This is a genomic window from Cellvibrio sp. 25HG11W-0 (assembly GCF_057815475.1).
Genome location: NZ_CM174230.1, coordinates 1,384,116 through 1,499,458, shown reverse-complemented (window position 1 = coordinate 1,499,458; position 115,343 = coordinate 1,384,116). Strand labels below are relative to the sequence as shown.

98 protein-coding genes, 1 pseudogene and 1 riboswitch are annotated in these 115,343 nt (G+C 47.6%); of the genes and pseudogenes, 60 read left to right on the top strand and 39 right to left on the bottom strand.

Going from position 1 to position 115,343, the window contains the following annotated elements:
* Window positions 1-392 precede the first annotated feature (392 nt).
* Complete coding sequence (locus tag AC0KUT_RS06210) at window positions 393-1,622, top strand: C2 family cysteine protease (RefSeq protein WP_488834388.1); 1,230 nt, start codon at window positions 393-395, stop codon at window positions 1,620-1,622.
* An 88-nt stretch (window positions 1,623-1,710) separates the two neighbouring features.
* Here the strand turns inward: AC0KUT_RS06210 and AC0KUT_RS06205 are convergent, their stop codons facing one another.
* Both AC0KUT_RS06205 and AC0KUT_RS06200 read right to left on the bottom strand, forming a co-directional pair.
* Complete coding sequence (locus tag AC0KUT_RS06205; RefSeq protein WP_488834386.1) at window positions 1,711-2,979, bottom strand: transporter substrate-binding domain-containing protein; 1,269 nt, start codon at window positions 2,977-2,979, stop codon at window positions 1,711-1,713.
* Window positions 2,980-3,163: 184 nt separating this feature from the next.
* Window positions 3,164-4,630: a cobyric acid synthase gene (locus tag AC0KUT_RS06200; RefSeq protein WP_488834382.1), complete on the bottom strand. Its 1,467-nt coding sequence runs from the start codon at window positions 4,628-4,630 to the stop codon at window positions 3,164-3,166.
* Between the two features lie 268 nt (window positions 4,631-4,898).
* On the opposite strand from AC0KUT_RS06200, the gene mprF reads away from it, so the two are divergent.
* The 3 genes from mprF to AC0KUT_RS06185 are packed head-to-tail and all read left to right on the top strand — an operon-like array spanning window position 4,899 to window position 9,729.
* Window positions 4,899-7,478, top strand: a complete 2,580-nt coding sequence (gene mprF / locus AC0KUT_RS06195) for a bifunctional lysylphosphatidylglycerol flippase/synthetase MprF (protein ID WP_488834379.1) — start codon at window positions 4,899-4,901, stop codon at window positions 7,476-7,478.
* A complete protein-coding gene (locus AC0KUT_RS06190) occupies window positions 7,475-8,842 on the top strand; it encodes an AcvB/VirJ family lysyl-phosphatidylglycerol hydrolase (protein ID WP_488834378.1) in 1,368 nt (455 codons plus the stop codon). Before mprF ends, AC0KUT_RS06190 begins: the two co-directional genes overlap by 4 nt.
* 44 nt (window positions 8,843-8,886) lie before the next feature.
* Window positions 8,887-9,729, top strand: coding sequence for a mechanosensitive ion channel family protein (locus AC0KUT_RS06185; protein WP_488834377.1), 843 nt, complete (start codon window positions 8,887-8,889; stop codon window positions 9,727-9,729).
* A 39-nt stretch (window positions 9,730-9,768) separates the two neighbouring features.
* Here AC0KUT_RS06185 and cobO read toward each other — a convergent pair whose 3' ends face one another.
* The 18 genes from cobO to AC0KUT_RS06095 all read right to left on the bottom strand — a co-directional run bounded on the left by cobO (window position 9,769) and on the right by AC0KUT_RS06095 (window position 34,600).
* Entirely contained in the window at window positions 9,769-10,425 is a 657-nt protein-coding gene (cobO, locus tag AC0KUT_RS06180; RefSeq protein WP_488834375.1) for a cob(I)yrinic acid a,c-diamide adenosyltransferase, read from the bottom strand.
* Between the two features lie 70 nt (window positions 10,426-10,495).
* A complete protein-coding gene (locus AC0KUT_RS06175; protein ID WP_488834371.1) occupies window positions 10,496-12,442 on the bottom strand; it encodes a TonB-dependent receptor in 1,947 nt (648 codons plus the stop codon).
* Between the two features lie 134 nt (window positions 12,443-12,576).
* Window positions 12,577-12,747: riboswitch (cobalamin riboswitch) on the bottom strand.
* 207 nt (window positions 12,748-12,954) lie between these two features.
* The gene (locus AC0KUT_RS06170; RefSeq protein ID WP_488834370.1) at window positions 12,955-13,959 is read right to left on the bottom strand and encodes a class 1 fructose-bisphosphatase; all 1,005 of its coding nucleotides are present in this window, start codon (window positions 13,957-13,959) and stop codon (window positions 12,955-12,957) included.
* Between the two features lie 115 nt (window positions 13,960-14,074).
* Entirely contained in the window at window positions 14,075-15,154 is a 1,080-nt protein-coding gene (gene fbaA, locus AC0KUT_RS06165; protein WP_488834367.1) for a class II fructose-bisphosphate aldolase, read from the bottom strand.
* 36 nt (window positions 15,155-15,190) lie between these two features.
* Window positions 15,191-15,967 (bottom strand): triose-phosphate isomerase, encoded by a 777-nt coding sequence (gene tpiA, locus AC0KUT_RS06160; RefSeq protein ID WP_488834366.1) that lies wholly within the window; start codon window positions 15,965-15,967, stop codon window positions 15,191-15,193.
* 385 nt (window positions 15,968-16,352) lie between these two features.
* Window positions 16,353-17,210, bottom strand: coding sequence for an amidohydrolase family protein (locus AC0KUT_RS06155; RefSeq protein WP_488834364.1), 858 nt, complete (start codon window positions 17,208-17,210; stop codon window positions 16,353-16,355).
* Window positions 17,211-17,286: 76 nt separating this feature from the next.
* Window positions 17,287-18,312, bottom strand: a complete 1,026-nt coding sequence (locus tag AC0KUT_RS06150) for a class 1 fructose-bisphosphatase (protein ID WP_488835654.1) — start codon at window positions 18,310-18,312, stop codon at window positions 17,287-17,289.
* Window positions 18,313-18,527: 215 nt separating this feature from the next.
* Window positions 18,528-19,607, bottom strand: a complete 1,080-nt coding sequence (gene fbaA, locus AC0KUT_RS06145; RefSeq protein ID WP_488834362.1) for a class II fructose-bisphosphate aldolase — start codon at window positions 19,605-19,607, stop codon at window positions 18,528-18,530.
* A 72-nt stretch (window positions 19,608-19,679) separates the two neighbouring features.
* The gene (gene tpiA / locus AC0KUT_RS06140) at window positions 19,680-20,504 is read right to left on the bottom strand and encodes a triose-phosphate isomerase (protein ID WP_488834360.1); all 825 of its coding nucleotides are present in this window, start codon (window positions 20,502-20,504) and stop codon (window positions 19,680-19,682) included.
* Window positions 20,505-20,632: 128 nt separating this feature from the next.
* Window positions 20,633-22,093, bottom strand: a complete 1,461-nt coding sequence (locus AC0KUT_RS06135) for an NAD(P)(+) transhydrogenase (Re/Si-specific) subunit beta (protein ID WP_488834359.1) — start codon at window positions 22,091-22,093, stop codon at window positions 20,633-20,635.
* On the bottom strand, window positions 22,093-22,386 hold the full coding sequence (locus tag AC0KUT_RS06130) for an NAD(P) transhydrogenase subunit alpha part 2 (RefSeq protein ID WP_488834358.1): 294 nt from the start codon (window positions 22,384-22,386) through the stop codon (window positions 22,093-22,095). The genes AC0KUT_RS06135 and AC0KUT_RS06130 overlap by 1 nt, the downstream gene beginning before the upstream one ends.
* Window positions 22,383-23,519, bottom strand: coding sequence for an NAD(P) transhydrogenase subunit alpha (locus AC0KUT_RS06125; protein WP_488834355.1), 1,137 nt, complete (start codon window positions 23,517-23,519; stop codon window positions 22,383-22,385). Before AC0KUT_RS06125 ends, AC0KUT_RS06130 begins: the two co-directional genes overlap by 4 nt.
* Before the next feature lie 628 nt (window positions 23,520-24,147).
* The gene (locus tag AC0KUT_RS06120; RefSeq protein WP_488834354.1) at window positions 24,148-25,086 is read right to left on the bottom strand and encodes a sugar kinase; all 939 of its coding nucleotides are present in this window, start codon (window positions 25,084-25,086) and stop codon (window positions 24,148-24,150) included.
* Window positions 25,087-25,153: 67 nt separating this feature from the next.
* Entirely contained in the window at window positions 25,154-26,425 is a 1,272-nt protein-coding gene (locus AC0KUT_RS06115; RefSeq protein ID WP_488834352.1) for an MFS transporter, read from the bottom strand.
* Window positions 26,422-26,772 (bottom strand): cupin domain-containing protein, encoded by a 351-nt coding sequence (locus AC0KUT_RS06110; RefSeq protein ID WP_488834351.1) that lies wholly within the window; start codon window positions 26,770-26,772, stop codon window positions 26,422-26,424. The genes AC0KUT_RS06115 and AC0KUT_RS06110 overlap by 4 nt, the downstream gene beginning before the upstream one ends.
* An 8-nt stretch (window positions 26,773-26,780) precedes the next feature.
* Window positions 26,781-29,024 (bottom strand): heparinase II/III domain-containing protein, encoded by a 2,244-nt coding sequence (locus tag AC0KUT_RS06105; RefSeq protein ID WP_488834350.1) that lies wholly within the window; start codon window positions 29,022-29,024, stop codon window positions 26,781-26,783.
* A gap of 44 nt (window positions 29,025-29,068) precedes the next feature.
* Window positions 29,069-31,237 (bottom strand): chondroitinase-B domain-containing protein, encoded by a 2,169-nt coding sequence (locus tag AC0KUT_RS06100; RefSeq protein ID WP_488834349.1) that lies wholly within the window; start codon window positions 31,235-31,237, stop codon window positions 29,069-29,071.
* A 336-nt stretch (window positions 31,238-31,573) separates the two neighbouring features.
* Window positions 31,574-34,600: a TonB-dependent receptor gene (locus tag AC0KUT_RS06095; protein ID WP_488834348.1), complete on the bottom strand. Its 3,027-nt coding sequence runs from the start codon at window positions 34,598-34,600 to the stop codon at window positions 31,574-31,576.
* 261 nt (window positions 34,601-34,861) lie between these two features.
* Between AC0KUT_RS06095 and AC0KUT_RS06090 the strand changes: the two genes are divergently transcribed.
* Window positions 34,862-35,602, top strand: a complete 741-nt coding sequence (locus AC0KUT_RS06090) for a FadR/GntR family transcriptional regulator (RefSeq protein WP_488834346.1) — start codon at window positions 34,862-34,864, stop codon at window positions 35,600-35,602.
* Window positions 35,603-35,710: 108 nt separating this feature from the next.
* Here the strand turns inward: AC0KUT_RS06090 and AC0KUT_RS06085 are convergent, their stop codons facing one another.
* Window positions 35,711-36,454: an SDR family NAD(P)-dependent oxidoreductase gene (locus AC0KUT_RS06085; RefSeq protein WP_488834345.1), complete on the bottom strand. Its 744-nt coding sequence runs from the start codon at window positions 36,452-36,454 to the stop codon at window positions 35,711-35,713.
* Between the two features lie 562 nt (window positions 36,455-37,016).
* Here AC0KUT_RS06085 and AC0KUT_RS06080 point away from each other — a divergent pair.
* The 4 genes from AC0KUT_RS06080 (at window position 37,017) to AC0KUT_RS06065 (ending at window position 39,985) form a co-directional block, all read left to right on the top strand.
* Window positions 37,017-37,907 carry a DUF6662 family protein gene (locus AC0KUT_RS06080; RefSeq protein ID WP_488834344.1) on the top strand — a complete coding sequence of 297 codons (891 nt, stop codon included), beginning with the start codon at window positions 37,017-37,019 and terminating at the stop codon, window positions 37,905-37,907.
* 83 nt (window positions 37,908-37,990) lie between these two features.
* The gene (locus AC0KUT_RS06075) at window positions 37,991-38,560 is read left to right on the top strand and encodes an FMN-binding protein (protein ID WP_488834343.1); all 570 of its coding nucleotides are present in this window, start codon (window positions 37,991-37,993) and stop codon (window positions 38,558-38,560) included.
* A gap of 14 nt (window positions 38,561-38,574) precedes the next feature.
* A complete protein-coding gene (locus tag AC0KUT_RS06070; protein WP_488834341.1) occupies window positions 38,575-39,414 on the top strand; it encodes an FAD:protein FMN transferase in 840 nt (279 codons plus the stop codon).
* A 124-nt stretch (window positions 39,415-39,538) separates the two neighbouring features.
* Entirely contained in the window at window positions 39,539-39,985 is a 447-nt protein-coding gene (locus tag AC0KUT_RS06065; protein ID WP_488834340.1) for a hypothetical protein, read from the top strand.
* Between the two features lie 86 nt (window positions 39,986-40,071).
* On the opposite strand, the gene rtcR is transcribed toward AC0KUT_RS06065, so the two are convergent.
* A complete protein-coding gene (gene rtcR, locus AC0KUT_RS06060; protein WP_488834339.1) occupies window positions 40,072-41,661 on the bottom strand; it encodes an RNA repair transcriptional activator RtcR in 1,590 nt (529 codons plus the stop codon).
* A gap of 196 nt (window positions 41,662-41,857) precedes the next feature.
* On the opposite strand from rtcR, the gene AC0KUT_RS06055 reads away from it, so the two are divergent.
* Together AC0KUT_RS06055 and AC0KUT_RS06050 are read left to right on the top strand one after the other, a co-directional pair.
* The gene (locus tag AC0KUT_RS06055; protein WP_488834337.1) at window positions 41,858-43,084 is read left to right on the top strand and encodes an RtcB family protein; all 1,227 of its coding nucleotides are present in this window, start codon (window positions 41,858-41,860) and stop codon (window positions 43,082-43,084) included.
* Window positions 43,085-43,280: 196 nt separating this feature from the next.
* Entirely contained in the window at window positions 43,281-44,576 is a 1,296-nt protein-coding gene (locus AC0KUT_RS06050; protein ID WP_488834335.1) for a hypothetical protein, read from the top strand.
* Between the two features lie 83 nt (window positions 44,577-44,659).
* Here the strand turns inward: AC0KUT_RS06050 and AC0KUT_RS06045 are convergent, their stop codons facing one another.
* Complete coding sequence (locus tag AC0KUT_RS06045) at window positions 44,660-46,285, bottom strand: cellulose binding domain-containing protein (RefSeq protein ID WP_488834334.1); 1,626 nt, start codon at window positions 46,283-46,285, stop codon at window positions 44,660-44,662.
* Between the two features lie 405 nt (window positions 46,286-46,690).
* On the opposite strand from AC0KUT_RS06045, the gene AC0KUT_RS06040 reads away from it, so the two are divergent.
* The 7 genes from AC0KUT_RS06040 to AC0KUT_RS06010 all read left to right on the top strand — a co-directional run bounded on the left by AC0KUT_RS06040 (window position 46,691) and on the right by AC0KUT_RS06010 (window position 52,380).
* Window positions 46,691-47,785, top strand: a complete 1,095-nt coding sequence (locus tag AC0KUT_RS06040; protein ID WP_488834332.1) for a succinylglutamate desuccinylase/aspartoacylase family protein — start codon at window positions 46,691-46,693, stop codon at window positions 47,783-47,785.
* Window positions 47,786-47,848: 63 nt separating this feature from the next.
* Window positions 47,849-48,220: a hypothetical protein gene (locus AC0KUT_RS06035; RefSeq protein WP_488834330.1), complete on the top strand. Its 372-nt coding sequence runs from the start codon at window positions 47,849-47,851 to the stop codon at window positions 48,218-48,220.
* A 99-nt stretch (window positions 48,221-48,319) separates the two neighbouring features.
* A complete protein-coding gene (locus AC0KUT_RS06030; RefSeq protein WP_488834329.1) occupies window positions 48,320-49,171 on the top strand; it encodes a polysaccharide deacetylase family protein in 852 nt (283 codons plus the stop codon).
* 41 nt (window positions 49,172-49,212) lie between these two features.
* Window positions 49,213-49,680, top strand: coding sequence for an AraC family transcriptional regulator (locus AC0KUT_RS06025; RefSeq protein WP_488834328.1), 468 nt, complete (start codon window positions 49,213-49,215; stop codon window positions 49,678-49,680).
* Window positions 49,681-49,761: 81 nt separating this feature from the next.
* Window positions 49,762-50,220: a GNAT family N-acetyltransferase gene (locus tag AC0KUT_RS06020; RefSeq protein WP_488834326.1), complete on the top strand. Its 459-nt coding sequence runs from the start codon at window positions 49,762-49,764 to the stop codon at window positions 50,218-50,220.
* A 238-nt stretch (window positions 50,221-50,458) separates the two neighbouring features.
* On the top strand, window positions 50,459-51,112 hold the full coding sequence (locus AC0KUT_RS06015) for a class I SAM-dependent methyltransferase (RefSeq protein ID WP_488834324.1): 654 nt from the start codon (window positions 50,459-50,461) through the stop codon (window positions 51,110-51,112).
* Window positions 51,113-51,255: 143 nt separating this feature from the next.
* Window positions 51,256-52,380 (top strand): DUF3800 domain-containing protein, encoded by a 1,125-nt coding sequence (locus tag AC0KUT_RS06010; protein WP_488834322.1) that lies wholly within the window; start codon window positions 51,256-51,258, stop codon window positions 52,378-52,380.
* Window positions 52,381-52,809: 429 nt separating this feature from the next.
* Here AC0KUT_RS06010 and AC0KUT_RS06005 read toward each other — a convergent pair whose 3' ends face one another.
* The 3 genes from AC0KUT_RS06005 to AC0KUT_RS05995 all read right to left on the bottom strand — a co-directional run bounded on the left by AC0KUT_RS06005 (window position 52,810) and on the right by AC0KUT_RS05995 (window position 55,386).
* Window positions 52,810-53,838, bottom strand: a complete 1,029-nt coding sequence (locus AC0KUT_RS06005) for a DUF2333 family protein (protein ID WP_488835653.1) — start codon at window positions 53,836-53,838, stop codon at window positions 52,810-52,812.
* 270 nt (window positions 53,839-54,108) lie between these two features.
* Complete coding sequence (locus AC0KUT_RS06000; protein ID WP_488834320.1) at window positions 54,109-54,561, bottom strand: copper chaperone PCu(A)C; 453 nt, start codon at window positions 54,559-54,561, stop codon at window positions 54,109-54,111.
* A 96-nt stretch (window positions 54,562-54,657) separates the two neighbouring features.
* Window positions 54,658-55,386 carry a hypothetical protein gene (locus AC0KUT_RS05995; protein WP_488834318.1) on the bottom strand — a complete coding sequence of 243 codons (729 nt, stop codon included), beginning with the start codon at window positions 55,384-55,386 and terminating at the stop codon, window positions 54,658-54,660.
* Window positions 55,387-55,666: 280 nt separating this feature from the next.
* Between AC0KUT_RS05995 and AC0KUT_RS05990 the strand changes: the two genes are divergently transcribed.
* The 11 genes from AC0KUT_RS05990 (at window position 55,667) to purD (ending at window position 68,538) form a co-directional block, all read left to right on the top strand.
* Complete coding sequence (locus AC0KUT_RS05990; RefSeq protein WP_488834316.1) at window positions 55,667-57,535, top strand: protein-disulfide reductase DsbD family protein; 1,869 nt, start codon at window positions 55,667-55,669, stop codon at window positions 57,533-57,535.
* Between the two features lie 320 nt (window positions 57,536-57,855).
* Entirely contained in the window at window positions 57,856-58,293 is a 438-nt protein-coding gene (aroQ, locus tag AC0KUT_RS05985; protein ID WP_488834314.1) for a type II 3-dehydroquinate dehydratase, read from the top strand.
* Window positions 58,294-58,334: 41 nt separating this feature from the next.
* Window positions 58,335-58,790 (top strand): acetyl-CoA carboxylase biotin carboxyl carrier protein, encoded by a 456-nt coding sequence (gene accB / locus AC0KUT_RS05980; RefSeq protein WP_488834313.1) that lies wholly within the window; start codon window positions 58,335-58,337, stop codon window positions 58,788-58,790.
* Between the two features lie 26 nt (window positions 58,791-58,816).
* On the top strand, window positions 58,817-60,160 hold the full coding sequence (gene accC / locus AC0KUT_RS05975) for an acetyl-CoA carboxylase biotin carboxylase subunit (protein ID WP_488834311.1): 1,344 nt from the start codon (window positions 58,817-58,819) through the stop codon (window positions 60,158-60,160).
* A 177-nt stretch (window positions 60,161-60,337) separates the two neighbouring features.
* On the top strand, window positions 60,338-60,790 hold the full coding sequence (locus AC0KUT_RS05970; RefSeq protein ID WP_488834310.1) for a GNAT family N-acetyltransferase: 453 nt from the start codon (window positions 60,338-60,340) through the stop codon (window positions 60,788-60,790).
* Window positions 60,791-60,826: 36 nt separating this feature from the next.
* Window positions 60,827-61,708, top strand: a complete 882-nt coding sequence (gene prmA / locus AC0KUT_RS05965; RefSeq protein WP_488834308.1) for a 50S ribosomal protein L11 methyltransferase — start codon at window positions 60,827-60,829, stop codon at window positions 61,706-61,708.
* A gap of 139 nt (window positions 61,709-61,847) precedes the next feature.
* Window positions 61,848-63,509, top strand: coding sequence for a zinc-ribbon and DUF3426 domain-containing protein (locus AC0KUT_RS05960; RefSeq protein WP_488834306.1), 1,662 nt, complete (start codon window positions 61,848-61,850; stop codon window positions 63,507-63,509).
* Between the two features lie 391 nt (window positions 63,510-63,900).
* Window positions 63,901-64,890 carry a tRNA dihydrouridine synthase DusB gene (gene dusB / locus AC0KUT_RS05955; RefSeq protein WP_488834304.1) on the top strand — a complete coding sequence of 330 codons (990 nt, stop codon included), beginning with the start codon at window positions 63,901-63,903 and terminating at the stop codon, window positions 64,888-64,890.
* Window positions 64,887-65,189, top strand: a complete 303-nt coding sequence (fis, locus tag AC0KUT_RS05950; RefSeq protein WP_488834302.1) for a DNA-binding transcriptional regulator Fis — start codon at window positions 64,887-64,889, stop codon at window positions 65,187-65,189. The genes dusB and fis overlap by 4 nt, the downstream gene beginning before the upstream one ends.
* A 274-nt stretch (window positions 65,190-65,463) precedes the next feature.
* On the top strand, window positions 65,464-67,044 hold the full coding sequence (purH, locus tag AC0KUT_RS05945) for a bifunctional phosphoribosylaminoimidazolecarboxamide formyltransferase/IMP cyclohydrolase (RefSeq protein WP_488834300.1): 1,581 nt from the start codon (window positions 65,464-65,466) through the stop codon (window positions 67,042-67,044).
* A 204-nt stretch (window positions 67,045-67,248) separates the two neighbouring features.
* Window positions 67,249-68,538 (top strand): phosphoribosylamine--glycine ligase, encoded by a 1,290-nt coding sequence (gene purD, locus AC0KUT_RS05940; RefSeq protein ID WP_488835652.1) that lies wholly within the window; start codon window positions 67,249-67,251, stop codon window positions 68,536-68,538.
* A gap of 118 nt (window positions 68,539-68,656) precedes the next feature.
* On the opposite strand, the gene AC0KUT_RS05935 is transcribed toward purD, so the two are convergent.
* Window positions 68,657-69,271 (bottom strand): YigZ family protein, encoded by a 615-nt coding sequence (locus AC0KUT_RS05935; protein WP_488834297.1) that lies wholly within the window; start codon window positions 69,269-69,271, stop codon window positions 68,657-68,659.
* A 309-nt stretch (window positions 69,272-69,580) separates the two neighbouring features.
* Here AC0KUT_RS05935 and AC0KUT_RS05930 point away from each other — a divergent pair, with 309 nt between their 5' ends.
* Both AC0KUT_RS05930 and AC0KUT_RS05925 read left to right on the top strand, forming a co-directional pair.
* Complete coding sequence (locus tag AC0KUT_RS05930; protein ID WP_488834295.1) at window positions 69,581-72,874, top strand: DEAD/DEAH box helicase; 3,294 nt, start codon at window positions 69,581-69,583, stop codon at window positions 72,872-72,874.
* Between the two features lie 170 nt (window positions 72,875-73,044).
* On the top strand, window positions 73,045-73,605 hold the full coding sequence (locus AC0KUT_RS05925) for a hypothetical protein (protein ID WP_488834293.1): 561 nt from the start codon (window positions 73,045-73,047) through the stop codon (window positions 73,603-73,605).
* 126 nt (window positions 73,606-73,731) lie between these two features.
* Here the strand turns inward: AC0KUT_RS05925 and AC0KUT_RS05920 are convergent, their stop codons facing one another.
* Window positions 73,732-74,850 (bottom strand): site-2 protease family protein, encoded by a 1,119-nt coding sequence (locus tag AC0KUT_RS05920; protein WP_488834290.1) that lies wholly within the window; start codon window positions 74,848-74,850, stop codon window positions 73,732-73,734.
* Window positions 74,851-75,051: 201 nt separating this feature from the next.
* Between AC0KUT_RS05920 and AC0KUT_RS05915 the strand changes: the two genes are divergently transcribed.
* From AC0KUT_RS05915 to AC0KUT_RS05905, 3 genes are all read left to right on the top strand, one after another.
* Window positions 75,052-75,894, top strand: a complete 843-nt coding sequence (locus tag AC0KUT_RS05915; protein ID WP_488834288.1) for a CvfB family protein — start codon at window positions 75,052-75,054, stop codon at window positions 75,892-75,894.
* 2 nt (window positions 75,895-75,896) lie between these two features.
* Window positions 75,897-76,889 (top strand): Gfo/Idh/MocA family protein, encoded by a 993-nt coding sequence (locus AC0KUT_RS05910; RefSeq protein ID WP_488834287.1) that lies wholly within the window; start codon window positions 75,897-75,899, stop codon window positions 76,887-76,889.
* Window positions 76,890-77,123: 234 nt separating this feature from the next.
* The gene (locus tag AC0KUT_RS05905) at window positions 77,124-80,192 is read left to right on the top strand and encodes a TonB-dependent receptor domain-containing protein (RefSeq protein ID WP_488834285.1); all 3,069 of its coding nucleotides are present in this window, start codon (window positions 77,124-77,126) and stop codon (window positions 80,190-80,192) included.
* 188 nt (window positions 80,193-80,380) lie between these two features.
* On the opposite strand, the gene AC0KUT_RS05900 is transcribed toward AC0KUT_RS05905, so the two are convergent.
* From AC0KUT_RS05900 to AC0KUT_RS05885, 4 genes are all read right to left on the bottom strand, one after another.
* Window positions 80,381-81,244 (bottom strand): hypothetical protein, encoded by an 864-nt coding sequence (locus tag AC0KUT_RS05900; protein ID WP_488834284.1) that lies wholly within the window; start codon window positions 81,242-81,244, stop codon window positions 80,381-80,383.
* An 82-nt stretch (window positions 81,245-81,326) separates the two neighbouring features.
* The gene (locus tag AC0KUT_RS05895; RefSeq protein ID WP_488834283.1) at window positions 81,327-81,470 is read right to left on the bottom strand and encodes a hypothetical protein; all 144 of its coding nucleotides are present in this window, start codon (window positions 81,468-81,470) and stop codon (window positions 81,327-81,329) included.
* 176 nt (window positions 81,471-81,646) lie between these two features.
* Window positions 81,647-81,907 (bottom strand): Txe/YoeB family addiction module toxin, encoded by a 261-nt coding sequence (locus AC0KUT_RS05890; RefSeq protein ID WP_488834281.1) that lies wholly within the window; start codon window positions 81,905-81,907, stop codon window positions 81,647-81,649.
* The gene (locus AC0KUT_RS05885) at window positions 81,904-82,155 is read right to left on the bottom strand and encodes a type II toxin-antitoxin system Phd/YefM family antitoxin (protein WP_488834280.1); all 252 of its coding nucleotides are present in this window, start codon (window positions 82,153-82,155) and stop codon (window positions 81,904-81,906) included. Before AC0KUT_RS05885 ends, AC0KUT_RS05890 begins: the two co-directional genes overlap by 4 nt.
* 134 nt (window positions 82,156-82,289) lie before the next feature.
* Here AC0KUT_RS05885 and AC0KUT_RS05880 point away from each other — a divergent pair, with 134 nt between their 5' ends.
* From AC0KUT_RS05880 to AC0KUT_RS05855, 6 genes and pseudogenes are all read left to right on the top strand, one after another.
* A complete protein-coding gene (locus AC0KUT_RS05880; protein ID WP_488834279.1) occupies window positions 82,290-82,856 on the top strand; it encodes an RNA polymerase sigma factor in 567 nt (188 codons plus the stop codon).
* Window positions 82,853-83,920 (top strand): FecR family protein, encoded by a 1,068-nt coding sequence (locus AC0KUT_RS05875; RefSeq protein ID WP_488834277.1) that lies wholly within the window; start codon window positions 82,853-82,855, stop codon window positions 83,918-83,920. The genes AC0KUT_RS05880 and AC0KUT_RS05875 overlap by 4 nt, the downstream gene beginning before the upstream one ends.
* Before the next feature lie 221 nt (window positions 83,921-84,141).
* Complete coding sequence (locus tag AC0KUT_RS05870) at window positions 84,142-87,432, top strand: TonB-dependent receptor (RefSeq protein ID WP_488834275.1); 3,291 nt, start codon at window positions 84,142-84,144, stop codon at window positions 87,430-87,432.
* A 231-nt stretch (window positions 87,433-87,663) separates the two neighbouring features.
* A pseudogene (locus AC0KUT_RS05865) lies at window positions 87,664-89,208 on the top strand (tryptophan halogenase family protein).
* 13 nt (window positions 89,209-89,221) lie between these two features.
* Window positions 89,222-89,929, top strand: a complete 708-nt coding sequence (locus AC0KUT_RS05860) for a SapC family protein (RefSeq protein ID WP_488834274.1) — start codon at window positions 89,222-89,224, stop codon at window positions 89,927-89,929.
* Window positions 89,930-89,941: 12 nt separating this feature from the next.
* Window positions 89,942-90,658, top strand: a complete 717-nt coding sequence (locus AC0KUT_RS05855; protein WP_488834273.1) for a DUF6445 family protein — start codon at window positions 89,942-89,944, stop codon at window positions 90,656-90,658.
* A 10-nt stretch (window positions 90,659-90,668) separates the two neighbouring features.
* Here AC0KUT_RS05855 and AC0KUT_RS05850 read toward each other — a convergent pair whose 3' ends face one another.
* Window positions 90,669-91,259, bottom strand: coding sequence for a DUF1415 domain-containing protein (locus AC0KUT_RS05850; RefSeq protein WP_488834271.1), 591 nt, complete (start codon window positions 91,257-91,259; stop codon window positions 90,669-90,671).
* Window positions 91,260-91,294: 35 nt separating this feature from the next.
* A complete protein-coding gene (locus tag AC0KUT_RS05845; RefSeq protein WP_488834269.1) occupies window positions 91,295-91,777 on the bottom strand; it encodes a YehS family protein in 483 nt (160 codons plus the stop codon).
* 125 nt (window positions 91,778-91,902) lie between these two features.
* On the opposite strand from AC0KUT_RS05845, the gene AC0KUT_RS05840 reads away from it, so the two are divergent.
* From AC0KUT_RS05840 to tnpC, 11 genes are all read left to right on the top strand, one after another.
* Window positions 91,903-92,466 carry a sugar O-acetyltransferase gene (locus tag AC0KUT_RS05840; RefSeq protein WP_488834267.1) on the top strand — a complete coding sequence of 188 codons (564 nt, stop codon included), beginning with the start codon at window positions 91,903-91,905 and terminating at the stop codon, window positions 92,464-92,466.
* Between the two features lie 446 nt (window positions 92,467-92,912).
* Window positions 92,913-93,176 carry an OadG family protein gene (locus AC0KUT_RS05835; RefSeq protein ID WP_488834263.1) on the top strand — a complete coding sequence of 88 codons (264 nt, stop codon included), beginning with the start codon at window positions 92,913-92,915 and terminating at the stop codon, window positions 93,174-93,176.
* A gap of 29 nt (window positions 93,177-93,205) precedes the next feature.
* On the top strand, window positions 93,206-94,987 hold the full coding sequence (gene oadA / locus AC0KUT_RS05830; RefSeq protein ID WP_488834262.1) for a sodium-extruding oxaloacetate decarboxylase subunit alpha: 1,782 nt from the start codon (window positions 93,206-93,208) through the stop codon (window positions 94,985-94,987).
* Between the two features lie 13 nt (window positions 94,988-95,000).
* Window positions 95,001-96,317: a sodium ion-translocating decarboxylase subunit beta gene (locus tag AC0KUT_RS05825; protein ID WP_488834261.1), complete on the top strand. Its 1,317-nt coding sequence runs from the start codon at window positions 95,001-95,003 to the stop codon at window positions 96,315-96,317.
* Window positions 96,318-96,683: 366 nt separating this feature from the next.
* The gene (locus AC0KUT_RS05820) at window positions 96,684-97,361 is read left to right on the top strand and encodes a hypothetical protein (RefSeq protein WP_488834259.1); all 678 of its coding nucleotides are present in this window, start codon (window positions 96,684-96,686) and stop codon (window positions 97,359-97,361) included.
* A gap of 612 nt (window positions 97,362-97,973) precedes the next feature.
* On the top strand, window positions 97,974-98,360 hold the full coding sequence (locus AC0KUT_RS05815) for a hypothetical protein (RefSeq protein WP_488834257.1): 387 nt from the start codon (window positions 97,974-97,976) through the stop codon (window positions 98,358-98,360).
* Window positions 98,361-98,495: 135 nt separating this feature from the next.
* Entirely contained in the window at window positions 98,496-98,747 is a 252-nt protein-coding gene (locus AC0KUT_RS05810) for a hypothetical protein (RefSeq protein WP_488834255.1), read from the top strand.
* A 344-nt stretch (window positions 98,748-99,091) separates the two neighbouring features.
* Entirely contained in the window at window positions 99,092-99,310 is a 219-nt protein-coding gene (locus AC0KUT_RS05805) for a hypothetical protein (RefSeq protein ID WP_488834254.1), read from the top strand.
* Window positions 99,311-99,769: 459 nt separating this feature from the next.
* The gene (gene tnpA / locus AC0KUT_RS05800; protein WP_488829881.1) at window positions 99,770-100,060 is read left to right on the top strand and encodes an IS66 family insertion sequence element accessory protein TnpA; all 291 of its coding nucleotides are present in this window, start codon (window positions 99,770-99,772) and stop codon (window positions 100,058-100,060) included.
* Entirely contained in the window at window positions 100,060-100,407 is a 348-nt protein-coding gene (gene tnpB, locus AC0KUT_RS05795; protein WP_488829882.1) for an IS66 family insertion sequence element accessory protein TnpB, read from the top strand. The genes tnpA and tnpB overlap by 1 nt, the downstream gene beginning before the upstream one ends.
* 41 nt (window positions 100,408-100,448) lie before the next feature.
* Window positions 100,449-101,996, top strand: coding sequence for an IS66 family transposase (tnpC, locus tag AC0KUT_RS05790; protein WP_488829883.1), 1,548 nt, complete (start codon window positions 100,449-100,451; stop codon window positions 101,994-101,996).
* Here the strand turns inward: tnpC and AC0KUT_RS05785 are convergent.
* Both AC0KUT_RS05785 and AC0KUT_RS05780 read right to left on the bottom strand, forming a co-directional pair.
* Window positions 101,979-103,034: an IS91 family transposase gene (locus tag AC0KUT_RS05785; protein WP_488834252.1), complete on the bottom strand. Its 1,056-nt coding sequence runs from the start codon at window positions 103,032-103,034 to the stop codon at window positions 101,979-101,981. The two genes, tnpC and AC0KUT_RS05785, sit on opposite strands and share 18 nt — an antisense overlap.
* A 1-nt stretch (window position 103,035) precedes the next feature.
* Window positions 103,036-103,941, bottom strand: a complete 906-nt coding sequence (locus AC0KUT_RS05780) for a tyrosine-type recombinase/integrase (RefSeq protein WP_488832151.1) — start codon at window positions 103,939-103,941, stop codon at window positions 103,036-103,038.
* Between the two features lie 331 nt (window positions 103,942-104,272).
* On the opposite strand from AC0KUT_RS05780, the gene AC0KUT_RS05775 reads away from it, so the two are divergent.
* The 9 genes from AC0KUT_RS05775 (at window position 104,273) to AC0KUT_RS05735 (ending at window position 112,857) form a co-directional block, all read left to right on the top strand.
* The gene (locus tag AC0KUT_RS05775; RefSeq protein WP_488834251.1) at window positions 104,273-105,490 is read left to right on the top strand and encodes a transposase; all 1,218 of its coding nucleotides are present in this window, start codon (window positions 104,273-104,275) and stop codon (window positions 105,488-105,490) included.
* A 31-nt stretch (window positions 105,491-105,521) separates the two neighbouring features.
* A complete protein-coding gene (locus tag AC0KUT_RS05770; RefSeq protein WP_488834248.1) occupies window positions 105,522-105,722 on the top strand; it encodes a transposase in 201 nt (66 codons plus the stop codon).
* A gap of 239 nt (window positions 105,723-105,961) precedes the next feature.
* Window positions 105,962-106,183, top strand: a complete 222-nt coding sequence (locus AC0KUT_RS05765; protein ID WP_488834246.1) for a hypothetical protein — start codon at window positions 105,962-105,964, stop codon at window positions 106,181-106,183.
* A 345-nt stretch (window positions 106,184-106,528) separates the two neighbouring features.
* Window positions 106,529-108,070, top strand: coding sequence for an IS1182 family transposase (locus AC0KUT_RS05760; RefSeq protein WP_488834244.1), 1,542 nt, complete (start codon window positions 106,529-106,531; stop codon window positions 108,068-108,070).
* A gap of 240 nt (window positions 108,071-108,310) precedes the next feature.
* Entirely contained in the window at window positions 108,311-108,655 is a 345-nt protein-coding gene (locus AC0KUT_RS05755; protein ID WP_488834242.1) for a DUF6678 family protein, read from the top strand.
* 140 nt (window positions 108,656-108,795) lie between these two features.
* Complete coding sequence (locus AC0KUT_RS05750; protein ID WP_488834241.1) at window positions 108,796-109,272, top strand: hypothetical protein; 477 nt, start codon at window positions 108,796-108,798, stop codon at window positions 109,270-109,272.
* Window positions 109,273-109,547: 275 nt separating this feature from the next.
* Window positions 109,548-110,804 carry a hypothetical protein gene (locus AC0KUT_RS05745; RefSeq protein ID WP_488834239.1) on the top strand — a complete coding sequence of 419 codons (1,257 nt, stop codon included), beginning with the start codon at window positions 109,548-109,550 and terminating at the stop codon, window positions 110,802-110,804.
* Window positions 110,804-111,229 (top strand): type 2 periplasmic-binding domain-containing protein, encoded by a 426-nt coding sequence (locus AC0KUT_RS05740; RefSeq protein ID WP_488834237.1) that lies wholly within the window; start codon window positions 110,804-110,806, stop codon window positions 111,227-111,229. Before AC0KUT_RS05745 ends, AC0KUT_RS05740 begins: the two co-directional genes overlap by 1 nt.
* Window positions 111,226-112,857, top strand: a complete 1,632-nt coding sequence (locus tag AC0KUT_RS05735) for a diguanylate cyclase domain-containing protein (RefSeq protein ID WP_488834235.1) — start codon at window positions 111,226-111,228, stop codon at window positions 112,855-112,857. The genes AC0KUT_RS05740 and AC0KUT_RS05735 overlap by 4 nt, the downstream gene beginning before the upstream one ends.
* An 86-nt stretch (window positions 112,858-112,943) precedes the next feature.
* Here AC0KUT_RS05735 and AC0KUT_RS05730 read toward each other — a convergent pair whose 3' ends face one another.
* Genes AC0KUT_RS05730 through AC0KUT_RS05720 form a run of 3 tightly spaced genes read right to left on the bottom strand, consistent with a single transcriptional unit; the run spans window position 112,944 to window position 115,194 of the window.
* Complete coding sequence (locus AC0KUT_RS05730; RefSeq protein ID WP_488834233.1) at window positions 112,944-114,134, bottom strand: glutathionylspermidine synthase family protein; 1,191 nt, start codon at window positions 114,132-114,134, stop codon at window positions 112,944-112,946.
* A gap of 33 nt (window positions 114,135-114,167) precedes the next feature.
* Window positions 114,168-114,737 (bottom strand): DUF1190 domain-containing protein, encoded by a 570-nt coding sequence (locus AC0KUT_RS05725; protein WP_488834230.1) that lies wholly within the window; start codon window positions 114,735-114,737, stop codon window positions 114,168-114,170.
* A 43-nt stretch (window positions 114,738-114,780) separates the two neighbouring features.
* Window positions 114,781-115,194 (bottom strand): DUF350 domain-containing protein, encoded by a 414-nt coding sequence (locus tag AC0KUT_RS05720; RefSeq protein WP_488834228.1) that lies wholly within the window; start codon window positions 115,192-115,194, stop codon window positions 114,781-114,783.
* Between the last annotated feature and the right edge of the window lie 149 nt (window positions 115,195-115,343).

Below are 115,343 nucleotides of genomic sequence, written 5' to 3'. Positions count from 1 at the left end.
TAATATAGCTGGCAGTTTCTAAAAAAACGACCAAGACTAAGCTTCTTAACAGATTAATCTCGCCGTGAAAAAGTCACACATTAACTGCGGAATTTGGCCACTCTTACCCTTAATACTGCGTGTAATCTAAGCGTGTAAACCTAAAAAGATTAACGTCTAGATGTTCAAAATAGGTTACTGATTAGGTTTTAACACTAGCGTCGCGAGCAAGCGCAATGGAGAAAGCTGTGCCTTTTATTGGTTTCATTTTCTCAAAGCGATCTATTTTTTTGACTATTGGGTACAACAGCTACACGGAAGACATTTACCCAATATTCACCTTAAAATAACTCGCTTCAGCAAAGGTTAGAACGCTAAAACGTTGTCAATTATTTCCCCTTAAGGAGCAAGACATGGAACTTAACATTGGTGTAACAAACCCCTATGCAATCGCAGAGCAGGTAGCAGGCCGATCCATTCGCTGGAACAGCCTAACAAATCCCGTCGCAGAACTATCGGCAATTTTACAAATTCCCGAGGAAAAAATTTTTGCTAAAGACAGCCCGCTACTAAGGCCAGGTCTAATAGAAGATGCAGCAGGAAAAATCAAGTTACTTTCTCCTGCTGAAGCGAATCTTCGCCTAGAGAATTATTTGAAAGCGAATACTATTGCAACACCCTCTGCGCCAACTGCGCCCATCAACATAAATATTTCAAGTATTAGACGAGAAAATATAAGTTTACCGATAAGCGCTCGCACAAAAATAGTCAGTGAGTTTTTAATTCAGTCACAACTAGGCTCAACCAATCAGCCTTGGAACCCAGCTAATACCGTATGGGTTGATAAGGGTGATTTTTTTGAAGATTTAGGTGAAATAAATGACCCCATCCAAGGTGGCCTTGCAAATTGCTACTTTATTGCAGCCATGAGTTCTGTGGCTTGGTCGCGCCCCTATGCCATTGCAAATGTCGTGCGGCCCTCTGCGTGGGGTGACGATGAAGGTCCGATTCATCGGGTAACCTTCTATAAAGATGGCATTGGTAATGGTGAGCACATAGAAGTCAGTGAGCGCGTGCCCGTGGCCCAAGGCTCTAATGCATGGCTCTATGCCCGCTCACTAGATGCTGGCGAAATTTGGCCCGCTGTTTTAGAAAAGGCCTTCGCAAAATGGAAGACCGGAAACACCACTGACTTTCCGGATTACAATCCACTCGCTTATGGTAATGCGGTATTAGCTTGTGCGCAGTTAGTTCGCGGCAGCCAAAACTATCGCAACAATAAAAACACTACTGCTGATGCATTAATTCAGGCGATACGCGCCAATTCATTAGGTGGACGCACATTTAATCCGATGGTGGCATGGACTTATGGCACAGCACCTACTGGTCTAAACTACAGCACCGCTCGCGTCGTTGGTAATCATGCTTATTCTTTACTAGGTTGTGTATGGCGCGACAACAACTACTATGTCGTACTGCGCAATCCTTGGGGCACACATGAAGCAACACTTGATGTTCTTCCCGGAACATGGACAACCAGCAATGCCTACACCGCACAGATGCCGCTAAACACTAATGGCGTATTTGCCATGAAAGCAAGTACGTTCAAACAGTACTTTGCTGGTTTGGGTTGGGTTGCTTAGTAAACAAATGCAGTAATCCTTAAAAGAAAAAACGCGCACCATTTACGCTAAAATGTTGCGCGTTTTACTGTCTATCATTACTAGATTGTCATTGAATTTGCGACAATACTTTTTCAATATCCACACCAAAAATCAGTACACCTATAGGCGCCTGTTGTTCCTCGTTCACAAGAGGCACACTTATATCCACCTGAAAATGCTTGGTTGATTCATCGTAGCGAATATCACTGAAAAATAACCGATTGCTAGGCTGACCAAAGGCCCGTGTAAACTTAGCTTCATCTCCCTGCCAAAAATCTGAAGTGATATCGCTAATGGCGACATTGAGACCACGCGCATCAGCGACAATAATCTCGGTGATTTGCCCCTGCCCTTCCTTTTTTATTTCACGCAGTTGCGCAGATAGCTCTTGATCTACCATTTTCAAAGAATAAGAAAAGTCATCCGCCTTAAAGGCTTTAATCCACTTCTTATCCATTATGGCGATTTCCTGCTGAGTCCATAGACGCGCTTTAAGATTGTGTTTTTTCAAGGCTTCTTCTAATCCCGGCAGATGTTTCCAGCGTTCTATTTTACGAATCAATAACTCTTCTAACACTTGCTGCTCATAAGCAGACAGACTAAAAGGCTGGCTAGTACACTGTTCAATTTTTTTATTAAAACGCGACAAAAAGCCAGGATTTTTGTTTAAAAAGGCCTCGTTAAAGTACACACCTAAGGGAACATAACGAAAGAAACGCGATTGGAATACCTCAGGGGGAAACTGCACCTCTTGTAATGCTTGATAAAAGTGCTCGCGATCAGCAAGGATCACATCGATGCGTTTAGACTTTAATAACTTAATAAGTTGCGGCAAATTATTTGCACTCATTTCAATATTATAGCCAGCCTCACTTAACCAAGTTTCTTGCTGACTCCCCAGAATCGAGCCAAGCTTATAACCTTCGCGCCATGTTTCAGGTGCCGTCGTTTTACTGCGCCAAAACCAATACCAATTTTCCAGCACCAAAGGTGCTGAAAGTACCGCATAGGGATCAACTTGCCGCATGGGTATAGCAGTAAAAAAACCATCAATACGATTATTTTTTACATCTTGATAAGCTCGCCGCCAGGGCATTATTTGCACACTGTAATCGCGCCGAAGATCTTTAAATATACAACTCAGATGAGGCGATAGGTCTTGTGTGTAATCACCTCTAGGATTGTCAGAGGTAAACGCTGAGGCTATATTGGTAGCCAATACCACAGTTGCCGCAGAACTGTGCTTAACTCGCATCTCCGCGCTTTCTGCAACAACAAGCGCAGCGCTAAAAAGACTATAGAGTGTGTAGACAGTCAGCCAATATTTTCTCAGCACACTAATGATCCTCACCTTTCTAAATTATTTACAGCTATAAAGTGTCACCTTAAAGAGGTTTAAGTATAGAAAAAAATATGGAAATTGCATTTTTTATAACAAAACTTTAATACACCTTCAAAAATCGCGGCATTACTGAACAAATTATAGGTAATTTAAGCAACCGTTTAGGCCACTCAGGTCGTTAGAACCCTTCATGCAACCAACTCGTTAGCCACCCTTGATCTAGCGCGGCCTCTGTCTCCTGCGCTAAACGCTCTAACTGTTGTTCACGCAGTTGCGCTAAATCAATTGTTTCCTCTGTAGTGACTCCCAACCACAAAAGCAATTGCGCGAGGGCCTCTGGTTGATCAAAAATACCGTGAAGGTAGGTGCCAGCCACTTGCTGATCTGTACTTATAGCCCCATCGGGCGCCAATCCTTCAGTGCGCGCCAAATAACAAAAAGGCTGTGCGAGCGCCGGCCCTTCGGAAATACCACAGTGAATCTCATAACCACTTATGGGGGTTTTTCGATCCCATAAAAAGCCCTGCTGCTGACGCAATATTTTATCTGGCGCAAAGGTTGTCTCCATGGCGAGATAACCTAGAGCTTGAGTGCTGCCTGCAGCAGGCTCTACGCCAAGCGGGTCATGAATCTGCTCGCCGAGCATTTGAAAACCACCGCAAATCCCCAATATTTTCCCGCCGTAGCGCAGATGTTTTTGCAGCCCGATCTCCCAACCTTGCGCACGCAAAAAGTCTAAGTCTGCACGCACATGCTTACTGCCGGGAATAATAATGAGGTCACAGGGCGGAATCGCTTGTCCTGGACCAAGCCATAAAAAGTCGACCTGAGGGTGCAAGCGCAGCACATCCATATCGGTGTGATTAGAAATGCGCGGTAATGCTAATGCGACTACCCGCAACTTGGCTGCGAGCTTTGGTACCGAGGTTGTGAGTGCATCTTCAGCATCTAGATAGAGACCATTGATATAGGGAATCACACCCAGCACAGGCTTTCCTGTTCTTTGCTCAAGCCAATCTAAACCTGACTGCAATAAACCCATATCGCCGCGAAAGCGATTGATTACAAAACCTATTACGCGCTGTTGCTCGGACTCACTCAACAACGCCAAGGTACCCACTAAGTGAGCAAAAACACCACCGCGATCGATGTCAGCAATGATAATCACAGGGCAATCTACTGCTTCAGCAAAACCCATATTGGCGATGTCACTGTCGCGCAGATTTATCTCTGCGGGGCTGCCTGCACCCTCCACCACAATAAAATCATATTGCGCTTGCAAGCGGCTATAGGAATCCAACACAAACTCCATCGCCTGATTTTTATAATCGTGATAAACCGCTGCATCCATATCGGTAATAGCACGCCCCTGCACAATAATTTGCGCGCGGGTATCGCTGGTTGGCTTGATTAAAATGGGATTCATATCCGTGTGTGGGGCCAAACCCGCAGCCTGAGCCTGCAGTGCCTGAGCGCGCCCGATCTCACCACCATCAACAGTGACTGCCGAATTTAATGCCATGTTTTGCGGCTTAAAGGGTACAACGGACAAGCCGCGGTTTTTTAACATACGACAGAGCGCGGCGACCAAGGTAGTTTTCCCAGCATCGGAGGTGGTGCCCTGAATCATGAGTGTTTTCGTCATAAATTATTTTGTTTGCGTGATAAGCGACCTAGCCGCGTAAAAAAAGTGAAAAATCATTAAAACTATAGAATCAAACCCATTAGTAGCTGTCATTATGGCGACAACTCTACTGCCCACTTAAACACCCAAACTCAGCCTCCTATCAAAAATGACTGCGGCAACAATTTTGACGCTAACATGCTTTTAATCTGATGATATTCCCCCTTGCTCTTCGCACTACTGTAAAGTAACCACTCATCGATATTTCACTCTGTTTATAGGTACCAACTTGATTGGATTGCGCAGCTTAATAAATACTTTACCTATTGTCGCAGGCTTACTTGCGCTCTATATGGTTCACAGTGAAATCACCACCTATGATCTCAACGTAAATAGCGCTAGCGTGATTCTGCTTGATTTTTCGTGGTCCAGCCTCGGAGCCGCGCTACTGTTAACCATTCTCGGTTATACATTACTGGCACTCTATGATTACCTCGCCATGCGTCAATTTAAGCATCCCATAGGCTGGCAAGGCGCGCTTAAAGTTGGCTTCCTCAGTTTTGCCGTAAGCAATAATGCTGGTCATGCTTACCTCTCTGGCGGCTCGATTCGTTTCAGTTTCTATTCTGCTTGGGGGCTTAATGCCACCGCCATAGGCCAAGTCATTTTATTTGGCAGCATGACCTATTTTTTAGGTGCGCTCACACTTTTTTGCTTTTCTGCATTTTTGTTAACACCTGCACAACTGCAAGACCCCGCACTACTGGGTGGACACTTGTATTGGTTAATGGCGGGCACTTTTATTATTTTAATTGGCTATTGGGGGGTTGTTATCTTCCACCCTCGAATTCGCTGGCGGAAAATTGATTTTCACCTGCCATCCCCCATCATGACGCTAATACAAAGCCTATTGGGTTCTGCCGATTTAATTCTCGCCAGCTTGGTGCTTTACTGTTTACTCTACCCTGCTACCGACATGCCTTTTGTATGGTTTTTTACCATCTACATAATGGCGCAACTTATTGGATTGTTCAGCCAAGTACCCGGCGGCATAGGTGTATTTGAAGGTACCTTTTTATATTTAGCCGGCTCGCAGTATGACCATCAATTGCTCATAATGGCGTTACTTACCTACCGCATCATTTACTTCTTTATACCGCTTGCTATAGCACTACCTTGGCTATTATTACGGCAGAAGCACCAAGAGCGACTCGTTTCACTCAGTCGCAAAGGCGCACATTACAGCGGGAAAATATTAACTCGGCTCGCACATTTTTCCCAGCAAACTTTGATTCGAATACTTGCCAGCCTTTTAGTTATTGCTGGCATTGTACTGCTGCTTTCAGGTAGTACACCCGCGATTCCTGCGCGCTTAAATTCGCTCACGCAACTTATTGGGTTGCCGCTGGTAGAAATGTCTCACTTGCTCGGTAGCATAGTAGGCATATTTCTACTCATTTTGGCGCGCGCCGTTAGCCTTCGCATAAAAGTAGCTTATCCACTGACGCTGATACTGCTCGTAAGTGGTATCATTTTTTCGCTCGCTAAAGGCCTAGATTACGAAGAGGCAGGGTTTTTGAGCTGTCTCTTATTTATTTTCATTCCCTGCCGTCGTTATTTTTACCGTAAATCTAATTTTGAAGAGAAATTCCTCAGCCGCGATTGGATCATACTCATTATTTCAATTGCGGCCATGAGTATCTATATTGGTTTTATCACTTATGCAGAGATAGATTACAGCCACGAACTCTGGTGGCAGTTCACGCGTGACGCGAATGTCTCGCGCTTTTTGCGCTCAAGCCTTCTGGTCAGTTTGATATGCGGTGGCGCCATGGCCTACTACCTGCTATCGCGCAGCCGCTACAGCCCTAGCTTACCTACCCAAGAAGAATTACTGAATGCCGAAACACTCGTTCGTGCGAACTCAAAACCTGATCAATTTATTTACTTGAGTGGCGATAAATATTTCTTTTGGAACGAAAATAAAGACTGCTTCATCGCCTACACCACCAGCCACAAATACTGGATTGCGTTAAACGACCCCTGTGGCAACAGCGCAAGTTTTAACAACCTCGTGCGCGAATTTCGCGCTGCTGCCGACATTTATGGCGCCAAGCCCGTTTTCTATCGCGTAGGCGCGCAGGGCCTTGGGCTTTATGCCGACCTCGGCTTGCAGCTCATTAAACTAGGTGAAGAGGCGCATATCGATATTCAAGAATTTTCACTGAAGGGTAACGCGCAAACAGCCTTTCGCACTAGCATCAACAAACTAACTCGTGAAGGTTATGAGTTTCACATTTTAGCGCGCGATAAGTTTCACGAGCAGCTGCCACAGTTACGCGCAATTTCAGACCAATGGTTAGAACATAAAAAAGCACGCGAAAAAGGTTTCTCGCTGGGGTTCTTTAGCGACGACTATATACTCAAGTCTGACATTGCCACCATCACCAAAGATGGCACTATCATAGCATTCGCCAATTTACTGGCCACTAACACGCCCAATGAAATATCGATTGACCTTATGCGCTATGGCAGTATTGCCCCCAAAGGCACAATGGATTTTTTGCTTATTAATATTTTGCTTTGGGCTAAAACCAAAGACTACAAATGGTTTAACTTAGGTATGGCTCCACTTGCCGGCATGGATAACGATAAGCTTGCACCACTTTGGCAGCGCTTAGGCTCATCCATTTATAAGTTGGAAAATGAATTTTACGACTTTAAAGGCCTACATAAATACAAAGAAAAGTTTCACCCACAATGGCAGCCAATTTATTTAGCGTTGCCCTCTAGTAAGCATATTCCCAGTGTTATTTTTACCATCACAAATGCTATCTCAGGCGGCATGAAAGGAAACTTCACCAAATGAAATCCCTCTTGTTCGCTGGATTATTTTTATGCAGTGTCAGTGTGTGCTTGAGTGCCGCGCAACCTTTAGGCCCCTATGCACCCGAGCAATTTTCTTGGGGCGATTTTGGCACTACCGAAGTTTATAGTGGTGGCACGGCAGGGGTTGAGTTAATTCTCACCGATAATGCCTCATTAACAGATGCGCGTGAACTTGCAGCTCACCTGAGCCAACAAGGGAAACTCGCCGCCATACTATCCATAGATAACTACCTAAAAAATATTACACAGACAAAAACCTCCTGTTTCGATGCGGCAACCCCGCTTTCAGTTTACGCACAAGACTTACAGCAGCATCATGCGTTTTACCATTTTGAACCTGCGATTATTACTGGCCTAGGTGCCGCAGCAGATTATCTCTTTGTCATGCTCAGCCAGACACCCAAGGGGCTATTTCGCGGCGCATTTAGCCATCGACAAGATGTATTAATCAGCAGCAGCCTTCTATCACTTCCACTCAACCTTTGCCGCCCCAACCCTGCAGCCATTTGGAACCCTCAAAACCACTGGCTTAGTCTAGATTTCAATGAGACTGTCGCTACGCCTTGGCAAGCTTCAAACAATAACAATGCGCAAGGTCTATGGCTTAGCAACACCTTTGTCTCGTCCAATTGGATGCAAGAGCGAGACAACGTTGAAAAACAATTATTTAACGCGCCCATTGAGGCTAAAGCCGCAAGGGATGTCAGCTCGCTACCTTTAGTGGAAGTGGATGCGCAATCACAAGGACAATATTTTAATACGGATATATTCGCCGTTATTATTTCTGGCGATGGTGGCTGGGCAAATATCGACAAAGATATTGCCAACGGACTAGCCGCCAAGGGAATCGCTAGTGTCGGCTGGAATTCGTTAGAGTATTTTTGGGAGGGCAAAACACCTGACATTGCTGGGCATGATTTACAGCAGGTACTTTCCACCTACAGCGAGCGCTGGCATAAATCTAAGATCATCTTGATTGGTTTCTCCATGGGTGCCGACGTCATGCCTTTTATGGTTAATAAGCTGAGTGCACAAACAAAAGAAAACATTCTGAGTGTCAATTTACTTAATCCATCTACTACAGTGGATTTTGAGTTTCACCTGAGCGGCTGGTTAAATGCGCAAGCCAGCGCTCCCTTTCAAGCCACGCCCGAACTCGCCAACTGGTCAACCTGGAAAACCAATTGTTTTTATTCGACCAAGGAGCAAAGCCTTTGTGCTGCCATTGCGCAAGGTAAAAATAATACACAGCAAAACAAAAAGCTCTTTTATCTTGAAGGTGACCATCATTTCAATGGCAATAGTAAAGAGCTAACGCAATTAATTATATCGAATGGTTTATAGCGCTGAAGCGACCTGAACAATTACCACTATAGGAAGAAAAACGAATGCGCGAGCTGAAGTGGCTAAACAATTTACCAGAAGGCTATGACATTGCTCTTATCCTTGTGGTTACCCTCATTCTGGTAAAGATAATAAAAGTCATCATTAATCAGAAATTACTACGCATTCAACATCACACCAATTATGATTCAACCGGATTGATTTTCGCTAGGCGCAGCTTGATTACACTTACCTACGCACTAGGTATTGGCTTTGCTCTGGCTAAAATTCCAGACTTTGAAATAATAGGCCATTCATTAATCGCAGGTGCAGGACTTATAACGCTCATTACTGGTTTGGCCTCACAGCAAATTTTGAGCAATGTTTTTAGCGGCTTACTTATTGTCATCTTCAAGCCGTTTAAAATCGGCGATCGAATTACTGTCGATGGATTTAGCGGCACCGTTGAAGACATCAATCTGCGTCAATTTATTCTGCGTGATACTGAGAATAACCGCGTCGTAATCCCCAACAGTTTAGTTGGGAGCACTCCACTCATTAACTTTAATCACACGGATACACGCTGCTGTAAAACACTAGAAATTGGGATTTCTTATACAGCCAATATCGATAAGGCCTTTGAGTTAATGATTGCAGAAATTGAAGCCCACCCACTTCACATTGACGGAAGAACTCTACAGCAAATAGACAAAGGCATACCAAAAGTGATCACCAAGGTAGTTGCCTTAGGGGAGTCAGCCATCACTATTAAAGCGTGGACATGGGCCAAAGATGCTTCCGACAGCATCAACCTTTACTATGACTTACTGAAATCCATTAAAGAAGCATTTGACCGAGAGGGAATAGATATCCCCTTTCCCCAACGCACTCTTCACTACGCAAAATAGCACATCAAATAACAAAGAAAAAGGAAAAAGAGCCGAACACTACCACTCAATTCCCTTTTGCGCTTTTACGCCCTGATTAAAGGCGTGTTTAACCTGCTTAACTTCACTGAACGTATCGGCTAAGTCTTCCAAATATTTTTTCGCACCGCGGCCGGTAATAATCACATTTTGATTAAGAGGGCGATTTTGAATAGCAGTGATTACCTTGTCTTTATCAAGATACTTATAATTGAGCATATAAGTCAGCTCATCGAGCAGCACTAAATGCACCTCCGGGTCGCTGAACACATGTTCGCACTCAGCCCAAGCAGCTTCGGCAGCCTGCTTATCCTGCTCAGCATTTTGTGTCTCCCAGGTAAAACCTGTACCCATCACAAAATATTCAAGCTTAGGGTGTTCACCGCGAAAAAGGCTTTCGGTTAAAAAGTTTTTTTCGCCACATTCCCAAGTGCCCTTAATAAACTGCACTATAGCCACTTTATAACCATGGCCTAAACAGCGCACTGCGGTACCAAAACCCGATGAGCTTTTTCCCTTACCATCGCCAGTTAACACAATTACCACACCGCGATCTTCCGTTGCGCGTGCAATTTTTGCATCCACAATTTCTTTTCGCTGTTGCATGCGCTCCTTATGGCGCGCCTGTTGCTCAGGCGTTTTTCCGCTTGAGCCTACATCGTTTGCATCGTCTGACATGTTGATTGCCCTCATGACAGCTGGGTAGCTTGCGGCTACCCAACTGTTTAAAATTAACAGCCATTATGCATTAAAAGCTGTAGCTAATACTGGCCTCATAGTTTCGCTCAGGTTGTGGGTATTGCCCCCATATAGAGTGATAACCTGCATATAATTCGTTAGTTATATTGTTAACACGAGCACTGAGCTCTATTTGTTTATAGCTATATACCACTGCCACATTAAAAACAGTCAATGGCTTTAATTGAGGCTGAGCATTTTTTTCATCATCACCCTTGTAGCGAGAACCCGTATAAACACTTTCTAGCGATAAAGTCAGCGGAGCAATAGGTGTAAACAAAAGATTAAAAGCCGCCGAATTTTCAGCCACAAAAGGAACCTGCTTATTTTCGTACGCACCCTCTATTACTTTGGCATCGAGATAAGTGTAATTGAAACCAAATGCCAATTCAGCACTCAACCGCGCATCCACATCCAACGTAAAGCCCTGACGCTCGGAATCAGGCAGATTAATATTTGCGTAATTAATTGAATCAAATACTATTTGATCATTTAGCGTCATTTCATACCATGCATAAGAAACCTGCGTATCGCCACTTTGCCATTCAGCACCAAATTCCACTGAATCACCGGTTTGCGGCTTTAAAAATAAAACACCAGGCATGACAGTATTATTTTCATCGGCATTTCCGAAACGGAAACTTTCAGCATAACGGCCAAAAACACGCCACTCGTTGGTCAGCTGATAGTTCAAGCCTAGCTCACTCGCTGTTAAATCATCTTTTTGTACTCTAGCTTTCAGATAATTTTGATCTTCAACAGCAGACTGCCGAACGCCGATATTAGCAGTTAACTTTGGCAATAAAGGGTACACCAAGTGCACATAGCAGCTATTTTGCTGCTGGTTAGAATTAACAGATGCCCAAATATTATTACTCTCATAATCACTTTCAATCTGATCGTAACCAATTGTGGCTATAGCCGTGCCGTGAACAAGAGCATATTCACCAATCAACCGTGGAGTAAAGCTTTTCACTCTAACAGAGTACTCTGTTGGGGCTGGTATTGCGCCACCCCAATAATTGTCATAGAAGTAAACGCCCTCTTCGTCACGGTCCGAATATTCAGCTTGCAGCAACCAATGTTCCAATAAATCGATACCGCCGCCGACACGCCATGTATCAGTATCCTGATTGCTGTAATCATTGAATGAATCACTATGATGGCGATCGAGTTCTGCCTGAAAATCACTGATAGAACCGGGCAAACGCAAGTCATCACTCACTGCCTGCCCTTCAATAAATACAAAACCCTTCGCAAAATCGTACCGTACATTACCCAATACATTTTCATAGGCCGACTGGTTGTTATCGCGATAATTATCGGCATTACGCTTTTGCGCAGATACGCTATAGCTCAAACCATTTAAAAAACCCTGACTTAAACTTGCGCTAAAGTCTTCGAGGTTGCCAGTACCTGTTGTTGCACTGATAGAACCATTAACGTCACCTGCCGTAGCGCGACGAGTAATAATATTAATCACGCCGCCTACCGCTTGATCGCCATAGAGCACGCCCGCACTGCCCTGCACAATTTCAATGCGTTCAACATCTTTTAAGGAAACTGTGTTTAACGCCGGTGCAGCAAGCGAAGGATTGTTTAGCTTGCGGCCATCCACCAAGACCAACACATTGTTAGCGCCGGACAAACCGCGCATAGACGCCGTGACATTGCGTGCGCCGCTACCGTCGGAGTCGGTTAATTGAATACCTGCCTGAGTGCGCAACACTTCAGATAGAAGCTTTGCACCACTCACCCGAATTTCATCGGCAGTGATGATTTTAATTTGGGTGGCAACGGGCATTTGAGCGGTTTCGCTGCGCGTCGCACTCACATAAACGTTTTCGATTTTTTCAGCACTGGTGGTTTTTGCAAGCGCAATACTAGCGGATGTGGTCATTGCAATAATGGCAGCACTCAGACTGGCAAGCTTGAAATTACTTGATGGGAGAAACATTGAACACCTCAATCCTAATGGGATGAGGGAGGGAAAGCGGAAAAGCTTAGCGTAGTTTGCGCAGGCGAAAACGAACGGCGCACCACAAGATTTCCACCGATGCTGCCCTCCGCGACATCGTGAATAAATGGAGCTGTAGCTCCGTTGTTAAGGCTGGTATCGGACTCATGCTGAGTAAGCATTTACCGTTGCGGGGGCAGTCTCGGAATTGTTCGCAGCCTGCAGCTACGATACGCACCGAATTCCCATTGACTCTGACCCTAAGGTTTTCACCTTCATCAGACACCTCGGGCGCGCAAACTACGGGGTTAGACGCGCCAAGTCAAGCGCGACAGCAGCCAAATACACAGCCTTAACGGCACAGGGCGCTCAATCATCATCAACAAAAACGGCAGACTGCGAAGCCTGCCGTTTTTTGATTTGATGTAAAATATTCAGTAAAAACGTTGTTAATACACTTCAATAAAACATGACACACAAAATTTTTGGGGCTCTTCTCTATGACCAAGCGACTAATCTAAATAACTTAAGCACAGATCTACCTCTTCCGCAGAACCTAAAAACACCGACACACGCTCATGTAAGGCTTGAGGTTTAATGCTGAGAATCGTTTCGATACCTGCGCTCGTTTCACCAAAGGCTTTGCCGCCAGCGTGTTCAATTAATAGCGCCATAGGGTTAGCTTCGTAGAGCAAGCGCAACTTGGCAGGCTGATCTAGATTGCGGCTGTCACGTGGATATAAAAACACACCGCCGCGCATTAATACGCGGTGCACATCGCCTACCATAGCGGCATTCCAACGCATATTGAACCGCTTAGCGCGCACGCCTGTTTCACCGAGCAATAGATCGGCCATGTAGTGTTTAAAGCCCTCACCCCAAAAACGCTGGTTCGCCATATTCGCCGCAAATTCTTGCGTACTTGCGGGCACATCAAGCTGCTCTTGGGTAAGTACAAATGCATTGCTCTGCGCATCCAGAGTGTAGCAACGTGTGGGGCTGTCTGGCGCGGCCGTGGTCATAACCAACAGCGTAGCCGCACCATAGAGCACATAACCCGCGCACACTTGCGCTGACCCCGCCTGTAAAAAATGCAGCGCGCTATCGTCGGCGATATTATCCAGCGCAGGGTAAACCGTAAAGATGGTGCCAATTTGACCGTTAATATCTATATTGGAGGAACCGTCGAGTGGATCAAATGCAACCACATAGCGCCCTGCACTATTAGCAGCTACTACATACTCCTCTTCCTCCGAAGCCAGTGCGCGCACCTGTGGATTAGCCGCAAGCGCGTCTTTCAATAAATTATTCGCGATAACATCTAGGTTTTTTTGCGTTTCACCCTGCACATTCTCTACCGCGGCAGAACCCAACACACCTGCAAGTGCACCTTGATGAACCCGCGCGGCAATGTCGCGCGCGGTTTCAGTCACGCTCACAATAACTGTCGCCAAGGCTGGCTCAACCTGTTCTGCGACTAAACACTGTGCCAGTGTTTGTTTAGACAAAGCTTGCATATAGTTTTCCTTTTTCAATAGCAAGAAAACCGCTGAATAATCGAGATTGCTCAGCGGTTTTCTTGAAGACATTAGTTTTTAAGTAGCCCGCACAAGATAGGCCACCCGCGCTAACCTATTTGTACTGATTGATACAATTCAGGTCGGTAAACGACTGATGCAAGCGCTGTACCATGCCCTCTTCTAACTTGCGTAACCACACACGAGGATCATAGTATTTTTTATTTGGCTTGTCTTCGCCATCGGGATTACCAATTTGCCCCTGCAAATAAGCTTCATGCTGTTTGTAATATGCCATTACGCCCTGCCATGCAGCCCACTGAGTGTCAGTGTCTATGTTCATTTTTACCACACCATAGCTGATAGCTTCGGCTATATCAGCTGGCTCAGAACCAGAACCGCCATGAAAAACAAAATCCAAACTCTGTGCAGGTAATGCAAACTTTTCACTCACATAAGCCTGTGAGTTTTTCAAAATTTCTGGCGTGAGCTTAACATTGCCGGGCTTGTAGACTCCATGCACATTGCCAAAAGAGGCCGCTATGGTAAATTTATCGCTCACGGCACTCAAGCGCTCATAGGCATAGGCAACATCTTCAGGCTGCGTATAGAGTGCGGAGCTGTCGATACCAGAGTTATCCACACCGTCTTCTTCGCCGCCAGTACAACCCAACTCTATCTCAAGGGTCATACCCATTTTACTCATGCGCTGCAAGTACTCGACACAAATGTCGATATTTTCTTCCAGCAGTTCTTCAGAAAAGTCGAGCATATGCGAACTAAATAATGGCTTGCCCGTTTGCGCAAAATACACTTCACCCGCATCCAGTAGGCCATCAATCCAAGGTAATAAATTTTTTGCCGCATGATCGGTATGCAGAATTACCGGCACCCCATAAGCAGCAGCCACAGCGTGTACATAATGCGCGGCAGCTACTGCGCCCAGAATGGAGTTACCGTGGCCTTCAAGCTTAACGCCCTTTCCTAAAAAGAAAGATGAACCACCATGGGACAACTGCACAATAACGGGCGAACTAATAGCCCGCGCCGCCTCCAAGGTTGCATTGATCGAATTAGTACTTACCACGTTCACGGCGGGATAGGCACAGCCATTTACTTTCGCAAATTGATAGAGAGTTTTTACCTGCTCGCCAGTTGCAACGCCGGCGGGTACTAATGCGGCTAATGAGTTCATAAATAATTCCTGTACTGATCACACTTAATAAAAAATTTAATTTAACGCCTGCTCAGATGCCTGCTGGCAAATCGCGAGAAAGTGTCCTGGGTCCAAGCTCGCGCCGCCAACCAACACGCCATCGATATCTTCCTGTGCCATAAGGTCGCGCGCATTTGTTTTGTTTACGCTGCCGCCGTAAAGCAGACGCACGCGATTAGCAAGCTCTTCGCCGTAGAGGGATTTAAGCTCTCTGCGAATGAACTCATGAATCTGTTGCGCGATTTGCGGGGTTGCGGCAAGGCCCGTGCCTATAGCCCAAATGGGTTCATAGGCAATACAAATATCCTTGCCCGTCAAATCGATACCCTCCAGCCCTTCTCGCAGCTGCGTACCTATGACCTCTTCTGTGGTATTCGCTTCGCGCTCTGCTTGGTTTTCACCGATGCACAGTACCGGAAGCAAACCATGATTTAAGCTGGTTTGAATTTTTACACGGCAGCCTTCGTTGCTTTCATTGAACATAGCGCGACGTTCAGAGTGCCCGATCAAGCAGAGTGCGCAACCCGCTTGCTTGAGCATTTGCGCCGAGGTTTCACCGGTGTAAGCGCCCGACTCGTAGCGGCTTACATTTTGGCTGCCGACTTTAATTTCTGAGTGCTGTAAAAACGTCAGCATGTCGCGCATGTAGATATACGGAGGGCAGAGTGCAATTTGCGCATCAAAATGCTTGCCAATAAAAGGAGCCACTGAGGTGCAAATAAGCCCAACACTGCCATTGAGCTTCCAGTTGGCTATGACGATAGGTTTACGTTGTTTCGCTATTTGACTCATGGTGTTTACTCAACAAAAAATTGTGCCCGAAAAACGCCGCGCTTAACCCAGTCAAACGCCTAGACCTTTCTATTTGGCCCAGGGCTCGAATCGCTAAACAAGGCTACCAGCCTAAAGTTTGGCATACCTTGGCCATCCAGCAGTGCTAAGTCGATACTAAAAGCCTTAACTTTCACTGCTGAGCATTTATAATCGCACAGTTTTTTTGGTATGACAACTTTGGTATTACCAATTAATGAAATTAATACAAATTAGGTAATACCAAAGGTAAGGTGGACTATAAGTGAAGGGTGGCCATCAAGCCAATGTGAGGAACGACCTTAGCAGTAGGGAACACGAGCGCATAAGCCCACGGGAGGATAGCTATTGCCCCTAACGACATAACCTAGCATGTAGATTCCATAGGCCAATCCAACCACTCGCAAAGCCCGCGCCCCATAATCCAAGCGAGGTCTTCCGCGCTGAGCCAAGATAGCTGCTCAGTAAAGAGGTTTATTGCATCGCTATAACCAACAGGAGAGCGACTTAGATCTGTCCCCCAAAATAAGCGACGCGCCCCATAGTTATCAAACAGCTGCGCAAGAGCATCACTTACATCGACAAGCCTGCAGCCTGAATACATGAGTGCCGCCATAGCAGTCGTTTTAAGTGCAAAATTAGAATAGTTCGCCAAAGGGATAAGCGGCGCTATAGCAGCCATAAGCGCTGCGCGATTGGTAGGCAGTAAGTGAGGAGCAAGGTTGAGGTGATCTAGAGACAGGCGCAAGTCTGGATGCCGCTGCAGAATACGCGCAAGCGCCTGTGCCATTTGCGGTAAGCCCGGCAGCATAACTGTCACAGGAACAGCGGCGGCTTCAGCTTCTGCCCACACCCAATCAAAATCACCCGTTAAAAAAAGCGTTTGATCACGAGAAGAATGGAAAATAAAGCGCAACCCCAAAAAGCCTCGGTCGCGCCAAGTTTTTAGCTGGCCTCGGCTTGCCGCCAATTCAGGATCAAGCCGCCCCATGACACCAAAGCGCTGAGGATGCGCAGCAGCAGCGGCTAAGGCGAGGTCGTTGTAATGTCCCTCCCATGAAGGAGGAATTAAAATCCCACGAGCAACTCCCGCTGCAGCCATCGCCGTTAATAGTTGTTGCTGATCTACACCCTGCGACTGATGGGCTTGGGCTTGGGGATTAGGCCAAGGGCGCGCAAGAGTATGCGGCGCCCAAATATGTAAGTGCGCATCAACCAATTCCATAACCGCACCTACCTTTCTTAGGCATTAACCCCATCCAGCTTTAACGCAATTTACTCAAAAAAGTACCGTGAATTCCTCAAGCTTCATCCGTCACATCCATGTCAAATACAACTGCAGGCTCTTTTAACAAGTAGGTAACGCACACCTTCACCTCATTGGCCGAGCCTAAAATAACGGGCACGCGCTGGTGAAGCGATTGGGGCTCTATATCGAGAATGCGTTGGATTTCATCCTGCGCTTCACTGCAGGCTTTGCCACCGGCATTTTCGATGAGCATGGCCATGGGGTTGGCTTCGTAGAGCAAACGCAACTTGGCCGGTTGCTTGGCATTGCGGTTATCGCTGGGGTACATAAAGATTCCGCCGCGCGTGAGTACGCGGTGCACATCGCCCACCATGGCCGCATTCCAGCGCATGTTGTAGCGCAAGCCACGCGCGCCCGATTCGCCTTGCAATAGATCGGCGATGTAGCGCTGCATGTTGCCACCCCAGAAGCGTTGGTTAGACATGTTGATAGAAAATTCTTGCGTGCATTGCGGTACGGCTAACTTGCCATTGGTGAGTACAAATTCATTGCTTTGGCTGTCAAGGGTATAACAGCGCGTTGCGCCGCCCGTGCTAATAACGAGCAAGGTTGCGGCGCCATAGAGTACATAGCCCGCGCACACTTGTTGTTTACCCTGCTGATAAAAATGCGCGGGGCTATCCGCTGCCAATTGCGACAGTGCGGGGTAGACCGTGAAGATGGTGCCAATTTGCCCATTGATGTCGATGTTTGATGAGCCGTCGAGAGGATCAAAGGCGACGACATAGGGTGCACCTGCAGTAGCGGCAACCACTTGCTCTTCCTCTTCCGAGGCGAGCGCGCGCACCGCTGAATTTTGTAACAGCGCGGTTTTGATTAAATCGTTGGCGATGACATCTAATTTTTTTTGTGTTTCGCCCTGCACATTTTCGCGCTGCGCTGAACCGAGTATGCCCGCCAAGGCACCTTGACGCACGCAGAGTGCGATATCTTTGGCAACCTGGGTAAGGCTGCTAATAACGGATACTAATGCCGGTTCTACTTTGTCATGGTGTAAATCAGTATAGATAGTTTGCATAGGAGAATGCCCGAGCGTGAAACGCGTATGCCCATGAGTAACTGCGCAATGAGTAACAATGCCATGGGCGCTATTGTTGTTGTCGGCAGCAGTTAACACTGGCGGCTGGTGTGATGGAATGGAGTAGTGCATAACATAAATCTCGGTGTAGGCCTTACGCGCAGGGGGAAAAAAGCCGCGCGCCTTTTATAAGGCTGCGCGCTATTAATAAAATACTAGCGGTATTGATTTACACAATTCAAATCCGCAAAAGACTGTTGCAAACGCTGCACTATGCCCTCCTCCACTTTGCGCAGCCACACGCGTGGGTCGTAGTATTTTTTGTTGGGCTTGTCGTCGCCCTCAGGGTTGCCGATTTGCGCTTGCAAGTAGGCTTGATGCGCTTTGTAGTAGTCCATCACGCCCTGCCATGCGGCCCATTGGGTGTCGGTATCTATATTCATTTTGATCACGCCATAGCCAATTGCCTCGGCAATTTCCACTGGGTCGGAGCCCGAGCCGCCGTGAAAGACAAAATCCAAACTATTTGCAGGCAGATTAAATTTTTCACTCACATAGGTTTGCGAATTTTTTAAAATTGCGGGCGTAAGTTTTACATTGCCGGGCTTATACACGCCGTGCACATTGCCGAAAGAAGCGGCAATGGTGAACTTGTCGCTGATGGCGCTGAGCATTTCATAGGCGTAGGCGACATCCTCCGGCTGGGTGTAGAGCGCAGAGCTGTCCATGCCGGTGTTATCGACGCCATCTTCTTCGCCGCCGGTGCAACCCAGTTCTATCTCTAAGGTCATGCCGATTTTGCTCATGCGCGCTAAGTAGGCGGCACATATTTCAATATTTTCCGCGAGAGGCTCTTCAGACAAATCCAACATGTGCGAGCTGAACAGTGGCTTGCCGGTTTGCGCAAAAAATACTTCGCCCGCGTCTAATAACCCATCGATCCAGGGCAGTAACTTCTTGGCCGCGTGATCTGTGTGCAAAATAACGGGAACACCGTAGGCTTCTGCAACGGTATGCACATACTTAGCCGCCGCTACCGCGCCCAGCACGGAATTTTCTTGGCCGGTTAACTTTAAACCCTTGCCTAAAAAAAACGCCGAACCGCCGTGGGACAGCTGCACAATAACCGGTGAATTAACGGCGTGCGCTGCCTCTAAGGTGGCGTTAATAGAATTGGTGCCCACCACATTCACAGCGGGATACGCAAAGCCATGTTCTTTGGCATAACGAAACAGGGCTTGCACCTGATCACCGGTGGCTACACCGGGAGCAACTTGGTTTACTAACGAGCTCATTATAAAATCCTGTCAAAATATCAATCTAATTTTTTTACTGTCACTGGGTGTCGTTAACTTATTCACTCGCTACTACAACGAGGGCACAAGGCTGGGCTGAACCGCCAGCACCGAGGCCTGTTGGCAAATCGCCAAAAAGTGGCCTGGGTCTAAACTCGCACCGCCCACCAAAAGCCCGTCGATATCTTCTTGGCCCAACAACTCAGTCGCATTGGTTTTATTCACGCTGCCGCCGTAGAGCAAACGCAAACGCTGGGCCGTGGGCTCATCGTAAAGCGCGGCCAATTCACGGCGAATAAATTGATGCACTTCTTGGGCTTCTGCAGGCGATGCGGCCAAACCGGTACCAATCGCCCACACGGGTTCATAGGCAATACACAAATCTTTCGCGGTTAAATCTATACCTTCTAGGCCTTCGCTCAGCTGACGAAAAATCACATCCTTCGTAATACTCGCTTCGCGCTCCTCTTGGTTCTCACCAATGCAAAGCACGGGCAACAAGCCGTGATTGAGCGCCGTTTGCACCTTGATATTACAGCTGAGATTATTCTCGCGGAACATCGCGCGGCGCTCCGAGTGACCAATTAAACAAAGTGAGCAACCCGCCTGCTTCAACATTTGCGCCGAGGTCTCACCGGTGTAAGCACCCGACTCAAACTTACTCACATTTTGGCTGCCAATTTTAATTTCCGAATGCTGCAAAAACGTGAGCATGTCGCGCATATAAATATAGGGTGGGCACAGCGCAATCTGAATATCAAAATGCTTGCCAATAAAAGACGCCACCGAGGTGCAGATTAAATCTATACCGCCATTCAACTTCCAATTCGCGATCACCATAGGTTTACGCTTTTTGAGCGTGGTAGGGCTGTTGGGTACATGGGTTGCAGAATTCATAAACAATACTCAGCCAGCCAACCCTATCTAGAGGATCACCCTAGTGGGCTGGGTTGCATAAAATTAGTAAGGATTATTAACAAGACATTAAAATTTAAATGTCAAAATTAAAGGTTTCAATACAAGAGTTAATCTAACGTTTTAATCGCAGCAATAATTTCCGCTACCGCTTTTTGACCATCGCCATAAAGTAAACGGGTGTTGTCAGCATAGAAGAGCGCATTCTCAACACCTGAGAAGCCTCGCCCCTGACCCCGTTTTATGACAACACAGTTTCGCGCTTTGAACGCATTGAGAATTGGCATACCATAAATTGGGCTGCTCTTATCATTGCGCGCGTCAGGGTTGACTACATCATTTGCACCTATCACTAACACAACATCAGTGGTAGCAAACTCTTCATTAATTTCATCCAAATCTTGGATAATATCGTAGGGCACACCCGCCTCTGCAAGCAGCACATTCATATGGCCCGGCATACGTCCTGCAACAGGGTGAATCGCAAATTTAATCGTCACGTTATTCTTTTGTAACTGTTGCGTAAGCTCCCAAATTTTATGCTGCGCTTGGGCCACTGCCATACCATACCCAGGCACTATTAATACTTTTTCAGCGTAGGCCATCATCACACCTACATCACTCGCTTCAATAGCTTTCATACTGCCATTAATTTCATTGGTGCTCGCAGAACTGCTGCCAAAATTAGAAAACAATACATTGCTGATAGGGCGATTCATTGCACGCGCCATTAACTGCGTAAGCAAAGTACCTGCCGAGCCGACCACTACACCAGCAATCATCATGGCGGCGTTACCCAATACAAAACCTTCCACGCCTACAGCCAAACCGGTTAAGGCATTGAACAGACTGATAACCACCGGCATATCGGCACCGCCGATGGGCACTGTCATCAAAACACCGAACACCAAGGCCAACACAAAAAAACCAAGTAATAATTCACTGCTGAAATGAGCATCAACAATACGGTAAGTCGCATCCAACTCTACCGCTGAACAGAGTAAAAAACCCAAGGTTAAGGTCGCCACAAAAAATAATCCATTGACGGCTTGCTGACCTTTAAAACGAATCACCCCTTTCATAATTCCCTGTAATTTAAAGAATGCTATGAGTGATCCGGAAAAGGCAACAGTACCTATAATTGCACCAGCTACTGCCAGCACATGCACAATTAATGTATGACCACTCGCTTGGCGCGCCAAAACGTCGTGAACGCCTACAGGCTCTAACAGCTTCAATAATTCCACCGCCGCAATAGCCGCCGCCGCCCCGCCTCCCATACCGTTATAAAGCGCAATCATTTGCGGCATATCCGTCATGGCCACGCGCTTTCCAGTCCACCAAGCGATGATAGAACCCGACACAATTGCCACCATCATAAGTCCGTAGTTACCCAAGCCCGGATACAAAAATGTCGCAAGTGTGGCAATCAACATACCCACACCAGCCCAGATAATGCCTTGACGCGCATTTTTAGGTGATGACATGCGCTTTAAGCCGAGAATAAATAGAAGTGCTGCTAAAAAATAAGCGCCTTCAATGAAATTTCCCACTGCAAAAAAATCATTCATTATTTTTTCTCCTGCTTGGAAGATTTAAACATCTCCAGCATACGATCAGTGACCACATAGCCGCCCACAGCATTTCCTGCAGCGAGAAATACACCGATAAAACCTATCGCCAACTCCACATTTGTTTGCGCGCGCCCCATAGCGACCATTGCACCCACCAAGACTATACCGTGTACAAAATTAGAGCCGCTCATAAGTGGTGTATGCAAAATAACAGGCACTTTAGAGATCACCTCATAACCGGTGAATGCAGCCAACATAAAAATATACAGAGCTACCATACCTTCAATCATGATTGACTCCCCAGCAGTTGTTTAACGCGCTCATTCACTATGGCACCATCGCGTGTAATACAGGCCTGACGCACAATTTCATCGTCCCAATCTAAAACTAAGTCGCCATCTTTTATCCAGGGCGATAGAAAATTAAATAGATTTTTACTGAACATCTCCGAGGCGTGAACAGCAAGTTGTGCGGGCACATTCAATGGCCCTGCAATGATTACACCTTGGTGCTCGATAGTGGCGCCAGCTTGGGTTAATGCACAATTGCCACCACCTTCAGAGGCCAAATCCACTATCACGGCGCCCGCCTGCATCATGGCTACCGCAGCGGCATCTATTAATTTAGGTGACGGCCGCCCCGGAATCGCCGCGGTAGTGATCACTGCATCAGATTTCGCGATATGCTTATCTACAATCGCTTTTTGCTGCGCAAGCTCATCTGCTGTTAATTCGCGTGCATAGCCACCCTCACCTGCAGCATTAATTCCAGTATCAATAAATTTAGCGCCGAGCGATTCGCACTGCTCTTTCGTCTCAGGACGAATATCGTAAGCCTCCACAACTGCACCCAGACGTTTGGCAGTAGCAATAGCCTGTAAGCCTGCAACACCCGCTCCCAGCACCAATACCTTTGCAGGGCGCACTGTGCCCGCAGCCGTAGTCAGCATGGGGAAAAACTTTGCACTCAGGTTCGCTGCGAGCAATACGCCCTTGTAACCCGCTACAGCAGCTTGAGATGAAAGTGTATCCATACTCTGAGCACGAGAAATACGCGGAATATATTCTGTTGCCCAACTGCTTATATTTTTTGCAGCCAGTGCTTTTATCACATCTATGTTTTTATGCGGTGTAAGCGCCCCTAACAACAAGCAACCGTCCTGCATCATGGCTACTTCAGCAAGGGTCGGTGCTTGCACTTTAAAAATAACATTTGCCCGTTGAAAAACACGGGCGGCATCGGCCACAAACGTTAAATTGTCGCCGCTATATTTTTCATCAGGGAAATAAGCTGCGGCACCAGCCGCGCATTCCATCACTATAGGAACCTGCAGCTTTGCGAACTTTTGTAGCACCTCTGGCGACATAGCGACACGCCGTTCGTCGCCACTGTGTTCACACACAACTCCAATCGTGAGTTTCATAGTTCTATTCTCTTAATTTCCAGTTCTCATTCGAACTTTTAATCTAACAGTCCCGTTAACACAGAGACCTCATTTGATCTAAATAGACATGGCTTATTTAATTTATAGTCTGGCCTATAAAAATAATATTTTGTAACATCAAATACTTATAAAAGGTTTTGCTATATGAACTTTTTGATGAGACAAAATACAGCGCCACAAAAAATATTTAGACAATAGTGCCCCTGAAGCCTAACAACTTCATGATGACATTCCTAGAAACCGGCCTTGCACAGCGATATGTTCAACGGGCAGAAAGCACCTACGCCCAACTCAATTTGTATTAATTCCGCGTCATAAAAAACATTCAACAAACATATAACAACTCGGACAATACAGTTGAACTATTCGAACCACATCACCCTCGCAAAGCCTAGCGAATGGAAAGTGTGGCATGAATCCATGCCAAAACTCTCGCTAGACGACAGACAATCACCTTGTCTGATGTGAGGGGATATGCATATCGAGCAAGGTCAAAAAAAACAACGTTCATAGTTGACCCCTAAATATAAAAAAAAGATCGTTGTCGTATTGCTAGGGTGCGAATAGCTACTACATGCCACCCTATAGCAACACCGACAATAGTTAATTAAGAAATTAACGCCTCAGTCCAAAATTCCTGAAAAATCGGCGCAGGTATAATTGCCCCTCGGTGTTGAATTACCACTGCTGCGCTTTTTGCTGCAAGTGCCAATGCTCGCTCACCAGCAATGCCGGCCATTTTTGCGCCCAAATAGACCCCATTGAAAGAGTCACCGGCGGAGGTTGTATCCACAACATTACTGACAGGTGTTATGGCATAGCGATGAATTTTTCCCTCACGCAAAAGGCACAATTCTTCAGGACCATTTTTTACGACGACTTCAGACACAGAATATTTACTTAGAAAATCATTGATGCTTTCAATAGTATTTAAACCGTAGAGTTGCATAAAATCATCCACACCCGGAAGGAGCAAATCGCTAAAGCCAAACGCTTGATCAAAATTGACCTTTGCCTCTTCGGGGTTACCCCAAAGCCGTGAACGATAATTGGGGTCGAACACTATTTTTACACCGGCCTCTTTTAATCGAGCCAGCAACAGCCAAAGTAAATCTCTATCTGCTGCAGGTATTACGGCAAGTGAAATACCTGAAAAGAAGAAATACTCAGCCTGCGCAATTTTCTCGATATGCGTTGTAGTCAATAGCCGCAAAACTTGACGCGCAGCTGAATCATTTCGCCAATAGGTAAATGAGCGTTCACCTTGAGCATCTGTTTTTATCCAATAAAGCCCAGGAATTTTATCCGGCGAACGACAAATGAACTGAGTATCAATATTTTCCTGCGCAAAAAAATCGACCATGGAATCGCTGAGCGAATCTTGTCCCACTGCGGTCAGCAGGCAAGTATCAAGCTGCGGAAATGCACGTTTTAAATACACGGCGGTATTAAACACATCGCCCGCAAATGACTGTTGCAGCAAGCCTGTTTCCAGCTGCAACAACTCTGCCATGCACTCCCCCATCAATACAATTCTACTCATCATTCGCCTTACTCATAATCTGCTGTTTTCACAGAAAAGCGCACATCAATACGCCAGTTTTTTGCCTAGGTTAAACAGACTTTCTTTTTACCGGCTCTAACTTTCCAGCCAAACACACTGACAGGAAGACCAACGGCACCAAAACAGCCCCTAAGATAAAGAATGGTGTGTAGTCGCCACCTTTGGTTAATAGTGGAACCAATTGAATGGAAATAATCACACTCAACACCGCCGAAGTACCACTCATACCCGCTAAAGAACCGACTGTTTTACCCGAGAAAAAATCACTCGGCATCGTTTGAATATTGCTAATTGCCGCTTGAAATCCAAATAAAATTACCGCAATCAACATAACCGCTAACAACGGCGTATTGGCCATAGACGTTAAGATAAGGGCAGGTAACATCACCACACACCCCAGCAAAATAACACCCTTACGCGCCTTATTAACTGACCAGCCGCGCCCTAACAAGCGCCCACACAGCCAACCGCCAAAGAGCGCACCTATAGCTGCGCCCACGTAGGGAACCCAGCCAAAAATACCAATTTGCTTTACATCAAAACCAAATTTTTCATTGAGATACAATGGCAACCATGCAACAAACAACCACCAAATAGGATCAATAAAAAAGCGCGCAGCTATAACACCCCAGCTTTGACGATGCTTTAAAATTTCTAACCAACCTGGCACATATTCCGCTTCAGTTTCAGTGGCTTTTTTCTGTCCCGATAGAATATATTCACGCTCTTCTGGCGTAATCCACGGATGCGCTTCTGGACCAGACTTGTACACGATAAGCCATGGTATAACCCAAATAAAACCCAAGCCACCTATGATGAAAAATGTTGATTTCCAGCCTACAAATGCATACATAAATGCGATAAGCGGCGGCGCGATAATAGAACCCAACGAAGCGCCGGCGCCAAAAATACCTTGCGCCAGTGCGCGCTCTTTAACCGGAAACCATTCTGCATTAGCCTTAGTGGCACCGGGCCAATTACCCGCCTCGCCAATCCCCAATAGAAAGCGGAAAATGCTAAACGACACCACTGACTGTGCGACTGAATGCAGCGCAATTGAAACGGACCAAACAACAATCGACAGCAGAAAACCTAAGCGCGTCCCCACTGCATCAAATATCTTTCCAAACAGGGATTGACCTATAGCATAGGCAATCATAAACACCGTAATAATATTGGCGTAATCTTGTTTCCCCAACCCCAAGTCAGCAGCAATACCCGGCCACATAACAGCCAATGCCGATCTATCTATATAGTTAATTACCGTGGCAATTGAGACTAAGGTAATCACCAACCAGCGCAAACCTTTTACCGTTATCATGCTACATCTCCCAAAAAGTCATCGCGTCTTGGGCTGAAGGTATCAATTAAAATTCCCGCTTTAATGCAGAGCGCGCCATGTTCAACATCTGGCGGAATAAAATAACAGTCGCCCCCCGCCATACGCTTGATAACACCGCCCACATTGACATCAAACTCGCCACTTACAATATAGGTAACTTGAGAATGCCGATGTTTATGCACATAGCCTTCAGAACCGTCCTCAAACCAGACTTTAACTACCATGAGTTCATCATTGTATCCGAGAATTTGGCGAGTGATCCCACCGCCCAATTCTTCCTTTTTTACGCTGTCACCAAATAAAAATTCTTCGCTGGAATTCTTCATAAAAAGCCTTATTTTTTGTTTAATTCAATGAGTGAAAAGTGGCCATCAAACGAATGATTAACGCCGCGAAAGACAAAGCTACTTGTCGCTCCTGCGTCCTGCGCCCTGTCATTATTCACTGCGAGTAACAACTCAGTGCCATTCACAAACACCATACTCACCAGCCACACATTTGCTTGTCGTTCGCTCTTAAGTGACTGCAATTGACTAGCGCCCTCCTGGGTAAATTCATTAACCGGATCATATTTTCCGTGCGGCTCTAATAGGCTTACAAAATCATAGGACTTTGTGCGCGGAATACGCACTATAAACGCGTTTTCTGTGCGTAAATTAAAATTAGGATCATTAGCACCTATTTGGGTAAAAAGAATTTCAGCCTTGTTTTGCACCAATGTGCTTAAACTGTAAAAACGACCATTCTCATTTAACCAAGTAATTTGTGCTAAAGGCTTAAGCGGTGTTGCACGCGCCTTTAACCATAAATGTTGGTAGCCATTTTTCTTACCAAGTGGGCGCAGATTTTCTACCGAAGTCGTTAGTTCAAAGTTAGTATCTACAAGCTGTCCTTTATAGTGCAAAGGCAAATCAAATTGATGCGCAGCCTTAGCAGTTACATTCAATAAATCCAATATTACAGGCTGGGCCAAGCCAGGCACCGTAATCTGTGCCATGGTGCGGACAAAATCGACATTTTTGTAGGCGCTATTCATCCTTGCAGCAGAAATTTTAATCTTATCGTTTTGGGTAAAATACAGTAGCTGAGGATGCTGTGAATTTCCTTTTTCCGTATTGCCATTAAAATGGCTGGCTTCATCAACGACCAAGGTATTGTGTGCAATAGTTTGATTGGCATAGGTATTATTTTCAGGCAGATAGCGGCCACCGAATTTTGCTTCAACATTTAGAAAACGTGCGGCGCCATAGTCAGAAACAATCTCCTGCCCTTTATCGAAAAACAACCAGTTCAATTTATCAAAATGGCCATGCCCCATACCCTGTGCCGTAGCTTTGAAAACCAAAGCTTGATCGGCTGCGCGCATGACGACTAAGGCACCCTCATCGCCCTTGGCACCATCACCAAACGCCATAGACTTAAATTCATAGGGTTGTGCCAAACCTTTATCCAAGGCTTGCGCCACTTTAAGACCATCCCCTGTTAGCAGCGTTGTCGCCTGTAACTTAGCTATCGACAACAACCTCTGATCAGCGGTAATGCCATAGGCAATAGCAACACCATTTACGAGTTCTATAGTGTCTATACCCTTATCTTTGATTGCATCATTGATCGGGAAAAATAGCTTGTTGTAGCTCAATTGAATGGTGGTATTAATGGCTTTTAATATAATGCCATCGCGATACTCAAATATTTTTCGTTGCGGCTCGTTAACCTCAATCGCTTTGGCAAAAGTGACAAACGGCAAGAGCGCATAGCGTTGATAATAGGGGCCTTCATTGTAATATCCTTGAGGCGAAAAAAGTTCTTGCAGCTGCTGCAAAAAACCTCCCTTACCCGACTTATCTAGACCTAGTAAGGATTTTTCTACCCACTCATGCTCACCCAATACATATCCTGTCATACCTACAGCACAAGTTGCCCATGTAGCATGATTGTGGATTTTATTAAAAGTCTCGGGGGAATCCTCCGACAAAAAAGTAGCTATTGGGCGAAACAATCCCGCTTCTATTTTTGTGCGCTCTGCCGCCGTCAAGCTCGGCATTACCGCATCATAGGCTTGAATGCTATAGACCAACCACACCGACTCATTAAGATTTTGCCAAAAAAGTTTACCCGCTGAAATAACACTATCTGTTTTACGCTCGGGATGCAGCGGCAAGGAGGGATACAGTTGTGCATATTTCAAGAGCAAATCCCGTACATAGTTCGCGTACTTTTGTTCGCCACTTAATTGATACACTATGCCGGCATAGTACATATTCTGCGCATTATTTTTGTGTACTTCATGAGTAAAACCACCTCCGGCGTCCTTTGGTACAGGAACTTGCTGCGGCAGTGCAATTTGCACATCTAACTGCTGTTTTCTTAACTGGTATTCTGTTTGAAATAAACCTGGATTTTTTATAGCAAGGCGCATTTGTTTTACATCAGCTTGGCTGATTACAAGATGAGGATTGATAGATGCGGCAACAGTGACCGCAAAACTCTGTGCGCAAAAGCCCATTAACGCCAGCCCAAAAATCATGAGCACATTATATTTAACGACAAAACATCGAGAAAATATTATTTTAAACATCGTATACACCTATATTTTAAAGCAGCTAAAGCCTATAAGGCTCACTAGAGCTCCTTATTAGCCTCATAACGCAGGGTGGAATCACCCTTAGTGTGTAGCTCAACAACCGAAACCTTAGGCACATCTTTAAAACGGTTATGTGCAATTAAACTATCTGGTTCACCCACTGTATGTTCTATACGAATTCCTGCAGTATCCTCAAAGCGATTATTCTCGATACGTGTCAGCTGCACACCATGCAAGAGAAAAATACTCTTGTGCTTGTTGCGACTACCCTTGCCAACATTTTCAAAACTATTGTCATTCACCAAAAAATGTGGGCCAAAAGTACTCTCATCGGTTCCACCACGATATAGACGGACAATGGCGCCCTCAATATTTTTAAACGTATTCGATTCTAAACGTACATATTCAGCATTATAAATACCTAAATCATCAGTCTCTTTGTCTAAGCGTAATAAATCACCCGTGATATTTTCAAAACGGCTATTTTTAATATTTATTTCACTCGCCAAGCTGCGACTACCTGCATCAAAAAAATGAAACGAATGATTAACATTAAGGTTTTCGATAAAACAGTTTTCAACCACCAACCGGTAGCTATTAATCATTCCACTTTTCAACGTCCTAATGAGTTGATTGCCTGCGGCATCAGGGCTTTTACGCCCAGAAAAGTGCAAGCCTACTAACTTAAGAGATCCGCCATTTTGCAGCTCAAACAATGTCGATCTTTCGCCTTCAATAACAACACCGTCTTTTTGAGTGGCTACTAAAGTAATAACTTTGTTGATAACCAATAATTTGTTGACGCTATAAATACCCGGTGACAACTGTAAAATATCGCCATCTACAGCCATATGGATGGCATTAAATAAAGCATCCTCACCTGGCGTTACTAACAGTTTTTTACCCGAGTCAAACGTAACATCTGGTTCTAACTTAGGATACCAACTGGGCCCAACATCAGCCTTACTGATTGGCTGCAATGCCGCCACCACACCAACTTTACTCAATTTTTTATCGACTGGTATAAGCAGCCCATAGGCGTTGCGTTTTAATTCAATCTGCGCACTGTTAAACCCGTGAGTAATGAGCGGTTTTTTTACGTTATTGAGCCAGTTATCCGAAAATTCTATGCCGCTAAGATCATCAAATACGCTAAACACATTTTCACCAGCTTCGTTGTAGATGAGATTATGCTTAATATAACTTTTGGCAGGTGGCGCATTGCGTTCAGCATCTTTTCCTGCTGCCAACTGAATATTATCTACATTGATAAAGCTGTTATTTTCGACCTGTGCATTCACTACTTGGTGATAGCGATTGATCGGCGGATTGAGTGCACCGTTCATAATGGCAAAACCGCTTCCAAAACGAGTACCCGTTAGGCCTTCTAAATAATTATTACGCACAATTTGGTCGCGATTGATAATACGAATACCGCCGGTATGATCAACACCGTTACCCCAAAACACATTGCCTTCCACCAAATTTCCGTTGCCGTGACGCAGTGTTACTGTACCTCTAGATTCGAAAAATACATTATTGCGTATGATATTTTTACCCGACTTAACGGAGACAATTTCCACCTCTCCATTACAGCGATCAAAATAGTTTTCCTCCACTAGCGTGAAAGAGTCAGTCAGTGAATAAGTACTTGTGCCAATGCGTAAAGTCTCACCACCATTGGACCCCAATATAGGGCGCGGGCCAAAATAGTTGTGGTCTATACGATGGTGATTTTGTTGATTCTCTACTGCATCTAAGCGAACCGCCATGGTTACACCGGTATTGCGTTTTCCCGCCAAATAGTTGTGATCAAAGCGATTGTTTTTACCGTAGAGGGCTACCCAATAATCTGACGTATCCTTATCGGGGTTTGAGTAGTTATCTATTACAATTTCAGTGATACGTGAATTATTTGCCAGATGTTTATCATTGCGTTTAAAGGCGACTACCTCACCTGTCGGCGTGTAGCCATTTTTAAACACCAAACCAGAAACAACCAAATACTCACCGGCTATACGCAGATTTGATTGCCCTGAAAGCAGCACCTTACCTTTCGTTTCTGCACTCAAGCGTATAGGTTTTTCAGCCGTACCTTGGCCAACAAATAGGATCTCAAAGTTTTTCCACTCGCCATTTTTTAAGACGATAGCATCGCCCGGCTGAAGTTTTTTTAAAGCTTGCCGATACTCTTGCTGATTCTTCACAAGTAGCTCTTTCGCTGTAGCCAAGCTGCCCAGTAAAGATAAGATGCAAAAAACGAAAACCGCACAAACTTTAGACATAATTCTTTAACTCTCTACTAAATGACGACACCTCTTTACGAAAGTACCGCACTAGATGATTTTTACTAAAAAAGAACGGGATATCCCTTACTAGGAGCGAAATATCCCGTTCAAACTTCACGAGCAACATGTAAACCTGTCATTTTCAAATCGAAAATACTTGCAATAAGCTGACTGCGTTATATACGCAGCCGCTTATACTTAAACCATTCACTCTTTTTTCATTAACGTCATAACACTACTTTTCTTGATATAAGATTAGAAGGTTGCCTTAACACCCAGTTGATATTTTGGACCAGAGCTTGACACCAAGGTTGGCGTCTTTTCTGTTCCGCGCGTCATGTATTGCGCCTCATCCAGAATATTGATCGCCTGCAAACTTATTTCGACATTATCGAGAATAGAGTAAGAAACGGTCATATCAACGTACTCAAAGGGCTCAACATAACGGTTGGCCTGAGCGCCAGAGTTTGGCTGGAAGTACTTAGAGCGCGATTTATAAAGCACACGCACTTCCCAATCGTCGTTTTCCCAATAGACAGAACCAGAAAAAACTTCTTTAGAGAAACCAAAAAGATTGGCCGGCGGAATAAAAGCAAAACCAGCTTGCGTTAAAACGCCATCTACATCATAAACATCGCCAAAAGTGCCATCCTGATTTTCGAAATCAGAGTCTGCATAGTTGAACGATATTTTGGTGCCAAAGCCATCAAAAGGAGCCGGCAAATAAGAGAAATTATGCTGTGCAGACAACTCCCAACCACTTAAATCTGACGTGTCTTTAGTGTAGGTATCAGTCGCTAACATAGTCGTAATGGTAATGCCATCAATGACGATATCTTCTGGTAACTGCACTGATCTGAAGTTGGCTTCAAATTGCTTGTAATAATATGCTAACGACAGCGACGTATCTTTTGAGGGATACCATTCCAAAGAGATATCACCATTGTTTGCCATCAGTGGATCCATATATGGATTGTCACCCGCTGCACTGGTAATCAACTGATTAGGGTCGGTAACATCTGAGTCGCTCGATTTGTAAATACGACCAGCACCCATGTCGCGCAAATCAGGACGCGACATAGAGCGATAAAGCGCACCACGTAACAACACATCATCATCCAAATGAAAGGTGATATTGGCACTTGGCAATACCACCATTGAGCTGTGATCTGTCACAAACTCCGTTACTGTATTAGGTACCACATCTAAACTATAGACACCTGCAGCTTCAGTAATTTTGTACGCAGTGTTGTAACCGGTAGAGGCCACATTCGTGTGCACGACACGTACACCTAGATTACCGGTGACTTCAGTATCAAATAGCACCCCTTCAAGGTTAGCCATTACGTAGGCTGCTGTTACTGTTTCATCAATAACATCATCGCCCGCACTGCGGCGATCGGGTAACTTTCCGAAATCTGCAAAACTGCCATCGGCGTTATATTGCGACAGAATCCCAAATCCACAGCGGCCATCCATTTGTGCGAATTCACCACCTTCAAAACCAGAACCACCCTCTTGAGAAAGCCACTCGGAATTATTCCAACCGATAAAGCATTCATTCAATACATTCTGAATTAAGGTGGCATTTGTCACCGTAGCCTCACCGGCAACCGCAACTTTATTCACTGCATCCCACTGAGTATCGGTATCAACATCAGAATAAAGATGCTCTTCTGAGTAGCGCACGCCAGTTTTAATACTGCGAATAAACGGCATATTTAATTGATACTCAGCATCAACCTTCGCCGCTTTAATCGTGTCAAAACGCTCATCTAACTGACGGCGATATTTTGCTGATGTTTTGTTGGCATTATTTGCCAATGCCCAAGAGTCTTTATTAGTAGGATCAAACGCAGTTGCCGAGTTGAAACCTTCGTCATCTGCAGACAAGCCTTTGCTATCAAGAAAATTCAGCTGCGATACGATGGAATCAGTATTATCCAATGAGTAATTAAACGTACTGTTAGTGCCCAAGCGAGACTGAAAGCTAGAGCGATCGCGATGAGACTTCGAGTAAGACAAATCAAACCAAAGCGTTAAATTATCTGTCGCTTTAAACTCAGCATTTAAACCTGTACCACGATAGGATTCTTCCTCAAGACGATAGTAGCCTTGAGTTTCCATTTTTGATTTTCCTTCGCGATACAACAGACTGTGATCTTCGCCAACAATTTGATGGGTTAAAGCATTTCTGATATCGCTCAACGTAAAATCATGGCGGTCTTCAAAATAAGAGTTGTCGGATGCTTCTACATCCCAGTTTATATCCCAGCGATCATTAGGCTGCCATTGCACAGCAGCAACATAGCCTTCGCGATAATCACCATCAGATTGATTGCGCCATGTAGCAGAGGTAGGCGTTACATAAATAGAATCTTCTTGAAAGTTCGCGTAGGTTTCACGCGTGACACCCGTCGGGGTTTTATGACACTGACCGCTATTGGTCAACGCTTTTCCATCGGCTGATTTTGTTGCGCAGGCCACCATAGAACTACCGGTTAAGGTACTCTCTTCAGGGTTTGCTGAATCGGTGCGTTGCACACCAAAGGTCACGCCAAAACTACCCAGGTTTTCAGTATCAAATTGATCAACATAAGAAAATGTTTGTTCATCACCCAAACCATTTTCGCCATCTATGTGGGCACTGGTTTGATTGTAGATAGCACTGGCTTCTACGGTGATTTTGCGCTTACCAAAATCAAGTGGACGCAAAGAGGCTATATCGATAGTTCCTGCCACACCGCCTTCGATAAGATCAGCTTGCTGCGATTTGTACACCACAACCTTATCGCTTAAATCTGAAGGGAATTTTTTGTAGTTCACCGCACGTGAATCACCAACGCTGGTGACTGTTCGGCCATTAAAGGTGCCATATCCAAGAAACGGACCTAAGCCACGGATAGACATTTCTGATGCACTGCCTTTACCGCGATGACCAGAGACAGACGTAATATTCTCTATGACGTCTGACATCGACAAGCCAGGCAAGCCGCCAAAGTCAGAGGCCGCTAACGCATCAACGATAGCACTGGTGTTTCTTTTTACGTCAGCCGAACGCGCCATAGTTGCGCGCAAACCCGATACCACAACTTCTTCGATAGCCGCATTATTTGCAGCGGCCTGCACTGGCGCTATTGCGGCCTCCTGCGCCACAACCGACACACTGACCAACGATATCAATGCCGATGAATAAACCCATGGCTGCACAGAGGCTTTAACATTAAGCCTCCTTAGAGCACTACTCAGCTTGTTGGGTTTTGTTGTAAGAGTGTTTGTCATTGCCTAGCCTCGCCTCGTTTCTATTATTTTGAGTGACAACTTAATCTAATCACTTAAGACCAATGTGTCAACAAAAAATAGACCAATTGGTAAATTTATACGAAGCAAGCACTTGAATAATTGTAATACCAATATATGATTATCGGTAACAAACTATATTCAAAGTGACTACATGGGTTGGCTTATAACTTTGCTAACTTACAAATCGATAAGGTATGATAAATCCGTCTGTAATCAGGGCTCCCCCTACGAGGAATACAAATGAAAAATCGTCGATTGTTTTGGCGCATTGTTGAAAAGATTGAAACAATGATAGACAGCGGGGCCTTTCCCGCCGGAAGCAGACTTCCACCTGAGCGAGAACTCGCCGAAACCTATAATGTAAGCCGCCCCACAATTCGCGAAGCGGTCATAGCCCTTGAAGCAAGAGAGCGAGTAGAAGCTCGCACAGGCTCAGGCATCTATGTCCTTGAGAATAAAAACCCAAATAAAACCGCCCTCCCCGTTAGCGCATTTGAGCTAACCCAGGCGCGCGCACTGGTTGAAGGTGAAGCCGCAGCTCTAGCTGCCACCACCATCACCAGCGGCGAATTGGAAAGGCTTCACCAAACCCTAGTAGACATGCAAATAGAGAGCAAGGCAGAAGCGGCAGACAAGCAGTTTCATCAGATCATCTCTCAAGCAACACGCAACAACGCTGTATTAGTGGCGGTTGACCAACTTTGGCAATTGCGCACCTCTAGCCCCGAAATTATTTCCGCCTATAAAGGCGTGTGCAACCAAAGCGCCAGCAAGCGCATGGAAGAACATACCGCTATCTATACGGCACTTAAGCAGCGCGACGCCTCTGCTGCAAGAGCGGCCATGCACCAACACTTCAACCGCCTTATTAACGCATTATTTGATGCCGATGAACGCAAAGCACTGGAAGAAATGCGCCGCAAAACAAACGAGGCGCGCGGCCTATACTCCCTCGATCACCTGGTAAGAACACCCACCTAGAAACGTATAATTTTCAATAAAAACAATATGTTAAACTAAAAAATACTTGCAAGATAACAAGCAAAAAAAAAGGCCCGCATTGCGGGCCTTCTTCTTTGGGACTCAGTCTTACGAGAAGTACAAGCCGCCATTAATATCTATGCAGTTACCGGTCATAAATGCCGCATCATCAGACACCAAGAACCCGACCAAACGCGCAACCTCTTCAGCACTACCTTCGCGCTTTAGGGCTGTTGCTGCTGCAACTTTTGCACGCACTTCATCTTGGGTAAATTGGTCATGAAAGCCAGTACTAATCATCCCTGGGCAAACACTATTAACACGAATGTTATTGGCGCCCAACTCTTTCGCCAAGCCGCGCGTAAACGTCATAATGGCACCCTTGGTAGTAGCATAGGCAACAGCACCACCACCGCCGCCATCGCGGCCCGCTTGGGATGCGAAAGTAACAATACTACTTCCTGCACTTAAGTGCGGAATACATGCTTGGGTCATCATAAATAAAGATGTTAGGTTAACATCCATTACTTTTTGCCAGTGAGCCATAGGCATATCAGCGATTTTAATACGCTCAATCAAACCACCCGATACGTGCACTAGACTATCAATACGACCAAATACCTCTAGCGCCTTGGCAACTACCGCAGCCACATCCTCCGCTTTGGTAAGGTCAGCTTTAAGCGCAACAGCCTTGCTCCCTATAGCTTCAATTTCTGTTACTGCACTATTGGCAGTCTCGGCACTGGAGTGATAAGTCAGGAGTATGTTGGCGCCACGGCCAGCTAACTCAAGCGCACAGGCGCGCCCTATGTCTCTACCGCCACCCGCTACTATGACAACTTTATCTTTCATATTCTTTTTACTCCGACTGATTATTGGGTCACCACGCAAAGAGCACCTACCCTTAACGCAATGTTTATTTGTAATGTAAACTTACCAGAATAAATACAATTGTCAACCAATTTGCATCACAATACATTACCAGTTGATAATAATTTTTGCCTAATGAACCCTTAAAAATTAAATATTAAGGTGCAACATCAGCTTTCATCGAGCTCTCATCACCTTACTTACAACCCCTCATCGCCTCACTTACAAAAACGGAGCGCGCATCACACTATTTTAAATAGAAAAAAACATCACCAACGAGCGAAGTCGCGCAATGCTCATTCCAACTTACCCATAATGCCCACCCAGGCGTCTCGAAGTGACCTGGGTCATCCGCACAAAAATATTGACCAAAGACATAATTGGTCTTTTAACAATCCCTTAGCCAACAGCAGCCACAAAACACAAAAGCCCAACCCACTGCAAACCAACTACTGATAATAGATATCATTTGCAAAGCAGACCCGTTTGCGACAAAATACCGCCAGTTATTTATTCACAGCAACCCCATGCCTAGGAGATTTAGATGTTCAAGCGCTCACTCAGTGCCCTGACCATAGCCGCCAGCCTCATAAGTACGAGCAGCTACGCCGATGAAAACCTTTTTGGTTACGTTAAAGGCTCAGAAGTCTTGCCAGAGGGAGCCCTAGAGCTCTATCAAGTCGTCACTCAGCGCAGCGATAAAGGCACGGGCCACTACACTGCCTATAACACCAGCACCGAATTAGAATACGGCGTGACTAATCGCTTCACCATTAATGGTGAACTTAAAGGTCAGTCTATTAATACCTCGGGTATTTTGATTGATGCCTATATGCCCGGCGATGAAAAGTACGGTTTGAAATTCGCAGGTGTAGAAGTTGCCGGTAAATACAATTTTTTAAGCCCCGCACTGGATGATTTCGGCCTATCGGTGACCACCTCTTTTGAATACCTGACTCTCGACCCTCATTCAGGGCGCGACAAAGACACCATGAGTTTTGCATTCGATGTACAAATGCAAAAATATTTTATGGAAGGTCAATTGATATGGGCAGGCAACCTAGGCACTGAAGCCACCCGCGCCACCCGCGCACCTATAGACAACCTGCCCGACGACTTTGAGTGGCCAACAGACATGGAAGTGGAAGTGGAATTCAGCGCAGGCACTGGCCTTAGCTACCGCTTCATGCCCAACTGGTTTTTCGGCATAGAAACGCTTTACGAAACCGAATACGAAACTGAAGTCGCCATGGAGCGCAACTCAGTATTCGCTGGCCCCAGCCTGCATTACGGTGGCGAGAAATTCTGGTTAACGCTCACTTGGTTTGACCAAATACGCGGCGGCGGCGAAGGCTACGACGGCCAACCTTCCGGTGTTCACTTAATCGAAAAAACCCAAGATGAATTGCGCTTTAAAGTGGGCTTTAACTTCTAACCACCGCACTAAGTATTCAGCGCACAACTCCTAGTCCTCGCACGCGGTTTAACATCACAACCTGCGAGAACTGGGAGATTTTAATGATCAGGAGTATTACCTTGCGTGAACTTCCGCTATTAATTAGCTTACCGCTTATCGCCGCTACGCCCTTTATCATGGTGGCGAGCGCTCAGGCAGAAGACTACTTAACCATCCCCCAAGCCCAACAACAGCTTTTTCCTGCGGCTAAAATATTTTTAGAGTCGGCCGTTCCGCTCACCGATGAACAGCTCAAGCGCATCAAAAAAATTGCCGGTGTACGCCAGCGCAATCCGATTCAACAAGCCTGGCGCGCCGAACGCGACGGCGAATTGCAGGGCTGGTTTTTGGTCGATGACGTTATCGGCAAACACGAATTCATTACCTATGGCGCGGCAATTTCGGCAGACGGCAAAGTGCTCGGCATTGAAATTTTGAGTTACCGCGAAACCCACGGTGGACAAATTCGCAACATAAAATGGCGCGAACATTTTGTTGGTAAAACGCTGCAAGATAAATTCAAACTCAACAAAGACATTCCCAACATTAGCGGTGCCACCCTCTCCTGCCGCAATGTCACTGACGGCGTAAAACGCCTGCTGGCCATTCATCAGGTTGCTCTGCAGCAGTGACCAGCATTAAGCGCATGCGACCACTGCTCGGCACCTTTGTCGAGCTGGGCGTACTGAGCGATACCCACCACAGCAAAGCAGACCTACAGCGAGCAGTGAATAACGCCTTCGCGCACATTGAATTAATTCACCGGCTCTTAAGTTTTCATAATCCCGACAGCGACCTCACTCGCTTAAATAGTGCATGCGGCGACTGGGTAGATTGCCATCCCTTAAGTATTCAATGCCTACGCCTCGCTCGCGCCATGACGCGCATCAGCGAGCACAGCTTCAACTGTACCCTAGGGTATTCCGTCGTGCAGAAAGGCGCCCTGCCTGCGCATTGCTTTGCCGAGCACTATAAAGATCAATTGCTCACACGGGGAAACTGGCAAGACCTAGAACTTAAACCACGGCAAGCGCGCCTCACTCGCGCTGTGTTAATTAGCCTAGATGGTATCGCCAAGGGCTTTGCAGTAGATCAAGCCATAAAAAGCCTCAAAGCCAGCGGTATAGCATCAGCCTGGGTAAATGCGGGCGGTGACATGCGCTGCTACGGCAATTCACTCTTACCCATCGCCGTGCGCGATCACCGCCAACAAGAGCATCTTCTCGGCGGCTTACAAAATGCCGCTATAGCGACCTCGACCAGCGCAGCCAGCCGCGACTACCCCGGCCTGCTACTGGGAACAGAAGGCCAACAACAAGCCCCCGCAACTTGGTGCGTGATGGCTCACAGCGCTTGGCGTGCCGACGCGCTCACCAAGGTTGCCGCCAATACTGCCGCCGCCGAACGCGAACAGTTTGTACGTAAACTAGGCGGCCGCTGGATTCCATTGCCGAGCGTACCCGAAAATCCCGCGCCATCGGTTTGAGGATTACAAATCAAAAGAGAAAAACTCAGGTTTACTCAGGTTTTTCGCCGGTTTACTAGGCTTCTTCGGCTCAGCCTGCCAAAATACGCGCCCCACATTTTTGCACCCATAAGTTTGGTCTTACATGAAAAAATCGCGTCTCTCGCTCTGGATTGTTGTGCTGGCATTGGTGATTACCGGCATTATCCTCAAATGGATGGCCCCCGCCACCGAAGATGACTTCCCCCATCCGCTTAACGGTTTGTTGCGCGAGCTACACGGTTTAAGCGCAGCGCTCGGTTTAATGATATTCGGCTACATGCTCGCCGACCATGTGCAAAAAAAACTCGCCAAACATAACCACTACTGGGATGGCTATGTTCATTTAAGCCTGTGGCTGTTACTGATTGCGAGCGGCCTACTACTCTATTACCCGCAAGAAATATTCGAAGACTTAGGGCTTAGTGTGTCTGCGCTGCATTGGTATCTCGGTCTGTTTTTATGCGGTTTATTTCCACTGCACTTTTGGCGCAAGAACATAAAGCGGCAATGGCTTACATATCGGTTTAATTCACAGCAAACTAAAACATAGAAAATGGTTCTGAAAAAAAGGGGAGGAGCAATCCTCGCCCGCGCACACCAAACGAGAGTAGTCACAGCCGCCTGCTCTCTTAAAAACTACTCCACTAACTGCGCATAGCTCAAACCAAATTTTTGTAGATATTGCTTCAACCTGTGGGAATCATTCGAGGTCGTTTTTTTAGCGCGACTCGCATTAAAAAGGCATCGCCCCGCCTCCGCCAAAGAGCGACTCGCCAAGCAAACCTCGATTACCTGATACAGCTGCAATTGATCAAAAAGATCCATGTCCGCCAATTGCGCCGCAGAGAGATAGCGGCTTACATTGTCTGCACCAAGCTTCGGCGGCGACTGAAACCCACCCCACGCATGCTGCAGGCGCTGAATCTCGCTCGCCACCACCGCCTCCGTAATACGCCCACCTACCGCGAGGGTTGCCATACGCGTAATACTGGAATTTAAATCGCGAAAATTAGCACGCCAAAGCGCATTCGGCGAGTTTGCGAAGCTGACATAGGCCGCGCGTGCAGCTTTATTAAAGCTGACCTTGTAGCCCGCCTGCTGAGTAAACTTTTGCAGCTCGTGTTCAATATTGGGCTCCAAATCCTCAAGGCGATTTTTTAGGGATGGCAATTCATAGGTCCATAAGTTAATACGCGCGAGTAAATCTTCGCGGAATTTTCCTAGGCGTACCTGCTCGAACAAATCGCGATGGGTGCCCGCAATTAATTGAAAATCACTCGCCACCGGCTGATCACCGCCGAAGGGCATAAACACCTTTTCCTCTATGGCGCGCAATAACATAGCCTGCTCATCCAGCCCTAGCTCGCCAATTTCATCCAAAAACAACAGGCCTTTATCCGCTTCGCGCAACAACCCTAAACGCAGCTGTAACGCACCGGTAAAGGCCCCCTTCACATGCCCAAACAGCGCCGACATGGCGCTGTCACCGCGCAGGGTAGCGCAGTTAACTTCGACCAAATTGCCGAGCAATTGTCCGCGTTGTTTTTTTAATTCATAAATGCGTTTGGCGAGCTGTGACTTGCCCGCGCCCGTGGGGCCATTCAATAAAATCGGCGCCTTAGATTTAATAGACACCTGCTCAAGCTGCGCAATTAGCGCATTAAACGCAAGGTTGCGAGTTTGAATACCGCTCTTCAAATGCTCCACCGCATCGCTCGCCTCCTTGGCAAAGCGCGAGGCAATCTGGTCATAGCGCGACAAGTCCAAATCTATGACATGGTAGACGCCCTGACTTCCCTCTTTGCTGGGAGAAGACTGCAGCAGCTTACCCGGCAGGTAATGCGCTTCCGTCAGCAAATACAGACAAATCTGCGCCACATGGGTGCCCGTGGTGATATTCACAAAATAATTATTTTGCTCAACATCAAATTGCTGGGCGCTAGCGACTGCATGAATTTGGCTGTAGACCTGCTCGAAGTCCCAGGGGTCATCACAGTGAATGGCAACAGCAGTAACCTTGGTGTGTGGTGATACCTGCGCTATATCGCGCAGGGTCAAATCTAGCAGCGCTTGGTCATCTGCCAAATACATAAGCAAAAATTCCGCAACCGGAAACTCCGGCTGCATCATTAAAGCCACACTCGGGCGCCAGCGCTCCCAGCGCCGCTTGCCAAAGCCGCCATGATCAAGGCGCGAGCCTAAAATCCCTATCACTACATTATTCATAAAGATATATTCCTATCATTTTTGATAGATGCTATAGATTCCCAGAGTCTAAGCATTAGCCGAGACCAACACAAGAATATTATTTTTCTCATTAAAATCATAAAGTTACAGAATAAAATCAAAGCACAACAAAACTTGGCAGCCTGCTTGCAATAACCCACGTATACACATTTGAAACAACAGGAACCAAGCCGCCATGAACAACACCTATGACGTAATGCACCAACAAGGACACCTACCCGTAAAGTCTTGGACACGCGGCGTAACTTTTGATGAGAACGCCCGCCAACAGGCGCGCAACCTAGCGAGCATGCCTTTTATTCATAAATGGATTGCGCTAATGCCCGATGTTCACCTGGGTAAAGGCGCCACCATCGGCAGCGTGATTCCCACCATAGGCGCGATTATTCCCGCCGCCGTGGGCGTGGATTTAGGCTGCGGAATGATGGCCGCAAAAACCAGCCTAAAGGCCTCGCAGCTGCCTGACTCCTTAACCGCCCTGCGCTTTGAAATTGAAAAAAGAGTGCCTCACGGCAGCAGCCCAAGGCTGCGCGGAATGCGCGACGCAGGCAGCTGGGCAAACCCACCCGAGGATGTCATTAACGCTTGGGCGCATTTGCACAATGGCTTTAACCACCTTTGTGAAAAGCACCCTTTTTTGAAAAACACCAACAACCTAAATCACCTGGGAACACTGGGTGGCGGAAATCACTTTATTGAAATCTGCATAGACGAAGACAATGCCGTCTGGGTGATGCTGCACAGCGGATCGCGCGGTATAGGTAACCGTATAGGTACGCATTTTATCGAGCAAGCCAAAAAAGACATGGAGCGCTGGTTCATCAACCTGCCCGACAAGGATTTAGCCTACATACCAGAAGGTAGCGACACATTTCGCGACTACGTGGCAGCTGTCGCCTGGGCGCAGGATTTTGCGCGCACCAATCGCGACGTCATGATGGCGCGAACCCTAAGTGCCATGCGCGATGTATTGCAGATTCCCTTTGATGCCCAGCTGGAAGCAGTGAACTGCCATCACAACTACATCAGCCGCGAGCACCACTACGGACAGGATGTGTGGGTAACGCGCAAAGGCGCCGTAAGTGCGCGCAGCGGTGAGCTGGGAATTATCCCCGGCAGCATGGGCGCAAAATCTTTCATAGTGCGCGGGCTAGGCAACCCAGAAAGTTTTTGTAGCTGCAGCCACGGCGCCGGGCGAATTATGTCGCGCACTGAAGCCAAGCGCCGCGTCTCACTGGATGAGCACCTACTTGCAACCGCCGGTGTGGAATGTCGCCGCGATGAAAATGTTATTGATGAAACGCCCTCCGCCTACAAACCCATCGAAAAAGTGATGGCGGCGCAAGCAGACTTGGTAGAAGTGCTACACACCTTAAAGCAAGTGCTCTGCGTTAAAGGGTAAACACATCGCCACAGGGAGGTGGCGATGCAATAGACTTAGCGAAAACCCACGAATAGTTGCGCATAAAATATGACCGCCAAATACAGACCGCCTTGTCACTCATTTTCATTTAGTCTGTAAAACTGCAGGATAAAACCACATGCTGAGAACAATAATAGACCTACTAAAATCAAAACCGCAAAGGAATACTGAATCCATGATCACCGAAACACCCAAGCATGTAAAACCTACAGGCTTCATGGTTAAAGCCTATTCACATAATGGTTATGAAAGAGAAGAAGCATTAAAAGAGCTTAAGGAAAACGTGCAGCCAAAGCACCTTCCCATATTTTTGAGTCGTATTAATGACTGGGTACCCAGCGTTCAATGCCTTGCAGAACAAGGGCTTTTAGCCCTATTGCGCGACAACCCCATCTTAATTTTGAAAAATCTCGACAGCATCTATCGCATTAAAAGCTATCGCAGAAGAGATCACACTGAGCTATGGAATAAAATACTGACCCTCTTACGCCAAGCAGAGTTAACCACAGAACTAACAGCACTTATTTTCCATAAAAATCAAAAGCTAGGATTTTTAGCGGCCAAGCTTAGCACTGAAGAAAAACTACTCAGTGAAGATAACCTCTTCAATCTTGGTATAAATTCAAGCTCATTGTATCTGGGCAGATTTTGCATCAATAAAATACATAAAGATAATATCAACCTAGAAAGTGCAACACTGCTGCGACTCAATCAACATAACTTCTCGCCCCTAAGAAAATTAGCGCTAACGCAGGCATCTAAACTTTACCCTGAGGATTTTAATGCTATAGCTGCAGAATTACTGAATGACACAAACGCGGACATTAGAAAACTGGCGCAAAAAAGCCTACAAATGGAACAAAAGGAAATCTATCAGCATTACAGCAAGCTCTATGATCACCCTAACACCACCCTTAAAGTAAAGGTTCTGGCATTAAGCGAGCTATACGAATCAGACAGAGAAAAAAGTCATGCGCTGCTAAATGAAAACCTCACGCATCCAATTCCAAAACTGCGAAAGCTTAGCTTGCAACTACTGAGCAACAACCAGCCAGAAGTTGCGAAAAACATTTTACTGGCGGCACTATTTGACCAGAGCGACATGGTAGCAAATGAAGCAAGCCGCCTAAGTAACAAGCTTGGAATATTCTATTCTCGCACTGAGCTTTTAATGCTAAGCCGCAGCAACACATCGAACACCAATATTAAGCGAGCCTCTCAACTTGCAAGAAAAGGAGGAAAATGGAGCCAGTTGATCCTGTTACTACATATGTTTATCGACAATCAACAAACACCGCCGCTGAAAATTCTGATCGAGGCCGAGTTTCAGCAGTGGTTGTGGCGTTTCAATCTTTCAGGCACATCAAGAACAACACTCGAGCTAGAAGAGATATCTGAGTTGCTAATAAAAATTAGAAAACACATACCCAATTCAACTTTTCACCAGCATGCTTTTTTAATAGAAAGCTAGAGAAAAACAGCACTTACAGTCAAAAAAGGCAGAGGTTTCCCCCTGCCTTTTTCTCTTTGGCTTGCGTTTAAACGTACAACAACTTAATCAAGCGAAAGTGCGGTGGTACCTTCAACCTGCTCGCCATCCACCGTTTGAAGTTGATAAGACACAACGAACGAAGTGGCGCTGTAAGCGCTGACACTGAGTGTTCCGCTCACGAAGTTATAGGATTTCGCCGCTTCACCATTTGCACCTATTTCTACGACCGCATTAAAGTCGCCTTTAGCACCAATCCCCTGTACCAACTGATAGGTTCCCGGTGTTACATCGGCAGCTGACTCTATGCCCCACATTTGAAAACGAACATTCAAATACTGATCACCCAATGGGGCGCGACTAGAAATGAATACATACTTGTTTTTGTTCGCCATCGTCAAACCACCCAACTCAGGCGGTAGAGGTAAGCTGGATGCGACATGCATGTTAAAGAGATAAGTAGAGCCGCAAACCCCTGTCGATGTCGAAAATGCAGGATACCCCGGTGCCGCAAATGTCATAGCACCAAAATTAAATCCTGCCGTATTTTGCAGCTTTAAATAATCAGTGGTGGAACGCACTGTGTCATCGCAATAAGTAATTTCTCGCAGATGGGTATCACTAAGCTTGGAATAGGTAACATGCGCAACGGCATTAGCAGGACAACTACCCGCTGGCGGTAGGAGGTAAACATCTGTTTTAACGCCGTTCAAATCACACTGGTCCTCTGCGACCCAGTAGTCATCACTGACGAAACTGCGCGACAGAACGCTATTCACCAAGTAGCTAACTTGCACCGAATAATCATAGGTGACGTTATTAACAACAGCGGTGCCAGGTGAAGCTTCTGCACCATTCACGACGCGCTGGAATGTACCTATTAGCATTCTCGATGCCTGTTCGCGGGTAAGCTCTCCTACCGCAATACTAGAGGCAACAGAGCTGCTGCTTGCACGCGAATAGATATTAGCGCTAGACACAATATGGCTACTGCTTGGCGTACTGCTGCGCTGGCTACTATTGAATATAGTCTCAGCGCTGGAGCGTGCCGATGCTGAGGTATAAGCAATGCTACTCAGGCTTGATGCAGAGCTGCGCAAACTCGAGCTAGTGACGGGAACAGGACACACAGTAATTATCCCCAAAGGCGCAGACAACCCTGAGCAAGCCGCGCGCGAAACGCAATTCGCGTTATGCTCCCAACCCCATCCCGTTGCCGCCGTTTCGCACAGCTTGTAGGTCTTGCCGTACCAATTACATTGGCTCACACAGCCGGGAAGACTTGAACTAGCGACGCTGCTAGATTTCACGCTGCTCGGCTGATTACCACAGAGGCTCCCCGTTAATACGGGCTTTTCAGCTGGCCCACCATTTTTAACACCATTAAATCCAAAGCTTACCGAACCGCCCGGTTTAATATCGCTGTTCCAACCTAAGGCTGAAGCCTTATAGGGGTTAGCACCGATAATATTGGCGTTATAAAAATGTGCCACCTTATTGGTGGTAAATTGCCAACCCAACTCCCACCCTTGAATCTTGGTCGGGGTATTGTTGGTAATGGTGACAGTAGCGGTAAACCCAGTATTCCATTCACTGACAAGTGAATAACTACACACGGCTGAATGTGCTGCCAAGCTAGCCCCCAAGGACATAACGCCAAGCGCTGTGCAGAAAAAATGTTTCATACTCATAATACAATCCTGTGAATTATTATTGAGGGATCGCAAACAAACCTGAGGCTTAATGCTCTGTTTTCCGCAATCCCTAGACAGTTGTTATTGTTGATTCTGCACCCAAGCACTAACCTTAGCGCTGGCCACAGAAACGCTGTTTTACAGCAATTGCTGACGACAAAACGTCCAAAGTATAAACAGAGTTACGAGACAATAACCATCAGCCCAGAGCGACAAGGGCAGTTAAATTCTCCAAACAACCATTCATGCGCCAAAAGCGGCTGTTATCGGAAAAACGCCCAAAAGATATGGGTGGAAACCTTCGCCTCAATCAACATCTTCCATCTAACCCGCACTGCCGCTATAGTCACCCTATCCAATGGCTAAAGCCCTACTCGCCACAAACCTAACCAAGGCAACCCCATGAGCGCGCTTCCCCCCAAAAAAACAACTACTAAAAAAACGCGCGCAGACTTTGAACTGCTCGGGCAGAAAATTCCTGCGGGCACCCGCCGTTTATTGCAATTAGATATTGGCAAGCTCTACACCAACACCCCACTCACTATCGGTATAGAAGTGATTCACGGCAAACAAGACGGGCCAGTATTACTGGTGACCGCCGCCATTCACGGCGATGAGCTTAACGGCATAGAAGCCTGCCGACGCCTAGCAAAATCGCCAAGCCTAGACCGGCTGCAAGGCACACTCATTTTGGTGCCCATCGTGAATGTGTTTGGGTTTATTCAACAAATTCGCTATTTGCCCGATCGCCGCGACCTTAATCGCTGCTTTCCCGGCAGCGAAAAAGGCTCCCTCGGCTCGCGCATTGCCTACTTAATTCGCACGCAATTATTAAGTCACTGCACCCATGTTGTCGATTTACACACAGGCGCTATTCATCGCTCAAACCTGCCACAAATTCGCGGCAATTTTGAAAACCAAAGCACACTGGATATGGCACAAGCATTTGGTGCACCCGTTATTTTGCACTCGAATATTCTCGATGGCTCTTTCAGAGATGCCGCTGACAAACTCAACATTCCCTTTATTTTGTATGAAGCGGGAGAAGCGCTACGCTTTGACGAGCCCGCCATTAAAGGCGGCGTAACCGGATTGCTGGGGGTAATGACGCACTTAGGCATGCTCAAAAGCAAAAGCCCTAAAAAGCCACTTGCTCCCCTGTTAGCGCGCACGAGCCAATGGATAAGAGCCAGTCACGATGGGCTGATGATTGCAAAAGTAAAATTAGGCGAACGCGTTAAAGAGGGAAGCTTGCTCGCACTTATTGTCGACCCTTGCGGCACCAGTGAAGAAGAGATTCGCTCACCTATTACGGGTATTATTATTGGCCGAAACAATATTCCAGTCGTAAATGAAGGCGAGGCACTGTTTCATATCGCCAGTTTTGAAACACTGCAAAATGCAGAAAAAACCCTCGCGCAATTTCATGCACACATGAAAGACCTTGAGGACCCAGAATTACTGTTTACCGATCCCTGGGGCAACCACGACGACTAAAGGCTATATCAAGCGCGCCTATTAACATTGAACAATTTTCAATACTTCTTGGATGTTTTGCTCATGACTGACGATATCAATTTTCCCTCATCTCATAACAATACTGAATTTGACTTAGAGACACGCCAGCTCCTACGCGCCACGAAAAGCGAAGGCGACGACAGTGCCGAACGCATAAGCAAGCTGGAAGCCAAGGTCGCCAATCTTTCGCTGCTCAACGAATCACTCTGGCATTTACTCACGCAGCGAACTAAGCTCAATGACGCCGACATGCTCAATGCCATAAATAACACGCAACAACAGCGTAAAGCGCTACAGGATGCCAAGCTTCGCTGCGTTAAATGTAACCTGCACAATGCACAGCATCAAAAAAAATGCGCCTACTGCGGTGGCGAATTAACGGGCCATATCGCACAGCGCCCTTTTCACTTTTAATTCATCAGGTTTATGCCGAGCAGGCTGTTGATAAACGTTTCCGAGGCAGTTGATGCAAGGTAAACGCAGCTAAAAAGTGCATAAACCACGGGAGACAACATGTTAAAAATAAAGTCTTTATTACTCAGTTCGCTAATCGCCAGCATGACATTATCATTGCCTTCACTTGCCGCAGACGACGCATTTAAATGGCCCCATGGCGCCAAGGCGGCGGTCAACCTCGCCTATGACGATGCGCTCGATAGTCAGCTGGACAATGTAGTGCCTGTGCTTAACAAATATAAACTCAAAGGCACATTTTATATTCCCTCAGGCGCGGCAACAATTTCACCGCGCATGCAAGATTGGCGCAAGGTTGCCCAAGCAGGCCATGAACTGGGTAACCACAGTATTTTTCATCAATGCTCCAAAGGCCAACCGGGGCGCGACTGGGTTAATGCAGATCGCGACTTAGACAAACTAAGCGTGACGCAAATGCAAGATCAAGTACGCGTGGCCAATACCCTATTAAAAGCGCTCGACGGCAAGACTGAACGCACCTATACACCTCCCTGCATTGACCTTATGGCTGGCGGTGAAAACTATATCAATGGCTTGAAGGGAGATTTTGTCGCGGTTAAAGGCCAAGGCGGCGGCGTAACACCCGACATGCTCAGCCTTGACCCCTACATGGTCGGCGTGGATTTTCCTGCAGGCGTCACGGGCGAACAACTTATTGCCGTAGTGAAAGAAGCAGCCGCCAAAGGCACCATGGCTAACTTTACGTTTCACGGCGTGGGCGGCGATCACTTGGTAACCTCGGTTGAAGCGCACAAAGAATTAATAAAATATTTGGCCGAGCACAAAGATATTTATTGGACCGATACCTTTATCAACATCATGCAATACGTTAAAAAAGAGCAAGCACGCCTAGCGCCCAAAGCGCAACAACCAGTACCAAAGACCAAATAAACAGATTCTCGATCGAATAGATAACAAAGAGCGCGCCGCAGATGGACGTTAAGATAGTCAACTTTCCGCAAACCCGCGTCGCCGCTCTTGAGCATCACGGTCACCCCGCGCTAGAGCATGAGTCCATAAAAAAACTCATTGCTTGGCGGCTAGAAAACAACATAAAGCCTTCGCCCGCGCATCGCAATTATGGTGTTCACTTCAACAACCCGCACACCGTTAACCCTATCGATTACCGTGTAGACCTCTGCATTTCTGTCGATGAGCCAATCGCCACCAATTCCTACGGTGTCATCAACAAAGTCATTCCCGCTCTGCGCTGCGCGCATCTACGCCATTATGGCGCGCGTGAAAATGTTACCGCCGCGCAATATTTATGTGAAGAATGGCTAGCCACCAGTGGTGAGCAACTCGGCGACTTCCCCCTGATTTTTCATTACGTGAACGTAGGGCCACAGGTGCCAGAAGCGGAGATGATTACCGATGTTTATTTGCCACTTGCCCCCTAGCAGCCAGCGTTTAAACTCTAGGTTTTTCATACAACACACAACCAACACAATCGCCAAGATTATTAAGAACCAGCAAAAACCATGACAATTATTATCGACAACCTACAAGGCCCCGAAATTGCAGCCCTACTCAATGAGCACCTGTGCGATATGCATGCCACTTCACCCGCTGAAAGTGTTCATGCGCTCGACCTCGACGGCTTGCGCCACAGTAACATCACCTTTTGGACCTTGTGGGAAGAAGGACTGCTCGCGGGTTGTGGTGCACTAAAGGCGCTCAACAATGATGAAGCTGAAATAAAATCTATGCGCACCGCCGCAAACTTTAAGCGTCGCGGCGTCGCCAAGCGCTTGCTACGACATATAATTGAGCAAGCTAAGGCGCGCCATTTTCAGCGAATAAATTTAGAAACAGGCTCTATGGCGTACTTTCACGCCGCACGCGAACTCTATAAACATTTTGGCTTTACCGAATGCGCCCCCTTCGGCGATTACCAAGAAGACCCTCACAGCATATTTATGACCATGCGCCTCGACTAAGAGGCCTGCGCAGCAATCCGCTTAATCTCTGCCCAAGCCCCCGCTCTTACATAAAGCCAGAAGCTAATAACTCACAACTCGTGCATACTGGCTACATTCTCACTTCTTTTTACGGCTGCGCTCCTGTACCGCAGCCTTCTTTGACAGCCGTTATTTTTTAACAGCAAGTACATCTTGCCAGCAGCTGCCATTTCTCGATTGCAATCGAGCCACCGTTTCTTCACGCCATAGGCGCCCCATGTCACCCTCCTTGCGGTTTCGCTACCAAACGCTTGAGTTTACCTCCAGCGATATTCACCTGCGCTCGCTGCGCGACAATCAGGAGTTTTCTGATCCTTTAGGTGCAGCCGAGCGCCTCGGAATTTCATCCGCATCTTGGCCATTATTTGGCGTGATATGGCCGTCGGGGCGAGTACTCGCACAATTCATGGATGACTTTGACTGCCAAGGGAAACGCGTATTGGAAGTGGGCTGTGGTTTAGGCTTAGCGAGCCTGCTGTTAAACCATCGCCACGTAGACATAACGGCAACCGACTACCACCCAGAAGCCGATGCATTTCTGCAAATAAACGCGCAATTAAATGACGACCAACTCATTCCCTTCGTGCGCACGGGCTGGGCAGATGTGATATCCGAATTGGGCACCTTTGATCTGATCATTGGCAGCGACCTACTCTACGAACGCGAACAAAGCACGCTGCTCGCAACATTCATTCAACAACACAGCAAACCTCAATGCGAAATAGTGTTAGTAGACCCAGGCCGCGGCCACCACGCGCATTTCAGCAAACAAATGCTCGGCCTCGGCTATTCTCATCGCCAAGGTTTAGCACCTGAATCTATGCATTTAGGGGATATTTTTAAAGGGCAGATTTTGCGTTATGGGCGGTAGGTTTTTCTTATCCCTTAAGAAATCACTTCTCCGTTAACCGCCAGTACCTCACTTTTAGACAACCGACCTTAGTCTTTTTTGAACCTACTGCTCACGCAGGAGCTTGTTGAGGGCGACACCTTCACTTTTTTAGATAATCACCCTTGCAATCTAAAAACATCTCAATCTTTTTAGATGCGGATGCAATTTTACTATGCCATTATTCAGGGAAGCCAAATTTTGGATGGTTGAATAATGTTATGGGGGAATGGCCAACTATAATGAAGATATACATTGATGAATCTGGCTCATTCGTAAATGCTCCAGTCAAGAACTCTTGGAATACGGTTGTAGCCTATGCTATGCCGGAAACGGAAACTAGAAAAATTCGCGAGCTACTCAGAGTTTTTAAAGTTAGAACAGGGCATAGAGCTAAGGATGAAATTAAGCTCAAAAATGTCAATGAAGAACAATATCATGAATTTTTACGGGACCTGAACACACTAAAAGGTGTGGTTTTTTGTGCGGCAACAGATTCTGGATTTAATACTGAACAAGCTTTAGCCGAGCATCAAAGAGAGCAGGCGAAAGCTGTATTCAAACATAAAGACAAAATGACACACGAGGCAGGAAAGCTCAGTGTACAAGAATATGCGGATAAAATTGCAGGTATAAGCCCCCAACTGTACGCACAATTGTATTGCCAAAACATATTGATCAATATTGTCATCAACCGTGCAATTAACTATTTTGCAGCTAGATACCCTAAAACGTTATCAAGCTTTTGTTGGCGCATCGACCAAAAAAACACCAACAAGAATGATTACGAAAAAGTTTTTGAAACATTGTCTCCAGCCTTTTTACAAAGTCAGTCGTTACGAGAGCCTTTAATTTGTGTTAGGGAATTTGATTATTCCTCTATGCTTGCATTTGAGTACGCCGAAGGAAAAATTCCTGACTATCTAGAGAAAAACTATGATATTCCAGTAAAGGATGGCATAAATATCGGTAAAATTATGCGTGATGATCTCCAGTTTGTAGACTCTAAAAAAGAACTAGGTGTACAAATAGCCGATCTTTTATCAGCTGGGTTTAGAAAATGCTTACGAGGTGGTTTTACAAAGAACGATAAAGTAGCTGAATTGCTTGGGACTCTATTGCTACACGACTTTAACCACAACCATCCTGTTCGCCTTGTTAGCTTTACTGAGCATTCGGTTGAAGACCCAGCGTGTGTTAGAGCTTTAGAAATTATGAAAAACAAGGCACAGAGCATCATTCAAAGCTAACAAGCAACTGCGGTAAAACGATCGCATTTAATTAGCCACCTGTCTTTCATGGCCCCCTTATCTCAATTGAAGGGAGCGAATTCACATGAAAATAAAGATCAGGATATTATCATAAAAAAACCAAGCATCTTACGCCCCGCACACTGAAGGTTATGTAATTTTTTTCGCGTTCTCTTCACATTTATATCTTAATTTTTATCATCGAATTCCTGCCTTATACCTTACTTTTCTTTTGGCGGAGCAAAGAAAAGTAAGGTATAAGGCAGGCATGGATGGCAATATTTACGAAAAACCAATTAACGGCATATACATTTTGATTGTGGCGGTCGTGGATACATGGTCATGTTGGGGTTCGTTCCTCACCACCAACCTACGAATCACCTTGAAATAAATTTCGAGTGAAATCAGACACAAGGTGAATTGCATCTATCACCCCTGCTGCAACAACCGTCGCAAATCTATAATCGCGGCATTGGCGCGGGAGATGTAAGACCCCATGACCAAAGAGTGATTGGCAAGCACACCAAAGCCGCTGCCATTGAGCACAACTGGGCTCCACAGGGTTTGTTGGGTTGCTTCTAGTTCGCGAATAATTTGCTGCATACTCACTAGTGCATTTTTATCTTTTAGTACCTCGGCAAAATCTACTTCAACAGCTTTTAATAAATGAATTAAGGCCCACGCAGAACCGCGGGTTTCAAACAGCACATCGTCCAGTTCATTCCAAGGTGTTTTTACGAACAGTTCAGCGCGCGCACCGCTGGGCCTTGGGGCCTGCGCATCACCGGCTAAATCGGTATTTAACCGCTGCTGACCAACGCTGGCGCTCAGGCGCTGCGACAAATTACCCAAGCGGGTTTCAACTGTTGCCAACCAATAATTTAAATTGTCTGCACGCGCAAAAAATTGCCCATCTTGCTGATTATCGTCAGCCAAGCGCGTCAAATAGGCGCGTAGAAATTCTGCACCTTCATGGTATTGTGATTCGGTGGCGGGAAATAGCCAGGAGTCGTGATCGAAATTAAAACGCGATTCGGCTTTTTGCAAATCGGCATCTTCTAGCGACTGAGATTGCGAGCGGCTGAACGCTTCGCGCAGTGCTTTGTTCATATCGCGCACTTGAATAATGACGCCATATTCCCAGTGGGGCATATCATCCAACCAAATGCCCGGTGGACTTATGTCGTTATAGATATAGCCACCTGGTTTTTTCCAAAGTGTTTCGGTTATACGTATGAGCGTTGCGGTGGTGGTGACGCCGGGGGCTGGGGTGCCCACTTGCTGCCGCATGATGACACTGGGCGTAGCCTTAACGGAGAATAGACTGGGGGTTAGGCTCCAATAAATCCCCATCGCTATGGTGACCAGAAAGTAAGCCAGAATAAGCAAAAACACTAGGCGCCATGCTATGCCCGTGTGCGCCATATCATCTTGCACATCCTCCACTTCATCGCGCATGGCACGCAGGCTTTTGGTCCAAAAATTTCTGAGTCGTCGCAGAGGCATAATTTCAAACCTTGTTAAGAGGTGAGACTGCTTCGAGGAATGACTGAAAATATTGCATGTACCACGGCCAATATAAGCCTCAGCATATCCCTCAATCTAAACGATACTGATTTTCTAAAGGTTTCTTGTTATGAATTATTGCGCAATAAAAAATTTATATGAGGCCAATACTAAACAGCGCCAAATGCGCCAGAGCATAAATAATGTGCGAACCCCAACCTACTAGTGATGCGGCTGATCATAAGCACTCACCGCCTTGAGGCTGCATTCTTTTACAGCATTCCCGTCAAAACTTAAGCTTAAGTGTAGCTGCTCACCGCTGCGAATTGTATTTTTCAGCCCTTTAGCACGCAGATAATAAACGCCTATGCCTAATTGCAGCGAGGAATGCGCAGCAATAAGCACGCTTTTAACCGGCACTGATTTGCTGTCCAATAGCTCAAACTGCGCGGCCCAGCCGCCGTGTGCGCCGTTTAATGTCAAGGCTTTATCACTTTTATTGATGATGGTGGCGTAAATAGGCGCTTCATCGACGCCGGCAAAGGGCACCAGCAACTGCGCTTGTTGAATGCTAACAGGCGCCTCAAGGACAGACGTGTCGGTTTGAGCAACCGCCAAAAGACCTAGGCTCATTCCCAAAATCAAACACCCGCAACGAATTAAGTGAACTCTCATAGATATAACCTTCATCAGTGGTAGGTTTTACGTGGCAATACATTTAACACCCGCTAAAACAACAAAAGCGCTCAGTGCGCTTTTGTGGTGAGGGTATTACTGCCGCGGCGTTAACTGCACCCGCGGTGGGCTGCCTAGTTTAATATCTCCACGCACCAAATAACCCGGTACTGCCGCACGCATTTGTTGATAGATCCAGCGCCCCTCAGGATCGGTGCGCGCCACGATTAAAGCAAAACTATCAGTCGCCTTTAGTTTGCGTGCAATCTCACCGATACGTGCGCTGATTTGTGCGTTTTGCGCACTCAGTGAGGCACCATCCAACAGATACTCATTTGCTCCGCCTTTATAAGCCGCCAGCGGGGGCGATTCCTTAATTTGCTCGCGTAAACCATCCGCGACTTCTTTGATCAACAAGTTACTTGGGTCCACCATGCGTGCGCTATTGAGCATGGCAGTGGCTTGACTATAGTTGCCCCGTGCAGCGGCTTGACGGGCTAAATCCACGTAGCGCATGACAATCCCCAATAAGCCGCCTTTCGCGCGTGCGTTGTTGGGGTCGAGCGCCAAAGCCTGACGGTAGTACATCAGCGCATTGTCATTCGCGGGGGTCAGCAACTGGTCATGCGCAAGGGTATATTCTGCGTTGAGCAAAATAAGGCGCAGCGCCAATTGTTCTTTCGTTTCTGGTGCATGTACTGGCACCACCACTTGAGGCGCAGGCGCTTTGACAGGCTGCGGCGGCTTTTTAAAGGGAACTTGGCAAGCACTGAGCAGACTAAGGGCGATGCCCGCTAAAACAAACGCTGAAACTCGCATAAACATATACATCTCTTGAGCTTGGCAAATAGCAAAGCATACTGTGAGACATCACTGTGACCTAGCACTGTGACACCACGGGATTAATAGGGTAAAAATAAGGCCTGCCAAAAGGACGCACAATCAGGCTGCCTAAATACGCTAAGATAAGTGTCCTTTTACGGCTCGCTATACTACTGCAAGCCTGAGCGCCAACCAATCGAGCTCAACCATTTTTTTGCGCGCGCTAGCGCCGCAGCAACCTAGCAACCTAGCAACCTAGCAACTTAAAGAGATCTGCGACCTAATGAGACGTTTATCGAATCACTTTTCAATGTCAACCCTGAAGCGCGCGCCTCGCGCAGGGCTTTTTAGCATTCTGCTAGGAATTTTCGCCTGCCTAGCCAGTGCAACTCATGCCGATGATTTTTTAAGCCCCGCCAACAATAGCAGTGGCAACCTCAGCCTCAGCGCGCCCCTAACCGGCAATATCAACAGCACCAATAGCCTGCTGGCACCAACCGATGAGTTCCTGCCGGTAGAGCAAGCCTATCAATTGGACTATCGCCTTGAGCAGCAAACACTACTGCTGCATTGGAAAATTGCAGAGGGCTATTACCTGTACGAAGAACGTTTTAAGTTTTCGCTCGCAGATGGCACCAAGCTCAGCCCTCGCTATACCCAAGGCAAGATGAAGTACGACGAATTATTCGAACGTGAAACCATGCTGCACCACCATGATGTCACCGTGACCCTTGCGCTCCCGGCAGCAGCGGAACCCCTAGTAGTAAAAATTGAATCACAAGGTTGCGCAGAAAAAGGGCTGTGCTATCCACCCCAAAAACTACAACTTGAGGTGAACACCCAAACGCAAGCAATTACTCCTTATATTGCAAGCCAGTCAAACATCCCCAGCAAAAATTCAGACGAACTCGATACCAGCATTCCATCAACTGCAACAGCGCCAGCAGATTCTATGTGGCTGCTACAAGCCATGCTTTTTGCCATGCTCGGCGGCGCGATTCTGAATTTAATGCCCTGCGTATTCCCAGTGCTGTCTATTAAAATCATGAGCCTTGCCGCCGCTGATCGCAGTCGCCTCGTGGTACACGGCTGGGTCTACACCTTGGGCATAGTCGTATGTTTTGTCGGCTTTGCGCTCGCGTTGATGATTGCACGCAAAGGCGGCGAGGCCATCGGCTGGGGCTTTCAGTTGCAATCACCCAGCTTAATCGCCGCCCTTGCGTATCTGTTTTTTGTGATGGGACTAAGCATGTCAGGGCTTATTAATTTCGGTAGCAGCCTTATGGGCGCGGGCCAAGGGCTTACCCAAAAATCGGGATTGAGCGGTTCATTTTTCACTGGCGTTCTCGCTGCCGTGGTCGCCAGCCCCTGCACCGCTCCCTTCATGGGCGCGGCATTGGGCTTTGCCTTAACGCAGCCGCCATTGGTTTCAATTGCTGTCTTCGCTGCACTTGGCTTTGGTATGGCGCTGCCCCTTTTGCTGCTGTGTTATCTGCCCGCGCTGGCCGAGCGCCTCCCCAAACCCGGAGTTTGGATGGACAACCTCAAGCACTTTTTGGCCTTTCCGCTTTACCTCAGCGCCATTTGGCTGTTGTGGGTATTTGGGCGCCAGACCGATGTAAGCACCATGGCTGCACTTTGCGCGGGCGCGCTAGCCATCGCTTTTGGCTGCTGGCTACTTGGGCGCCAAGCCTCTGGTTTTACCCAAGTGTTGCGCCGCCTCACCATAGCCGCAGCTTGGATCACCGCTATTGCGCTCCCCTGGCAACAACTTCACTCCGCACCCAGCGCCGAAACCCAAGAGCGCTGGCAGGCTTATAGCCCGGAACTGGTGCAAGAAATGCGCGACCAGGGCCGCCCCGTACTGGTCAATTTAACTGCTGACTGGTGCCTAACCTGTCTCGCCAATGAACGTATCACCTTACACACTGACGAAGTTGAAGCCGCCTTTGACACTCACGATGTCGCCACTATTAAGGGCGATTGGACTAATACTGATCCAAAAATAACCGCATTACTCCATGAATATGGCCGCAGTGGCGTCCCGCTCTACCTTTGGTTCCCTGCTGGGCGTCAAGGTAAGGGCGATGTTTTACCGCAACTTTTAACCAAAGATATGATCACTAGAAAAATTAATGGCATTGAACCTTAGTTTTTGGCGGAATTAGAAGAAATTAGCAACAATTAGTCCCAATAACCACTAAGTTCCCGCATCGTGCCGCTAACAAGAGGCTAAGATGCGGGGATAATCCTTTAAAAGTTAAACTTCAAACGACCTGCTTACAATTTCTGCAACTAACTTCTGCAATCATGCAGCGAATTTCACCTATCTAAACAAAATATCGTGCCTATCGTGGACATGGCGCACATTTTCCGGCAAACTCCTTGGCAGTTTTTAGCCAAGGCGGGCCGAAACTTCGATGAAGGCAGGATGTCCGATAAAAAGCCCCTTTCTTTGCAGGATCACCGTTAATGGCAACTATTTTGGTACTTCATGGCCCCAATCTAAATTTGCTAGGCCTACGCGAACCAGAAATCTATGGCGCCACCACTCTCGATGATATCAACCGCCATTTATCCAAAATGGCAACCGATGCAGGACACCACCTGCAAAGCCTGCAAAGCAACGCCGAATACGAATTGATTGACCGCATTCACGATGCGCGCAAAGAAGGCGTCGATTTTATTTTGATTAACCCTGCCGCATTTACCCATACCAGCGTGGCATTGCGCGATGCGCTATTGGGCGTTGCCATTCCCTTTATCGAAGTTCACCTATCCAACGTGCATAAACGCGAGGCCTTTCGCCAACACTCCTATTTTTCTGATGTCGCCCAAGGCGTTATTTGCGGCTTTGGCGCCAACAGTTACGAACTGGCCTTACAAGCCGCACTCAAACTTATTAAGTAACCAACTACAACCACAACAAACCTTGTTGCAGAGAGGAACCCATGGATATTCGCAAGATTAAAAAGCTGATTGAACTGCTGGAAGAGTCCAATATCGGCGAATTAGAAATCAAAGAAGGTGAAGAATCCGTACGTATTGCCCGCAATAGCGGCCAAATTCAATACATGAATGCACCTATGCCGCAATACGCTGCAGCGCCAGCACCTGTTGCTGCTCCCGCCGCGGCACCTGCGGCCGCAGCACCCGTAGCTGCTGGGCCTAGCGGTCACATAGTGCGCTCACCCATGGTCGGTACTTTCTACCGCTCACCAAGCCCAGGCTCACCTGCGTTTGTTGAAGTAGGCAAACACGTTAAAGTCGGCGATGTCATTTGCATCATCGAAGCAATGAAAATGATGAACCAAATTGAAGCCGATAAAGCTGGCGTCATTGAAGCCATTCTTCTTGAAGAAGGTCAGCCCGTTGAGTTCGACCAGCCTCTGGTAACTATCGTTTAATCACTGCGCGACAGAGGAACTGGTTTATGTTCGATAAAATTCTGATCGCCAACCGCGGCGAAATTGCTTTGCGCGTATTGCGTGCCTGTAAAGAGATGGGCATCAAGACCGTGGCAGTGCACTCCCAGGTTGACCGCGATTTAAAGCACGTGCGCCTCGCTGATGAATCAGTGTGCATTGGTCCCAATTCATCAGCCAAAAGCTATTTAAATGTGCCGGCAATTATCGCCGCCATGGAAATAACCGACTCAGTAGCCGTTCACCCAGGCTATGGCTTTTTGGCCGAAAACGCTGACTTTGCCGAGCGCGTTCAGCAAAGCGGCTTCACCTTTATTGGCCCAGACCCACATGTAATTCGCATGATGGGCGATAAAGTTGAAGCGATTAAAGCCATGAAAAAAGCGGGCGTACCTACAGTGCCCGGCTCCGATGGCCCCCTGCCATCTGACGACCCTGAAACCTGCTTGGCGTTTGGCCGTAAAATTGGCTACCCCGTTATTATTAAAGCAGCCGCTGGCGGCGGCGGTCGCGGTATGCGCGTCGTGCACACTGAAGCCGCGCTCATGAACTCCATCTTAGTAACCCAAGGTGAAGCGAAGGCAGCGTTTGGCGACGATACCGTTTATATGGAAAAGTTTTTGCAAAATCCACGTCACGTGGAAGTGCAAATTCTCTCCGACGGCCAAGGCCACGCCATTCACTTAGGTGATCGCGATTGCTCATTGCAACGTCGCCACCAAAAAGTATTGGAAGAAGCACCCGCACCAGGTATTCCGCAAGAAGTACGCGAAGCAACCTATGCGTCCTGTGTAAAAGCCTGTATTGATATTGGCTACCGCGGCGCGGGCACGTTTGAATTTCTTTACGAAGATGAACGCTTCTACTTTATTGAGATGAATACCCGTATTCAGGTGGAGCATCCGGTATCAGAAATGGTAACGGGTATTGATTTGATCAAAGAGCAAATCCGCGTTTGCGCGGGCTTACCGCTCTCTATCAAACAGTCCGATGTGATTATTCGCGGCCACTCCTTTGAATGCCGCATCAACGCTGAAGATCCAAAAACCTTTATGCCCTGCCCCGGTTTGGTAAAAGGTTTTCACGCTCCCGGCGGTTTGGGTGTGCGCGTTGATTCACACCTTTACAACGGCTACACGGTGCCGCCCAACTACGACTCCATGATTGCGAAAATCATCACCTTTGGTGATACGCGCGAAATCGCCTTGGACCGTATGCGCAACGCACTGGATGAAACCATTGTCGACGGCATTCGCACCAACATTCCGCTGCAGCAAATGCTGGTGCGCGATAGCGAATTCCGCAAAGGCTGTGTGAACATTCATTATCTCGAGAAAAAACTGGCGCAATAAGCCCAGTGCACCCCAAGGCCCCAGTGTTGCTCGCAGCACTGGGGCCTTGTTATTTTCAATGGCACAGTGCGCATGTGTGTTTTTGCAAGAAAGATATTGCGACCATAAATTTATTGCGGCGACACCAGGCGCTATCAACAACTCGATCATTCAACATATTTAAAAGGACGCTTTTCTATGAGCAGCATCAACGTCAGACTCGCAACACCTACCGACGCCCCGCGCATAGCGCCACTGTTTGATGCCTATCGTCAATTTTACGAGCAAGCACCCGATTTAGTGAGTGCGCAGGAGTTTATCGCCGCACGCCTGAACAAGCAGGAGTCGATTATTTTTATTGCGGAAAATGAGCCGGGGGAAGCAGTAGGATTTTGCCAATGCTACCCGAGCTTTTGCTCCGTTGCAGCAGCACCTATTTATGTACTTTACGATTTATTTGTCAGCCCTGCTGTACGCCAATCAGGCGCAGGCAAACAACTGCTGCAAGCGGCTGAAGCCCATGCGAAAGCCCATGGCATTGCGCGCCTAGACTTAACCACCGCCAAGGACAACCTCAAGGCGCAATCGCTCTACACCCAGCAAGGCTGGCAGCGCGATGATGTTTATTACGCTTACAACAAAGCGGTTTAACTCCCAACGGTCACTCTTACATTAAAGGTAATTCCCATGCCCTGGCTGCAACTCAAAATCATCACCCCGCGCCGCTATGTTGAATCGCTCGAAGATTCACTGCTCGCCTGTGGCGCCGCCTCGGTCACCTTGGAAGACAACGCCGACCAGCCAATTCTTGAACCCGGCCTAGGCGAAACCCCACTCTGGGATAACGTAAAAGTTACCGGCCTATTCGATGCCGAAATTAATACCGCCAACACCATCGCTATTGCTGAGCGTCGCTTTGGCAACCCACTTCCTGAGCACCGCTGGGAGCAACTCGAAGACAAAGACTGGGAGCGCGAGTGGATGAGTAACTACCATGCCATTCGCTGCGGCGAACGCCTGTGGATTTGCCCAAGCTGGCAACAACCGCCCGAGCCCGATAAGGTTAACCTTATGCTCGACCCCGGTCTCGCTTTCGGTACTGGCACCCACCCCACCACATTTTTATGCATGCAGTGGATTGATCAACAAGATTTTAACGGGCTAACCGTCGTCGACTACGGCTGCGGTTCGGGCATTTTAGGGATTGCCACCCTCCTGCTGGGCGCCAAGCAAGTGCTAGGCGTTGATATTGACCCTCAAGCACTGCTGGCCACCACTGAAAACGCCAAGCGCAATCAATTACCGGGCGATGCCATGCCTGTGTATTTACCGCCCGATTGCCCCAGCACCCAAGTCGATATTATGCTCGCCAATATTCTCGCAGGGCCGCTCGCCGAACTAGCGCCAGCACTCAATGACATGATAAAAATTGGCGGGAAACTGTGCTTATCGGGCATATTATCCCTCCAAGCACAGTCCGTTATGGCAGCCTATCAACCTTGGTTTGACTTTGATCCCATCGCAGAGCAAGAAGAATGGGTGCGTTTAACTGCCACAAAAGTGCGTTAGTTGGCAATGTAGAGGTGCAAATCCACCTTACGGGGGCGCATGAATTTACCTGCGCCCTCCGTAAAGCTACACTGAACCTCTGAGCCAGAGCTTTAGCTTTAACGTTTTTAACGCCACCGAGTCAGAACGAGACAACCCCATGAGTAATGCCAGCAGCACCTTGGTGACCCGTTGCCCCAAATGCACCACAGCATTTCGCATCACCAGCACCCTTTTAGATTCGGCCAAGGGAGCGGTTCGCTGCGGATCGTGCCTGCATATTTTCCGCGCTCAAGATTACCTAGTCACTCCGACTGACAAGCCGGATGCAACACCGCCTGCTGCTGCACGCACTACGGCCACCCCCAAAAAACCCGATACGACCCAATCAATTGCACCCAAAGCCGCGCAACCTGCCGCAACATCCAAACAAAGCCCCGCGCAACCAAGCCCGACGCAACCAACCAAAACTGCGACTGCTAAAGCTACAACTGTCACCAAAGCAGTAACTGCTGACGCTAAAGCCGCCATTGACAAACCCGCAGCGAGCAAGCCTGAGGCGCTCAGTATGCGTCCGGCGCCCACCTCCAGCTTTAGTGCACCCACACCACAAAAAACTGCGGCCAAACCTGCACCCGTAGCGGCCAACAAACCCACCACCAAAACCTTCAGCAAGTCATCACTCGACCAAATCGATGACCTCTTGATAAGCGATGAGATGGATGAGCCTAAAGCACAAAAAAACGCCTACGAATTCGACGGTTTTATGGAGATAGACACCAAGCCTCAGCTTGATGTATCACTGTTCGAACACAGCCGCAGCAACAAACGCGAAGAGGAGCTTAAATCCAATACCGATGAGTCTTGGGCTGAAATGCTGCTCGACGAAGAAGACGAAAAGGAGATGCCCAACTACTCCACCGCCAGACAAAATGCCGCGAACACAGCTGAAACTGCCGAGAGCCTTGCACAAGAAGAAACCAACGCCGCTATCGCACACCATCAGGCTATGCTCGACCAAGCCGAGGCCGACAGCGATAGCACGCCGCCAGCAAGAAGCCAACCGGGCCTCATGTTTAGCATCGTGGGCGACAACAGCCCTTCTGGCGACACAGACCTCAGCGATGAGATGTCATCCTTACCTAGCACAACCGCTATTGGTGGCCAGCGCAACGCCGCCGAGCCAAGTTTCGACGCAAACCTGTTTGAATCACCCAGCGAGAGCGAAAAAATCACTCCAAGCCCCGCAAAGGCAGAGCCTAAAATTCGCGCCTATGACAACTCGCGCTCCGCGCTCTTGATGAACATAATTCCAGCACCGGTTGAATTCACCAGCAAGCGTATGCGTAGCTGGTCGCAGAAAAAGCTTTGGCCCACCCTCAGCTTTATCGCGCTTATTGCCCTAGTCATTCAAGTTAGCTGGTTTAAGTTTGACTATTTAAGCCGCCTAGAGCCTTATCGCACGGCCTATACCTATATTTGCCCTTATCTAGGCTGCAAGGTGCCGACCTTAGTCGATACCAATCAAATCAAAGCCTACCAAGTAACGGTTCGCCCACTGCAAGATGTTGAGGAAGCACTCTTAGTCGACCTCATGATTCTCAATGGTGCCCCTTTCGATCAACCCTACCCCGATCTGGTGCTGGCGTTTATGGATATGGATGAAAAGCCAGTCGCTTCTCGACGCTTCACCCCTAAAGAATATCTCGGAGGCGAGCTGGCGGGCAGTAAACTCATGCCCCACAACCAACCCATCCATCTAACATTGGACCTAGCTGACCCCGGCCCCAACGCCATTAATTACAAGGTCTATATCCCTTAATCTTCAGCTGACATCTGCAGAAGCTGACATCCAGTCAGTTTCTGCCTTCGGGGGGACGTATCTAGCCACCTAAACCGAGCCGCGATCATCGTAATACCTACTCAAAAACCAGGATTCACCTAAGTAGGAAGACTTAGGCGTCAGCCACCAAATCCACCATCTTTCAGCAGCTGCCTTATTAATTGGCTAATTGCAAGCCAAAATGACTAAAAAACCTCGCCTTTATCGCTCAAAAAAACAGCTATTTTTACGTTTTTTGCGTTCCATACAAGCGCCTAAACGGGTATCATGGCGACCCTTTTAAGCAGGTACACAAACTTGATTCAGCGCCCGCACCATCGTCGAGGAATCAAGCACAATCGGTTTAACCGCAAGCGCGACCTCCAATCACGTGTTTAATATCGGCCCCTATAGCATCGACAGCCAGGTGATACTCGCACCCATGGCAGGCGTGACTGACCGTCCTTTTCGGCAGCTGTGTCGTACGCTGGGTGCTGGCCTCGTGATTTCTGAAATGCTAACCAGCAATTCAGACTTGTGGAATAGCCGAAAAAGTAGCTTGCGGATGGATCACACTGGGGAAGATGAACCCATAGCTGTGCAAATTGCCGGTGGTGACCCAGAGATGATGGCCGAAGCAGCGCGCTTAAACGCGGCCAATGGCGCCCAGATTATTGATATCAATATGGGCTGCCCCGCAAAAAAGGTATGCAAAAAAGCAGCGGGCTCGGCGCTACTGAAAGACGAACAACTGGTTGCTGCCATTTTACAGGCAGTCGTCGCAGCGGTGGACATACCCGTAACCCTGAAGTTTCGCACCGGTTGGAGTGCAGAAGAGCGCAATGCACTACGCATAGCGCGCATCGCCGAAGACAGCGGCATTCAGGCATTAGCATTACACGGTCGCACCCGTGCCGACGCCTTCACTGGCGCCGCCGAGTACGACACCATTGCCAGCGTAGTACAAGCGGTGAAGATTCCCGTATTTAGCAATGGCGATATTGATTCGCCGCACAAAGCTAAGGCAGTTTTAGACCATACCGGCGCCGCCGCTGTGATGATTGGCCGCGCCGCCCAAGGTCGCCCTTGGCTGTTTAGAGAAATAGACCACTACCTACGCAGTGGCGAAGAATTACCAGAACCATCTCTGACGGAAATCAGAGATATTTTATGCACCCATCTGCGCGATCTATATCGTTTTTACGGTGATCACATGGGCCCGCGTATCGCACGCAAGCACGTAAGTTGGTATTTGCGCACGGTGCCCGGAAGCGAAGCCTTTCGCACCCGTTTTAACGCCATAGATGATGCAGAAGAACAACAAACCAGCATTCAAAATTTCTTTGAACAGCTGCTTACGAAAGAGGAAAAAGCCGCATGAACACCGCAACTTTCTTTGCTGACTCAACCCCAGCATTGGCTGCCAATACCGCAGCAGCACAACCAGTACAAGCTCAATCGCTGCGCGGCTGCGTAGAGCAAGCAATGGAAAACTACTTTAAGCATCTCGATGGCCAAGACGTTAGCGATGTCTACGAAATGGTTATGGCGGAAGTTGAAGCGCCTATGCTTGAAATCGTTTTGAAATACACCCGTCACAACCAAACTCGCGCGGCACAGGTTTTAGGTTTGAACCGCGGCACCCTGCGCAAAAAATTAAAGCAATACGGCTTGCTGTAAGCACTACAGCGCCGCATGGCAACGAAAAAGGGGTGGCAACTTGTTTCCACCCCTTTTGCTTTTTTAGCAATCTAGCGATCTTTACACGAAAGAATATCGGCATTTACTCTACCGCAGCGAAAGCAGCAGTAGAAATAGGCAATAACAGACAGTAAAGCGGAGTTTATGAAAATAACTGCGTACTTTTACTGCCAGCTCTTAACGCCCTAATGCCCAGCCCCTCTTTCTTGTAAAGCGCCCATTTACATTCAAACATTATTTACGGGAACTGCGTATGTCTAACACGTCCGATCTTGTTGCGGTAAAACGCGCGCTCATTAGCGTCTCTGATAAAACGGGTATTGTAGAATTTGCCCAAGCACTGCATGCCCAAGGCGTTGAAATTTTATCAACCGGTGGCACCTTTAAATTGCTCACCGACAACAAGATCCCTGCGATTGAAGTCTCTGACTACACCGGCTTCCCCGAGATGATGGATGGTCGTGTTAAAACCCTGCACCCTAAGGTGCACGGTGGCATTCTCGCCCGTCGCGGAATCGACGAAGCGATTATGCGCGAACACAACATCAATCCTATCGATATGGTGGTGGTTAACCTTTATCCCTTCGAAAAAACTGTCGCCAATAAAGATTGCTCACTCGAAGATGCGGTAGAAAATATCGACATCGGCGGCCCAACTATGGTGCGCGCAGCAGCGAAAAACCACGCCTCAGTTAATATCGTAGTAAACGCGTCTGACTACCCCCTAATCCTCGCCGAGATGAGCGCAAACAAAGGCGCAACCTCACTCAAAACCCGTTTCAATTTGGCTATTAAAGCCTACGAACACACCGCCGCTTACGACGGTGCCATCGCCAACTATTTTGGCCGTTTGGTGGAAGGCGGCAGCGCTGACTTTGCGCGCACCTTCAACACCCAATTTATCAAAGCACAAGAAATGCGCTACGGTGAAAACCCGCACCAAAAAGCCGCTTTCTATGTGGAAAAAAATCCACCGCAAGCCTGCATCGCCACCGCTACCCAATTGCAAGGCAAAGAGCTGTCTTACAACAACGTAGCTGACACTGATGCGGCCTTAGAAACCGTAAAAAACTTCAGTGAGCCCGCCTGCGTTATCGTCAAGCACGCCAACCCCTGCGGTGTTGCGGTTGCGGCAAATATTAAAGACGCCTACGACCTCGCCTACGCCACCGATACTGAATCGGCCTTCGGCGGCATTATTGCCTTTAACCGCGAGTTAGACGCCGCTACCGCTGCAGCGATTGTTGAGCGTCAATTTGTGGAAGTGATTATCGCCCCCAGCGTTTCTGCTGAAGCGATTGAAGTGGTTAAGGCCAAACAAAATGTGCGCCTGCTTACCTGCGGTGAATTTGGTTCAGAAAAAATTAACGGTTTGGATTACAAGCGCGTCACTGGCGGCTTATTAGTGCAGGATCGCGATGCGGGCATGATCGCCGCCAGCGATTTAAAAATCGTCACCAAACGCGCGCCAACCGAAGACGAAATCCGCGATTTATTATTCGCTTGGAAAGTCGCCAAGTTTGTAAAATCCAACGCCATTATCTACGCCAAAAACAGCCAAACCGTCGGCGTGGGCGCAGGCCAAATGAGCCGCGTAAATTCAGCGCGTATCGCCGCGATAAAAGCTGAGCATGCTGGTTTACAAGTAGCGGGTTCGGTCATGGCATCCGATGCCTTCTTCCCCTTCCGCGACGGTATCGACAACGCCGCCAAGGTGGGTATTGCCGCCGTCATTCAACCGGGTGGCTCTATGCGCGATGCAGAAGTGATCGCCGCCGCCGATGAACACGGCATGGCGATGGTCTTTACCGGTATGCGTCACTTCCGTCATTGATCATTACGTTTATTTATTTGCACTAACGTAGGTTGGCGGTGAGGAACGAACCCCAACATTCACCCGCGCAAAACGCACTTTGTTTTGCAAACACAACAAACCCAACATCATAGTTATTGTGGTGTTGGTATTCGCGGACACATGGTCATGTTGGGGGCCGTTCCTCGCCCTAACCTACGTAACAAAACAGAAGATATGAATATGATGAATGTATTAATTATCGGCAGCGGCGGCCGCGAACACGCCCTCGCGTGGAAAGCAGCGCAGAGCGCCCAAGTGGAAACAGTCTTTGTTGCGCCGGGGAATGCAGGCACAGCGCTAGAACCCAACATCGAAAATGTCGCACTGGATATTTTGGACTTCGCCGGTCTCGCTGACTTTGCTGAAAAAAATAATGTCGGCATCACCATTGTTGGCCCAGAAGTACCTTTAGTAGCAGGCGTGGTGGACTTTTTTAATACGCGCAAACTGCCTTGCTTCGGCCCCTCAAAAGGCGCGGCGCAATTGGAAGGTTCCAAAGCCTTTACCAAAGATTTTCTCGCGCGCCACAATATACCCAGCGCCGATTACCAAAACTTTACTGAAGTAGAACCCGCGCTCGCCTATTTGAAAAAAATGGGCGCCCCCATTGTGGTTAAGGCCGATGGTCTCGCTGCAGGCAAAGGCGTAATAGTTGCCGAAACCCTGCAGCAAGCAGAAGACGCCGTGCGCGATATGCTCTCGGGCAATGCCTTTGGCGAGGCCGGTTGCCGCGTAGTCATCGAAGAATTTTTAACCGGTGAAGAAGCCAGCTTTATTGTGATGGTGGATGGCGACAATATTTTGCCCATGGCCACCAGCCAAGATCACAAGCGCGCATTTGATGGCGATAAAGGCCCCAACACTGGCGGCATGGGTGCTTACTCGCCCGCGCCCGTGGTCACCCAAGCCGTGCACGACCGTGTGATGCGCGAAGTGATTCGCCCCACCGTCGATGGCATGAAAGCCGAAGGTAATACCTATGTCGGCTTTTTGTATGCAGGCCTCATGATTGACGACACCGGCGCCGCCAAAGTGATCGAATACAACTGCCGCTTTGGCGACCCAGAAACCCAACCGATCATGCTGCGCTTGCAGTCAGATTTGGTGGAACTCTGTCTCGCCGCACTTAAAGGCGATTTGGATAAAGTCAGTGCCGAATGGGACTCACGCGCCGCCATTGGCGTGGTGCTAGCCGCAGGCGGCTATCCCGACGCCTACAACAAAGGCGATGTGATCTCTGGCTTACCGACCACCGAAGTGGCGGGCGAAAAAGTGTTCCATGCAGGCACTAGCAGCAAAGACGGCAACACCGTCACCAACGGCGGCCGTGTACTCTGCGCTACAGCGCTGGGCAATACCGTTTTGGAAGCGCAGCAACGCGCCTACAAAGTAGCGTCCAACATAAGCTGGAAAGATCATATTTACCGCACCGATATTGGCTACCGCGCTATAGCGCGCGAGCAGGCAAAATAATTCGTCGCAAGCGATAGCTCTTCTGCCTCGCTTAAATGAAAAAGCCCGCATGGTTTTCACACTATGCGGGCTTTTTAATGGGACTCTTTAATGAGGTTTTTAACATCGAAAAACCCACTTAATCCGTATTGATCCGCACCTGTGCAGCGCCTGCGGTTTCATTGGTGATGGTGGTTATAAATTCATCCGCCTGCGCCGCCGCGAGGCTAATAATCAGTAGAACCTCAGCGCTGTATTCTACGGCCTCAAGCAGCCCGTGATATTGATCGACCCAATGGCGAACTTTCGCCTCCCGCGCAAAATCCACCCGCACCTGCAACTGCACCTTGGGCGTAACCGCCAGCAGCTCTGCAGCATTCACCGCCGTGGATACCGCCGCCGAATAGGCGCGCACCAAACCGCCCGCGCCTAACTTAACCCCGCCAAAATAACGCACCACCACCGCAAGGCAATTACCTACATCGCGCTCGGTAAGCACATGCAGCATTGGTTTGCCCGCCGTGCCCGAAGGCTCACCGTCATCGCTAAAGGCTTGCGTTAAAGGCTGGCGACTATTGCCAATCACATAAGCCCAGCACACATGATTGGCGCTGGGATACTGCTGGCGATACTGTTCCACCAGCGCCATAGCCTCTTCGCGCTGGGTAACCGGGTGGAGAAACGTGAGAAAATCGCTGTTCTTGGCATCGGTGACAGATTCAACCTCGGCAGCGAGAATGGTGTAGCTGGACATACAGTTCCTAGGTTAAAAAGGGGGTTACACAAGAAGCACAATAACTCCTGTGCAGCGCAACAACACATACTACACACCACCGCCTTTGTGGTGGTAAGTGCCCGTTTTTAACATGTATTTGAGGTGCGAGTGACGCGCTCTTGCCCGAACTACCTGTTATTGAGCCTCAATCTTACACCAACCTTCTGCCTGAACTCCTCCGACTGCAGGAAAGCATCTCCTTACTCGATTAAAACAGAGGGCAGTTCACTTTGGGTTTAAGCCCTACCTTGTTATTATTGCAGCGTTTTTTACTCACCAGAGCCGCCCATGGATCACCCATCACCACTTCTATCCGCCAAATCAATTAGACGCCACTTTGCTCGGCAAATTTTTGCACGGGGCAAGCGATTATTTACTACCTATAGTGTGTTAAGCATCACCCATGAACACGCAAAAAATGGGTTCTTTACTTATTACGGCGAGGTAATGGGCGATAGTGGCGTGTCTTACAGCTGCAGTATTTATGGCAAAGCTGACGATATTCTCGATAGCGAATGCGATTGTCCTTATGGTGCAAACTGTAAACACAGCTGCGCGCTTGCTTTTGCTGCGCTCGACTACATGGAAAGCGCCGACCCAGAGGATGAGATCAACCATTGGCTCGGACAGGTTCAGCAAACCGTAATATCCCAAGACCCCCGCGCCCAGTATGGAGACTGGTCTATTTTTTATCTGCTCAACCAATCTGAAACTGAAGCGCTCTACCTCACCCCCATATTGCGCTATCGCAAAAAAAATGGGGACTGGGGGCGCCTGCAAGAGCTTCCTCTGCATTTAGCACTGCAGCGCAAAGACTTAATGCGTGATGACATAACATTACTCAATCTGCTAAAAGGGTTAAAAACATCCTATAGCTATGAGCAGGGGATGCACAGCTGTCGTTACACACTAGAGGGCGCAGCTGGACACCTCGTTCTGAGCGCGGCCCTCGCCAGCGAGCGACTGGTCGATAACCGCCACTTAGAACCCATAGTCCAGGCTGAGGCACAAGCGCTGCACTGGCAGTGGGAGCAATCCGCTGCAGGATTTTCGCTCCTACCTATTTTGGGCGACGAGATGCCACCCTCACCTGAAGTAGCTTCAACAAAAACAACAAAATCAACAAAATCGACCGCCAAGCTTAAGACCAAGAGCGCACCAACTTGGCATCTAGTTCCCACAGATCCCCCTATGTATTGCCAGCATTCACACATTGGCATGCTGCGCACCACACTGACGCTGGACCTTCTGCAGCTACTGCTGGCGATGCCCTCTATTCCCGCGGAACGCTACAAGGATATTAGCCAGCAGCTCGCCTATTTAACCGGCGACAACAATCTGCCCTTACCCGCGAATGTGGAACCCTTAATCAGGATAGATAGCTTCACAGCTAAATTCAGTTTGATGGGCGTTTACAATCCGGTATCAGGTTATTTGCCTGCGCTGCGCCTCACCGCAATCTATGGTGACTGGGAGCAACCACTCATCAACGCCAGTGTACAAGCGAAACAAGAGTCGCCTAATCAAGACCAGGTGGTTGAGCACCAAGGACAGCAATTTATTATTCAGCGGCGCCATGGCGAGGAATATGCCGTCGCTAAACAACTGCGCGCCCTAGAGCTGATTCCCTACGATTTTAAAGGCGACACAGGCGAGCTTTGGGTGCCCACCGAAATCAACCCACAGCGCTATTTACAGCTGTGGAATAAACAGCTCCACAAACTACAATCACTCGTTAACGAACACGGCTGGCTACTTGAAATTGACGACAGCTATCAATATCGAGAAAACACTCTCAATTTCGATGCCGAGGCCAGCAACTATAGCAATGGCTGGTTTGATTTTGATATGCGCATGGATATTGGTGGCCGCGCCCTCAATACCGCCGACCTCGTAACTCAGTGGCTAGCCGCAGGTGCCCCACCCACCCTGGCACTACAAAATGCCCAACAACAGTGGGACATGGTGGACATGACGCCACTGCAACCCATTTTATCGCTGCTGCTAGAACTCTATGGCGGAGGCAACAAACAGCCCGAGCAAATACGCATCCCCGCCTTTAGAGCCTTGGCGCTCGACGAGCTGGAGGATAGCCAGGTTAAACAGCCACTCTCGCTTAAAAAATTGCGTCAGGGTCTGCGCAATTTTAACGGCATAGCCGCCATCACTCCCGACAAAAAACTGAATGCGGCGCTGCGCGATTATCAGCAGCAGGGCCTTAGCTGGCTCATGTTTTTACACACCTACGGCTTTGGCGGCATACTCGCCGATGACATGGGCCTAGGCAAAACCCTGCAGACCCTCGCCTTTATTCAAAAGCTCAAAGCCACCCGCAAATTGACCCGCGGCGCGCTCATAGTCGCGCCCACCTCGCTGATTTGGAACTGGCTCGCGGAAGCCCAAAAATTCACCCCCAACTTGCGCTGCCTTATGCTTCACGGTAGCGACCGAAAAATGCGCTTTGAAGAGATCGCAGGCCACGACCTCATCATCACCTCCTACGGTTTAATCGTGCGCGACAGTGAAATCTATACGCAATACCATTTTGATGTCACTGTGCTGGATGAAGCGCAAAACATTAAAAACACCCAAGCCAAAACCACGCAGCACGTTAAACAACTAAACGCCGACATGCGTCTCTGCCTTAGCGGCACCCCCCTCGAAAATCATTTGAGCGAACTTTGGTCGCTGATGGACTTTGCCTTACCGGGGCTGCTCAGTAGTCACGAGCACTTTCGCAAACACTACCGCCACCCCATAGAGCAAGATGGCGATCACCGCGCACGCCAAGAACTGTCGGGGCGAATAGCGCCCTTTATGCTGCGCCGCACCAAATCCGAAGTCGTCCATGAACTGCCCGCTAAAACCGAAATTTTGCAAACCTTGGAGCTGGGTAAAGAGCAAAAATCCCTGTATGAAAGCATTCGCATCAGCATGGAAAAACGCGTGCGCACACTGATTCAAACCAAGGGGGTCGCGCGCAGTCGCATAGAGTTTTTAGATGCCTTGCTGAAGTTGCGGCAGGCCTGCATTGACCCGCGCTTAGTGAAATTAGAACAGGCCAAAAAAGTCACCAGCGGGGCTAAAATGCAGTGGCTCTGTGAAACCCTACCCGAGTTGATTGAAGAGGGGCGCAAAATTCTCATCTTCTCCCAATTCACCCAAATGCTCAATTTAATTGAAACCCAGTTGCACGAGTTAGGCATAGCCACCACCAAACTCACTGGGCGCACCCGCAAACGCCAAGAGGTCATAGAAGCGTTTCAAGAAGGCACTATCCCGGTTTTTTTAATTAGCCTAAAAGCCGGGGGCTCAGGCCTCAACCTTACTGCCGCCGACACTATTATTCACGTAGACCCTTGGTGGAATCCGGCCGTCGAAAACCAAGCGACCGACCGCGCCTATCGTATCGGCCAAGACAAGCCCGTATTCGTCTACAAGCTCGTAGTAGCAGGGACCTTGGAAGAAAAAATTCAATTGCTACAACAGCAAAAACAGGCCTTGGCCGACAGCCTTTTTGATGAAACCAGCAAAGCACCACTACCCTTAGCGGGCGATGATTTATTGGCCCTGTTTAGTTAATACAGGCCTAGTGATATTGACCAACCAAGTCACGGCAAGGGTTTAATTTTTCGAGTTGGGGGAACCCTGCCGGATTCGCTATTTTTTTACGCAGTTACACAGCTGCAACATTTTTAGGCCATAATGGCGCTCCATTACCTTTCTTGAACTTATGGTGACCATTGATTTTTATGTCTGTATCTTTGCCCCTAGGCTTTATTCGCCAGCTTCTTTTTGCAATGTTGATCCTTGTGCTCAGCGCCTGTAGTCATCACCAAATCGCCCGCGATGGCTGGCCGGAAGAAATCCCCTCCCACGCCTATTTTTTAAAGGTGTATAACGCCGATGTAGCTAATAAGGCAGTGCAAACTGAGGAGGAGTATTTCACCTGGATTATTCGTTTTTACAATGGCTGGGAACTGTATAGACGCGGCTGGACGCGGATGACGAACGAACTCATAGAACAAGTTGAAGACCCGAGCCAAGCCAAAGAAATCAAACACAAGGTCGATCGTATAGGCCGTTTGGTATCTGGCGAATGGGCGAAAAAAGTCAAAAGCCGCAGTATTTTTACCCGTCATGTCGCCATTTGGGGCAATGCACTCTTAGAGTCGCTGGATCGCGGTGAACCTCTACCGCTAATCAATCACATCAACAAAGATATTGATGACCTGCTCGCCCACAGGATTCACCCCGATTTGATCACCGCCGCGCGCTACTATGCGCCGGATGAAGATGATCCTTTCTTTTAAGCGATTTTTTAAACACGCAGCTAAAAAGCAAAAAACCTCAGGCATAACACCTGAGGTTTTTTTATTCGACCAAAGAAGCACTCGCGCATTTTCTTTCGTCTTCTTGCTAGAAGGTTGACAGCAACCTTAAGACTGCAGCACTTTGATAGCGATTTCGGAACCCGGTAAACCATCAGCCGCAATCAACAGGATCATCCCAATAAAGAGCGCCACTACCGCCAAATACCAACCCAAACAAAACCAAATACCATAGGTATTTAAGGGCGGCAAAGCCGCCAGCTTTGACTCGCGCCAACTGGCGACTATATCCAGCACGCCGAGTACGATAAAGAAGGTAATGAAGTACAACCCCAATTTTAACGCCACCACAAAGCAGAGCGCAGAAATCACCAAGAGCGCAATAAACGCCAGATAATTGCCCGCCGAAAACACCAGTGCCTTGACCACGCGGCCACCGTCGAGCGGGTGCACTGGAATTAAGTTGAACAAATTGATCAAGGCGCTCGTACTCGCCACCAGCCCTGCAAAATGACTACCTGTCACTTCATAGACGATGTAAAACACCAAGGTCATCAACAGCCCAAACACGGGGCCCATCAGCGAAATATAGACATCTTGCCACTGGCTGCGCGGCCTGTCGCCCACCGCTAGTCCACCCACAAAGGGAATTAAGTACATGCCCTTCGTCGGAATCCCAAACTTTTTCATGGCGCGCAGGTGGCCATATTCGTGAAACACCAAAACCCCAATCAAGGCCATCGCGAATTCAAAGGTGAACATAACGCTGTACACGCCCACCGAGGCGGCAACCAAGGCAACCTTCACCACCTTGACCGTTTTTAACAGCTTAAATGCTATAAGCCCTAGAGATACAAATGAGCCTTTAAACCCCTTAGGTGCCGCTGCTGTTGCCTCTGGTGCCAAGCTATTTCCTTGTGGCTGAGAATGCATATCCGCTAATGCTGCTAATTTTTCTGAGCTTAGGGCCACGACGGCACTGCCTTCCACTAGGCACTCATCGCCCTGCCACAACTCATAACTCACTTCTGCACTGGGCGCATTCAATACATAAATCAACTTCACTGCCCCCGTATTCGCAAGGTCAAAATAGTGCTCACTGGCGATACCAAAATTCTGTTTGTGGGATACCAACACACCATCCACCCATACCTGCTCATCGCCTTTCCAGGGCATGGCATCGACAAGAATCTGGTGGTGCATGTGTTCGAAGGAAAATAACTGCATAAACGAAAAATCTCTTACGTCAGGATGTGAAATAGCATTGGGGTTGTTTTTCTACTTATTTGCTAATTAATGTTTCAAATTGTTATTGCGCGGCTCTTACTGCCTTATTTAGCGCACTTTCGGGGTTTGGCTGGCCTAAAGCCGCTTCAAGCCATAAACTAGCAGCAGCTTTTCTTGCAACTCTACTAATTCGAGCACCCAATGTTACTTATAGGTCAAAAAAACTGTTTAAAAGTCGTCAAACACGTCGATTTCGGTCTCTTTCTCGATGGCGATAAATACGGCAATATTTTATTGCCTAAACGCTATGTCACCGCAGAAATGAAAGTCGGCATGGACTTGGATGTCTTCATCTACTTGGACTCGGACGATTGTATCATCGCCACCACCCTTGAACCCAAGGTGATGGTAGGTCAATGTGCATTTCTAGAAGTAAAAGAAGTGAACGCCGTAGGTGCGTTTCTCGATTGGGGCCTGCCCAAGGATTTGCTGGTGCCCTACAGCGAGCAACTCAAACCCATGGAAGCGGGCCGCTCTTATGTAGTCTGTGTCTATTTAGATAAGCACTCCAGCCGCATCACCGCCTCCTCGCGCTTAAGCCACCATTTGGAAGAGCGCGCCAGCGGCATGAGCCCCAACCAAGCGGTTGATGTGCTGATTAGCGGCCGCAGTGATATGGGTTTTAAAGCGGTAGTCAATCACACCCACCTCGGTTTGATTTTTCAAGATGAAGTATTCAAAACTCCCCTCGTCGGCGAAAAGCACGTTGGCTACATTAAAAATATTCGCCCCGATCGCAAACTCGATATCAGCCTGCACCCACGCAACAGCGATGTTAAAAATTCCCTGGCCGAGCGCATCCTCGCATTTCTCATCAGCAACGACGGCGAATCGCGCCTCACCGATAAAAGTGAGCCAGAGGAAATCTACAAGCAGTACAACGCGAGCAAAGGCAATTACAAAAATGCGCTTAGCTTGCTTTATAAACAGCGCAAGATTTTAATTTCGCCAGAAAAAATCACCCTCGTAAAAAGCGAAGAGTAGCGATGACTGCGACTCAAACAATTCGCTGGGGCATTATCGGCGTAGGCGAAGTCTGCGAAGTAAAAAGCGGTCCCGCATTTTACAAGCTCGAACATTCACAACTGCTCGCGGTAATGCGCCGCGATGGTGCCAAGGCGCAAGATTTTGCCGCGCGCCACGGTGTAGCGCACTGGTACGACAATGCCGATGCGCTACTCGCCAACCCAGATATAGACGCTATTTATATTGCGACACCACCCGCGCAACATAGAGACTATGCCCTCGCCGCGCTTAACGCAGGCAAGCATGTGTATATCGAAAAGCCCGTCACGCTTAACGCTGCCGAATGCGATGACATCATCGCCGCTGAAAAATTGGCGCGCACCAAAATCGTGATCGCGCACTACCGCCGCCATGTGCCCTGTTTTATGAAATTTGCCGAACTCTTGCACAGCGGCGCCATAGGCACACCGCTCATGGCACAGATAGATATGTTGCAACCCGCCGCGTCTGATATTATTCAAAACACAGAAAATAATTGGCGAGTAAACCCCGCACTCTCCGGCGGCGGCTTGTTTCACGACTTGGCACCGCACCAATTGGATTTAATCCTGCAATGGTTTGGCCCTGTCGTCAGCGCCAAAGGCATTAGCCTAAACCAACGCCAACACAACACCGCCGCCGACTGCACTCACGGCTGGGCGCAACTAGAATCCGGCGTGGTGTTACAAGGCCGCTGGCACTTTGCAATAAACCCCCTGCAAACCCGCGACCTTTGCGAGGTTATTGGTACTGAAGGCAAACTCACTATCAACTTTTTTGGCCAACAAAAAATTCGTTTAGAAAACAAAGATGGCGCACAAGAAATTGTAATCCCCAACCCTGAGCACATTCAGCAGCCGATGATTGAACAGGTGAATAACTATTTTCGTGGTTCAGGCGACAACCCTTGTAGCCTTACCGAAGCAAAAGCGGTAATGGCCTTGATAGATACCTTCAGCAACTCGCCAGTTTAAAATCATTTCACCCGCCACGGATGGCGGATAGAATTTCATTTCTAACAAAATTACATTTTCCGCAGCAAATTATTCGTGCCCAACGCACAAATGTGACCTTTGTTTCTCGGCAGCCTTCTTGCATATATCTACACTGCAACCAACACAACGACGGTTTCACTCGCCTGTTGTGCGCAAACGATTGCTAAAAATCTGCTCGCCCCCTACAGATTATTGCCGATAGACAAAGGAGTTATGATGCGCAAACATACTAAGCTGTATCTCGCCATAGATGCACTGACCACCCTCCCCCCACTTTCAAAATTTATAACCGTCGCCACTTTTTGCAGCCTGACGTTGGCCAGCCCACTGTTACTAGCGCAAAGTGCGACAGACGCAAAAGTGGCCCCCAAAAAAGCCACCGTTCAGATTGAAGAGCTGCTAGTCGTTGGCTCGCGCATTCGACAAAACAATATCAAAACCATTTCGCCCATTAAATTCATTAACCGCGAAGATGCCACCGCCGCCGGCTTAAACTCCACCACGGAGTTATTGCAATCTAACGCAATTACCGGCGGCGCATCGCAAATCAATAATGCCTATGGTGGTTACGTTACTCAGGGCGGCCCAGGTGCAAACACCATTTCATTGCGCGGTTTAGGGGCCAGTCGAACACTCGTACTCATCAATGGTCGTCGTGTTGCACCATCAGGTACACAAGGTGCCGTTGGCACGGCCGATTTAAATGTACTGCCCACGGCGATGATTGAACGCGTGGAAATTTTGCGCGATGGCGCCTCATCCATTTACGGTTCAGATGCCGTCAGTGGCGTCATCAATGTCATCACCCGCGACAACATCGACGGGCTAAGTATTGAGGGAGAATTTAACCGCCCTACAGAAGGTGACGGCGAACAATATCGTTTTTCTATTTCGGGCGGCATGAAAGAAGAGCGCGTTTCTATTTCCGGCTCCTTCGATTATTACGAACGACAATCTTTAGCGCTGGGAGAGCGCGACTGGACGCGCTGTAACCAGGATAAATTTCGCGATCCTGAAACCGGTGAGTCACTCGACTTTATCGACCCCAAAACCAACCGTTCAAAATGCTACCCCCTTACCGCAACCGGCTCTAACGGCGTGACGGTGAATACCATTGGCACCCAGTCCGTAACTGCCGCAAATTGGAGCACACTAGGATTAAACGGCCCCATTGTTGGTGCGCCAGGTTCAGAGGGCACGACCTTTACTCGCTTCCGCCCCAACACGACTGTCACCACCGGCCTCATCGGTTTTGAAGGTGTCGGCGGCGGCAGCAATAGCTTGAATGTACGCGACACCTTTGAGCCGCGTATGCTCAATGAAGATTTAATTTCTCCCGCAAAAATTTATACCGGCTTTGTACAAGGTAAATATGATTTACACGCACTGGGCGATGCAGAAGTTTACGCGGAGCTGATGAGTTCACGACGCGAATCCAGTCAAACCGGTTATCGCCAACTCTCCATGGATTACCGCCGCGGCAGCCCTTTAATTCCTGCTGAACTTGCCTACGGCAACTATGGGGCCGACCAAGGTACCAGCGGTGGCAGCAGAGTAGGCGTGCGCGCATTTGTCGGCTTTGGAAATGATGCGAGCCAACAGACGATAGATTTTTATAAACCCACACTTGGCGTGCGCGGCGATCTTAGTTTTCTACCCGATTGGCGCTACGACGTTTACACCAGCTACGCGAAATCTGACGCAAGTTATGTGCGCGAATCTTTTTTGATCGACAAACTCACCAATGCCAGCAATGCCGTAACTGCTACCGGCAGCGTCGACACGTCATTAATACGCGATGGGCTCACCTGCGGCATCAATCTCACGGACCCCAATGAAAAATGTATCCCCTTCCCTCGCCTAACTGCAGCGGTCATTGGTGGCGACTTACCGCAAGATTTTCAAGATTATATTTTCCGCAATGTCGAAGGCACCACCGAATACAGTGAATCCATTTTCAGTGCAATCATCGACGGCCCGCTCTTTAGTGTTCCCGCCGGCAAAGTGCAAGGCGTACTCGGCCTTGAGCACCGCAAAATGGACATCAATGATCAGCCCGACGAAAACAGTATTAATGGAAATCTCTATAACTTAAGCAGTGCCACGCCCACCATTGGCGATGACAAGGTCAATGAATTTTATACCGAACTGCAAGTACCCATTTTACTCGGCGCAAAATTCGCAGAAGAGCTAACGATCAATGGTTCCTTGCGCTATACCGATTACGATTCCTACGGCGCTGACGACACCTATAAAATCGGCATGCTTTATTCACCCACAACCTGGCTGTCACTGCGCGCATCGCGCGGAACTTCATTCCGTGCACCGGCGTTGTTCGAGCAGTTCCAAGGGCCGACAAGTGGTTTCCGCTCAGCATCTATTGACCCCTGTAACGAGTACGGTGCGGATGGAATAAACCCCAACCGCGCCGCCAACTGCGCAATGGAATTACCTAATGATCCAGGGTTCCTAGCAACCAGCGGTATAAAAGTATTTAGTTTGGGCGGTGCAGAGGCAGGGCTTTTTGCCGAGACATCAAACAATACGACTTACGGCATTATTTTCGATCCCAAAATCAGTGACTCAACCGCACTGAGTATCAGCATGGATTATTTTGAAATCGAAATAGACAATGGTGTGAGCAAAGCGGGGGAAGGTGAAATCCTTAATCGCTGTTATGACTCAACAGACTTTGCGACTAATTCCGGACTGTGTCGTCTGGTAAGCCGCGATCCCGTCACCAAACAGCTAACCGTGAACAATGCATACACCAACCTCGCCACCGAAGTGGTGCGCGGTTTGGATACCAACATCACCCTTGCGCAAGACATAGGGCCAGGTAATTTATTCGTTGACCTAAGCCTCACCCGTTACTACAACCAAGCAGAAAAACTCTTTGTAGATGATGAGTTAGAAGATTTTAATGGCAGCCTAAGAAAGCCCGAGTTTGGCGGAGCAGCAAGCATTGCCTATTCGCTTAACGACTGGAAGTTTCTCTACGGCGTAGAGTGGATTGGCGCAATGGATGGATACGCAGAAGCGGACGAAGACCCAGCCGATAGCATTTCTGATTACACAGTACCAAGTTACCTTGAGCACCGAATCTCCGCTCGCTACCAAGCGGACACATGGAAAGCCACATTTGGCGTGCGCAACCTAACCAATGAAACACCGCCAGAAATATCCGCAGGCTCCTTCAATCGTATCGGAAACGCCCCGCTCTACAGCGGCTACGATTATGTAGGCCGAGAAGTGTTTGTTAACTTCCAAATTAATTTATAGACCAGCTAACGTTTTAGGGCTGCACAAGCGCTATTCACCGAAGGGGAATAGCGCATTGCACTAGCCATCGGTAATCGGATGTACCCCCATAGGGCACACCGAAATATGTTTCAATGCCCATTTGGCGAATTGAATTAATAAAAAATCCGGGCATATGCCCGGATCTTTACGTTGCCTAAGCTGAAACCTCAGTAAAAGAACTCATAAAGCAAGCGTTCCATCTTAGATGTTGAATTATCAAACTCACCTAGTCCAAGTTCATAACGCTTTTTCTGTAGGTCGTTATAAATTTCTTGCGCACGCCCATCAATTTTTTTCAGATCCTCATCCGAAAGAACAAGAGGTTCTTTTGCCAACGTTTCATAAGATTTCTTTTGCGTTTCAACACCAAGTGCAGCTATGCGAATATCGCCTCGCGTAGCCATAGTTTTTAAAATGGCTAATGACTCCACAACGGAATCCCGATAAACAACTTTTCTTTCTTCCGGAGTCTCTCCTGTTCGAAATGGCGGCTCTGTCAGGTGAGATAAATTTAGAAGCACCGAGCTAGATCCTTGCGCCGCTGCTAAATAATAGAGTTTTATTGCAGCATCTACATCTCCACGATCAAAAAGATTTTCTCCCAACGCTGTAGTGGCGCGAATATCATTATCATTACTCAATGCTGTTAATACATCATCAGAGTAACTCTTATACGCTCGCAACTCATCTTCCGTAAAGTGCCCTCTATCCGCATGCCATTGAATATTGTCCCTCGCTTCCGCTTGGCTAATACCATCTAATGGAGAGGCGCCTGTTACGACTCCATCTTTTGATGCCACTGATACAACTTCAACTTTAGACGCACTTTGATTTTTTGATGCAGGGGCTAAAGGAGCTTTCGCTTCTAAAACAGTACGCGGAAACGAATCTTTCTTCACTGAGCCAATTACATTTATCGCATAGATAACATATACGACGCTCGCAACAACACCAAAAACTATAATGATTTTTGCTAGCTTTTCCATATGTACAACCGAGAAAGGATATTTTTTTGCTAGAGTAATCATCATATTCTCCCGCAAGAATTAAGCATTTGATTGTCGTACTTTAAACCACAAGTATTGAGTTGTTGGTTGTAAGCACCCTGGGCATTTACATAACAGATAGTTGCAGCAGCACCAAAAGTAGCTGCACCAGCCGCACCTGCAGCGGCCCCCCATCCAAAAGTGGGCACTGCAACAATTGCACCAACAATAGCAGATGCATCGATGTAAACACCAAGCTGGAGACCAGCATCAAAACACCACGCCCCTGCCATATTTTAAGTCACAAAACCAAGCCGAGGATTAAGAGAATGCTTACCCGCACCATAGCAATCTCATCTTTCAGTATTTAATTTAAAAGAGGCCCCGCCAAAGACAGCGTGACACTTGAAAAGTGACCTGGCGGTTAACAAATAATGTAGTAAGAAATCAATACTCATAGTGATAACGCAACTGCGCGATTAACAACTCATCGTCTAAGGCTTTATAAACGAACCTATGCTCATCGTTAATGCGGCGCGACCAATAGCCAGAGAGGCCATGTTTTAGTGGTTCAGGTTTACCTATGCCCTCAAAGGGATCGCGGGCTGCTTCTTTTATGAGTGCATTTATTCGTTTGAGCATGGCCTTGTCGGTTTTCTGCCAATAGAGGTATTCCTCCCATGCCTGCGAGGAAAAGGTTAACTTCATTCCACGAGATCTCGCGCAACACCCCTTCCCGCTTCTAGCTCGGCAATAGATTCGAGCAAGTGGCGTGCATTAGCGGGCGCACGCAACAGGTAAGCGGTTTCCTCCATAGCTTGATAGTCCTCCAAGGAAAGCATCACCACCGGCGCTTCGCTTTTGCGGGTGATAATCACCGGGGCGTGATCGCTGCAGACCTTCTCCATCGTTTTGGCAAGATTAGCGCGGGCGGCAGAGTAACTGATAGCGTCCATTATTTTCTCCTGTACTGAATTACGTACAACAGCTTATAAGCGCATTAGCAAGATGTCAAGCTGCTAGGCTATGGCGGAAAATATCTCTTCAGTCGTCTACAGCTAAGAGGAATTCACCCTAGTGGCCACATAGCATGTCTAATCACGATAACATCAGTAATCTGTTTATAGGATTGCGCAGCACCTTGGCGCGCGCCGTGTCGCGCTTGGTGCCACCGAAAGAGGTAGAGGACATAGTTCAAGAGACCTATGTTCGGGTTTGTCAGGTTGCCAAGCCTGAGGCGATCAACTTTCCGCGCTCCTTTATGCTGCGCACCGCGCGCAATTTGGCTATTGACCATATAAAACGCGCCGAAACACGCCTTACCTCCAGCCTTGAGGACGAGCAGCAGGAAGAACTGAGTGCGCTCTGTGCCCTGGGGGACGAAACCTTTGATCAGGTTGCCGCTAAACAGGAGTTTGGTTTTTTTTGCGAAGCTGTACGGCAGCTCCCTTTACAATGCCGCAAGGCATTTGTCCTTAAAAAAGTATACGGTTACAGCCAGAAGGAAATTGCGCTTAGCCTCAACATCAGTGAAAACACTGTTGAAAAACATATTGCCACCGGCATTAAACGCTGCAGCCACTATATGGCACAGCTCAAGCTACCTAAGCCACACCATCAACCTGCCAGCAACTCAACCAAGGGGGATGCACAATGAGTAATATTCTCGAGTTCCCCGCGAAAGAGGCCATTTACGATCAGGCTAGCCTGTGGATCGCCAAACTAGACCGCAACCTGAGTGCAGCGGAGCAACTCAAACTGCAGCAATGGCTGAGCGAAGACCCCAAGCATGCCGAAGTTTTATTTGAAATGGCCGAGCTGTGGGACAAGATGGACAGCCTCGCACGCTTGGCAGATCTATTTCAAGCCACGCCGATTAAACAGCGCTCAACCCCTAAGCGTGCCTACGTCGCGCTAGCTGCATCTTTTTTTATTGCGGTTATCGCCCTGGGCTGGAGCCTAAGCGACGTGCCCATGCGCCATCAACTTATGGCTTGGTTTGAGCCAACGTCGCAAAGCACCTTAATCAACGGCGTCTATGAAACGGCGATTGGCGAACACTCCAATGTAAACCTACCCGACGGCTCGGTATTGGTGCTCAACACCAACAGTCGCATCAGTGTTAAATACAGTGAAGATTTTCGTTTGTTTTTTTTAGAGCGCGGCGAAGTCAATATAGAAGTCGCTCACGATACTAGCCGCCCTTTAAGTGTGATGGCGGGCGATAAACTCGTGCAGGCCGTTGGTACAGCATTTAATTTGCGCATGCAAAATAATCGCGAAGTGGAACTTATTGTCACCGAGGGGAAAGTATTGGTTGCCCAGCACTCAGCGCAGCATCCATCCGCCAATACACCCAGCAAACGCTTACCCAGCAATTCTATGGCGGTATCGAAAGGCGAAAAAGTCATGCTTGGCGATAAGCAAGAGATAATCGCTAAGGTAGCAGAGGCCGATATAGCCGCCGAGTTAAGCTGGCGCCAAGGCAATTTAATTTTTCGCGGTGAGACTCTAGAGCAAGCACTGGTAGAAATTAGCCGCTACACTTCCGTGGAATTTGAAATACTCGACGACAATATTCGCCAAGAGCGAATTGCTGGGTTATTTAAAGCGGGTGATGTGAATGGCTTACTCAATGCATTGGATCAAAATTTTAATATTCGCAATGAACGCTTAAGTAATAACAAAATACGCCTCAGCGCGCGCGCCACGCTACCGTAACGAAGTGTCATATTAACGAAGTGTCATATTAACGAAGCGTCATCTTAATAAGTGTCGCTATTACAGGCAGCTTTTAATACGCTCGACTAACATACACACAATAACAATTAGACGACAATCAAGAAAATCAATACTTGTTGAGTGTGCGCCAAGGTTTTAAGCTTTGCACACATGTCGCGCAATGCGACCTCTAAAGCCACAATAATGAATGCATGTGCAATATGTCACTAATGGTATGGCGGAAAAAAAACAACCATTCGTCTAGTAAGCAAGCGGCAACAAGCGCCGCTTGCGAGGTAGACGAACAGGCACTTTTTCGATGGTTAGTATTTGCCCTTTGGGTAGGCATACCTGTACCTGCTGTGGCAGATAGCAATCAACTCAAAGAAAAAATTCCGTTCGATATTCCTCAACAACGAGCAGATCTTTCGCTCACTGAATTTGCCAAGCAAGCCAATATTACGTTGATATTTCCATTCGATGATGCGATGGAGATCACCGCTAATCCATTGGTCGGCGAGTATTCAATTCAAGATGCCGTAAGGCTCTTAGTATTAAATACCAAACTCAGTGCAGTGATTGATGCGAAAGGTCTACTCACCATTACGACCAATCAATCTCATGAGGAGATCGACTCAATGCACAATAAAAATAAGCTCAGCGCCTTTATTGGAATTTTAACTTCAGTAGCCGCCACCCATGGACTTGCACAAACCACTAACAGTGTCGATACACTTAACGGCCCCGTAGAGGAGTTGATGGTTACCGGTATTCGCGGCAGCTTACAGCGCTCCATGGATGTTAAGCGTTCATCGGGTGGCGTAGTAGATGCAATCTCGTCGGAAGAAATCGGCAAGTTTCCCGATAGCAATCTGGCTGAGTCGCTGCAGCGTATTCCCGGTGTTTCTATCGACCGCTCGGGCGGCGAAGGCCAATTAATTACCGTGCGCGGTTTTGGCCCAGAATTTAACACAGTGCTAGTCAATGGCCGTCAAATGGCGACCGAAAATCTTTCGCGCGCCTTTAGCTTTGACACAGTAGCCTCGGAACTCGTCAGTGCGTTGGAGGTTCATAAAACCTCTACCGCCGCTATGCAGTCCGGTGGCGTAGGTTCCACCGTCAATGTTAAAACCGCGCGCCCGTTTGATATTGGCGGCTTCAAAGTCGCGGGCAGTATTAAAGGCGCCATGGAAGAAAACAGCGAGACCACCAGCCCACAGGTGTCCGCACTGGTGAGCAACACCTTTAACGATGGCACTCTAGGTCTACTAGTCGCCGTCTCCCATCAAGAGCGCGACACCCGCTTAAATCAAGCGCAAATAGATGGCTGGCTGCAATTCAAACCCAACGCAGACGCAGAATTAAATACCGGCATTCCCTGGGCACAACTCAACAACGGTGCAGGTGTTGCTGCTGGCTCTACCATATTTTCACCGCGCAACTACGACCACAAGGTCACCTTTGAAACACGCACGCGCGATAACGCCTCATTGGTATTGCAGTTCGCCCCAAGCGATAATCTAGTACTGACTGCCGACGCCATTTATTCTGACTTTGATGTCGAATCTAATGCACTTTCCTACGGCCACTGGTTTACCGCACCCAATATTACCAATGCCAAAACCGACGAAAACAATACGGTGATTGATCTCTACCAAGAGGTCGGTCTTGCAACGGATATGCACGCCAAAAAATTCGACCGCCTCACCAGCACGACACTGTTTGGTTTCAATGCCGACTGGCAAGTTAGCGATAAATTAAAAGTGAATTTTGACCTTAGCCACTCTAGCGCTGAACGCGATGCCAACAATGGCCGTGGCGACCAGCTATCCCTCATCGGCTATGCCAACCGCGCTCGTTTTCAAGTCGACAATAATATTCTCCCCTTCACGAGCAACTTTGAAACGGCAAACCCTGGCATTTTTTCTGGCCAACAGGAATTAGATGGCGTTGCTTATCGCGATCCAGCGGCAAGCGATTATGTAGCACCCGCTGGCGTGAGCGACTTGCTCGACCCATCCAACAGCCGCGCTCACGTTATGCTGCGTCGCGGTTGGGCGGTTGAAGACACTGTCGATCAATTTAAAATGGATGGCAGCTGGGATGAAGGTAGCGATTCTGGTTTAGTGAAACTGAATTTTGGCGCTTCGCTTTCCAGTGAAAGCAAAGCACTGGATCGCTGGGACAACGAAGGCGCGGGCATACACTGCAGCTACTGTGGCTATCCTGATGCACCGGCAATACCCGCCGATTTACAATATGTCTTTGATGCAGGCAGCGATTTCTTAAGTGGCGTTAGCGGCAGCGGCCGTATGCCGCACGCTTGGTTAGCCCACGACGGCGAAGCGCAATTTGCCTACCTCGAAAGTACCAGCGGCAAAAATTTTGACGCGGTCAAACGCGACAATTCATTTGTAGTCGATGAAGACACATTGTCATTTTATTTTGAGTCAGAATTTGCAGGCAGCTTAAATGGCATGCCTATATCATCGGTTGCCGGTGTGCGTATAGAGTCTACGGATGTAAACGTAAATGGTACCCAAGCGCCCGTTACCCAATTAAATATTCTTGATAAAACTGAAATGCTTGCCGCTTTTGGCCAAGCAGAAAGTATCAGCGTGAAAAATAGTTACGACGCCATACTGCCCAACATGAGTATTAAGCTAGAGCTGAGCGATGACATGGTAGTGCGCGCTGCAGCGTCTAAAACGCTCACGCGCCCAACACTGACCAGCATGGCACCCGTCACAGTACTGACGACCACACGCCAAGGTGGAAACCTATCATCCACTAGCGGCAACGCAGCCCTAAAACCCTTTGAATCAGATAACTTCGATCTATCCTGGGAGTGGTATTACAGCGACGCAAGCTTCGTATCGGCCGGTTACTTTAAGAAAGACGTAGCCAACTTTATTGTCAACACGATTGAAAACAAAACCTTTACCTTGGCCAATGGCACACTCTTAACCGATCCATCAACCGGCGACGATGTTAACGCTGCTGACAGCAAAGACGCGGTAGCCAGCTTTAAAAACACCATCCCCGTTAACAGTGAAACTGCAACCGTGGACGGCTTGGAATTAGGCGTGCAACACACCTTCGGTGAAAGTGGCTTTGGCGTCATGTTTAATGCCACCTTCGTGAACAGTGATGCAGATTTAGATCCGTCTAACGTGAACCAAGTGTTCGCCTTAACCGGCTTAAGCGATTCACAAAACTTGGTGGGTTTTTATGAGCAGGGGCCAATCCAAATTCGTTTAGCCTTTAATCAGCGCGGCGACTTTGTACAGTCACTCACGCAAAATAATGGCGACGGCCCCACCATCGTAGAAGACTACAGCCAGTGGGATTTAAGTGCGAGCTACGACATTACCGAAGAGCTCACCGTATTCTTGGAAGGTATAAACCTCACCAATGAATATGTGCACAAACGCGGTCGCTACGCCAATCAATTATTATTGGTTGAAGATTCAGGCAGCCGCTGGGCACTGGGAGTAAGAGCAAGCTTTTAACTAAAACCCCAAGGCGCTTGCGGCACAGGGATGCACAGCAAGCGCCATTTTTATAGGTTAATGACTACCATAGCCACAAGGCTATTTTGGCCGCTGCCATAGTGTTGGCGGCGGCCCTTTTTAAAAAGCACCAAAAAATATCCACAAAAATATAAGCACACAAAATAAAACCTATAGCCAAAAAAATCTGTAACAAAACTGTGCAAAATAACTGTGCAAAAAAGGCCCTAGATGAACAAACCAACCAAATCTGTTGTGATTGTCGGTGGCGGCACGGCTGGCTGGCTAACGGCCGGTAGAATTGCCGCGCAGCATGCGGCCAACAGTCCCACAGGTATTAGCGTCACACTGATAGAATCCCCCAATATTCCCACGGTCGGCGTAGGTGAAGGCACCTGGCCCACCATGCGCAGCACCCTCATGAAACTCGGTATTTCTGAGACAGATTTCATCCGCGAATGTGACGCCTCTTTTAAGCAGGGCGCCAAATTTTCGCGCTGGGTGGATGGCAGCGCTAAGGATTTTTACTATCACCCACTGATGCTTCCACAGGGTTTCGGCAAAACCAATTTAGCTGCCCACTGACAACTGGCGCAGAGCAATCAATCTTTTTCTGAAGCCGTGTGCTTTCAAGAGGCATTGTGCGAACAGGGCTGCGCGCCCAAAAGTATTACCACGCCAGAATTTAATGCCGTCGCCAACTATGCCTATCATTTAAATGCGGGAAAGTTTTCGCAGTTTCTGCAAAAACACTGCTGCGAAAAACTTGGCGTTAAACATATTCTCGCGGAAGTTACTCAGGTTAACGCCAGCGAAAGCGGCGATATTGCCAGCCTCACCACCGCTCAAGCGGGAACCATTAGCGGCGACCTGTTTGTAGACTGCAGCGGTTTTTCTTCGCTGTTATTAGGTCAGCATTTTAAAGTGCCGTTTATCGATGTGAGCCAAACCCTCTTTATAGATTCCGCCCTAGCAGTGCAAATAGCCTACGCCAGCGAAGACGCGCCCATTGCGTCGCATACTATTTCAACGGCGCAACAAGCCGGTTGGATTTGGGATATAGGCCTGCTGCACAGGCGCGGCATAGGCCATGTATATTCCAGCCGCCACACCAGTGAAGATCAGGCGTTGCAGCGACTGGAAGAATATATTGGCCCTGCATTTGCGCAGGCCAGTGTACGAAAAATTCCGATTCGATCGGGGCATCGCCAAATTTTTTGGAAAAATAATTGCGTTGCCGTGGGTTTAGCTGCAGGTTTTTTAGAACCGCTGGAAGCATCGGCACTGGTACTGGTCGAACTGTCGGCCAGCATGATTGCCGAGCAGCTGCCCGCCTGTCGCGCAGTCATGGACATTACCGCTAAACGTTTTAACGAAACATTTTTGTATCGCTGGGCGCGCATTATCGATTTTTTAAAGCTTCACTACATTCTCAGCAAGCGTACCGACAATGCTTTTTGGGTAGATAACCGCGCCCCAGAAACCATTCCCGCCAGCCTGCAGGAGCTAATGGAACTCTGGCGCTATCACACCCCGGGCGATCACGACTTCACCAGCAATAACGAAGTCTTTCCCGCCGCCAGCTACCAATATGTGCTCTACGGCATGGGCTTTGAGACGGACTACAGTCACAGCCGTCATCAACTGCAAGATCATAAAATGGCGCTCGATCAATTCGCTAAAAATCAAAAAAACATTCAACAGGCGCTGCGCAGCCTGCCCAGCAACCGCGAGCTGCTCAACAAAATTCACACCCATGGCCTGCAGCCCATTTAACGAGAAATAATTTATGCCTACTTTTGTTGCACTCGACAACCAACAACATAAATCACTCAAAGTGAGCACACAGACTATTGAGGCCCAGGGCGCAGAGGAGCGCATGGTGCCAGTAGTGCTCAGTGAGTTTCTAAAATTGGCCGTGCACTACCCTATCGCCTTTACCAAAAATATGGAGACAGGAAAATTTTTATGCGTGGCGCTTTTAGGCTTTGAAGAGAAGGAAAATTTATTTTGGGAAAATAATAGCTGGAACAGTATCTACACACCGCTCAATATCATGCGTCAGCCCTTTTTTATTGGTAACGACAATGGTACAGGGGTGATTTGCATCAACAGCGAAAGCCCCTGCCTAAGCACAGCGGAAGGTGAAGCTATTTTTGACGGCGATGGCGCAGATGCAAGCTATCTGCAAAAAATTAAAGTCATGCTGGCGGAGCTGCTGCAGGGTGAAACACAAACAGCTGAATTTATTCATTCGCTGTTGGAACTGAAACTCATTATGCCTATGGCGCTGGACATCACCTTTGCCAACCAGCAGGAGCAGCGCGTAGAAGGCCTATACACTATCGATGAGGATCAGCTAGCGGGGCTCAGCGGTGAACAACTCCTACAACTACAACAAAAAGAATATCTAAAACCCATTTACACCATGATTATATCCCTCAGCCACATCTACGCCTTAATACACAAAAAAAACCAACGCCTTGCGCAAGCTTAGGTAAACGCAGCCATGACCATAAACAGCGCCATGAGAGTCACCATCGAGGCTATAGGCAATGAAAAAAATCCATTAATTATTCTGGATGATTTTGCCCTTGAGCCCAATGCGCTGATTGAACTGGCGCAGCAGCCACCCGCATTTAGCGCGCAAGCCACTGACTTTTACCCGGGGCTACGTAAAACCCTAGCGGGCAACTACCCCGAGCAGGCACTTTCACAGCTTGAGCCGCTGATTCGGCAGGTGTTTGCCGTGCCCGCCGAAAATACCGCGCGGCTGAGTCTTTGTGCATTTTCACTTAGCACCACCCCACTCCATAAACTGCGCCCTATTCAATGCGTGCCCCATATAGACACCCATGACCCTGATCAATTTGCGCTAATTCATTACCTCTGCGCCAACACTTTTGGCGGCACTAGTTTTTATCGCCATCGCCACAGCGGCTATGAAACCATTAGCCAAGCGCGCCTAGCGGATTATTTTAAAAAACTAAAGGAGGAGGTAACCAGCGGAGGCCTAGTGCATGCCAGCTACATTAATGGCGACACCGAACTATTTGAACGCATTGCGAACCTGCCAATAAAATTTAATCGCGCGCTTATTTACCGCAGCAATGCGCTTCACTCGGGCAATATAGACCCAGCACTGGGCTTATCCAACCAGCCCACCAACGGCAGGTTAACAGTCAATAGTTTTATTAATTTTTCAGCGCCAGTCAGTAACACTTAATAAACAGGTATCAGCCAGCAAACAAATAGGGAAATAATTTTTTGCGCTGCGCCGCACTAAGTTCAGTCATAGCGCGCTGATTATTTTCCGGCACCAGCTCTACATCAAGAAAATAAGCCAAAGCTTTTTCCAAACTGGCTTCGCGGATGATATGCACTATTGGGAAGGGTGAGCGGTTGGTGAGGTTTTCAACATCATCTAGGTCGGCGCCGGCGAAGCAGTAGTTGGGGTGAAAACTCGCCAGCTGATAAACGCCAAGCCAACCATTGCGCTTGAGCATTTTCTGCGCCCACGATAACAGTAGGGTGTAGTCGAAAAAATCCTGCAGGTGTTGCGGGATAATCACTAAGGTAGTTTCTAATTCGGCTACCGGCGTTGTATCAAGCAGCGTCATTTCACGCGCTAAATCTTCTAGCAACGCGTCGTCGTCTTGAGCCTCACTCACCACCAAGCGCACACGATTTTCGCTCGCAGGCTTGCGTGCAAAGGGGCACAAGTTTAGACCAATCACCACTTCATTCAGCCAACGCAGCGTCTCAACTTTTATCGCATCTTGGCTGGGAGTGCTGTCGCCTTTACGTTTGTCGGTGTCTGCTGGCACTATCCGCCCCCTGCTGAGTTTTTAGCAACGCTTGTTTACGCTTCACTCACAGGCTGTTGCAGCAACAAACCCAAGCCTTCAATAAAATCCAATACCAGTTCATCATCGCACCCTTTAAAGTGCACATGGCCGGGTTTGCGAAATAAAGCAGAGAGTTCAGATTTGGTGAGTTCAATGGTCACCAACTTTAATGCATCGCGCACTTGCTGCTCTTGCAAGTTGAAGGCAATACGCAATTTTTTGAGAATTTCGTTGTTGCCAATTTTCACGAGCTTATCGACCGGTGGACGTTCAGCATCGTCTTTTTTGCCGCGCTTAAATTCAATCAAACCCTCTAAAAAGAGCGCCAATATATATTCCGGCATAGGTTCAAAACGCGGCTCGTAATCGGTTTTCAGCAAGTTGGCGACTTCTTTGTCGGTCAGGTCTATGTCCATTAGCGCGAAAATGCTTTGCACCTGCGCAGTATCCAGTGGCAGTGACTGGCAGAGCTTGCGAAAAATATCGTTAGTTTTCATAGTGATTTCTGTAGGATGTGGATGACGGCATTCTACCAGAAGGCCGCTTTAAATAACGCCGCTTTAAATTCTCGCCCCTAAAACAGCGGTGTTTCAATTGTATGTGAATCCATGTGGCGCCGCCTATGAACCCTTTTGACCCTATAGATCCTTTTTCACCGAACTTAGTGGCCGCGCGCAAACGCGCTAAAAGCCTGTGTCAGCAATTAAACGCCCTGCGTGCCGATCAGCACAAAGCGCGCAAACCCATTTATCAGCAGCTCTTTGGCGCGGTTTCCAGTGCCTATATAGAACCCAACTTTTTTTGCGATTACGGCAGCAATATCTTTCTGGGCGAGCGCTTCTACGCCAACCACAACTGTGTGATATTGGATGTGGCACCAGTGCGCATAGGCGCGCGCGTCATGTTCGGCCCCAACGTACAGGTTTATGCCACCAGCCACCCGCTCGACCCCATCGAACGCGCCAGCGGCAAAGAATTTTGCGCTGAAATTCATATAGGTGACGATTGCTGGATTGGCGGCGGTGCCATCATTATGCCCGGCGTTACCATTGGCGCAGGAGCCGTTATTGGTGCGGGCAGTGTGGTAACCCGCGATGTACCTGCAGGCATGCTGGCACTGGGCAATCCCTGTCGCAGCGTGAAATCAGTCGTTACAGTGGATACCGCACAGGCTAATGGCAGCTAAGCCAACAAACAGCAAATGTGACAAAAGTGCAGCAATGCGCACAAAAAATCAGCAGAATCATCTGACAAATACCCTGCAATAGGCACTTTGGGGTTGCCGACTTGGGTGCTTTTTCTTTATTGTGTCCGGCTGCCTAAGAGGGAATATGGCCTGAGCCAAAAGCGGCTCCATGATATTCTCTGTTTACACCAGCTTCGCATGACGGTGACAAGGTACCCTAAGGAACAGTGCGCTCGATACAATAATGAATCTACTCTTATGCGCAGCATGGTCGCATGAGGTTTAACAGCGCAAATTTTTACCGAACACGAATGGCTCTCCATCATCTGCAATCTAACAAGTAGCCGATGCTGAGAAGAATGCCTTTTGCCGTTAAAAACACGCAACCGTGCCATTCAGCTACGCCAGATTTGGCCTTATTTTTTTACCCTGAGGAGCAGGCAGTTATGCAATCCACCTTAATCGACCAAGGGCTTCAGCTCTTAACCTTTGGCATGGGCACTGTTTTTGTGTTCTTGGTGCTATTAGTAGTAGCAGTCAATTTGATGTCGCTGCTCTTGCGCAGTTGCTTTCCCGACCCCGTAACACCAGAGCCTCAGGCTCGCGCAAAAAAAACTGCCCCAGTAGCCGCGGTAGACACCACCACCCTTGCGGTAATTCAGGAAGCCATTCGCCAACACCGCGAAAAGCTTGCCCGCCCTAACGACTAAATACGTTTTATAGAATTGGAGTCCGCTCGATGAGTGCAACTAATAACCCTTTAAAAATTACCGACGTTGTTTTGCGCGACGCCCATCAGTCGCTCTTCGCGACCCGCTTGCGCCTCGACGATATGCTGCCGATTGCCGCCAAACTCGACGCCATTGGCTACTGGTCACTAGAAACCTGGGGCGGCGCAACCTTTGATGCCTGCATTCGCTATTTAGGTGAAGACCCTTGGGATCGCATTCGCGAGCTGAAAAAAGCCATGCCCAAAACTCCACAGCAAATGCTGCTGCGCGGTCAAAATCTATTGGGCTATCGCCACTATGCCGATGATGTCGTCGATGCATTTGTCGCCCGCGCCGCTAAAAATGGCGTAGATGTATTCCGTATTTTTGATGCCATGAACGACATGCGCAATATTGAAACAGCCCTTAAGGCGGTTAAGCGTGAAGGCAAGCACGCGCAGGGCACGCTCTCTTACACCCTAAGCCCGGTACACAATATTGATACGTGGGTAGCGCAAGCCAAACAAATCGAAGACATGGGCGCCGATTCTATTTGTATTAAAGATATGGCCGGCCTGCTCAAGCCCTACGATGGCTTTAAATTGGTTACACGCTTAAAAGCCGAGTGCGACATCCCCATTCACTTGCACGCACACGCCACTACTGGCTTGGCCCACGCCACTATTTTGAAGTGTGTTGAGGCGGGCATAGACAATGTCGATACCGCTATTTCATCCATGTCCATGACCTATGGTCACAGCGCCACAGAAACACTGGTATCTATTTTAGAAAGCACCAACCGCGATACCGGCCTTAACTTGGTGAAGCTGGAAGAAATCGCCGCCTACTTCCGCGAGATTCGTAAAAAGTACGCGAAATTTGAAGGCTCACTCAAAGGTGTCGATGGCCGCATTCTCATCGCCCAAGTACCCGGCGGCATGCTGACTAATATGGAAAGCCAACTGCGCGAGCAGGGTGCGAGCGATAAATTTGATGAAGTGCTGCTGGAAATTCCGCGCGTGCGTGAAGACCTCGGCTTCATCCCCTTGGTTACCCCTACCTCACAAATCGTAGGCACCCAAGCGGTATTTAATGTATTGAGCGGCGAGCGCTACAAAAACATCACCAAAGAAACCGCCGACATACTGCGCGGCGAATACGGCGCAACGCCTGCGCCTATCAACGTAGAGCTGCAAGCACGCGTATTAGAAGATGGGCAAATACCCATTACCTGTCGCCCCGCCGACAACATTGCCCCTGAGTTTGCCAAGCTAACGGCAGCACTGGAAAGCGAAGCAACCGCACGCAAAATCAAACTGCGCAGCGGCGAGCAATTACAGGACGATGTTTTAACCTACAGCCTGTTCAGCCACATAGGCCTGCGCTTCCTTGAGAATCGCGGCAACCCCAGCGCCTTTGAGCCAATTCCCACCGGCCAAGAAAGCTCAGTGGTGACCAACGACGCAGGCGAAGAAGTGTATACCGTTAAGGTAGAAGGCAAAGACTACACCGTAACCGTAAACGCGGGCGGCGACCTCACTGGCATAAGCGCGCTACACGCCAAAGCCAACAGTGGTGCCACGGCCAGCAGCAACCCCGGTCGCCCATTGCCTGCGCCCTTGGCAGGCAATATTTTCAAAGTCTATGTAGAAGTGGGCCAAACCGTTGAAGAAGGCGAGTCGCTGGTACTGCTCGAAGCCATGAAAATGGAAACCCAAGTGAGTGCACCCTGCGCGGGCACTATCACCAGTATTGAGGTTAAAGCCGGCGACTCTGTTGCTGTGGGCGATATCCTTGTGACCATTTCCTAGAGGCGTGCTGTAAATGGAAACCCTATTAAATTTGTGGAGTTCTACTGGTATCAACCAGATTCAATCTGGGCAGATGATCATGATTGCTATCTGCTTAGGACTGTTATTTTTAGCCATTCGCAAAGGCTTTGAACCGCTGCTGCTAGTACCTATTGGCTTTGGTGGCCTGCTCGCCAATTTACCTGGCGCAGGCTTGGCCTTTTCTGCCGCAGAACAAGCGCTGCACAACGGCACACCTGAAATCTTTGCCACCTTGGCGCAGATGACAGGTTTGGGCCTAGATGCCAGCCCTCACGATCTATACAACGCATTGCACGATGCAGGCCATGCAACCTACACCCAAGCGCAAGAATTGGCGTTAACGGCAGGTTATAGCGACGGCATGCTCTACACCTTTTACAAAGTCGCCATCGCCAGCGGCGCAGCCCCGCTCATAATCTTTATGGGTGTTGGCGCCATGACCGACTTCGGCCCACTGCTCGCCAACCCCAAAACCCTACTGCTGGGTGCGGCGGCGCAATTTGGTATTTTCACCACCGTGCTCGGCGCGATTGGCTTAAGTTATTTTGGGTTGGATTTCACCATCGCTGATGCCGCAGCTATTGGGATTATCGGCGGCGCCGATGGCCCCACCGCCATTTATGTTGCCAGTAAACTAGCCCCCGATTTGCTCGGTGCCATCGCCGTTGCCGCATACAGCTACATGGCGCTAGTACCACTGATTCAACCGCCGATAATGCGCCTGCTCACCACCAAGGCCGAGCGCGGCATTGTCATGAGCCAGCTGCGCACTGTAGGCAAGCGCGAAAAAATTATCTTCCCCATTATTTTATTGGTATTGGTAGGTTTGTTGCTGCCCGATGCAACGCCGCTGCTCGGCTGCTTCTGCTTCGGCAACATCATGCGCGAATGCGGCGTGGTAGATCGCCTGTCCGACACCGCGCAAAATGCCCTCATCAATATCACCACGATTTTCTTGGGTTTATCCGTCGGTTCCAAACTTGCCGCCGATAAATTCCTCGACCCCAAAACCCTCGGTATTCTCGCCCTCGGCATAGTCGCCTTTGGCATAGGCACTGCGGCTGGGGTATTAATGGCGAAGTTTATGAACCTCTTCAGCCAACATAAAATCAACCCACTCATTGGCTCCGCGGGCGTATCTGCCGTACCCATGGCCGCGCGCGTATCCAACAAACTCGGCCTGCAAGCCAACCCACAAAACTACTTACTCATGCACGCCATGGGCCCCAACGTAGCGGGTGTAATTGGCTCAGCAGTAGCCGCAGGGGTAATGATCAGCATCGTAACCTCACTGCCGGTAGCGGGTTAAACCGCAGCCGGTAACCCGCGAGATACAATGTAGAAAATACAAGCTAGAAAAACAAAAAGGCGATTGCAGTGAATGCAATCGCCTTTTTTATTTATTGCACCGTTTAGCTGGGGCATGTCTAGCGCAAAGCGACCACAAAGTGGAGAGGGAAACAGAAGTGTAGAAGTTACTGTAGACCAAAACGGATACTTGAGAGGACACGCAACGGGCCGTATATCTCCGGATTTATTAAACCGTATATCTACATTTATATTTTTAGTGGTAGCATAAGCTCTTGTTTTGGATGGGCTATTTCGCCCGTAACCTTCAATATTTCCCGGAGATATACGGCCGGGGCCGTTGAATAAACTGTTAAGTAATATCGATATGGAACTAGAAATTCTTGTAGCAAAAAGAGCATTGGGAATTGCAAGCCCAAAAGAACACGCAAACTGGGCCGAATCTTTGCTTTATAAAAATATTACTTCAGAATACATAGAAATATTAGCTTCTATGGGCTACGAACGAGATCCTGAATCGGATGAAATTGAATACTATTTTCGAAAAGCAATTGAAGAAACCGGAATAGTAATACCGGAGCTAGAGAATTCATTAGAGGTATTCTCTATAGCTGTTTGTGAAAACATATGTATTAGAGAAATCAAGCCAGAGTATGGTTTGAAGACATTAACTTCAATATCTTACAAGTCATCTAGATATATTTATGATATATGGAGAATGTTTAGCCGCGACATTGAAAGCCTAAGTAGGCATGGATACTGTAAATACAACACAGGCCTAACTTTAGAGAATAGTGAACATTATTTAGAGAGTGTAGCAAAACAATTCATAGAAATGTTAGGTCTTGACCTACCTCTGCATTTTCTGTGTGAGGGTGTTTGCTTGACATGCAGCCATTCAGAACACGTTGATTCTGCAGAATCCGAGATGAAATTAGAGCCGCATGGCTGGCATGTGTTTTACATATGTTCAAGTTGCAAAAACCCAAATTTAAGAAGCAACAAAGACTTTGCTGCACGAAAAATATATCTTACAAAATACTAAGGATGAAAATATATTTCTACCAAAATACTTAACAAGGCATTCCACCTGACGTATTGTAAGTAGCGCTTATGCAATATCGCTACGCGAAGTTTATCGCAACGCGCTACTTACAATCCGCAGGTGAACGCAACGTTACGTTTTTCTAGATTACTAGATTGTGCAAATCTGAAAGCGAAAAAAAGCGGATCTAAAAGCTTCGATGTAGAGTTTTGTTATAAACCAAATTGCTTTCTCCTCACATGGAAGAATCATGGCTGGAATTAATAAGCTATTTAAAAATGAAAGTAAAATTATGCTTTTTGTGCTCGCAGGGCCGTTTGTTATTGGGCTGGCGCTAGTGTTTTTGTTGCCACTGCTCTATAACGAAAGCAGCGTTGATTCCTGTCTAGATTCAGGCGGTAGCTTTAACTATGAGTCCTGTGAGTGTGACTTTAATAAATCTCATATTGTTCCTAAACAGCATAGCTGTAGGTAGGAACGTAACAAGGCGCAGCAACACGCCGCTGCGCGGCTGGACAGTTTGTAAGTCGCGCTTATGTGGTTTTGCTTCGCAAAAGTATTCCACAACGCACAACTTACAAACTGCCGTTGTGCTTAACGTTAGGTGAAACCATGAAGTCAGTAGTTATAACTGCATTTTTAGTTTTATGGGCTAGCAACTTATACGCTCAAGAACCAATTGAGGAAGGAGAGGTGATAATGATTAGCCCAATACATCCTTCTGAAAAATGCGAGAATATTTTTAAAGAAATGGCTACACCAAGCTTCCCAACTTCATTGTCTGCTCAACATACTGTAATAAAGCAAGGTGCGTGCTCAGTTACTTTAGCCTTTACAGTTCGGAAAAATGGTCAGTTAGAATCGCATGAAATTGATACAGTTGAAGAAAGGTGCAAGCCATTTATACGTTCTTCAGTAATAGCTTTAAACAAGAGCACATTTAATAATCAAGAAATCCTAAAGCACTGCTATCATACGTATACTTATGAGTTTGAGTAAATCACCTAACAATACGTGCCAGTCGGACAGTTTGTTCCGTGGCTCTTTTTGTGCTTCTAGCTACGCTAGCACAAAACGCCACTCCACAAACTGCCGCTGCACTCTGCGTTATGTTTGCCAAGAATTGAGAATTGCATGTTAATTAATTATTGCCCTCTTTGCGGTGTTGGTCCATTTTTGTCTCCTTGCCTAAATGCAGAAGAGTTGAGAAATAGCTTTGATATTTGTGAGTGTTGTGGCTGTGAGTACGGCTGCGATGACACTGAGCAATATTATGAAAAATGGGTTGCCGGTGGGTGTATTTGGTTTAATCCAAAAAATAAGCCGTCTGCCTGGTCTATTGAAAACCAACAGAAATTCCAAATTCGTCCTTGGCCACCGAATTAATGCATTCACCTATATTCGTATTGGTATTTTCGTACGTTGAGTTGGTATTTTTTGTCCACCACACATTTAGGTTTTTTAAAAATACAAAGATTACTTTTACCAATTATAGAAGCATTGTGCAAAGCAGTTTTAACATAACAAGTCGTTGCAGCTCGCACACTTCGTGTGCTGGACAGTTTGTAAATCGCGCTTTTGTGGTTTTGCTACGCAAAAGTGTTCCACAAAATCACAATTTACAAACTGCCGCTGAACTCTGCGTTACAAAATTAAAAAATGGCTAAACCTGATGTTTCGGATCATTATTATTGATTTCTTTTTGAGTCGCACTGACTAGGAATTTCCTTATGGCAGAGGTAGTGGTACTAGAAATAAGTAAAGAGGAGGCTTTTCATCTTTTTGAATTTTTGGCTCGGTATTCATATGATGGAAAGTTGTCGGTTGAATCAGTCTCCGAACAAGCTATTCTGAAAGATCTGTGTGAGGTTCTTGATGACGAGCTTGCTGAGCGCTTTCGGAAAGAATATTTGAAACTTTCCAGCAAGAGAAACCCCAAAAGCAATTAATTTAATGCGGTTAGAAATCCAGTTAAAATACAAAATCAATATAATTAATTTATTTATTCTGTTTTTTAAAGCTACTAATTTATGTGGTGTGGTGCATGACGGCAATTTGTAACAAATAAGGATATGTCGCGCGCAGCCGCGACCTATCCCATTGTTGAACAAGCCCGGTCTCGTTCGTCTCTCTATAGGAAATATATTCTTGAGTTTTCAACGGAAGGAGCGAGCTGCTTAGTGCTCGCATTTTTGATGGGCGAGTATTTTCCTCGCCTGTGTCGACGATAAAAATTTACACTATCCCATAAGTCTTTTTTCTTCCCTCCGCGTTACATGAATGGCTGTGTTTGCTGCGCCCGGTTTTATTGCGGCGCAGGTCGCGGCCGGATAAAGGTAAGCGTCCAATAAAGCACACATTCCCATTTTGGCCACCAATCATTAGCCTAATCCTTTTTCAACAGAGGAATGATGATGGCCAGATTAACACAAGAGCAATGGCGAGCACTGATTAAGGAGCAAGCCGCCTCAGGACAAACCGCGAAGGCATTTTGCGCAGAGCGCGAGATTGATAATAAATATTTCAGTACACGCAAAAAGCAATTGGCGACGCAACCCGCAGAAAATCGCTTTGTTGCGATAACGACAAAACCCCTCGAAAACCAAAGTATTCAGCTTCACATCGGTGCCACACAGCTGCGTATGCCCACGGGAGTATCGGCGCAATGGTTAGCGGACGTTATTAAGGCGCTTGCATAATGCGCTGCTTTGTTGATCCGCCTGCTATTTTTCTGTACAAGGATGCTATCGATTTTCGCAAATCCATCAATGGCCTCGTCGTAGTGATAGAGCAAGCGTTGGAGCGCTCGGCATTTGAGCCTGCGCTGTATGTATTTTGTAATCGCTCGCGCGATAAACTGAAAATTCTTTATTGGGATGCTACAGGCTTTGTACTCTGGTACAAACGTTTGGAAAAATCCCGCTTTAAGTGGCCAACACAAATTCAAACTGCAACACTTACCTTGAGTGAACAACAATTACAGTGGCTGCTAGGCGGTTATGATGTGATTGGGCATCAACCGGTATTTTTTCAGCAAGCCAGTTAATTATTTTGATGTAACCTCGGTGGTCGTAGTAAAATACGGCCATGCCAAACTCTCATAAATTACTTGTCGAAATTGATTCGCTTAAAGAGCGAAATAAAATATTGGAGCAAGAAATTCGTTTTCTGCGTGAGCAATTCAAGCTGGCGCAAAGCCGCCAATTTGGCACGTCTTCAGAAAAATCCCCAGATCAACTTGATTGGTTATTTAACGAAGCGGAAGTAATAGTAGACGAAATCCGTGCAGACAGTGACGCAGAGATAACAACAGACGCTACAGCGGCGGATATCACATCTGCCGCCACTTCAACTAAAAAGAAAACCGGCCGTAAACCATTGCCCGCCGATTTGCCGCGTGAAACACGCATAATTGATATCGCTGATACAGAAAAAATGTGCCCTTGCTGTAATGGCGACTTACACAAAATCGGCGAAGAAAAAAGTGAACAACTAGAATACATTCCCGCCAGTTTAAAAGTCATTGAAACCCTGCGCCTGAAATACGCCTGTCGTCAGTGCGAAAAGAACCATACGAATACGCCGATTGTGATCGCCCCTGTGCCAGCCAGCCCCATTCCCAAAAGTATGGCCACGCCCAGCTTGCTGGCACACATTATCGGCAATAAATACCAATTGGCACTGCCGCTGTATCGCCAGGAAATTATTTTTAAGCAACTGAATATCGACCTCAATCGCAACACCCTGTCCAACTGGATAATGCGTAGTGCGGATGTTCTTGAAAGGCTATTGCAGCGATTAACAATAACGCTGCTAACACAAACCGCCATCCATGCAGATGAAACGCCAGTGACAGTGCTTCAGGATGACAAAAAAAATTACATGTGGGTCTACTGTAGCGGCAGAGATTCTCCTGATCCGAACAGCTCCGCGAACAACATTGTGATTTACGACTATCAACCCAGTCGCGCAGCTGCTTGCCCGAAAGAATTTCTAAGCGGCTATAAAGGCTATTTACAGGTTGATGGTTATGCGGCTTACGAAAGCACTCAAGCAACACTGGCTGGTTGTATGGCTCATGCACGCCGGAAATTTACCGATGCGCAAAAAGTACAACCAAAGGGCAAAGTAGGCCGTGCTGATTGGGCAGTGGCGCACATTCAGAAACTCTACCGTGTGGAAGCGCTACTGAACGACAAAACACCGGAAGAAAAATATACCCTGCGGCAGTTGCATGCTGTACCGCTGCTCACTGAATTTAAAGCATGGCTCGATAAATCAGTGGAACAGACGCCCCCTAAATCCACATTAGGTCATGCGGTCGCATACACGCTGCGACAATGGAGAAAGCTCACTACCTACACACAACACGGACAACTGTGCATCGACAATAATCGCGCGGAGCGCGCCGTAAAACCCTTTGTGATCGGCCGCAAAAACTGGCTGTTTAGCAACACCGCCAGCGGTGCGAGAGCCAGCGCGATTTTATATTCGATTATCGAAACGGCTAAGGCAAATGGTCTGAATCCGGTAAAGTATGTTGAGCATTTGCTGACAGAAATCCCTAAGCGCAATACAGATGATGGACTTGAAGATTTGATGCCTTGGCAAGTAAATCTAGGTGTGGTTGGTTAGACGCTTACGGATAAAGCTCACAATCGACATCACGCATTGGCATTTCGTGCAGGTGAAGTGTGGTCTTGGTTTGGGTACGAGAGTAGGAATCCTAACGTTTAGTGCCCACTGCACTCGCTGTAACAAACGTTTAGCATTGCCGTGCAGAAAACCGTAGTCGCGTGCACGGCGAAAGCCTTTGGGCAAGGTGTGTTGCAGCACCAGCGCCATAAAGTCTTCGCCACGCAACTGCCGTGTTTGCATCTTTCCGGTGTTGCTGTCTTTATATTGAAAGGTCACTGTCTCGCCATCATCGCTAAGAATGTTTTTGTCGCTGATGACGCCCCGGTAGAGATAGCGCGACAGGTATTGTAGGGCCGGTAAACCTCGCCCCACCGCTTGACATTGCACTACCCATTTTTCAGGTGTGTCGGGAGCTCTAAATCCGGCGGTGCGAAGCGCGGCGAGTAAGCGTGCACGAAAAACCCGCGCGAGTGCGCGGCCATTAAACAGGTAGCGTTTGTTGATGGTTTTCCAAAGCGCAGTTGCGCCTTCTGCCTGAACGCCGCCGCCGGGAATAATGATGTGTACATGCGGGTGATAGTCGAGTCGTCGCGTGTGGGTGTGTAATACGGCGGTCATCGCCAATTCCGCCGCAAAGGATTTTTTATTCAAACCAAAATCCTTGAGCGTATTGACGGCACAGTCAAACAACAGTGCGTAGATTTTTTTAGGATTTGCCTTGGCGAGCTCACGCAGTTCACTAGGCAAGGTGAAGGTCGCCATAAAATAATCTACCGGTAATAATTTGCGCTGCTGCCGGGCCAGCCATTGGCTGGCGCTATGATGTTGGCATTGGTTGCAGGCGCGATGGCCGCAGGATTGATAGCACAGCGCCGGTTGATGGCAGCCTTTACAGGCCAGCACGAGGTGCCCGTATTGCCCCGTGCGGCAGCCGAGGATGGCGTTGAGTGCCGACCATTCATCAGTCGTAGTGTGGTGCCCATGGCGGGCTTTAAACTCGCACAGGTAGTGCTGAAAGATCGCTGCTAACTTCATGCTACACCTCACCATCAAGCGTCAACGTTAAGCCATCCATGAGTGTATTAATCAGGCTATCCGTGTGTTGATTGGCGGTGTCGCTCAGCTGGGTATAAAGCGCCGTTGTCTTGGGGCATTCATGCCCCATCTCCTGTTGTATTGCGCGTAAATTTAAACCCGCTTCCACCAAATGTGCACCGTAACAATGGCGCAAGCTGTGCGGAGTAATCGCTTTGTGAATGCCGCAGTCTTTTACAATCACCTTAAAGGCATTCTGTAGTCCACCGCGATCCATGCTGCGCTCTGCGCTATGACGAGCTTCGGGGTTTTTACCGGCGGGGAACAACCACTGTGGATTGCGGTGGGTGACCCAATACTTACGCAGTGCCAGCAGGCTTGCAGTAGGTAAAGTAACAAAACGATCTTTTTTACCTTTGCCTTGACGAACATGCACCTTCATGCGCGCACTATCAATATCGCCCGGCTGCAAGTTCAACACTTCACCTAGGCGCAAGCCCATGCTGTAGGCGGTGAGGATAAAGGTTTGATAACGCAGCTCGCGCGCACCGTTAATCAGTCTCTCGATCTCGCTGCGGGTAAGAATATCGGGCAAGACTTTCTTCTGCGGTGGTTTAACGATATCCACCCATACCCAGGTTTTATTGAGAATGTGTTTGTAGAAAAACTGCAGCCCATTGCGATCCACCTTGACCGTACTCCACGAATGGCTTTGCACCAAAGCGCTAAAATACTCCTTCAGGTGTTCTTGGCTAAGGCGATCTGGGCAGCGATCATAAAAAGCGGTAATTCGGCGCACGGCACGGGCATAGACATCAATAGTCGTAGCCGCCTTGCCTTGCCGCCGCAATGCGTTAATATGCTGTTGGTACAGTGATTCAAATTTGAGTTGCTGTGCTTTGTTCATAACAATCTTCCTCTAGTTGTCACGCTCCGGCTTGGGCGTGTAGAGGAAGTATTGTTTATAACGGACGTGGGATTATGACGCTACTTGCGCTATAGCTGAATCTGCCGCGTAGCGGCTTCGTTCAACAAGTCGCTCAAGCACCAGTCGCTACGCTCCTTGGACAGTTTTTAAGTCGCAGTTTTGTGGTTTTGCTGCGCAAAAGTATTCCACAAAACTACAACTTAAAAACTGCCGCTTAGCTCGGCGTTCAAGCTGTAGAAAAATGAAAATACCCCGCGTTTTCCCCCTTCTTCATAGTAAAATTCCGCTATTGCAGTTTAGTGAGGCGGATATGGCTAATTTTATTAATACCAACATAAATCAAACCGTGCTGATGGATATTAATTATCTCGATCAGCTGGGTAAAAACAATTTCGATTTTTATCTTTACTCCCTCCTAAATCAAACGAATATTCTCGATGACTTTTTGGGGCGCTACAAAAATCAAACCGTAGGGCGTAAGGCTTATCCGCCTGAATTGTTATCGCGTATTATCTTTTGTGCCTATTACCGGGGGATAACCTCCAGCCGCGTCATGGCCAGTTTGTGCGAAACCGATTTGAAATTTATGGCCTTAGCGGTGGGCACTAAGCCACATTTCACCACTATCGCTAATTTTGTTTCCAGTAACAGCGAGGCGATTAAAGGCTTGTTTCATCGTGTACTGCTTATTTGTGATGAGAGCGGGTTGATTGGCAAAGAGCATTTCGCCATCGATGGTTGCAAGTTGCCTACGGATGCCTCTAAGCAATGGAGCGGCACCCACGCCGAACTCAAAAAGAAATCTGAAAAAATGCGTGCTCGCGCCGAGCGCATAGTGGCCAAGCACGTAGCCTCTGATTCCGCAAAAAATGATAAAAGCGGACATTATCAAAAGGAACAGCAAACTATTGAAACCCTCTTGCGCAACGCAAAAAAAATAGACGGCTTCTTGGCCACCCATAAACCGCGTATTGGGCACTCGCGCAATAAACGTGAAGTTCAAAGTAATATCACCGATAACGAATCGTGCAAAATGACCACCAGCAAAGGCACTATTCAGGGTATGACCTGCGTCACGGCGGCAGATGATAAGCATCAAATTATTGTAGAGGCGCAAGCCTTTGGTGTTGGCCAAGAACAAATTACATTAAAGCCCATGATCGAAAACATCAAAACCCATTTTGATGACAGCCTTTTTCAAGATGGCTGCATTATTACGGCTGATACGGGTTATTGCAGTGAAGACAACTTGGCTTTTTTGCATGAGCAACAAATTACGGCCGTTATTCCCGACAACCAATTCCGATTAAGAGACCCTGTATTTTCGGGTTCGGAAAGTTTTTTAAAACATAAAGAAAAACGCCAGGCCACACGTAAAGACAATAAAAAGACCCGCGCGATATTTTCCAGCAAAGACTTTGTTGTGGATACCGACAATAAAGAAGCAGTATGCCCAAACGGAAAGAAGATGCTCTACCTAGGAGATTATTTTAAAACCCCAAGGACGACAAATCTCCGTATTAATTGAAAGCCAACGAAAAGTCACTCATCTCGACCGGATGAAGAAAATAATTGACAGCGAGGATGGCAAAAGAATTTACAGCAAACGCATGCACACCATTGAGCCGGTGTTTGGCAATATATGCAGCAATAAAAGGCTCAACAAACTAAGCTTACGCGGCGAACAAAAGGTAACTGCCCAATGGCAGCTATACTGCATGGTCCACAATGTGGAAAAGCTCTGGAGATATGGGACATAGTGGGGGTAAAAGAGCACTGAAGTGCTTTTATAGGCCAAATGCGATCATTTTTAACCGATAAATGACTTATTAGTTCAGTTTTATATTGCATCTTGTCGATTGCAAGAAAAGCTGTTCAAATAGTCGTCAATTTAAAACAACCACGCGTTGGGAAGGATTTTGTGTTTTTAAACTTAATTTTTCTACAGCCTCGTTATAGCGCTCTCCATATAGTAAACGCTTGAATCAAGGACCTAAAAATGAAATTTTCATCTATAATTTTGGTTTTAAAACAATACTATCTAATAGAGCTGCTTCTCTTGCTGCCTATATTGTACAGCTTTAAAATTGCAGTTAATGATCGAGACTTTGCACAAATGGGAGTCACAGTTTGTTTATTGTTTCTTGCTTGGCTATTTAGTATTTTAAAATCAGCAAAGCATATTGCAAAATTATTAACGGCTGAAGCACCAGTAATCTAAAAGTAAAATTTGTTTCCGGTAATTTTGTTTAAGTCGATTAATACATCATTGTTCGGTTTTTATGCAGCAAAATTGTAAACCGCTATTTTATTCATCTAATATTATAACCGGGCATATTCGCTAGAATGCTTGCTATAACAAATCGCTCAAGCATCGCGCACTACGTGCGCTGGACAGTTTTTAAGTCGCGCTTTTGTGGTTTTGCTACGCAAAAGTGTTCCACAAAATCACAACTTAAAAACTGCCGCTTAGCTCGGCGTTCAAGCTGTAGAAAAATGAAAATACCCCGCGTTTTTCCCCCTTCTTCATAGTAAAATTCCGCTATTGCAGTTTAGTGAGGCGGATATGGCTAATTTTATTAATACCAACATAAATCAAACCGTGCTGATGGATATTAATTATCTCGATCAGCTGGGTAAAAACAATTTCGATTTTTATCTTTACTCCCTCCTAAATCAAACGAATATTCTCGATGACTTTTTGGGGCGCTACAAAAATCAAACCGTAGGGCGTAAGGCTTATCCGCCTGAATTGTTATTGCGTATTATCTTTTGTGCCTATTACCGGGGGATAACCTCCAGCCGCGTCATGGCCAGTTTGTGCGAAACCGATTTGAAATTTATGGCCTTAGCGGTGGGCACTAAGCCACATTTCACCACTATCGCTAATTTTGTTTCCAGTAACAGCGAGGCGATTAAAGGCTTGTTTCATCGTGTACTGCTTATTTGTGATGAGAGCGGGTTGATTGGCAAAGAGCATTTCGCCATCGATGGTTGCAAGTTGCCTACGGATGCCTCTAAGCAATGGAGCGGCACCCACGCCGAACTCAAAAAGAAATCTGAAAAAATGCGTGCTCGCGCCGAGCGCATAGTGGCCAAGCACGTAGCCTCTGATTCCGCAAAAAATGATAAAAGCGGACATTATCAAAAGGAACAGCAAACTATTGAAACCCTCTTGCGCAACGCAAAAAAAATAGACAGCTTCTTGGCCACCCATAAACCGCGTATTGGGCACTCGCGCAATAAACGTGAAGTTCAAAGTAATATCACCGATAACGAATCGTGCAAAATGACCACCAGCAAAGGCACTATTCAGGGTATGACCTGCGTCACGGCGGCAGATGATAAGCATCAAATTATTGTAGAGGCGCAAGCCTTTGGTGTTGGCCAAGAACAAATTACATTAAAGCCCATGATCGAAAACATCAAAACCCATTTTGATGACAGCCTTTTTCAAGATGGCTGCATTATTACAGCTGATACGGGTTATTGCAGTGAAGACAACTTGGCTTTTTTGCATGAGCAACAAATTACGGCCGTTATTCCCGACAACCAATTCCGATTAAGAGACCCTGTATTTTCGGGTTCGGAAAGTTTTTTAAAACATAAAGAAAAACGCCAGGCCACACGTAAAGACAATAAAAAGACCCGCGCGATATTTTCCAGCAAAGACTTTGTTGCGGATACCGACAATAAAGAAGCAGTATGCCCCAACGGAAAGAAGATGCTCTACCTAGGAGATTATTTTAAAACCCCAAGTGGCCCACATATGCGTTTCAGGGGCGAACTAAAAGATTGTCGCGAATGCCCACTCAACAAGCAGTGCATGAAAAATGATGTAAAAGCCCAAGGACGACAAATCTCCGTATTAATTGAAAGCCAACGAAAAGTCACTCATCTCGACCGGATGAAGAAAATAATTGACAGCGAGGATGGCAAAAGAATTTACAGCAAACGCATGCACACCATTGAGCCGGTGTTTGGCAATATATGCAGCAATAAAAGGCTCAACAAACTAAGCTTACGCGGCGAACAAAAGGTAACTGCCCAATGGCAGCTATACTGCATGGTCCACAATGTGGAAAAGCTCTGGAGATATGGGACATAGTGGGGGTAAAAGAGCACTGAAGTGCTTTTATAGGCCAAATGCGATCATTTTTAACCGATAAATGACTTATTAGTTCAGTTTTATATTGCATCTTGTCGATTGCAAGAAAAGCTGTTCAAATAGTCGTCAATTTAAAACAACCACGCGTTGGGAAGGATTTTGTGTTTTTAAACTTAATTTTTCTACAGCCTCGTTAGAGTGGCGCCTTAATCAAATAACATTTTTAATAATGGAATATTCATGCAAACAAAACAAAAACATGATTATGTTCCGCTCATGAATAACACCAAGTGGGACGAAATTAGACTGGCTATGTACAGTTTAACTACGCCTCCTGAGTGGAGAACCAAGGATTTAGAGAATGGTTATATTTCGGAATGGGACAGAGAGTGGTTTTATCACTTCAAATTAGGCGGTTATAAAACTATTGAGTGGCTGGAAATTCGCTATATGAGCCATGAACAAAAAGAAAATATCGTAATGGAACTATCAAAAATTAATGTTCCCCTTGAAACGAAAGAAGAAACACTAAAAATCTATGGGTTTGTTTTACCTGGGTTTTTCATTGAAAATGCAAAACTCTAACAAGGCGGTCAAACATCGTTCCGCTTCGCTCCACTGGACAGAATTTATGTAGCTTTTTTGTGGTTTTACTTCGTAAAATGTTTCCACAAAAAAGCTACATAAATTCTGCCGTTTACCGCAACGTTAAATAGGGCGCATCTATGCAGCACGGTGCAATTAAAAAATCTCTATATTTTGGCATTCTTTTTTTGGCATTTGCGCCAGCGATTGGGGGGTTGTTGCTAGGAATTTTTATGGCAATCTTTGGGCTTTGGAATGGAACACCTAAACTTATTGCGTTTATTTTTATTTCTCCCGTTTTTGCATACCAACTATTTTCATTGCCAGCTTTTTTAACTGGCGTGGTAATAGGCTTTATTCCTACTAAAGTTAAGTTCAGTTCTTATGTCCTTTACTGTGGAATTGCGGGGTTCTTAACGACCTTTCTGTATATTTTTTCCTATAATTTAAAGCATGTATTTATGGCATCCATGCCATACCCTATAGCAATAGGAGGCAATGAAAAATACATGCTTTACTTGTGTTTTCATGCCGCGTTAGTTACGGCATTAATGTCACGGTATTTCTTTAAAATACCCAACATTAAGGGACACCCACCATTTAACACACCTCCCTAGCCCATCGCGTTTAACAATTACTTGCGCTCAGCTGAAGGATAGTTAGGTTCACTTGGCATATTTATTCTGCACCCTCTACATCCATTCAACCTTAAGGCTTTTGCGACAAACTTCAATTGAATCAATGCCTATTACCTGCAACCAAGAGAATGCTGTCTATACTCTCAATAATCTCTTTTCGCTAATGACTACTGTAAATGCCGTTATTTCTATTGAGGTATTTTGGTTACTGCCTTTTAGATTGGCGCTACGCTTTAAAATTATAGGTTTTCACTATGCAGGCAAGTTTTCGCGGTTTTCATGTATTGCTCGCGCTCCTATTGCTGTCGCCGCTCAGTTTAGCCCAGAGCACCCATCGCTTTTCTGGCTTTGCCACACTGGGTGTCGTTAGCAATGATAATCCCGATTTAGCCTTTCGCCGCTATATTGCGCAAGACGATGGCTCTTATGGTGGGGATCTAGCCTGGAAAACAGATAGCTTAGTTGGCGTGCAATGGCAGAGCCGCTGGTCGGATCAAGTAGACACCACTGTGCAGCTAGTCGCTAAAGAACGGGTTGATAACACGCTTGGCGATACGGTGGAGTGGGCCTTTGTGCGCTATAACCCGCAAGAAGGCCTAGACCTGCGCTTAGGGCGTATGGGTATAGATATTTTTATGCTCTCAGACCATCGCCAAGTCGGCTACACCTATCCATGGGTGCGCCCTCAGCACGACTATTACTCCATTTTGTCACTCGAGAGCTTCGATGGTATCGACCTGAGCAAACGCTTCAATATAAATAACAGCACACTTAATATCAAAGCCTTCTACGGGCGCACCGACGCCAGCTTTCCCACTGGGCTTCGCACCGACAATAAACTCAATATAGATTTTCAACCCTCAGGCATAAGTTTTGAACTTGAATATGGCAATTGGGTAGGACGCTATAGCTTTGCGAGCGTACAAGTTCAAAACAACGCGTTAAGCTCAATTAGTGAAGCCTGGGAAGCCGTCAGCCCTTACTGGCCCGGTGCTAGCGATATTGCAGACTACACAACGACTAAAGGCTCTCGCTTTCACTACAGTACTTTTGGACTCAGCTACGACAACAACGACTGGTGGTTAAAAACAGAGATCAGTCAATTCACCAGTGAAACCCCACTCGCCCCAGAGAGTAGTCAAGGCTTTATCAGCATTGGACGACACCTAGGTGCGTTTACGCCCTATATTCTCGGCGGCTATGTGCGGCCCGACAGCGCGGCCGAAACCCTCTCAGTGCCAAATGGCTTTCCATCACCCTTGGCGGAGCAACTGGCTCTTTTGACCTACCACACCGAAAACAGCCTCAATGGTGGCCGCAACCATCAATCCAGTGTTGGGGTCGGACTGCGCTGGGATTTTGCGCCCAAAATGGCCCTCAGCATGCAGTGGGAGCAATTCCGCGTTGAGCGAGATGGCACGAATTTATGGCTCAAAACTGATCCCAACAAGCCGCGCGCAGGTAGCTATAACCCCAGAGTCACCAGTCTTGCCATGGATATACTGTTCTGATGCGAAAATTTCTATTAGCCATTTTGGTACTCAGTTACAGCGCGCTACTAAACGCGCAAATACTGGTTGTCGCCAATATTCACAACCCGGTGAATAGCCTCACTCGGAAGCAAGCAGTTGATTTGTTTATGGGCCGCGTTAGCAGTTTCCCGAATGGACAGCGAGCCTTTACCCTCGACTACAACGCGGGTACGCCGCTGCGCGCAGAGTTTTACAAAAGTCTGACGGGGAAAAGCGAAGCCCAAGTTGACGCCTATTGGGCTACACTTGTTTTTGCAGGGCGCATGACTCCTCCGCAACAACTTAACACCCCCAGCGCCCTACTGAATGCGCTAAGCCTCAACCCTGCAGCGGTGGGCTATATTGCGCAGCAACCGTTGCCCGATAATATTAAAATTATTATGGAGTTACCCTCCAGCCCATGAATTTCAATAGCTTGCACATCAAGGTCTCTCTCAGCGTCGCTGCTGCTGCACTCTTCGTGGTGCTCGTTTCATCGCAATTTTTTTATGATCGCAGCTATCAAAGCTCATTCACCGACAGCGAACGCTCCGTACAACAACTTTTAGAAACACTCCAAACAACGGCGGCTATCTCTGCCTATGTCGGCAACCGCGAACTCGCGCAGCAAGTCGTCTCTGGTCTTGTACAAAATGACATAGTGGTACGCGCCAAGATAGTCGCCAACCGAGAAGTGTTGAGCCAAGCAGGTGAGCATCAAAAAAGTGGGGCAGAAAAATTTATCTCTATCGCACTCCATGCCCCCTTCGATGAGACTGAAGTCGTAGGTGAACTCTCCGTCGAACCCAACGTTCCCCTCATTGAATCCCGCGCGCGCGACTCCGCTATGGTCACCACCCTCGGGCTTGCCGCACAGGCTGGGCTCGTTACCTTGCTGGTGCTGGTATTGGTCTACTGGTTGATGACACGTCCGCTCTCCAACTTATCTGGGCGTTTGCATGGCATCACCCCTGGCGATGGCGAACGCCTCAACATTACCGGCTTACACCGCGGCGACGAAATTGGTTTACTAACCGGCGATATCAATACGCTCTTGCACACTGTCGATCTTATGCTTAAAGAGGAGCGCCAACTGCGCCATAGAGTGGAACAACTTGAGATGCGCTTTCGCGGTATTTTTGAAGACAGTAGCGCCGGCATATTTTTAATGAGCGACAAGACTCGCCTCATCACTGCCAACCCTACATTTTTTCGACTCACCGGTATCAACGAGCAAGAACAGCTGCTGCTCAGCGACGTCAATCTTGTCGATAAAATATTCCTAGACGCGCAAGATGCCAGAACTCTTATTCAACAGGCCAATAGCAGCCTGCGCCCCTGCTCTGCCGACTTGCGCATTCGCAAAGATAACAATGAAACAATTCACTGGGTACACTGCATTTTTTCGCCCGCGGCGGATAAGTATGCGATTGAGGGCGTCATGTACGACGTAACTCAACGCAAACATTCAGAGGAGCAAACCCGCGAACTTGCGGAAAAAGACAGCCTTACTGGCTTAAGTAATCGCATGGCGATTGAGAATGTACTGCACCACCTCATTCACCAAGTGCCCGCAGACAAACAAGAATTTGCGCTACTGCTCATTGACTTGGATCGATTTAAATTCATCAACGATACCTATGGTCACGACGCTGGCGACCTCGTACTGCAAACCATTGCCGAGCGCCTGCGCGCGCAAGTGCGCGACTCAGATATAGTCGCACGCCTCGGTGGCGATGAATTTTTAATTTTGTTAAAGCATGCAGGAAAAATTGAAACTGTTACCCGTATTGCAGAAAAAATTCTTGCAGCCCAGAAACAACCAATAATATTAATAGCTGACTCGCCTGACACTAGCCCTACAGAAATAATAGGCATGAGTATCGGCATAGCGCTCTACCCTATGCATGGCGACGATGTGCAAAGCCTGCGCAAACATGCTGACCAAGCAATGTATGAAGTAAAGCGTCAGGGTAAAAACAGCTATGCGTTTTACGCACCCATCGCGGAAAAAAAAGCAGCGGAATCAACAAAAGTAACTAGACAGGGCTAGCGATTCTTACGCCTGTAAAAAAGCCGCCTAGTGTTTAACCCGAAAGCAAACAAAAGGCGGCCGTTTCATTCTCTGGAATTTACCACTCAATCCAAAATAATATGCGGCAGAAAGCGCGAGCTGTCTTTGGTGATGAGACACTCGTCTTCGCGAATACAAATCCCAGCGGCACTATCCCCCACCACCCAACTGCCAATCATGGTGTAAGTGTCTTGGTTGCGATGATGATCGTGATATTTGGGCAGTGGCGCCAATGCCTGGCGAATAAAAGCACCATCGCTGTAGGGGCCAGCTTCTGATATTTTCTCGCCGCGCTCAGTAATCAAATCGACATTGGCGCCTTCGCGAGAAAATATCGGCTTGCGCACCCAGCCTTTACTTAATGGTTCCAAATCAGGTGTTTCGAAAAAGGCCGGCAGTAGATTGGGGTGATTGGGAAAGCGCTGCCACAATAGCGGCAAAATACCCTTATTCGACAAGAGCATTTTCCATGCGGGCTCGAGCATAACCGTAGCGGAGCTGCTTAAGAGCGCGGCAAATTCTTCGCGCACCATGTGCTCCCAGGGGTAGAGCTTAAACAAGCCCTTAATTGCCTCATCTTGCTCATCGACAAACTGACCCTGCTCACCCTTTGCATCGTAATGCGCGCCAATATCTTCCAGTGCAATAAAGCGCCCATCCAGCCCCGCTTGTGCGGCCAAATCCATGAGGTAGGCCACAGTGCCGCGATCTTCAATACTTTCGCGCACACTGGAAAAATAAAAGGGTTGCGGCAGATTCAATTCGCGAAAGGCACCTTCAAGCTTGTCTTGCAGAGAATTAAACTGATCTGCCCGCTCCGGTAAATTACCCGCGCGAATTTGATCCTCTAACCACACCCACTGGAAAAATCCGGTTTCGAATAATGAGGTCGGCGTATCGTAATTTAGCTCCAACAATTTTGCGGGGCCGCGGCCATCGTAGGAGAAATCTAAACGTCCATATAAATGCGGCTCGCGTTTATGCCAAGAATTCCACACTAAGCTCCAGTGCTCGCGCGGAATTTGCAATTGCGTGAGCATTTCTTCGCTGCGCGTAATCTCATCCAACAGCGACAGCGCCATCTCGTGCAGCTCTTCCGTGGGATCTTCTAAATCCTGCTCGACTTGTCGCAAGGTAAACGCGTAATAAGCCGTTTCATCCCAGTAGGGTTCGCCATCAAAGGTGTGAAAATTAAAACCGACTTCTTCGGCAAATTCGCGCCACTGAGGGCGCTCACTAATAGGAATGCGTTTCATGAATTCTTCTTTAAAATATCCAATCGAAAAAAATTAACCGCCAAAACTCGCACGCGCTGCCGCCTGCTGGCCAAAACCACCGCGACGCACGACTTGGCCCATTTGCGGTTTTACTTGCGAGGGGCGCAGGCTGATGGGGCCAATACCTTTAGCAACGGGAGCATTAGTTGCAGTGCGGAAGGTACTGCGATCGTCGCCCGATTTATACAATGGTTGCGTCGCGATATTACTGCGCTCAGCCCCGCGTAAATTTTGTGCCCCTGCGCCACGGCTCATCATTTGCCCCGCCATGTAGCCCATCATCAAGGGCATAAATACACTGCCGCCCGAGGTGGTTTGCTGCGGCGCGGTTTCACACTTGCCTGCACCAAAATCGGTTTCGCATTCATCTTTGCTTAAATATTTTGGCGCTACTTGCGGGTGCAATGCAGCAGCGGTTTGAAAATCCGCTTGGCACTGCTCGGCACTGCTCATGCTCGACTGTACGCAACCTTTAACATCGGTATAGACCATCGCCTGTTCACGCTCTTCGCCGCAGCCGGTGAATAAAAAGGTGGCAGCGGGAACCATGAGCACTAAGGCGGCTTTTTTACTGCGTTTCATTGTTAGATCCTTGTTCGTTGTTTAATGATTAAGACTGACGCAATTAAGAGGACATACAGGCGGCGTTGATCAAACCAACGGCTATTGCACTGGCCGCAACAAATACTGCCGCCGCCATTTCACCCTGATGAATACGCTCAGACAAATTATTCAAAGTAATACGCAATACCGTAAAAGTTAGGGCTTGCACAACTAGGGCAACCGCACCCCAAATCGCACAGTCAATCAGTGACATTGAGTGAGTGATTGCACTGGCGAGCGGCAAAGCAAAGCCTATTAGTGCGCCGCCAAATGCAACCGCAGCGGCAACATTGTTGGCGCGAATTAGCGCCAATTCATCGTGTGGAGTAAGCCATGTATATATACGCACAAACACTAAACTTAAGACGACGGCCAACGCGAAATAGGCTAAAAAAGGCCCAAGGCCAGCGAGTGACGATACGGTGGTTTCTAACATAGCAATATTCCCAATAAAATAAACACGGCTTGAGCGATAACAACCAAGACAGATGTAACAGGCAAGCGTGAACAATAAAAGACGGGGCGATTCTGCCACAAAAGCGGCCAGTGGCCTAATGGCGAAAAATGCAGCGCCATTGGTAAAAA

Excerpts from the sequence above, each read along its gene's own strand:
- AC0KUT_RS06210 (WP_488834388.1), top strand. The coding sequence starts at position 393 with ATGGAACTTAACATTGGTGTAACAAACCCCTATGCAATCGCAGAGCAG.
- AC0KUT_RS06200 (WP_488834382.1), bottom strand. The coding sequence starts at position 4,630 with ATGACGAAAACACTCATGATTCAGGGCACCACCTCCGATGCTGGGAAA.
- AC0KUT_RS06190 (WP_488834378.1), top strand. The coding sequence starts at position 7,475 with ATGAAATCCCTCTTGTTCGCTGGATTATTTTTATGCAGTGTCAGTGTG.
- AC0KUT_RS06185 (WP_488834377.1), top strand. The coding sequence starts at position 8,887 with ATGCGCGAGCTGAAGTGGCTAAACAATTTACCAGAAGGCTATGACATT.
- cobO (WP_488834375.1), bottom strand. The coding sequence starts at position 10,425 with ATGTCAGACGATGCAAACGATGTAGGCTCAAGCGGAAAAACGCCTGAG.
- AC0KUT_RS06175 (WP_488834371.1), bottom strand. The coding sequence starts at position 12,442 with ATGTTTCTCCCATCAAGTAATTTCAAGCTTGCCAGTCTGAGTGCTGCC.
- AC0KUT_RS06170 (WP_488834370.1), bottom strand. The coding sequence starts at position 13,959 with ATGCAAGCTTTGTCTAAACAAACACTGGCACAGTGTTTAGTCGCAGAA.
- fbaA (WP_488834367.1), bottom strand. The coding sequence starts at position 15,154 with ATGAACTCATTAGCCGCATTAGTACCCGCCGGCGTTGCAACTGGCGAG.
- tpiA (WP_488834366.1), bottom strand. The coding sequence starts at position 15,967 with ATGAGTCAAATAGCGAAACAACGTAAACCTATCGTCATAGCCAACTGG.
- AC0KUT_RS06155 (WP_488834364.1), bottom strand. The coding sequence starts at position 17,210 with ATGGAATTGGTTGATGCGCACTTACATATTTGGGCGCCGCATACTCTT.
- AC0KUT_RS06150 (WP_488835654.1), bottom strand. The coding sequence starts at position 18,312 with ATGCAAACTATCTATACTGATTTACACCATGACAAAGTAGAACCGGCA.
- fbaA (WP_488834362.1), bottom strand. The coding sequence starts at position 19,607 with ATGAGCTCGTTAGTAAACCAAGTTGCTCCCGGTGTAGCCACCGGTGAT.
- tpiA (WP_488834360.1), bottom strand. The coding sequence starts at position 20,504 with ATGAATTCTGCAACCCATGTACCCAACAGCCCTACCACGCTCAAAAAG.
- AC0KUT_RS06135 (WP_488834359.1), bottom strand. The coding sequence starts at position 22,093 with ATGAATGATTTTTTTGCAGTGGGAAATTTCATTGAAGGCGCTTATTTT.
- AC0KUT_RS06130 (WP_488834358.1), bottom strand. The coding sequence starts at position 22,386 with ATGATTGAAGGTATGGTAGCTCTGTATATTTTTATGTTGGCTGCATTC.
- AC0KUT_RS06125 (WP_488834355.1), bottom strand. The coding sequence starts at position 23,519 with ATGAAACTCACGATTGGAGTTGTGTGTGAACACAGTGGCGACGAACGG.
- AC0KUT_RS06120 (WP_488834354.1), bottom strand. The coding sequence starts at position 25,086 with ATGATGAGTAGAATTGTATTGATGGGGGAGTGCATGGCAGAGTTGTTG.
- AC0KUT_RS06115 (WP_488834352.1), bottom strand. The coding sequence starts at position 26,425 with ATGATAACGGTAAAAGGTTTGCGCTGGTTGGTGATTACCTTAGTCTCA.
- AC0KUT_RS06110 (WP_488834351.1), bottom strand. The coding sequence starts at position 26,772 with ATGAAGAATTCCAGCGAAGAATTTTTATTTGGTGACAGCGTAAAAAAG.
- AC0KUT_RS06105 (WP_488834350.1), bottom strand. The coding sequence starts at position 29,024 with ATGTTTAAAATAATATTTTCTCGATGTTTTGTCGTTAAATATAATGTG.
- AC0KUT_RS06095 (WP_488834348.1), bottom strand. The coding sequence starts at position 34,600 with ATGACAAACACTCTTACAACAAAACCCAACAAGCTGAGTAGTGCTCTA.
- AC0KUT_RS06090 (WP_488834346.1), top strand. The coding sequence starts at position 34,862 with ATGAAAAATCGTCGATTGTTTTGGCGCATTGTTGAAAAGATTGAAACA.
- AC0KUT_RS06085 (WP_488834345.1), bottom strand. The coding sequence starts at position 36,454 with ATGAAAGATAAAGTTGTCATAGTAGCGGGTGGCGGTAGAGACATAGGG.
- AC0KUT_RS06080 (WP_488834344.1), top strand. The coding sequence starts at position 37,017 with ATGTTCAAGCGCTCACTCAGTGCCCTGACCATAGCCGCCAGCCTCATA.
- AC0KUT_RS06075 (WP_488834343.1), top strand. The coding sequence starts at position 37,991 with ATGATCAGGAGTATTACCTTGCGTGAACTTCCGCTATTAATTAGCTTA.
- AC0KUT_RS06070 (WP_488834341.1), top strand. The coding sequence starts at position 38,575 with ATGCGACCACTGCTCGGCACCTTTGTCGAGCTGGGCGTACTGAGCGAT.
- AC0KUT_RS06065 (WP_488834340.1), top strand. The coding sequence starts at position 39,539 with ATGAAAAAATCGCGTCTCTCGCTCTGGATTGTTGTGCTGGCATTGGTG.
- rtcR (WP_488834339.1), bottom strand. The coding sequence starts at position 41,661 with ATGAATAATGTAGTGATAGGGATTTTAGGCTCGCGCCTTGATCATGGC.
- AC0KUT_RS06055 (WP_488834337.1), top strand. The coding sequence starts at position 41,858 with ATGAACAACACCTATGACGTAATGCACCAACAAGGACACCTACCCGTA.
- AC0KUT_RS06050 (WP_488834335.1), top strand. The coding sequence starts at position 43,281 with ATGATCACCGAAACACCCAAGCATGTAAAACCTACAGGCTTCATGGTT.
- AC0KUT_RS06045 (WP_488834334.1), bottom strand. The coding sequence starts at position 46,285 with ATGAGTATGAAACATTTTTTCTGCACAGCGCTTGGCGTTATGTCCTTG.
- AC0KUT_RS06040 (WP_488834332.1), top strand. The coding sequence starts at position 46,691 with ATGAGCGCGCTTCCCCCCAAAAAAACAACTACTAAAAAAACGCGCGCA.
- AC0KUT_RS06035 (WP_488834330.1), top strand. The coding sequence starts at position 47,849 with ATGACTGACGATATCAATTTTCCCTCATCTCATAACAATACTGAATTT.
- AC0KUT_RS06030 (WP_488834329.1), top strand. The coding sequence starts at position 48,320 with ATGTTAAAAATAAAGTCTTTATTACTCAGTTCGCTAATCGCCAGCATG.
- AC0KUT_RS06025 (WP_488834328.1), top strand. The coding sequence starts at position 49,213 with ATGGACGTTAAGATAGTCAACTTTCCGCAAACCCGCGTCGCCGCTCTT.
- AC0KUT_RS06020 (WP_488834326.1), top strand. The coding sequence starts at position 49,762 with ATGACAATTATTATCGACAACCTACAAGGCCCCGAAATTGCAGCCCTA.
- AC0KUT_RS06015 (WP_488834324.1), top strand. The coding sequence starts at position 50,459 with ATGTCACCCTCCTTGCGGTTTCGCTACCAAACGCTTGAGTTTACCTCC.
- AC0KUT_RS06005 (WP_488835653.1), bottom strand. The coding sequence starts at position 53,838 with ATGCGCGATGAAGTGGAGGATGTGCAAGATGATATGGCGCACACGGGC.
- AC0KUT_RS06000 (WP_488834320.1), bottom strand. The coding sequence starts at position 54,561 with ATGAGAGTTCACTTAATTCGTTGCGGGTGTTTGATTTTGGGAATGAGC.
- AC0KUT_RS05995 (WP_488834318.1), bottom strand. The coding sequence starts at position 55,386 with ATGTTTATGCGAGTTTCAGCGTTTGTTTTAGCGGGCATCGCCCTTAGT.
- AC0KUT_RS05990 (WP_488834316.1), top strand. The coding sequence starts at position 55,667 with ATGAGACGTTTATCGAATCACTTTTCAATGTCAACCCTGAAGCGCGCG.
- aroQ (WP_488834314.1), top strand. The coding sequence starts at position 57,856 with ATGGCAACTATTTTGGTACTTCATGGCCCCAATCTAAATTTGCTAGGC.
- accB (WP_488834313.1), top strand. The coding sequence starts at position 58,335 with ATGGATATTCGCAAGATTAAAAAGCTGATTGAACTGCTGGAAGAGTCC.
- accC (WP_488834311.1), top strand. The coding sequence starts at position 58,817 with ATGTTCGATAAAATTCTGATCGCCAACCGCGGCGAAATTGCTTTGCGC.
- AC0KUT_RS05970 (WP_488834310.1), top strand. The coding sequence starts at position 60,338 with ATGAGCAGCATCAACGTCAGACTCGCAACACCTACCGACGCCCCGCGC.
- prmA (WP_488834308.1), top strand. The coding sequence starts at position 60,827 with ATGCCCTGGCTGCAACTCAAAATCATCACCCCGCGCCGCTATGTTGAA.
- AC0KUT_RS05960 (WP_488834306.1), top strand. The coding sequence starts at position 61,848 with ATGAGTAATGCCAGCAGCACCTTGGTGACCCGTTGCCCCAAATGCACC.
- fis (WP_488834302.1), top strand. The coding sequence starts at position 64,887 with ATGAACACCGCAACTTTCTTTGCTGACTCAACCCCAGCATTGGCTGCC.
- purH (WP_488834300.1), top strand. The coding sequence starts at position 65,464 with ATGTCTAACACGTCCGATCTTGTTGCGGTAAAACGCGCGCTCATTAGC.
- purD (WP_488835652.1), top strand. The coding sequence starts at position 67,249 with ATGAATGTATTAATTATCGGCAGCGGCGGCCGCGAACACGCCCTCGCG.
- AC0KUT_RS05935 (WP_488834297.1), bottom strand. The coding sequence starts at position 69,271 with ATGTCCAGCTACACCATTCTCGCTGCCGAGGTTGAATCTGTCACCGAT.
- AC0KUT_RS05930 (WP_488834295.1), top strand. The coding sequence starts at position 69,581 with ATGGATCACCCATCACCACTTCTATCCGCCAAATCAATTAGACGCCAC.
- AC0KUT_RS05925 (WP_488834293.1), top strand. The coding sequence starts at position 73,045 with ATGTCTGTATCTTTGCCCCTAGGCTTTATTCGCCAGCTTCTTTTTGCA.
- AC0KUT_RS05920 (WP_488834290.1), bottom strand. The coding sequence starts at position 74,850 with ATGCAGTTATTTTCCTTCGAACACATGCACCACCAGATTCTTGTCGAT.
- AC0KUT_RS05915 (WP_488834288.1), top strand. The coding sequence starts at position 75,052 with ATGTTACTTATAGGTCAAAAAAACTGTTTAAAAGTCGTCAAACACGTC.
- AC0KUT_RS05910 (WP_488834287.1), top strand. The coding sequence starts at position 75,897 with ATGACTGCGACTCAAACAATTCGCTGGGGCATTATCGGCGTAGGCGAA.
- AC0KUT_RS05905 (WP_488834285.1), top strand. The coding sequence starts at position 77,124 with ATGATGCGCAAACATACTAAGCTGTATCTCGCCATAGATGCACTGACC.
- AC0KUT_RS05900 (WP_488834284.1), bottom strand. The coding sequence starts at position 81,244 with ATGATGATTACTCTAGCAAAAAAATATCCTTTCTCGGTTGTACATATG.
- AC0KUT_RS05895 (WP_488834283.1), bottom strand. The coding sequence starts at position 81,470 with ATGCTGGTCTCCAGCTTGGTGTTTACATCGATGCATCTGCTATTGTTG.
- AC0KUT_RS05890 (WP_488834281.1), bottom strand. The coding sequence starts at position 81,907 with ATGAAGTTAACCTTTTCCTCGCAGGCATGGGAGGAATACCTCTATTGG.
- AC0KUT_RS05885 (WP_488834280.1), bottom strand. The coding sequence starts at position 82,155 with ATGGACGCTATCAGTTACTCTGCCGCCCGCGCTAATCTTGCCAAAACG.
- AC0KUT_RS05880 (WP_488834279.1), top strand. The coding sequence starts at position 82,290 with ATGTCTAATCACGATAACATCAGTAATCTGTTTATAGGATTGCGCAGC.
- AC0KUT_RS05875 (WP_488834277.1), top strand. The coding sequence starts at position 82,853 with ATGAGTAATATTCTCGAGTTCCCCGCGAAAGAGGCCATTTACGATCAG.
- AC0KUT_RS05870 (WP_488834275.1), top strand. The coding sequence starts at position 84,142 with ATGTCACTAATGGTATGGCGGAAAAAAAACAACCATTCGTCTAGTAAG.
- AC0KUT_RS05860 (WP_488834274.1), top strand. The coding sequence starts at position 89,222 with ATGCCTACTTTTGTTGCACTCGACAACCAACAACATAAATCACTCAAA.
- AC0KUT_RS05855 (WP_488834273.1), top strand. The coding sequence starts at position 89,942 with ATGACCATAAACAGCGCCATGAGAGTCACCATCGAGGCTATAGGCAAT.
- AC0KUT_RS05845 (WP_488834269.1), bottom strand. The coding sequence starts at position 91,777 with ATGAAAACTAACGATATTTTTCGCAAGCTCTGCCAGTCACTGCCACTG.
- AC0KUT_RS05840 (WP_488834267.1), top strand. The coding sequence starts at position 91,903 with ATGAACCCTTTTGACCCTATAGATCCTTTTTCACCGAACTTAGTGGCC.
- AC0KUT_RS05835 (WP_488834263.1), top strand. The coding sequence starts at position 92,913 with ATGCAATCCACCTTAATCGACCAAGGGCTTCAGCTCTTAACCTTTGGC.
- oadA (WP_488834262.1), top strand. The coding sequence starts at position 93,206 with ATGAGTGCAACTAATAACCCTTTAAAAATTACCGACGTTGTTTTGCGC.
- AC0KUT_RS05825 (WP_488834261.1), top strand. The coding sequence starts at position 95,001 with ATGGAAACCCTATTAAATTTGTGGAGTTCTACTGGTATCAACCAGATT.
- AC0KUT_RS05820 (WP_488834259.1), top strand. The coding sequence starts at position 96,684 with ATGGAACTAGAAATTCTTGTAGCAAAAAGAGCATTGGGAATTGCAAGC.
- AC0KUT_RS05815 (WP_488834257.1), top strand. The coding sequence starts at position 97,974 with ATGAAGTCAGTAGTTATAACTGCATTTTTAGTTTTATGGGCTAGCAAC.
- AC0KUT_RS05810 (WP_488834255.1), top strand. The coding sequence starts at position 98,496 with ATGTTAATTAATTATTGCCCTCTTTGCGGTGTTGGTCCATTTTTGTCT.
- AC0KUT_RS05805 (WP_488834254.1), top strand. The coding sequence starts at position 99,092 with ATGGCAGAGGTAGTGGTACTAGAAATAAGTAAAGAGGAGGCTTTTCAT.
- tnpA (WP_488829881.1), top strand. The coding sequence starts at position 99,770 with ATGATGATGGCCAGATTAACACAAGAGCAATGGCGAGCACTGATTAAG.
- tnpB (WP_488829882.1), top strand. The coding sequence starts at position 100,060 with ATGCGCTGCTTTGTTGATCCGCCTGCTATTTTTCTGTACAAGGATGCT.
- tnpC (WP_488829883.1), top strand. The coding sequence starts at position 100,449 with ATGCCAAACTCTCATAAATTACTTGTCGAAATTGATTCGCTTAAAGAG.
- AC0KUT_RS05785 (WP_488834252.1), bottom strand. The coding sequence starts at position 103,034 with ATGAAGTTAGCAGCGATCTTTCAGCACTACCTGTGCGAGTTTAAAGCC.
- AC0KUT_RS05780 (WP_488832151.1), bottom strand. The coding sequence starts at position 103,941 with ATGAACAAAGCACAGCAACTCAAATTTGAATCACTGTACCAACAGCAT.
- AC0KUT_RS05775 (WP_488834251.1), top strand. The coding sequence starts at position 104,273 with ATGGCTAATTTTATTAATACCAACATAAATCAAACCGTGCTGATGGAT.
- AC0KUT_RS05770 (WP_488834248.1), top strand. The coding sequence starts at position 105,522 with ATGAAGAAAATAATTGACAGCGAGGATGGCAAAAGAATTTACAGCAAA.
- AC0KUT_RS05765 (WP_488834246.1), top strand. The coding sequence starts at position 105,962 with ATGAAATTTTCATCTATAATTTTGGTTTTAAAACAATACTATCTAATA.
- AC0KUT_RS05760 (WP_488834244.1), top strand. The coding sequence starts at position 106,529 with ATGGCTAATTTTATTAATACCAACATAAATCAAACCGTGCTGATGGAT.
- AC0KUT_RS05755 (WP_488834242.1), top strand. The coding sequence starts at position 108,311 with ATGCAAACAAAACAAAAACATGATTATGTTCCGCTCATGAATAACACC.
- AC0KUT_RS05750 (WP_488834241.1), top strand. The coding sequence starts at position 108,796 with ATGCAGCACGGTGCAATTAAAAAATCTCTATATTTTGGCATTCTTTTT.
- AC0KUT_RS05745 (WP_488834239.1), top strand. The coding sequence starts at position 109,548 with ATGCAGGCAAGTTTTCGCGGTTTTCATGTATTGCTCGCGCTCCTATTG.
- AC0KUT_RS05740 (WP_488834237.1), top strand. The coding sequence starts at position 110,804 with ATGCGAAAATTTCTATTAGCCATTTTGGTACTCAGTTACAGCGCGCTA.
- AC0KUT_RS05735 (WP_488834235.1), top strand. The coding sequence starts at position 111,226 with ATGAATTTCAATAGCTTGCACATCAAGGTCTCTCTCAGCGTCGCTGCT.
- AC0KUT_RS05730 (WP_488834233.1), bottom strand. The coding sequence starts at position 114,134 with ATGAAACGCATTCCTATTAGTGAGCGCCCTCAGTGGCGCGAATTTGCC.
- AC0KUT_RS05725 (WP_488834230.1), bottom strand. The coding sequence starts at position 114,737 with ATGAAACGCAGTAAAAAAGCCGCCTTAGTGCTCATGGTTCCCGCTGCC.
- AC0KUT_RS05720 (WP_488834228.1), bottom strand. The coding sequence starts at position 115,194 with ATGTTAGAAACCACCGTATCGTCACTCGCTGGCCTTGGGCCTTTTTTA.